This window comes from Streptomyces sp. NPDC047081 (assembly GCF_040643775.1).
Classification (GTDB): domain Bacteria; phylum Actinomycetota; class Actinomycetes; order Streptomycetales; family Streptomycetaceae; genus Streptomyces.
In genome coordinates this window covers 55278-169872 of the sequence record NZ_JBEYUY010000017.1, presented here as the reverse complement: position 1 = coordinate 169872, position 114595 = coordinate 55278, and the positions used below count along the sequence as shown (strand labels likewise).

Here is a 114595-nt window from a genome sequence, read left to right as displayed (position 1 = left end):
CACGAAGTTGCCGCCGAGCAGGGCGAGCGCGAAGACCAGGATCGACGCCAGCCCCTGGGCCTGCTGTTCCGTTCGCACGAGCGCGATGACCAGCGCCGTCAGACACACCACGCACACCGCCATGGCCACGCTGAGCACGGCGATCCCGAGCGGATCGGCCCAGCGGGCGCCGAAGGCCAGCCACGACACGAGCGTGACCGTGGCGAGCCCGGCCAGGCTGTAGACGAACGTCGACACGGACTTGCCGATCAGCAGCGCGCCTCGCCCGACGGGAGCGGCCGCGATCCGGTCGAGGGTGCCCTGCTGCTGCTCGACGAAGTAGCTGCGCGCCCCGAAGCCCACGGTGAACAGCACGAAGAACATGCCCATGCTCGGACCGAAGTAGCTGATGACCTTCAGCGGGTCATCGGGCAGGCCCTGGGCCCGGACCTGCTCGGGCAGCCGCAGCAGGGCGGCCTTCGCCGCGAGCCGCGGGACGTCCTGCGCGGGGGCGCCCGCGGCGACGGCCGTGGCCACGGACAGCCGGTCGGCGTTGACCTGGGCGACGTAGGACTCGGTGACGGCGCGGGCGAGTTGGGCCTGCAGGCCGTAGTCGACGCTGTCCAGGACCTTCACCGGTGCGGCGGCACCGCCGTGCAGTGAGGCGGTGAACCCCGCGGGCACGACGACGGCGGCGTGCACGTCGGCCGCGTCGACCGCCCGCGGGGCGGCGGCCTCGCTGCCGTACGACCGCACATGGACCGTGCCCCTGAGTTCGGGGCTCTTCAGAACCTCGGTGAGGCCTGCCGCGGCCGGGCCCCGGTCCAGATCCACCACCGCGATGTCTGCGTGGAACTCGTCGTTGTTGTTGAAGGCCAGGGCCATCAGCGCGGAGATCAGCACGGGCGCCAGGAACACGATCACCCAGGCCGACCGGTCCCGCATCCGCTGCCTCAGATCCTTGGCGGCGATGGCGAGTACGGCACCCACTGCGGCTCACTCCCTCAGCGCGGTGCCCGTCAGATGGAGGAACACCGCCTCCAGGTCGGGCTCGTCGATCTCCACACTGCGGATGTCGACTCCCTGTTCGTGCGCGAGGTCGAGCAGGTCCGGCAGCAGGCTCCGCGCGTCCTTGACGACCAGCTCGACCACGTCGCCGTGGTCGCCGCCGCGGGCCAGGCCCTCCACGCGGGGCAGGCGACGGCAGGCCTGCGCGTAGGCGGACAGTCCGCCGGCCGCCGTGAGCCGGACCCGGTCGCGCTCGGCCACCAGCTGCACCAGCTCGCGCGGGCTGCCCTCGGCGACCAGACGGCCCCGGTCGATGATGCCGACCCGGTCGCACAGCCGCTCGGCCTCCTCCATGTAGTGCGTGGTGTAGAGGACGGCCATGCCCTGCTCGCCGAACCGGTTGACGCTCTCCAGGATCGCGTGCCGGCTCTGCGGATCGACGCCCACCGTCGGCTCGTCCAGCACCAGCAGGGTCGGCGAATGCACAAGCCCCGCACCGATGTTGAGGCGCCGGCGCATACCGCCGGACAGCGAGTCGACGCGGTCACCGGCCCGGGTGGTCAGGTCTATGAGGTCCAGCACGTCGTCGACGCGGTGGTCGAGCCGGCGGCGCGGCAGCCGGTAGAGCCGTCCGAAGAAGCGGAGGTTCTCCCGGACACTGAGGTCCGGGTAGAGCGCCACGTCCTGCGGGACGAAGCCGATCAACTGCTTGGCGGGCCCGGCCGCGGTGCTCACCGCACGGTCCGCCACGCGAACGGTTCCGGCGTCCGGGCGCAGCAGCCCGCAGACCATCCGGATCGTCGTCGTCTTGCCGGCGCCGTTCGGGCCGAGCAGACCGTAGGTCTCGCCCGGCGCGATGCGCAGGCTCACGTCGTCGACGGCGACACGGTCGCCGAACCGCCGGGCGAGGTGAGCGCAGTCGAGGACCGGCCGTACGGTGTCCGGGCTTCCCGGAGGATCGGTCATGGCGTCTCCTCGATGGCGTGGCCCGCTCAGGGCGCGAGGGAGAAGTAGCTCTCCTCCTCCTGCGTGAAGTGCAGGCGCAGCACGGTGTGCAGGCCGTAGAGACAGGCCCGCAGGTCGTCGAGCTGGTCCTGGGACAGGGCTCCGTCGCGCTCCGCGAGGGTCAGGTGGGTGGCGACGCGCCGGGCGAGCCGTTCGATCTCCGCGTGCGCGCGGCTCATGGTGACCGTCGCCTCGGGGCCGCCGAGCGTGGGGGCGAGCGCGGGATACAACTGGTGCTCCTCCGCGTACTCGTGCGGCAGCAGCCGCTCGGTGAGCAGCCGGTGCACCTCGCGCACCGCGGCCAGCGACTGCGGCCCCGTACCGTCGGCCAGCCGGTCGGCGGCGTCGCGTACGGCCTCCAGGACGTCCTGCAGGTCACCGTGTTCCGCGGCGAAGCGGCGGATGAGAGCCTCCGTCGAGGGCGGCAGCGCGGGCCGCCCCTGCCCGTCGTCGTGCAGTACCCGCAGCGCGTTGAGGATCACCGCGACGTCGATCCCCTCCTGCAGCAGCGCGCCGACGGCCGGCGGGAGCAGGCCGAAGGCGGCCACGACCATCGCCGCGAGCGAGAGCACCATGCCGCCGAGCGCGCTCTGCACGGCGATGCGCCGCGCCCGTACGGCGATGGCGACCGCGTCGGCCAGCCGGTCCACCCGGTCCGTGGTCAGCACGATGTCGGCGGCCTCCGAGGAGGCCGTGGACCCCCGGGCGCCCATGGCCACGCCGATGTCCGCGGCCGCGAGGGCAGGCGCGTCGTTGACGCCGTCGCCCACCATCACGGTGACCGCGCCCTCGCGCTCGGTGCGCACCGCGGCGACCTTGTCGGCGGGGGTGAGGCCGGCCCGCACGTCGTCGAGACCGAGGACGGCGCCCACCTCGCGCGCGGGCTCCGCGCGGTCGCCGGTCAGCATGACGAGCCGCTCGATACCCGCGGCGCGCAGGCGGCGCAGGGTGCGTGGTGCGTCCGGGCGCGGGGGATCCCACAGGAGCACGGCACCGACGGGGCTGCCGTCCACACCGAGCCAGGCCACGGCCGCTCCGTCGAGGAGCGCCCGGTTGTCCACCGACCTGGCCCAGTCCGGGAGCGGTGTGGTGTCGGGGAGGCGGCCGACCGTCATCCGGCGTCCGGCGACCGTGCCGGCCGCACCCCGGCCGGGCTCCTCCGACACGTCCGAGGGAACGGACAGACGAAGGCCCCGTTCGTGGGCCGCGTCGACGACGGCCCGGGCCAGGACATGCGGGGAGTACTGGTCGAGCGAGGCCGCCAGCCGCAGCACCTGCGTCGGCTGCCAGCGGGGTGCGGCGATCACGTCGAGGACCCGGGGGCGCCCGCCGGTGAGCGTGCCCGTCTTGTCCAGCAGCAGCGTCCGCGCCCGGCCCAGGTTCTCCAGCGCCCCGCCGTCACGGATCACCGCGCCGAGGCGGGAGGCCCGGGACAGACCCGAGACGACGGCCACCGGTGCCGCCAGCAGCAGCGGACACGGAGTGGCCACCACCAGGACCGCCACCGCACGTACCGCGGAACCGCTCGCGAGCCAGGCAAGCCCGGCGACCGCCAGGGACAGCGGCAGGAACCAGGCCGCGTACCGGTCGGCCAGCCGCACCACGGGCGCGGACTCGGCGCCCGCCTGCTGCGCCAGCCGTACGATCCCGGCGTACGTGCTGTCCCGCTCGGTCGCGGTGGCGCGCAGTTCGAAGGCGTCGCCCGCGTTGACCACTCCGCTGCGCACCGACTCGCCCTGGACGCGGCGCACGGTGAGCGGCTCGCCCGTGAGCGCGGATTCGTCGAGCACCGCCGGTGTCCGGGCCACCCGGCCGTCGACGGGCACGACCTCGCCGGGCCCCACGACGAGCAGGTCGCCGGCGGCGACCTCGGACGCGGCGACCGTGGTCGCTCCCGCGTCGGTGAGCAGCCGGGCGGTGCGGGGCGCGCGCTCCAGCAGCGCCCGCAGATCGCGGGAGGCACGCCGCTGCGCCGCAGCCTCGAGGGTGCGGCCAGTGGCGAGCATCAGCGCGATGAGGGCTCCGGCCAGGTACTCGCGCACGGCAAGCGTGCCGCCGAGCGCCAGGACGGCGATCACGTCGACGCCCGCCCGGCCGCGCCGGAGGGCGTCCAGCACCCAGCCGACCGCCGGGACCACGGCGGCGACCGTGCCCAGACCCCAGCAGAGGTCGGCGAGGTCCGGGGCGCCGGCGAGCCGGCAGGCGCCGCCCGCGACGAGCGCGGCGGTGGTCACGGCCAGCAGGACGGATTCGGGCGTCGGCGGCACGAACAGCGCCGTGCACAGCCGGTGCAGCCGCCCTGCCGCGGTGACATGGTCCATGACGCGCCTCGCTCGGGTGGCCGGTAGGGCTCAGTCGTGGGGGACGACGGCGACAGGGCACGGAGCGTGGTGCAGGGCCGCGTGCGTGACGGGACCGAGCCTCCAGCTCAGCGGTGAGGGGTGCCGTCGGCGGCCGAGGACGGTGAGCATGCTGTGGGTGGAAGCGGCGAGCAGCACCTGTGCCGCGGAACCCCGGGCCACGTGGTCCACGACGTCGATGTCGGGGAACTTCTGCCGCCAGGGCGCGAGGGCGGCCGCGAGCCGGCCGTGCTCGTCCGTCTCGTACCCCTCGTCGGAACGGCCGATGGGCGGATGCGTCACCAAGGAGCTCAGCGGCAGCGCCCGGACCGCACGCACCCGGGCCCCGCGCAGCTCCGCGGAAGTGAACGCGAACTCCAGCAGCGGGTCGGTGGCAGGTCCGGCCTCCCGGACGCCGACGACGATCTCCTGGCGGTCAGCCGCGGCCGGGTGACTCAAGCCGGCCTCCACCGCGGGATCGTCTGTGCGCACGGCGACGCTCGGGCACCGGGCCAGGCCCAGGATGTGCAGGCTGATGGAACCGAGCAGGAAGCCGGCCACCGAACCGTGCCCGCGGGAACCCAGCACCAGGAGCGAGGCGTTGTCGCTCGCGTCCAGCAGGGACTGCGCGGCGGGGACCGAGACCAGCTCCGTGATGACGGAGAGATCTCCGTAGCGGTTCAGCAGTTCGGCCTCCGTCCGCTGGAGCACCTGTCCTCCGTAGCGTTGCTTGCTGAGGGCTTCCCGGGCGATGTGCACGTCGAGCGGCTGGGTCGTCCAGGAGTGCAGCAGCAGGACGGGTACGTGCCGGTCCATGGCCTCGCGCGCCGCCCACCATGCAGCCGTCACGCTCGCGGCACAGCCGTCGAGTCCGACGACGACAGGTCCGGTCATGGCACACCTCCGGTGTCGGCGCGACGCATGCCGCGCAAGGTGCCTCCCACCTCCAGGCTCGCCACCGTGCGAGCGGGGAGGGAGGGCCGGACGGTGCCGCGTTCGGCCCGTACGGCCCACTGCGGACGGGAGGTTCGCGGGCGGACGCTGGGTGCCGTCAGGGGAGGCGGGGCCGTCCCCGCCGACGAGGGCGGGCACGGTCCCGCCGCGCGATGCCGCCCTGCTCCCCTCGTGCGGAGGGTCCCGCCAGGAGCAGGCCGGAGACGGGAGGACCGCCGTGAACGGACCGGTTGTGGTGGGAGTCGATGGATCGTGGGCGAGCCTGGCCGCGGTGCAGACCGCGGCACTGGAGGCCGAACGACGCGGAACGGGACTGCGCCTGGCGCACGCCCTCGCGTGGTCGTCGGCGCACGTGCCGGCCGGGGTGCCGCCGTGGGACCCGGACGGCGCCGGACTGCGCGACCTCGTCGGCCGTCCGCTGGACGAGGCCGAGCGGTGGGCCCGGAAGATCGCCCCGGAGGTGACCGTCGCCTGTGACGTGCTGATGGGCGAGCCCGGCAGCGTGCTGGAGACCGAGTCGCGCACCGCGTCGCTCACCGTGGTGGCCGGCCGGAGGGCGAGCGGACTCGCGGGCCGGCTGACGGGCCGCGGACGCTGCCCGTTGCTGGTGGTGCGGGGGCGGGCGCATCGGCATGGCTGCGTCGTACTGGCGGATGCCGCATCGAGCGCCGCCGCCGACTTCGCCTTCGCGGAGGCCGAGGCGCGCAACGCGGACCTCGTGGTCCTGCACGCGCGTGCCCTCGGGGCGCCGGCCGGGTTGCGGAAGAAGTACCCCGGCGTCACCGTCCACGACCGGCGGCTGCGCCGCCGTACCGGACGAGCGCTCGTCGAGGCCAGCGACGGCGCCCAGCTGGTCGTGATCGCGGCCCGTCACAGGGCCGCGGAGCTGCTGCCGGGCTCGGCCGGGCGCGCTCTGGTGAACGGCGCCCACTGCCCCGTCGCCGTGGTCCCGGCCGAGCAGGCCTGACCGCGGACGGACCGACGACGCCGGCCGTGCAGGTCGCCGCCGTGCACCGAGGGCCGACCGGCCCTCGTGGCACCCCCGGTCAGCCCATGGGATCCCGCCCCCATCCGCTGGACGCTCGAAGCGTAGAGACTTCTGGAGGAGATCCGCGATGACGGACGACAAGCCCGGTGGGCCCCCGGTCCACGCCCTGCTCGCGGACGGCACCACCGTGTGCATCCGCCCCGTGGCTTCGCACGACCACGAGCAACTGCAGGGACTGTACGAGGAGATGTCCCCCGAGAACCTGCGGCTGAGGTTCTTCGGCGCGAGCAGGCGCTCCGCCGAGATGGCCGCCGACCGCGCCTGCGCGGCACCGCACCCGGGATACCGGGCGCTGCTGGCCGAGCGGCAGGGGCAGGTGATCGGTCTCGCCGAGTACGACACCGCCGGCGCCGGCACCGAGGCGGAGATCTCCATCGCGGTCGCCGACGGACTGCACCACCGGGGCGTCGGCACTCTCCTCGTCGAGCATCTCGTGTCCGCCGCGCGCGAGGAGGGCGTCACGGCCTTCATCGCCGACGCGCTCAGCGAGAACCGCGAGGTGCTCCGGCTCTTCGCCGACCTCGGCCTGCGCGCCACCCGGCGCTTCGAGGGTCCCGAAGTGCGCTGCACCATCGTGCTGGACGAGGACGACACCTACCTCTCCGCGGTGGAGGAACGGGGCCGGGCCGCCGACGTGGCCAGCCTCGAACCGCTATTGCGGCCGAACGCCGTCGCCGTCGTCGGCGCCGGACGCAGGGCGGGCTCTGTCGGCCGGGCGATCCTGCACCAGCTGCACGCCGGCGGCTTCACCCGGCGCCTGTTCGCGGTCAACCCCGCGGCCACCGCCATCCTCGGCGTGCCGTGCCATCCGTCCGTCTCGGCGCTGCCCATGACGCCCGACCTCGCAGTGCTCGCGGTGCCCGCCGCCACGGTCCCCGAGACCGCCGAGGAGTGCGGCAAGGCGGGCGTGCGCGCCCTCCTCGTCGTCACCGCGGGCCTCGATCCCGACCAGGTCCGGTCACTGCTGGCGACCTGCCGCACCTACGGCATGCGTCTCGTCGGCCCCAACTGCCTCGGCATCTCCAACACGGACCCTGCGCTGCGGCTCGACGCCACCTTCGCCGCCGGCCACCCGCGCCCCGGAACGGCGGGGGTGGCCGTGCAGTCCGGCGGCGTCGGGATCGCCCTGCTCGACGGGCTGTCCCGGCTCGGCATCGGCGTCTCCACCTTCACCTCGCTCGGCGACAAGTACGACGTCAGCGGCAACGACATGCTCCAGTGGTGGGAGAGCGACCACCGCACCGACCTCGCCCTGCTGCACCTGGAGTCCTTCGGCAACCCGCGGGCCTTCTCCCGCACCGCACGCCGGGTCACCCGCCGCATCCCGGTGCTCACCGTCGACGCGGGCCGCACCGACGCGGGCCGGCGCGCCGCCGCCTCGCACACCGCGGCCGCCGCCACCCGCACCATGACCCGCGGCGCCCTGTTCACCCAGGCGGGCATCACCGCCACCCGCTCGGTCGGCGAACTCCTGGAAGCCGCCGCCCTGTTGCACTCCCAGCCGCTGCCCGCCGAGGCACGCGTCGCGATCGTCACCAACGCGGGCGGAGCGGGCGTGCTCGCGGCGGACGCCTGCGCCGAGGCCGGGCTGCGGCTGCCGGCGCCCACCCCGCAGCTGGTCGACGACCTGCTCGCCGTACTGCCCGAGGGCGCCGCCGTCGGCAACCCCGTCGACGCGACCGCCGCGGTCAGTGAGGAGGAGCTCGCGAACTGCGTGGACCGCCTCATGCGGCACAGCGGCGTCGACGCGGTGCTGGTGGCCCTCGTCCCCACGGCCGTCGCCGCGGCCACCGGCGACGATCTCGTCCGCGCGCTGACCCGGGCCCCCGCACGGCGGGCCAAGCCCGTCGCCGTGATCCGCCTCGAACAGGCCCTGCCCGTCGAACTGCTCCCGGCCGACGGCGGCAGCGTGCCGTCGTACGCCGAACCCCAGGCCGCGGCGCGGGCACTGGCCCACGCGGTCGCGCGCTCCGCCTGGCTGGCCCGGCCCCGCGGGACCCTGCCCGATCTCGAAGGCGTCGAGACGGAGCGTGCCCACGCCGTCGTCGACAGGTACCTGGACAGGCACCCGGACGGTGGCTGGCTCGACCCGCGGACCTGCGCCGAACTCCTCGACTGCTACGGCATCCCGCAGCTGTCCTGGGCCTGGGCCGAGACCGAGGACGACGCCGTCCTCGCCGCCGACCGGCTGCGCGGCGCCGACGGCCGGGTGGTCATGAAGGGCTACTGGCCGGGACTGCTGCACAAGAGCGCCGAGCACGCCGTCCATCTGGACCTGCGCGGCGACTCCCAGGTCCGGGCCGCCTTCCGGGACCTGGAGACCCGATTCTCTGGGCTGCTGACGGGCGTGGTGCTCCAGCCGCTCGCCGACCGCGGCACCGAACTGTTCGCCGGCGTCGTCCAGGACCAGGTCTTCGGGCCGCTCGTGCTGTTCGGCCTCGGCGGTACCGCCACCGAGGTCCTCGCCGACCACGCCGCCCGCCTCGCCCCGCTCACCGACCACGACGTGCACGACCTGATCACGGCGCCGCGCTGCGCCCCGCTCCTGTTCGGTGCGGACGGCGCGCGCCCCGTCGACCTGGAAGGCCTCGAACAACTGCTGCTGCGGCTGTCCCGGATGGCGAGCGATCTGCCGCAGCTGGCCGAGGCCGACTTCAACCCCGTACTCGCGACACCGGGCGGAGTCAGTGTGCTCGATGCGCGTGTTCGCCTGCTGCCCCGAAGGCCCCAGGACCCGTATCTGCGCCGGCTCCGCTGAGGAGGAAGAGACATGAAGCACAACAAGGTCGGCTCCGTGATGGCCACGGAGGTCGTCCGCGCCGAATACGGCACCCCGTTCAAGGAGGTGGCGCGCCGGCTCGGCGAGCACCGCATCAGCGGACTGCCCGTGGTCGACGAGGACGACAAGGTCATCGGAGTCATCTCCGAGACCGATCTGATGATCCGCCAGGCGGGCACGCCCGATCCCTACGAGCCGAAGAAGCGCTTCCGGCCGGCGCGCCTGACCTCCGGCGCCAGGAGGCAGGCCGCCAAGGCCAGGGCACGCACCGCGGGGCAGCTGATGACCGAACCGCCCGTCACGGTGCACGCCGACGACACGATCGTCGAGGCCGCCCGGACCATGGCCCAGCACCACGTGGAGCGGCTGCCCGTCCTCGACGAGGCGGACCGGCTCGTCGGCATCGTCACCCGCCGCGACCTGCTGACGGTCTTCCTGCGGCCCGACGCCGACATCCGCACCGAGGTGGTCGAGGAGGTGCTGGTGTACGCCCTGTGGCTGCCCCCGCGCAGCATCGACGTTTCCGTGACCGAGGGCGTGGTCACCCTCACCGGCCATATGGAACGCAAGAGCGAGAAGGAGATCGCCCTGTCCATGACCCGGCAGATCGACGGAGTCGTCGCCGTCGTGGACAAGCTCACCTTCCGGCTGGACGACGCGAGGGTCCGGCCCGACGAACAGGCCGTGCACGGCGTAGCCGACGACTGGCTGCGCAGGATATGAGAGGAGGCGGACCGACATGCCCGGCAATGTGCTGGTCGCCTACGGGACGACGAACGGATCCACCGCGCAGATCGCCGAGGCCGTGGCCGCGGTCCTCGGCAAGGAGGGCCTCACCGCCGAGGCGCTGCCCGCCGGGTCCGTCACCGATGTGACGCGGTACGACGCCGTCGTCGTCGGTGGTGGGCTGTACGCCGGACGCTGGCACCGGGACGCCCGCCGGTTCGTGCGCCGCAACCGCCGCGCACTGGCCGAGTGCCCGGTGTGGTTCTTCAGCAGCGGCCCGCTCGACGCCTCGGCGTCCGAGAAGGACATCCCGCCCGTGCCAGGCGTGCGCCGCGCCATGACCCGGCTCGACGCCCGCGGACACGTCACCTTCGGCGGCTGTCTGCAGGAGGGTGCCAAGGGACGCATCGCCCGGATGATCGTCCGCAACGGCAAGGGCGGCGACTTCCGTGACTTCCCCGAGATCGAGGCGTGGGCGGCACGGGTCGCCGGCGAACTGCTCGACGAACAGGAGAAGAAGAACTGACCGCACCGCACAACCTCCCGGAGGGAGGCGCGTCATGAACATCCGTCAGATCCCCACGATCACCGCCGAGGCGGTGCTGTACACGATCGCCGCGATCCTCGTGGTCCTCTGCCTCGGGCTGACCGCCTCGATCGTGGGCCTGCCACTGGTCCCGCTGGTGGTCCCGGCCGTCGTGGCGCTGGTCCTGCTGGCGCGACGCCTGGGGCGCGGCCACCACCCGCCCACCGCGAAGGTGTAGCGAGGTTTCCGGCGGGCGTACGGGTCCGGCGTGTCCGCAATGGACGACCCCGGCGCGTTGTACGCGCCGGGGCTTCTCGTGCCGTGGGCCGGTGTCAGCGGTTCACGATCAGCGGCACGGTGTCGACGGTCACGGGGCGGCCGTCCTTCGGCGACAGGAAGTACGCCGTGAGCAGGCCCGGCCCCGTACGGGTGGCCTTGTAGGGGAAGGTCACGTCGAACGTGCCCCGGGCGCCGGTGCCCGACGTCGCCCTGACCCGGACGTCCGCGGCGGTGCGTCCCGTGGAATCGGTGACCTTCAGCCGGAACACGGCCTCGAAGGTGTCGGCGCTGCCCCAGACCCGTACCGGGGTGCGTACCGTCTCGCCGATCAGCGGGGACTCGACCAGGACCGCCGGGGACAGGTCCTCGAAGTCCGCCCGGCCGACGGGCCCGTTGAGCACCACGCCCTCGCCCCCAAATGCCTTCACCGGCTTGCCGTCGAGTTCGAAGGCGACCTTGTGCACGGTGGGGAAGCGGGTGACGGTGAACACGACCTGCGCCAGTCGCGCCCGCATGGACAGACTGCCGCCTCCGTCGTCGTACCGGCCCGAGAGATCGACCGTGGCGACGTGGTCCCGGACGACGAGGGAGCGCAGCCGTGTCCCGGCGGGTACGGCCGTGGTCCGGCCGTGGCGGCCCTCGTAGCCGCTGGGGCCGGCGAGCAGGGCCCGGACCGCGGCGGTGGCGGTGGCGGGCGCGCTCACGGTGCGTGGAGCGGGGGAGACCTGCTCACCGTGCAGGAAGTAGACCGCCGTTGGGATCTGCTTGGCGGTGGTGCCGCCCGACCCTCCCGTCCCTCCCGACCCGCCCGTCGCGGGCGACGAAGGCGTGGTGGTGGAGGGCGCGGGGGACGCGGGGGCTCCCGAGGTGCCGCCGGACGTCCCTGTGTCCGCCGAGGGGCCCGAAGGACGGCCGGTGTCGGCCGGAGCGGTGCCGGGTGCGGTGTCCGAGCCGCACGCGGCGAGGATGAGTGCGGGAAGCGCCAACGCCGTGGCGAGCAGGGCTCGGTGGTGACGGCGGGTGCGTGCGACGGGTTGTGGCCGGCTGGACATGGCAACCTCCTCCGACACGTCCAGCCAACCGCGCGGCGCCGGTTGCCCGAAGTGCCGCACGGCTCGCGTGCCAGGGCCGAACGGGCGCGCTGCGCAGGGCCGTTCGGCGCGGTGGGTGCCCGATGCAGGCGCCCTCGGCGGCCGGGGCCGAAGGAGGGCCGCTGAGGCCGGGCAGGCGGGACGGACGGCCCATGTCCCGGGGACCGGAGGGCGCGGAGGCTGAAGGTGCACGCTTCGTGAAAGGCGGGACGCATCATGTCGGTCACCCACGAAAAGCCCGGCCGCGCCGCTCTCCATCTGGCCCGCGCCGGCTGCCTCGCGCCCTCCGCGCACAACACCCAGCCCTGGTTCTTCGCCGAGGAGGGCCACGACCACGGCTTCGAGGTGCACCTGGACGGCGGGCGGCGGATGCTGCTGACCGACCCCCTCGGCCGGGAGGCCGTGATCGCCTGCGGGGCAGCCCTGTTCAACGTGCGCATCGCCGTACGGCACCTGGGCTTCCGGCCCGTGGTCGACCTGCTGCCGCAACCGGGCGACTCCGCCCACCTGGCCCGTGTCGGCTTCACGACCCACTCACCGTGCACCCCCGAGGAGACGCTGCTGGCCGGCGCCATGATCCACCGGCACACCCACCGGGGCCGCTTCGGCGCCGAGCCGGTCGCACAGCCGCTCCTCGACGAACTGCACGAGCAGGCCCGGGTCGAGGGGGCCACCCTTCAGGTCATCGACGATCCGGAGCAGTTGGAGCTCCTCGCCGACCTGGTCCGCACCGCGGAGGACACACACCGCGCGGACTTCGGGCACACCGTCGAACTGGCGCGCCGCGTCGGTCCGTACGGCGTGCCCGTCGAGGGGTGCCGCCAGCACCCGGACGCCACCCGGCTGGCCGGCCGCGACTACCTCGGCCTCGCCCGCCGCTACCTCGTTCCGTCCCGCGGCCAGGGCGGCGGCACCGGCACCGTCGCCGTACTCTCGACCCCGTACGACCGCCGCCCGGACTGGCTGCGGGCCGGACAGGCGCTGCAGCGCATGCTGCTGTACGCCGCGGCCCACGACGTCATGGCCGCCTTCCACACACAGCCCCTCGAACTGCCCGAGCTGCGCGCCCGGTTGCGCACGGGCCTCACCGCAGGCCGCCACCCGCAGGTGGTGTTGCGGCTCGGGCATGTGCCGCAGCCGCAGACCTGGTACACACCCCGGCGCCCGGCCACCCAAGTGCTCGTCCACGACGACGTCCCGGTGCGGTGGTGACGATGGGGTGGACCAGGGGCCGGGTGCGCTGGTGGCGGATCCGGCGCAACCCGCTGCGGCGCCGCAGCTACCTCGTCGAGGCCTGGCTGCTCGCGGCGACCGGGATCCTCGCGGTGGCGGCGGCCGTCGCCGCGGGCGTGCTGACCGCCGTGGCGGTCGAGCGCAACCTCGACGGACTGCGGGCGGTGCGGCACCCCGTGCCGGCCGTGCTCACCGAGGACGCGGAACGGGTGACCTCCGGGTCCGACGGCACGGACGACGGCCACGCGTGGGCCACGGTGCGCTGGACCGCGGCGGACGGAACGACGCGTACGGGCATCACCCGGGTCGACGCCGGGAGCAAGGCCGGCAGCGCCACCCGCGTGTGGCTGGACGCGAAGGGCCGTCTCGTGCCGGAGCCCGCGTCGGCCGACGAGGCCGAGCTGGAGGGTTCCGTGCTCGGTACGGCGGCCGCCGTGAGCGCGGGTGTGTCGGTGATCCTCGTCGGCTGCTGGGCGTACGCGCGCCTGGAACGGCGGCGGCTGGACCAGTGGGACACCGAGTGGGCCCTGATCGGCCCCCAGTGGGGCCGCAGGACCGGCTGAGCCTCAGCAGATACGGTCTCAGCAGATACGGGGGAGTTGCTCACCCAGCGGCATGTCGACGATCCGCCGTGCACCCACCAGCGTCCGCAGGGTGACCCGCCCCCGCGACTCCTGCTCCAGTACCTCGCCGATCCGTACCGCCTGCGCCCCCTCGGGCAGCGAGCGCAGGGCGCCCAACGCCTCCTCGGCCGACCCCGCGTCGACGAAGGCCACCAGGCAGCCCTCGTTGGCGACGACCAGCGGATCCAGGCCGAGCAGGTCACAGGCGGAGGCCACCGCCCCGGGCACGGGGACGGCGCTCTCCTCAATCTCCACCGCGACGGACGAGTCCCGGGCGATCTCGTTGAGCGCGGCGGCCAGTCCGCCCCGGGTGGGGTCGCGCAGCACGTGCACGGCCTCGCCCAGGGGGGCCAGGGCGTGCACCAGCCGGTGCAGCGGCCGGGTGTCCGAGGCGATGTCGCTCTCGAACCCGAGCCCCTCACGGGTGCTGAGCACGGTCGTGCCGTGCAGCCCGATCGGCGCGGACAGCAGCACGGCATCCCCCGGGCGTGCCAACGCGGCGGACGGGCACAGCAGTTCGTGCCGCTGTCCGACGCCGGTGGTGTTGATGAACAGACGGTCCGCGGCGCCGCGGCCGACGACCTTGGTGTCGCCGGTGATCACGGGCACGCCCACGTCCTGGGCCGCCTTGCCCAACGAGGCCATGACGGACCGCAGTTCGGCCAGCGGCAGCCCCTCCTCGACGATCAGGGACACCGACAGGGCGAGCGGCCGGGCCCCGCGCATCGCGAGGTCGTTGACCGTGCCGTGCACGGCGAGGGACCCGATGTCCCCGCCGGGGAAGAAGAGCGGGCTGACGACGAAGCTGTCGGTGCTCATCACGAGGCCGGGATGGCCGGGCAGCAGCGCGGCGTCCTCCAGCGGGCCCGTGCCGCCGCCCACGGCGGGCAGCACCAGCTGGTCGAGCAGCTCGGCGGTGAGCCGTCCGCCCGCGCCGTGGCCGAGCAGCACGACCTCGTCCTCGTGGTTGGGGGTGGGGCATTGGATGTTCATGCCGTGCTCCTCGTCGGAGTGCGTCCGGCCGCGTGGAAGGCGGCGCAGGTGCCCTCGGACGACACCATCGGTGCGCCCAGGGGGTGGCGGGGGGTGCAGCGGGTGCCGTACGCGGCGCAGTCCGTGGGCAGTCTGGCCCCGGTGAGGATGGCGCCCGCGATGCACTCGGGGTCCTCGACGGGACACAGGCCGCCGACGTCGAAGCGGCGGGCGGCGTCGAACCGCTCGTACTCCTCGGCCAGTTCGAGCCCGCTGTCGGGCAGCGCCCCGATGCCGCGCCAGGCCCGGTCGGTGACCCGGAAGACGCGGCGGACGGCGTCCTGGGCGGCGGTGTTGCCGGAGCGGCGCACGGCCCGTACGTACTGGTTCTCCACCTCGGCCCGGCCGTCCTCCAGCTGCCGCACCGCCATCAGGATGCCCTCCAGCAGGTCCAGCGGCTCGAAGCCGGTGACCACGACGGGGACCTCGTAGCGGGCGGCGATCGGCTCGTATTCGGTCCAGCCCATCACCGCGCACACGTGCCCGGCGGCGAGGAAGGCCTGCACCTCGCAGTCGGGGTCGTCGAGCAGCGCCGTCATGGCGGGCGGTACGAGGACATGGCTGACCAGCATCGAGAAGTTGGCCAGGCCCAGGCGGGCCGCGTGCAGTACGGCCATCGCGTTGGCCGGCGCGGTCGTCTCGAAGCCGACGGCGAGGAAGACCACCTCGCGGTCGGGGTGCGCGGCGGCCAGGCGTACGGCGTCCATCGGTGCGTACACGACCCGGACGTCCGCGCCGCGGGCCCGCAGCGACAACAGGTCGGTGTCCGTGCCGGGGACGCGCAGCATGTCGCCGAAGCTTGTGAGGATCACCCCGGGGCGGGCCGCGATGGCCATGGCACGGTCCAGGGTCTCCAGCGGGGTGACGCAGACCGGGCAGCCCGGGCCGTGGATCATCCGCATCCCGGCGGGCAGCAGCTCGTCGATGCCCTGGCGGACCAGGGTGTGGGTCTGCCCGCCGCACACCTCCATGATCCGCCAGGGCCGGGTGGCGGTCTGCCGCAGCTCGTCCAACAGGCGCCGGGCGAGGACGGGATCGCGGTACTCGTCGAGGTACTTCATCGGTGCGTGAGGTCGAGCCGGATGTCCACGACCCCCTCCACCGCCCGCACCGCGCGCGCCACCACGGGCACCAGCATCCGGTCGGGCAGGGAGCCGCTCAGCGTGACCACGCCCTCCTGGACGCCCACCGTCAGGGGAGAGGTCACCGGGAGCTGGCCGAGCACGCTGTGCCGGATCTCCCCGGCGATCTCCTCGTCGTCCCGCAGGAACACCTTCAGCAGGTCACTGCGGCTCACCACACCCTGCAGCAGGCCCACCGCGTCCACGACGGGCAGTCGCTTGACGTGCCGGCGGGCCATGATCCGGGCGGCCTCGGCCAGCGAGGCGTCGGCGTGCACGGTCACGGCCGGGGCGCTCATCAGCTCGCCCGCGGTCACCGCACCCGCCTTCTTGCGCTCTGTGGGATCGCCCTCGTCGGTGTCCCGGAACTCCTCCTTGGCCAGCAGATCCGCCTCGGACACCACCCCCACGACCCGGCCCTCGCCCGCCAGGACGGGCAGGGCGCTGACCTTCCACTGGTCGAGCAGTTCGACGATCTCCTTGAAGGGCGCCTCGCTGCCGACGGCGACGACGGTGTGCGTCATCACATCGCTCACGGTGTACGGAGATTCAGGCATCGCAGCCTCCCGTGGTCGGACCCGAGGTACGGACGACCGTCAGGTCGAGGAAGTGGGTGGAGCACGAGATGCACGGGTCGTGGTTGCGGATCGCCCGCTCGCACAGTGCCGTCAACTCGTCGTCGTCCGGGTCGTGTTCACCGATCGCGTGCTGCGCCAGCCGGCGCAGGTCGTCCTCGATCGCGCCCTGGTTCTGGGCCGTCGGCGGCACCATCAGGGCATCGGTGACGATGCCGTCGGCGTCCAGCTCGTAGCGGTGGTAGAGCATTCCGCGCGGTGCCTCGGTGGCGCCGTGGCCGACGCCCGCGACCGGGGGCACCTCCGTGTACGGGTGCGCCGGCGGTTCGTACGCCTCGATGATCCGCAGCGCCTCGGAGACGGCGTACACGCTCTCCACGGCCCGGACCAGGATCGACCGGAACGGGTTGCGGCACACCGCGCCCTCGCGCGGATCGCCCAGCCCCGCCTCCACGGCCGCCTCCAGCGCGACCGGCGACAGCCGTGCCCCGCCGATCGCGAACCTGGCCAGGGAGCCGGTGAGATGCAGCCGGCCGTCGAGCCGCGAGTGCAGCGCGGTGGAGCGCTCCACGTGGGTCTCGGTGACGTGCTCGGTGAACTCCCGCACCGGGAAGGAGGCGGTGGAGCCGTCCGCGCGCAGCACCGTCGGGGTGCCGCCCTCGATGGCGTACGTGTCCGGCTCGGCCAGCGCCAGCAGATCGGCCTCGACCCGGGCGTCCGGGAACTCGAAGGCGGCCACCCAGCGCACGGTCTCCCACGCGTCGTCGAGCGCCTGCTTCAACTCCTCGTGCAGCGGGCGCAGTTCCTCGCGCGTCGGCACCCGGTGGAAGCCGCCGAGCCGCACGTTCACGGGATGCACCGCCCGGCCGCCGATCACCTCCATCAGGGAGTTGCCGGCCTTCTTCAGCCTCAACCCCCGTTCCACCTCGGCCCGATGGGTGCGGGCCAGCTCGATCGCGCTGGTCCGGCCCAGGAAGTCCGGGGCGTGCAGCAGATAGATGTGCAGGACCTGGCTCTCGATCCACTCCCCGCAGTACAGCAGCCGGCGCAGGTCCCGGATCACCGGATCGACGCTCACCCCGCACGCGTCCTCGATCGCCGCGCACGCGCTCATCTGGTACGCCACCGGGCAGATCCCGCACACCCGCGCCGTGATGTCCGGCGGCTCGGTGTACGAACGGCCGCGCAGGAACGCCTCGAAGAACCGCGGCGGTTCGTAGATCTCCAGCCGCGCGTCGGTGACCGTGCCGTCGTGCACACGCAGCCGCAGGGCTCCTTCGCCCTCGACCCGGGACAGCGAGCCGACGTGCAGGACACGGGATCCGCGGTGCGTCACTTGCCCAACTCCTCTTCGAAGGCGGCGGTGTTGAAGGTGTGCAGGAAGCGCCCCACGGCGTCCTCGTCGAGGCCGTCGCGGCGCAGCAACGGGATCAGCGCGGGCAGGTTCACCGACCCGGACGGGCCGAAGCAGCCGAAGCACCCGCGGTGGTACGCCGGACAGAGCGCCCCGCACCCGGCGTGTGTGACCGGGCCCAGACAGGGCGTGCCGTGCGCGACCGTGACACAGACCGTGCCGCGGCGCTTGCACTCGAAGCACACGCTGTGGTCCGGCACGTCCGGCTTGCGCCCGGCGAGGTAAGCGGTGATCACCTCGATGAGCTGCCGGCGGTCGATGGGGCAGCCGCGCAGCTCGAAGTCGACGTCCACATGGGCGGACACGGGCGTCGAGGTGGCGAGCGTGGAGATGTACTCGGGGTGCGCGTAGACGGTGCGCCGGAACTCGTCGACGTCCGCGAAGTTCCTGAGGGCCTGGATGCCGCCGGCCGTGGCGCACGCCCCGATGGTCACCAGGTGCCGGGAGGCGGCGCGGATGGCCTGTATCCGCTCGGCGTCCGCGGCGGTGGTGATCGAGCCCTCGACCAGCGAGAGGTCGTAGGGGCCGGGCGCCACCGCGCTGGACGCCTCCAGGAAGTGCGAGATGTCCACCTCGCCCGCCAGCGCCAGGAGTTCGTCCTCGCAGTCGAGCAGGGTCAGCTGGCAGCCGTCGCAGGAGGCCAGCTTGAACACGGCGAGCCGGGGCCTGGTCTTCACGTCGGCCATCTCACAACTCCCTTACCGAGAGCAGGGGTTCGGCACGCTCCCAGTCCACGACGGGACCCGCCTGGCACACCAGGAGCGGGCCGAGCTGGCAGTGCCCGCAGTGCCCGGTCGCGCAGCGCATGTTCCGCTCCAGCGACACCTGCACCTGGTCGCGGGGCACACCGAGGTGCGCGAGCTCCCGCGAGGTGGCCCGGATCATCGGCTCGGGACCGCACACGAAGGCCGTCGTCTCCTCCGGCTCGAAGTGCGCCCGCCCCAGCAGCTGGGTGACCACGCCGACGTCTCCGCGCCAGTCCACCTCGGGCTGGTCCACCGTGATCCCGGTGTACGCCGTGGCCCAACTGGCCACCTCCGCGCGGGCGATGAGGTCGCTCGGGGTCCGCGCCCCGATCAGGATGTTGACCCGCTGGTAGGCGGCCGGCTCGGCCAGCACGGCGAGGATCAGCGGCCGCAGCGGGGCGAACCCGATGCCGCCCGCCACGATCACGATGTCCCGGCCGCGCGCCCGCTCCGGTTCCCACGGAGTGCCGTAGGGCCCGCGGATGCCGACGACGTCCCCGACCCGCGCCGAGCACAGTCCGTCGGAGACGGCGCCCACGGAACGCACCGTGTGCGCGAGACCTCCGGTGGCCTGCACGGAACTCACGGAGACCGGGATCTCGCCGCGGCCGAAGGAGTGCACCATCGCGAACTGCCCGGGCAGGAACTCGGGGAGCGCGGCGGCGACCGGTTCGAAGCGCAGCGTCACCGTGTCCGCGGTCTCCGCCCGCAGGGCGACCACGCGATGGGGGACCGGCACGGCCGTCATCGCTCGTCCTTCGTCTCGTAGATCCCGTACAGGTCCACCAGCCGGGCGCGGGCCGCGTTGAGCCGGTGCGCGAGCACGCGGCCGACCCAGTGCTCCACGGCCCGCCCGAACTCGGGGTCGTCGAGGCACATCAGCCGTATGGCGACCGCGTCGAACTCGTAGGCCTGCAGGGGCGTCACGGCCACCGCGCCGAGCTGCCAGACGAACGGCTCGTACAGCCAGGACCAGCCGAGCAGGTCGCCGATGCCGATGGTCTCGACGACCGGCGGGCGGCGGCCGGGCACGTGCATGTCCAGGGCGGCGGTGCCGCCGCGCAGGATCCAGAACCTGTTCGCGTTCCCGCCCTCCTCGAAGAGACGGGTGCCCGGCCGGAACTCGGCCTCGCGGCCGACGCGCAGCAGCCGCTCACGGTGCTCGGGCGGCAGGGCGTGGTTCATGCGCAGGGCGATCGAGGGGGGCATCAGTGCGCCTCCGTTCCGCGTTCGGCGTCCAGCGCGGCCACTTCCTCGGTGATGTCGATGCCGGCCGGGCACCAGGCGATGCACCGTCCGCAGCCGACGCATCCGGAGGTGTCGAACTGGTCGTGCCAGGTGGACAGTTTGTGGGTCAGCCACTGCCGGTACCGACTGCGCGGCGAACGGCGCACCGAGCCGCCGTGCAGATACGAGAAGTCCAGGTCGAAGCAGGAGTCCCAGCGCTGCCAGCGCTCGGTGTGGTCACCGGTCAGGTCGGTGACCTCCTCCGTGGTGGTGCAGAAGCAGGTCGGACAGACCATGGTGCAGTTGCCGCAGGTCAGACAGCGCTCGGCGACGTCGTTCCAGCGTTCGGCGTCCAGGCTCGCCCCCATCAGCTCCCGCAGGCCGACCGGAGGCATCGAGCGGCCCATCCGGTCCCGGGCCGCCTCCACCGAGGAGCGGGCGGTGCTCTCCGTGACGGCGTCGGCGTCCCGGTGCGGGACCTGCTCCAGCAGCCGGGCGCCCTCCTCGCTGCCCGCCCGCACCAGGAACCGGTGCCCCTTCTCGTCCACCACCTCGGTCAGCGCCAGGTCGTAGCCGGGATCGGCCGCCGGCCCGCCGCCCATGGAGACGCAGAAGCAGGTCGCCCCCGGCTCGGTGCACTCGGCGGCGATCAGCAGCGCACCCCGGCGCCGCTTCCCGTACCCGTCGTCCGCGTACCGACCACCGGTCAGCACCCGGTCCTGCACCGCGATGGCCCGCAGGTCACAGGGCCGGACACCGAGAAAGGCGTACGACGGCGCCGCGGTTTCGTGCGCGGTGAACGACACCTCGCCCCGCGCCGTCCGGTCGGCGCTCCACAACCGCTCCCGCGAGGGGTGCAGGAAGTTCTTCCAGGACTGCGGCCCGGCGCTGTGCGCGAAGGCGGCACCGTCCTCCCGGGCCACCAACCGGTAGTGCCCGGCCTCCAGCTCGACACCCCACCCGTACGGCAGCGCGTCGGCCGAGGTCAGCTCGGACAGCACGATCGCCCCGTCCCGCACGGTCGGCCCGACAACGGTCCGCCCGTCCGCCACGAGCACCTTCACCAGGGCACTGAGCCCGTCCCGATCGAGCACGGCCGGGGCTGCGGTCATGACGCTCCTCCTCGTAGCTCGCTCCGCTTCCAGCCTCTGACGTCGACACCGGCCCACGGCAGGGGCCAACCGGCCCTGCCAATCCAGCCGACCGGATCCCCAACGCCGCCAGGGGCGCGGGGCTGTATCGATGTGCGGCTCCGCCGCGTGGGCGCGACCAGCCACTTCACGGAAGGGGCTCCCCCAACTCCCCCTCCACGGCCCCCGCCATGGCCCGCAGCACAGCGAGCGTCCGCAGAGCCTCCCCCTCATCGACCAAGGTGATCGCAAACCCGACATGCACGATCACGTACGAACCGACGTCGGCATCAGGGGTGCAGCTCAGACACACCTCACGCCGAACCCCGCCGAAATCCACCGTCGCCATCCGCAGCCCCGCGTCGTCGTACACCTCCACGACCCGTCCCGGGATACCGAGGCACATACGCGTTCACTCCTCCCCGGCCAGCCGCGCCGCCGCGACCGCCGCCTGTCCGTAACTGATGCCGCCGTCCCCGACCGGGACCTCCCCGCCGACCAGCACCCGCAGCCCCTGCGCGTGCAGCCGCCGCTTCACCTCCGTCAGCAGCCTCCGGTTCACGAAGCAACCCCCGCCGAGACACACCGTGTGCGGCGCCCCCTCGGCCACGGCCCGCGCCACCAGCTCCGCCGTCACGATCCCGAGCGTCAGATGGAAGGCCGCGGCCAGCCGCTCCACCGGTTCGCCGTCCAGCCGCCGCGTCAACAGGTCCGTCAGCGTCGGTGCGGAGTCGTACACCCACAGCCCCTGCGCCCGCACCACCCGGTGGGCGAGGGCCGCCGCGTGCTCGTCGCCGGCCGCCGCTTCGAGCAGCACGGCCGCCTCACCCTCGTACCCGGCTCGGTCGCACAGGCCCAGCAGCGCCGCGACCGTGTCGAAGAGCCGGCCGGCACTCGACGCGCGCGGGCAGTTGACGCCGCGCGCGACCATGGCCCGCACCACGGCGACCTCGGCCGGGTCGAGCCGGTCGGTGAAGTGCCGGGTGAGCCACGGGTACGGATGCGGAGAGCCCAGTGTCTCGCCGCCGAACAGATGGCCCAGGGCCGTACGGGACGGATGGCGCACCGCCGCGTCGCCGCCGGGCAGCGGCGCGGTCGCGAACCTGCCCACGCGGCGGTAGCCGCGCAGATCGGCGACGAGGATCTCGCCGCCCCACAGGCTGCCGTCGTCGCCCAGGCCCAGACCGTCGTAGGCCACCCCGAGGAACGGCCCCTGCACCCCGTGCTCGGCCGCGCAGGCGGCCACGTGCGCGTGATGGTGCTGCACCGGGATCCGCCGCAGCGGCTGGTCCTGGGCCCACTGCGTGGACAGGTAGCCGGGATGCAGGTCGTGGGCGAGGACCGTCGGCTCGATGCCGGTGAGGTGCTTGAGATGTTCGTACGATGCCACGAACGCCTCGTGGGTCGTGAGGTCGGCCAGGTCCCCGATGTGCGGGCCGAGGTGGGCCCGGCCGTCGGCGGCCAGGGTGAACGTGTGCTTCAGCTGGGCCCCGGCCCCCGCGACCGGCTCGTCCACGGCGAGCGGCAGCGGGGCGGGGGCGAGCCCGCGGGCCCGGCGGACCGTGATGCGGGTGCGTCCGGCGAACTGCACCACCGAGTCGTCGTAGCGGGACCGGATGGGCCGGTCGTGGGTGAGGAAGCCGTCCGCGACGCCGGTCAGCGAGCGCCGGGCCTCGGCGTCGTCGACGGCGATGGGTTCGTCGGCGAGGTTGCCGCTGGTCACCACGAGGGGGCGGGCCAACTCGTCGAGGAGGAGGTGGTGCAGGCCGGTGGTGGGCAGGAACAGGCCCACACGGGTCAGACCGGGATGCACCTCGGGGGCGAGCGGGTCGGCGCCGTGCCGTCGGGGCCGCCCCAGCAGGACCACCGGGCGTTCCGGGGAGGTCAGGGCCCGCTCCTCGGCGGCACCGATCCGGGCCAGCCGGGCGGCCGTGTCCAGGTCACGGACCATCACGGCGAACGGTTTCGTCGGCCGGTTCTTGCGGCGCCGCAGTTCCGACACTGCCGACGGATCGCCGGCGTCGCACACCAGCTGGAAGCCGCCGATTCCCTTCAGGGCGACGATCCCGCCGCCCTCGACGGCCTTGACCGCGGCCCGCAGCGCCTCCTCGCCACGCAGCTCCTCCCAGGCCAGCCGCGGGCCGCAACGGGGACAGGCGACGGGCTCGGCGTGGAAGCGGCGGTCCGCCGGATCGGCGTACTCGGCCGCGCACTGCGGGCAGAGAGGGAAGCCGCGCATGGTGGTGCGGACCCGGTCGTACGGCAGGTCCTCGATGATCGTGGCGCGCGGGCCGCAGTCGGTGCAGTTGATGAACGGGTAGCGGTGGCGGCGGTCGCCGGGGTCGTGCAGCTCGGCCAGGCAGGCGGCGCAGATCGCCGCGTCGGGCGGGATCTCCCGGGAGGTGGCGGCAGCGGCGGTGGGGACACTGTGCCGGACCCTGAAGCCTGCGCCGTACGCCGGCCGGGGCGGTCCGGCCGTCAGCCGGACGTGGCGCACCCGGGCGAGGGCCGGCGCGTCGGTGCGCAGCCGGACGGCGAACTCGTCGATGGTGCGGGACGGCCCGGCGACCTCGCCCTCCACGTGCCCGTTGACGTTGGCCACCCAGCCGGCCAGGCCGAGTGCGGACGCGGTGCGGTACACGAACGGCCGGAAGCCGACGCCCTGGACGATGCCCTCCACCTGGAAGCGCCGCACGGTCATGCCGGCCTCCCCGCCGCAGCCCCCCGGTGCCGGGCGAGCTCGAACTCGACGGCTGTGACGAGCGGTTCGACGGCGGCCTCGACGGCGGGAGACAGGCCGGTGCCCAGCGCACCGTCGGCGCCCTCCACGGCGTACACGATCAGACGCTCCGGCAGCCGGCCCAGCACCCGCGCCAGCTCGACCGCCTCGCCGAGGCCGAGGCCGTGCGAGCTGGTCGTCGGCGGGTGCGCCAGACAGCCGGCGTCGAGTTCCAGGCGGTGCACCCTGCCGGGTGTGCCCGGGTGGGCATGGGCCGCGTCCACGACCACCGCGAGGTCGGTGCCCTCCCACAGCCCGATCAGCCGGCCGGGGTCCCCGTCGCAGGTGGCGAGGACCGTGCCCGGGGGCAGCGGCCTGCGCGCGGCGCGCTCCCGCAGCCGGGCGAGCACGGCCCAGCCCACGCCGTCGTCCCGCCGGAACTCGTTGCCGACCCCGATGACGGCGATCCGTGTCCGCGTCCTCATGGTCCTCACGGTGCGCCGACGGCGCCGCGCCCAGCATGGGCCGAACGACCCCACGACAGGGGCCGACCCTCCCGGACTACGACGGCACGACGGCCACCGGGCAACGGCTGTGCTCCAGCAGCTCCGCAAGCGCGGAGCCGGACGCGGAGCGCCGTCCGACGACCAGCAGTTCGGCGCCCGCCGAGGCGTGCACGAGAGCCTCCGGCGGGGTGAACAGCACGACGTCCTCCAGCACGTCGACGTCCGGGTACTTCGCGCGCCACGGCCGCAGCGCGTCGGACAGCTGCTGCACCTCCTGGTCCTCCCACGTGGCGCGGTCCTCCTCCAGGACGGGCAAGGGCGAGTCGGCGGCGCGCGCGGGCAGCCTCCAGGCGTACACGGCGTGCAGCCGCGCGCCGCGCAGCCGGGCCGCCTCGAAGGCGAAGTCCAGCGCGTCGCCCGACGGGTCGTGCGCGTCCACGCCCACGGCCACGCCGGCGGAAGGACGCGGAGGACCTTCGGCGGGCCAGGTTCCGGGCACCAGGACGACCGGGTGGAGGGACTGCGACGCCAGATACGTCGCGGTCGAGCCCACGGCGATCCCGGCGTGCCCGCCTTCGCCGCGCAGCCCCACCACCAGCAGCTCCGCGTGTCCTTCCGCCGCGAGCAGGGCGGGCCCCGGTGTCCCGGTGAGGCTGGTCGGCCGGACCGTCAGGGCCGGATGCCGGGTGGTGAGTTCGGCCGCCGCGCGCTCGGCCACGGTCCGGGGCCGGTACGGCCACTGCTCCACGGGGTCCAGGGGCGGCGGCGGTGCCACATGCACCACTCGAAGGGGCAGCGCCCGCAGCAGCGCCTCGTGCGTGGCCCAGTCGGCCGCGGCACGGCTGCGTGCCGACCGGTCGACACCGGCGATGATCTCTCGTTGCATGGCCTGCCGCCTTCCGCGCCGTGGGCCTCCCACGCTCCTCGCGCGCCCCCGGTATGCGCAGGGGCCGAACGGTCCCGGTCGGAGACCTGGCGGCCCATACCTGCCGACGGGGCCCGGGACGAGGCTGGAAGCGAGGAGCAGACCGAGCGCTGGAGGTGCGCATCATGCTTCCGCCCGTCATCGCCGCAGTCGACGGATCCCCCGAGAGCCTTGCAGCCGCGGAGTGGGCAGCCCGTGAGGCCGTCCGCCGTGACCGGCCGCTGCGGCTCCTGCACGCCTGGAACTGGCACCCCCGCCAGGAGGACGGCGAAGCCGCGACGGCCGCCCAGCGGCACCTCGCTCGCCGTTCCCTCCGTGAGGCGGAAAGCCGCGTCCGCCGTACCTGCCCCGAAGTCCGGCTCGACCCCGACGAGCAGGTCGAAGGCCCCGCCACCGCGGCCCTGCTGAAGGCCTGCGGCGAGGCGGACCTGCTGGTGCTGGGCTCGCGCGGGCTGAGCGGGTTCACCGGCTTCCTGGTCGGCTCGGTCGCCCTGGGGGTCGTGGCGAGGGCCGAGCGGTCGGTCGTCCTCGTCCGGGCCGGTGAGGAGGCCGCCGACGAGCACCTGCCGGACGGCGACGGGAGCGGGTCCACCCGTACCGGCTACCGGGACGTCGTCCTCGGCATCGACCTCGGCGACCCGTGCGACGAGGTGATCGAGTTCGCCTTCGAGGAGGCCCGGCTGCGCGGCGCGCGCCTGCGGGTCGTGCACGCATGGCAGCAGCCCTCCGCGATCTCGCTGGGCCCCGGCGACGTCGCCCTGGTGGACCCGCCCGAGCGGGCCGGGGAATGGCTGGGTTTCCTCACCGCCGTACTGGAGGTCTGGCGTGAGAAATACCCCGGTGTCGAGGTCGTCGAGACCGTGACCGAGGGCCGTCCCCAGTCCGTGCTGGTGCGGGCCGCCTCCGGAGCCGGGCTGCTCGTCGTCGGCCGCCGCACCACCGAACGTCCCACGGGCCCGCGCACCGGCCCCGTCACCCATGCCGCCATCCACCACGTCGGCTGCCCCGTGGCAGTCGTCCCGCACGCCTGAGAGGCCACTGGAATGAGCAAGCCGACGAAGTACGTGTACGCGTTCGCCGAGGGCGGCCGGGACATGGCCGCCCTGCTCGGCGGCAAGGGCGCCGGACTCGCCGAGATGACCAGGATCGGACTGCCCGTCCCGCCCGGCTTCACCGTCACCACCGACGCCTGCAAGGTTTACCTGCGCACGGGCGAGGAGCCGCCCGAGCTGGGCGTCGAGGCCGCGCAGGCGCTGGCCGGCCTGGAGCGGGCCATGGGCCGCGGCCTCGGCGCACCCGACGACCCCCTGCTGGTGTCCGTGCGCTCGGGTGCCCGGTTCTCCATGCCCGGCATGATGGAGACCATCCTCGACATCGGGCTCAACGACCGCTCCGTCACCGGGCTCGCCAAGGCGTCCGGGCAGGAGAGGTCCGCCTGGGACTCGTACCGCAGGCTCGTCCAGATGTTCGGCCACACCGTGATGGGTGTGGACGGGGACCTGTTCGAGCGGGCCATCGCCGAGCACAAGGAGCGGCGTGGGGTGGCCGACGACCACCTCCTGGACACCGGTGAACTCGCCGTGATCACCGAGGAGTTCAAGGCGATCATCCGCAAGGAGACCGGCGAGGACTTCCCGCAGGACCCGGCCGAGCAGCTGGCCCGGGCCATCCGGGCCGTCTTCGACTCCTGGAACACCGAGCGCGCCCGCGTCTACCGCCGTCGCGAGCACATCCCCGAGGACCTCGGCACCGCCGTCAACGTCCAGGCCATGGTGTTCGGCAACCTCGGCACGGACTCCGGCACCGGAGTCGCCTTCACCCGCGACCCCGCCACCGGCGAACGCGGCATGTACGGCGACTACCTGCCCGACGCCCAGGGCGAGGACGTCGTCGCCGGAGTGCGCGACGCGCTTCCCCTGAGCGAGCTCAAGACGCTCGACCCGCGCTCCTACGTCGAACTCGGCGACCATCTGCGCACCTTGGAGAACCACTACCGCGACCTGTGCGACGTGGAGTTCACCGTCGAGCGCGGCAAGCTGTGGATCCTGCAGACCAGGGTCGGCAAGCGCACCGCGGAGGCCGCCTTCCGCATCGCCCGTGACCTCCGCGAGGAGGGCACGATCACCGCGGACGAGGCCGTGGCCCGCGTCGACGGCGCGGAGCTGACCCGACTGATGTTCCCCCGCTTCGACACCACCCCCGACGACGTACCCCTCGCGCACGGCGTGCCCGCCTCACCCGGCGCCGCGGTCGGTGCCGTCGTCTTCGACTCCGCCGAAGCGGTGCGCCGGGCGGCGGCCGGCGAGGCCGTGGTCCTGGTCCGCCGGGAGACCACCCCCGACGACCTGCCCGGCATGATCGCCGCACAGGCGGTGCTGACCAGCCGGGGCGGCAAGACCAGCCACGCCGCCGTGGTCGCCCGCGGCATGGGCAAGGTGTGCGTGTGCGGCGCCGAGGCGCTCACCGTCGACCCGGACGCCCGCCGGTTCACCACGACGTCCGGAGCGGTCGTACGGGAGGGCGACACCGTCTCCGTCGACGGCACCGCCGGCACCGTCCACCTGGGTGCGCTCCCACTCACCGCGTCCGACGTCGGCCGTGCGCTGGAGAACGGCACCGCGTCCGGCCCGCTCACCGAAGCGGTCCTGGGCGCGCTCGCCCACGCCGACTCCGTACGGCGCCTGGAGGTGCGGGCCAACGCCGACACCCCCGAGGACGCTGCGCGCGCCCGCAGCCTCGGGGCACAGGGGATCGGCCTGTGCCGCACCGAGCACATGTTCCTCGGCGAACGCAGGACCCTGGTCGAGGCGATGATCCTCGCGCCCGACGACACCGCGCGCGAGCAGGCCCTCGCCGCGCTGCTGCCGCTGCAGCGCGCGGACTTCACCGCCATCCTGGAGGCGATGGACGGGCTGCCCGTGACGATCCGGCTCCTGGACCCGCCGCTGCACGAGTTCCTGCCCGACCGCACCCAGCTCGCCGTCCACCTGGCCGAGGCCGCCGAACCCGACCCGCGCGAGCGCGAACTCCTCGCCGCCGTCGAGCGCATGCACGAGCAGAACCCCATGCTGGGCCTGCGCGGTGTCCGCCTGGGTCTCGCCGTGCCCGGCCTGATGGCCATGCAGGTGCGGGCCGTCGCCGAGGCGGTCACCGCCCGCCTGAGCGCCGGCGGCCGGCCGCGCGCCGAGATCATGATCCCGCTCGTCGGCACGGTCGAGGAGCTGCGGCTGGCCCGGGCCGAGACGGAACGCGTCCTCGCCGAGGTGGCCGCCGAGACCGGTACGGCCCTCGACTGCCCGATCGGCACGATGATCGAGCTGCCGCGGGCAGCGCTCACCGCCGCCCGCATCGCCGAGGCCGCCGACTTCTTCTCGTTCGGCACCAACGACCTCACCCAGACGACCTGGGGTCTGTCCCGGGACGACGCTGAGGCGTCGTTCTTCCCGCTCTACCTGGACAAGGGGGTCTTCGAGGTGTCCCCGTTCGACTCGATCGACCAGGAGGGCGTCGGGCGGCTGGTGGAGCTCGCCGTCGAGGCCGGCCGTGCCGTCGACCCGCGTCTGGAGACGGGCGTGTGCGGCGAGCACGGCGGCGACCCCGACTCGATCCACTTCTTCCACCGGATCGGCCTGGACTACGTCTCCTGCTCGCCGTTCCGGATCCCGGCGGCCCGGCTGGAGGCGGGACGGGCGGCACTCGCGGACGGCACCGAGCGCAGCGACAGCAGGTGACCTGCGCCGTCCGCGCTCAGGTGCGGTCGCCCTTCGGCTTCCCCCGCTGGTCGGGCGTGCCGTGCGGCGGCGGGCTGAAGGGCTGCGACGAGGTCGCCGGGGAGACAGGTGAACCGGTGCGGCGCTCGCCCTGTTCGGGGCGGAGCGCGCCCGGGTCGCCCGAGGTCGGCTCGGCGCCCGTGCGCAGCTGTTCCAGGCGGGCGGAGAGGAGTTCCGTCACCGGCAGCCGGTCGGCGTGCGCCTGCTCGTACGTCAGCAGGCTCTCGACCTCCTCCTCCGTCAGCGACCGTACGCGGCTCTCCAGGCCGCCGATCGGGAGGTGGTCGTAGTCGGGCAGGGGCAGGGTGCTGCGAGTGGGGTCGGTCATGGGTCTCGATTCCTCCCGTGACGGGTGTGCCGGTCCCGGCGTCAGCCGACGCCCGGGCCGCCGCTGCCGAACGACCCGCTGCCGCCCTCGCGCCAGCGGGGCCGCGGCTTCGACGGGGCGCTGCGGCTGGGCGAGTTGCCGTGCCCCGGCAGCTCGTGCGGGGTCAGCCGGGTGTCACCGCGGGGCACCTCGTCGGGCTCGCGGCTCTCCAGCACCTCACGCACCGGACCCTCGTCCGGTACTCGCGGCTGCTCCTCCGGGCGCGGCGGGCGCGGCTCACGGCGCCGGATGCGGGCACCCAGCACGAAGGCGCCCAGCAGCAGGGCCACGATGACCACACCTGCCGCGATGAGGCCCATCGCGGAGGCACTGCTTGCGGCGATGTCCGTCCATGTGCTGTTCATGGCACGCGGGTACCCGTGACCTCCACCATGAACCAGCACACTCCTGCACCCGGCCGAGCACCCGGAAAGGCCCGGGAACCCGGGGTTTGACGCGACGGTCACCGGCTACTCGCGCAGTGTGACTTCGACTACATCCCAACAGGAGCTCTTCCGGTTCCTGGAGGACCGCTTCGCGTGCGCACAGGCATGCACCGAGTGCGCACGGGCGTGTGCGCTGCGCGCGAGCCTCGTGGATCCGGACGGAACACAGCAACATGAACTCGCACGACGCAAGGGCATCATGTGCGCGGAGGTGTGCGACGCGACCTGCCGCGTGCTGTCGGAGCAGAACCGGCTGGACGAGGCCGGCATGCGCATGCAGGTGGAATGGTGCCGCACCGTGAGCCTGGAGTGCGCCCACGTCTTCGACGCGCAGCCGAACGCCGAGGACGGCGCGAAGGCCTGCCGCGAGTGCGCACAGGCCTGCACGGACTTCCTCGCCACGCTGAACTGACGCGCAGAGCTGACGCGCTGAACCGCGCGCTGAGCCGCCGCTCAGAGCACTTCGACGCCCAGCGGCCGGCCGAGCCGGACGTTCCAGCGTCCCGACCTGCCGCTGAACTCGACGGCGGTCAGCGGCGGAACGTCCGTGCGCCAGAAGGCCGACTCCGGCGCACCGAGCGTCCGTACCACCGCGGCCCGTACCACCTCGGGCTCGGCCACGGCGAGCGTCCGCCCCTCCGCGGCCGACCCCAGCCAGCCCTCGACCCGGTCGCACAGCGCCGACACCGACTCCCCGCCGTGCGGGGCGGATCCGGGGTCCGACAGCCAGCGGGCCAGCGCCTCGGGCTCCCGCTCGCTCACCTCCGCCAGCGTCGCCCCGCGCCAGCGTCCCGCGTCCAGCCCCGCCAACTCCGGTGCGTCCACGGCATCGAGACCCAGCGCGTCCGCGGTCTCGCGGCAGCGGACCGTGGGGGAGGAGACCGTGCGTACGGCCTCGGGAAGTGTGCCGACGGCCGCCCGTGCCTGCCGCAACCCCGTGCCGTCGAGGGGGCATCCGTCGTCGAAGCGGGCCTCCCGGAGGGCCGCCGTGATCGCCGGTGAGATCAAGATCACTCGGCTCGTCATACGTCCATCCCGCGCCCGACATCCCTTCAAGTCCCTTGATCCACCGGCGAAAACGGCTCCCCAGGAGCGCTCGCGCCGGTTTCACGCGCTCTTGGCCGGGACCCCGCTTCGCGGTACCTTCTCGTGGATATTGACGACGGCACTGCGGAAGCCGGTGAGACTCCGGCACGGTCGCGCCACTGTATGCCGGGCACGCACCCTGGGTGCGCGCCGGGCAAGTCAGACCCGCCCGTCGTCCTGTGCACCACCGAGACGGGACGCGAGTTCCCCAGGAGGGCCTGCCATGGCGCAGTCTGTCGCTCAGCCGACCACCACCCCCACCGCCGTACCGGCGAAGCTGCCGATCGGCGCGATCGTCCCCTGGGCGGTCTTCTTCGGCATCCTGATGCTGGTCCTGCTCTACTTCGTCGGCGCCGAGCAGGGCGCCACCACCGTGATGAGCGGGGACAACGTGCACGAGTGGGTGCACGACGCCCGCCACCTGCTCGGCTTCCCCTGCCACTGACGGCCGGGGGAGAACGTACGAGCCCATGAACTCCGCAACCGTCCGCAACCTCCTGGTGCGCGGCATGCTCGCGGGACTCGCCGCGGGCCTGCTCGCCCTGGTCGTCGCCTACTTCCTGGGTGAACCGCGCGTCGACGCGGCCATCGCCTACGAGGAGGCGCACTCGCACGAACACGGCGTCGAGACCGTCAGCCGTACGATGCAGTCCACCGCGGGCCTGTCCACCGGTGTCCTCGTCTACGGCATCGCGTTCGGCGGTATCGCCGCCCTCGCGTACTGCTTCGCGCTCGGCCGCATCGGCCGTTTCGGGGCGCGCGCCAGCGCACTGCTCCTGGCGGCCGCTGGCCTGATCGCCGTGTACGTCGTGCCGTTCCTGAAGTACCCGGCCAACCCGCCGTCCGTCGGCGACCCCGACACCATCGGCAAACGGACCGCGCTCTACTTCCTCATGGTCCTGCTCAGCGTCCTGCTCGCGGTCGCCACCGTGATCCTCGGCAGGCGCCTCGCGCCGCGCCTGGGCAACTGGAACGCGACGCTCGCCGCCGGGGCGTTCTTCCTTCTCGTGGTCGGGCTCGCGTACGCGTTCCTGCCGTCCTTCAACGAGGTGCCGAAGACCTTCCCGGCCACCCTGCTCTGGCAGTTCCGGCTGGCGGCCCTGGCCGTCCAGGTGACCCTGTGGACCTCCTTCGGGCTGGTCTTCGGACTGCTGGCGGAACGGGAGCTCGCGCCGAAGCCGGCCCGCGCCACCGCCGCCGCACAGGCAACACCCGTCGCTCACTGAGCACTTCACCGGCCAGGGCCCCCGGAAAGGTCGAGCACCGGGGGCCCTGGCCGTTTTCCGCCTACTTCCGTTTCCGTATGCGACGCCATTCCCAATTTCTGGAACACGTTCTACGGTGTGCGCCGTCAGGACCGGACCGGCAGGCCTGGAGGCGCCGTGCACCTCGAATACACGCCCGAGCAGCAGCGGCTGCGCACCGAACTGCGCTCGTACTTCGCCGAGTTGGTGCCCGACAACGCCTACGCCCGGCACGGTGACCCGGCCGCCCAGAAGCGGTTCTACCGCGAGACCATCCGCCGCCTCGGCACGGACGGCTGGCTCGGCGTCGGCTGGCCCAAGGAGTACGGCGGGCGCGGGCTGACCGCGATGGAGCAGTTCATCTTCTTCGACGAGGCCGCCCAGGCCGGCGTACCGCTGCCGCTGATGGCGCTCAACACGGTCGGCCCGACGATCATGCAGTACGGCACCGACGAGCAGAAGGCGTACTTCCTGCCGAAGGTCCTCGCCGGCGAGATCGACTTCGCGATCGGCTACAGCGAGCCCGACGCGGGCACCGACCTCGCGTCGCTCAAGACCCGCGCGGTGCGCGACGGTGACGAGTACGTCGTCAACGGGCAGAAGATCTGGACGACGAACGGCGACACCGCGGACTGGGTCTGGCTGGCCACCCGCACCGACCCGGACGCCCCGCCGCACAAGGGCATCACCATGCTCCTCGTCCCGACCACCGACCCCGGCTACTCCTGCACCCTCATCAACACCCTCGCCTCCCACGACACCACGGCCAGCTACTACGAGAACATCCGCGTCCCCCTCTCCCGCCGGGTCGGCGCCGAGAACCAGGGCTGGCGGCTGATCACCAACCAGCTCAACCACGAGCGCGTCACCCTCGCCGCCCACGGCACCATGGCGATCCGCGCCCTCCAGGACGTGCAGCGCTGGGCCATGGAGACCAAGCTCGCCGACGGCCGCCGCGTCGTCGACCTCCCCTGGGTGCGCCGCCGCCTCGCCCAGACCCACACCAGGCTCGACGCGATGAAGCTCATGAACTGGCGCATGGTGAACGCCGTCCAGAACGGCACCCTCACCCCCCAGGACGCCTCCGCTGTCAAGGTCTACGGCTCCGAGGCCCGCCGGGACGCCTACGCCTGGCTGATGGAGATCGTCGGCGCGGCGGGCGAGCTGAAGGAGGGCTCGGCGGGCGCGGTCCTGCACGGAGAGCTGGAGCGCGGCTACCGCTCGGCGGTCATCTTCACCTTCGGCGGCGGCAACAACGAGATCCAGCGGGAGATCATCTCGTGGATCGGTCTGGGGATGCCGAGGGTGCGGCGTTAGCCTGCCGGTATGGGTGATCCGGGGCTGTTCACACCGAAGTCGGTCACATGGCAGATGCACGCCGACCCCATGATGTGGGTCGCCGGTGTCCGCGCCCTCTACCTCCAGGCACTCCATCCGCGCGCGGTGCGCGGAGTCATGCAGAACTCCGACTTCCGCAAGGACGCCTGGGGCCGGCTCATGCGGACGGCCAACTTCGTCGGCACCACGACCTACGGCACCACCGAGGCCGCCGAGCGCGCGGGCGCCCGGGTGCGGAAGATCCACAGCATGCTGGGGGCGACCGACCCCGACACGGGGGAGCGGTACGGCGTCGACGAACCGGAGCTGCTGCTGTGGGTGCACTGCGCCGAGATCGACTCCTATCTGCAGGTCGCGCGGCGCTCCGGTTTCCGGCTCACGGACGCGCAGGCCGACCGTTACATAGCCGAACACCGCACGAGCGCCCGCCTGGTGGGCCTCGACCCCGACGCCGTACCCGCGAACCAGGAGGAGATGGCCGCCTACTTCGAGAAGGTGCGGCCCGAACTCGGCGCCGGACCCGAAGCACGCGAAGTGGACGACTTCCTGCTCCGCCCGCCGACGCACCCCCTCCTCGTCCCGGCGCGCGAGGTGCTGTGGCGGCGCGTGGCACAACTGGCGTACGCCGCCCTGCCGCCGTACGCCCACGAGCTGTACGGCAGACCGGCCCCGAAACCCGGGACCGTCACCCTGCAACTGCGTGCCACCGGAAACCTGCTGCGCTGCGTCCCCGCACGTGTGCGCTGGCAACTTCCGCCCAAGCACATCATCCGCGCCATGTCACGGCTCGGCCCCGGCTCGCGCCCGGCACCGTACAAACTCGGACGATAGCTCGCCATACTGGACGAGCCAGGGGAGGGCGGGGCGCGGACCAGCGGGGGGCGATCGCGGGAGATGGGGGACAGCAAGCTGATCCAGGGCCGGTACCGGCTGCTCGACCTGATCGGGCGGGGCGGTATGGGCGAGGTGTGGCGGGCGCGGGACGAGTCGCTGGGTCGGCACGTCGCCGTGAAGTGCCTCAAGCCGCTCGGCCCGCACCACGACCAGGCCTTCACCCGCGTCCTGCGCGAACGCTTCCGCCGCGAGGCCCGGGTGGCCGCCGCCCTCCAGCACCGCGGGATCACCGTCGTCCATGACTTCGGCGAGTCCGACGGCATCCTCTACCTGGTCATGGAGCTCCTGGACGGCCGCAACCTCAGCCAGCTCCTGGAGGACAACAAGCAGCACCCGCTCGCCGTCGCCGAGGTCGTCGAGATCGCCGACCAGGTCGCCGCCGCCCTCGCGTACACGCATCAACAGGGCATCGTGCACCGCGACCTGAAACCCGCCAACATCATGCGGCTCACCGACGGCACGGTGAAGATCTGCGACTTCGGCATCGCCCGCCTCGGCGCGGACATCGGCTTCACCTCCCGCCTCACCGGCACCGGCATCGCGATGGGCACCCCGCACTACATGTCCCCGGAGCAGATCGGCGGTTCGGAGGTCGACCAGCGCAGCGACCTGTACTCGCTGGGCTGCGTGCTGTACGAGATCGCCACCGGCGCCCCGCCCTTCGACCTGGACGACGCCTGGGCGATCCTCGTCGGCCACCGCGACACCCCGCCGCAGCCCCCGCGCAGCAGGCGCGCGGAGATCCCCGAGTACCTCGAGAAGGTCATCCTGGACCTGCTGGCCAAGCTGCCCGAGCAACGCCCGCACGACGCCCGGGAGTTGGGCCGCCGGATCACTCTCGGCCGTACGACACCCAGGTATGTGCCGACCGTCGTGACCCCGCAGCCGACGCTGCGTCCGCCCGAGACCTCGCGCGAGGCCCGGCTGCCGTCCTGGACCCGCGGCATGACCACCGGCCACAAGGCCACCGGCGCCGGCCTCAGCACCACACCCCCTGACGCCGGGGCCGGGCTCACCGGCGAGTGGATCCCCCGGCCCGCGGGCGGCCGGGCCGACGAACCCCAGCCCGACCAGCCGGCCGCCCCCTCCCGGCAGACGGTCACCGCACTCGCCGGACGGCACAACGCGGGCCTCAGCCTCGGCCGGCTCGGCCGCTGGGCGGAGGCCGGCGAGGTGCACCGAGCCGTCGCCGCCGAACGCGCCCACCTCCTCGGCCCCGACCACCCCGACACCCTCGCCAGCCGCTACGAGGTCGCCTTCACCCTCAGCCGCACCGGCCGCGCCGCCGACGCGCTCCAGGAGTACAAGCACGTGGCCGCCGCCCGGACCCGCGCGCTGGGCGCCGACCACCCCGACACGCTCGCCGCCCGCCAGGAAATGGCGTACGTACTGGGCCAGTTGGGACGGCACTTCGACGCCCATCAGGTCTATACGTCGGTGCTCACCGCCCGCGAGCGCGGCATGGGTCCGGACCACCCCGACACCCTGCGCTGCCGCCACAACCTCGCCTTCAACCTCTCCCGGCTCGGCCGCCTGGAGGACTCGTACCGCATGGCCTGCGACGTGGCCGCGGCCCGCGCCCGCGTCCTCGGCGCCGAGCACCCCGACACGCTGGTCACCCGCTACGAAGTCGCCTACGCGCTGGGCCAGTTGGGCCGCTGGCCGGAGGCCCTGCAGACCTACCGCGAGGTCGCCGAGGCCCGCGCCCAGGCCCTCGGCCCCGACCACGCCGACACCCTCGCCGCCCGCTACGAGGTCGGCATCAGCCTGGGCCGCCTCGGCCGCAGCGCGGAGGCGCTCACCCTCTACCGCGAGCTGATCGACGACCGCGCCCGCGTCCAGGGCCCCACCCACCCCGAGACCCTCCGCGCCCGCCACGGCCTCGGCGTCAACCTCGGCCGCCTGGGCCGCTGGGAGGAGGCCCTCGCCGAGTCCCGCGACGTCTGCGCCATACGCGAGCGGGTCCTCGGACCCGACCACCCCGACACCCTGGTCAGCCGCCGCGAGGTCGCCGTCGGCCTCGGCTGGCTGGGCCGCTGGCCCGACGCCCTCACCGAGTACCGCCGCGTCGCCGCCGCCCGCGAACGCGTGCTGGGCGCCGACCACTCCGACACCCTCGCCAGCCGCAACGACGAGGCCCACTGCCTGGAACAGCTCGGCCGCGGCGCCGAGGCCGTCGAGCTGTACCGCAGGGTCGCGGTACTGCGCCAGCAGCGGGCGTCGGGCGGACGCTGACACCTGGCCGTACACCCCTGGCCGCCGACGATCATCACGTGTTACGAAGAACCATGACCGCACACGAGGGACACCGGACCTACGACGCCGTGATCGTCGGCGGCGGACACAACGGCCTGGTCGCCGCCGCCTACCTTGCCCGCGCCGGACGCTCCGTGCTGGTCCTCGAACGGCTGGACCGCACCGGGGGCGCCGCGATCTCCACCCGCCCCTTCGCCGGCGTCGACGCCCGCCTGTCGCGCTACTCGTACCTGGTCAGCCTGCTGCCGAAGAAGATCGTGCGCGACCTCGGCCTCGACTTCCGGGTCCGCACCCGCACCATCTCCTCGTACACCCCGGCGGAGCGGGACGGCCGGCCGACGGGACTCCTCGTCAGCGGCGGCGACCGGCGCACCCGGGAGGCCTTCGCCCGGCTCACCGGCTCGGACCGCGAGTTCGAGGCCTGGCAGCGCTTCTACGGCATGACCGGCTGCGTCGCCGAGCGGGTCTTCCCGACCCTGACCGAGCCGCTGCCGACGCGGGACGAACTGCGCCGCCGGGTCGACGACGAGGAGGCCTGGCGGGTGCTGTTCGAGGAGCCGATCGGCGTCGCGGTCGAGGACCGTTTCGCCGACGACCTCGTGCGGGGCGTGGTCCTCACCGACGCCCTCATCGGCACCTTCGCCGACGCCCACGAGCCCTCGCTCGCGCAGAACCGCTGCTTCCTCTACCACGTGATCGGCGGCGGCACGGGCGCCTGGGACGTCCCCGTCGGCGGCATGGGCGCGCTGACCGACGCACTCGCCGGGGCCGCCCGGGACGCGGGCGCCGTACTCGCCACCGGGCATGAGGCGGTACGGATCGCCACGGACGGCCGAACCGCGGAGATCGGCTACCGCACGGCCGAGGGCGAAGGGGTGGTCACGGCCCGGCACGTCCTCGTGAACGCCCCCCCGCAGGCCCTCGCCGAACTGACCGGCGACACCCCACCCGAGCCCGCCGAGGGCGCCCAGCTCAAGGTCAACATGCTGCTCAAGCGGCTGCCGAGGCTGCGCGACACCTCGGTCGACCCCCGCGAGGCCTTCTCCGGCACCTTCCACATCGCCGAGGGCTACCAGCAGCTCGCCACCGCCCACGCCCAGGCCGCCGCCGGCGAACTGCCCGCCGCGCCGCCCTCCGAGATCTACTGCCACTCCCTCACCGACCCGACGATCCTCGGCCCGGACCTGGTCGAACAGGGCTACCAGACCCTCACGCTCTTCGGCCTGCACACCCCGGCGAGGCTCTTCGACCGCGACAACGACGCCGTACGCGAGGAACTCCTCAAGTCGACCCTCGCCCAGCTCGACGCCCACCTCGCCGAACCCCTCGCGGACTGCCTCGCCGTCGACGCCGACGGCGGCCCCTGCATCGAGGCGAAGACGCCGCTCGACCTGGAACGCGACCTGCGGCTGCCCGGCGGCAACATCTTCCACCGCGAACTCTCCTGGCCGTACGCCCAGGACCACACCGGCCGCTGGGGCGTGGAGACCACCCACCCGAACGTGCTGCTGTGCGGGGCGGGCGCGGTGCGGGGCGGGGGAGTGAGCGGGGTACCGGGACACAACGCGGCGATGGCGGTGCTGGAGGCGACGGGGGAGTGACGGCCGTGCCGCAGGCGAGGGGCGAGTGACGTACTCACCGCGGGAGTTCTACGACGATCTCGCCGCCGACTACCACCGCATCTTCCGGGACTGGGACGCGAGCATGTCCCACCAAGCCGCCGTCCTGGACGGGCTGTTGACCCGTGCGCTCGGCCCCGGCCCGCACCGGATCCTGGACTGCGCCTGCGGAATCGGCACCCAGGCGATCGGCCTCGCCCGGACCGGCCACCGGGTCGTCGGCACCGACCTCAGCCCTCGCGCCGCCACCCGGGCCGCCGCCGAGGCCGGGGCCCGCGGGGCGGCCCTGCCCACCGTCGCCGCGGACATGCGCCAACTCCCTTTTCAGCCAGGGGCGTTCGACGCCGTCGTCTGCGCTGACAACGCGCTGCCACACCTGTTGACCGGACACGATGTGGCCACGGCCCTGAGCGGCATGCGTCGGGTCCTGCGGGACGCCGGTCTGCTCCTGCTCAGCGTCCGCGACTACGACGAAGACCGCCGGACCCGTCCGGCCGCCACCCCGCCGCAGGTGTCGTACGGCTCCGACGGCCGGACTGTCACCTTCCAGCTCTGGCACTGGCACGACGACGGCGAACGCTACGACATGGAGCACTTCCAACTGCTGCCCGACGCGGGGGAGTGGGAGGTGCGCGTCCGCCGCACCACCTACTGGGCACTGACCCGAGCCGAGCTCACCGACGCCGTGGCGAGAGCCGGCTTCAGCTCCCTCACGTGGCACGAGCCGTCCGTCAGCGGCTTCTATCAGCCCCTGCTCACCGCGAGAGCGGGCTAGTCGGGCTTCCGGCGCAAGAAATCTGACGGTCTATCAGAAAAGGCCTTCCGTCGGCCGGAGGTCTGCGGCATTCTGCGCCCATGCAGACGGAGCTGAGCAAGAAACTGGGAGTCGAGCACGCCATCTTCGGCTTCACGCCGTTCCCCGCCGTCGCCGCGGCCATCAGCCGGGCCGGCGGTTTCGGCGTGCTCGGCGCGGTCCGCTACACCGCCCCCGACGACCTCAAACGCGACCTGGACTGGGTCGAGGCGCACGTCGACGGGAAGCCGTACGGGCTCGATGTCGTCATGCCCGCCAAGAAGGTCGAGGGCGTGACCGAGGCCGATGTCGAGGCGATGATTCCGGAGCAGCACCGGCAGTTCGTGACCGAGACGCTCGCCAAGTACGGGGTGCCGGAGCTGGCCGAGGGCGAGGCGTCCGGGTGGCGTATCACCGGGTGGATGGAGCAGGTGGCCCGCACCCAGCTCGACGTCGCCTTCGACTACCCGATCCGGCTGCTCGCCAACGCCCTCGGCTCCCCGCCCGCCGACGTGGTGGCCCGCGCCCACGAACAGGACGTGCTCGTCGCAGCCCTGGCCGGCAGCGCCCGGCACGCGCTCAAGCACAAGGAAGCCGGCATCGACATCGTGGTCGCGCAGGGTTACGAGGCCGGCGGGCACACCGGCGAGATCGCCTCGATGGTGCTCACGCCCGAAGTCGTCGACGCCGTGAGCCCGTTGCCCGTGCTGGCCGCCGGCGGCATCGGCAGCGGACAGCAGGTGGCCGCCGCGCTCGCCCTCGGCGCCCAGGGCGTGTGGCTCGGCTCCCTCTGGCTGACCTGCACCGAGGCCGAGCTCACGTCCACCGCCGTGACCCGCAAGCTGCTCGCCGCCGGCTCCGGCGACACGGTCCGCTCCCGCGCCCTGACCGGCAAGCCCGCACGTCAGCTGCGCACCGAGTGGACGGACGCCTGGGACGACCCGAACGGCCCCGGCACCCTCCCCATGCCGCTGCAGGGCCTGCTCGTCGCCGAGGCCCTCACCCGCATCCAGAAGTACGAGGTCGAGCCGCTGCTCGGCACACCCGTCGGCCAGATCGTCGGCCGGATGACCAGCGAACGCAGTGTCCAGGCCATATTCGACGACCTCACCCGCGGCTTCGAACACGCCGTGGACCGCATGATCCGCATCGCCGGAAGGAGCGGCAAGTGACCAGCACGCCCCCCGCCGGATTCTGGGCCCAGGCCACCCGCGACCCCGACCGCACGGTACTGATCGCACCCGACGGCGAGGAATGGACCGCCGGACGCCTGCACGCCGCCGCCAACCGCCTCGTCCACGGCCTGCGCGCCGCAGGTCTGACGCGCGGGGACGCCTTCGCCGTCGTGCTGCCCAACGGGATCGAGTTCTTCACCGCGTACCTGGCCGCCAGCCAGGCCGGTTTCTACCTCGTGCCGATCAACCACCACTTCGTCGGCCCGGAGATCGGCTGGATCGTCGCCGACTCCGGCGCCAAGGTGCTGATCGCACACGAGCGCTTCGCCGAACCCGCCCGGCACGCAGCCGACGAGGCAGGCCTCCCACCCACCCACCGGTACGCCGTAGGCGAGGTCGAGGGCTTCCGGCCGTACACCGAACTCCTCGATGGACAGCCCGAGTCGGCGCCCGCGGACCGTGAGCTCGGCTGGGTCATGAACTACACATCCGGCACCACCGGCCGCCCCCGCGGCATCCGCCGTCCGCTGCCCGGCAAGACCCCCGAGGAGGCCTACCTCGGCGGCTTCCTCGGCATCTTCGGCATCAGGCCCTTCGACGACAACGTCCACCTCGTCTGCTCGCCGCTCTACCACACGGCCGTACTCCAGTTCGCGGGCGCGTCCCTGCACATAGGCCACCGGCTCGTCCTGATGGACAAGTGGACGCCCGAGGAGATGCTCCGCTGCATCGACACCCACAAGTGCACCCACACCCACATGGTCCCGACCCAGTTCCACCGGCTGCTCGCCCTGCCCGAGGAGGTACGGCGTTCGTACGACGTCTCGTCCATGCGGCACGCCATCCACGGCGCCGCTCCCTGCCCCGACCACGTCAAGCGGGCGATGATCGACTGGTGGGGCGACTCGGTCGAGGAGTACTACGCGGCCAGCGAGGGCGGCGGCGCCTTCGCCACCGCCGAGGACTGGCTGAAGAAGCCCGGCACCGTAGGCAAGGCCTGGCCGATCAGTGAGCTCGCCGTCTTCGACGACGACGGCGAGCAGCTGGCGCCCGGTGAACTCGGCACCGTCTACATGAAGATGAACACCGGCGGCTTCGCCTACCACAAGGACGAGGCCAAGACGAAGAAGAACCGCATCGGCGACTTCTTCACCGTCGGCGACCTCGGCTACCTCGACGAGGACGGCTATCTCTTCCTCCGCGACCGCAAGATAGACATGATCATCTCGGGCGGGGTCAACATCTACCCGGCCGAGATCGAGTCCGCCCTGCTCGCCCACCCGGCCGTCGCCGACGCCGCCGTCTTCGGCATCCCGCACGACGACTGGGGCGAGGAGGTCAAGGCGGTCGTCGAGGCGGCCCCCGGACACGAGCCGGGCCCCGACCTCGCCGCGGCGATCCTGGAGTACTGCGCCGAGCAACTCGCCGGCTACAAGCGGCCCAAGAGCGTGGACTTCATCGCCGAGATGCCCCGCGACCCCAACGGCAAGCTCTACAAGCGGCGGTTGCGGGACCCGTACTGGGAAGGACGCACGCGTCCCGTGTGACCCCGGGCCCCCCTTTCGGCCGACGGATGCGAACGCGGCGCGGTGCCGCGGCGTCACAGGAACGGCACCGCACGCACCGTCGGCCCAGGGGGACCCATGCGCAGGCACACCGCACACTTCGTCAAACCGTTGATCCCGCTCACCCTGCTCACCGGCGCTCTCGCCGTCGGCTGCGGCAGCGAGCAGGCCGGCAGCCACGGCTCCGACTGGGACTCGACAAGGCACGCCAGGGCCCGCGCGGTCGCCGACGCCTGGGAGGGATCCAAGGCGGCGCAACTGTGGGCGAAGGGCTACTTCCCGCTGGGGCAGGTCATCCAGCTGCCCGACGGCGCCTTCCACACCGGCACCGACAAAGAGGCGTACGCGACACAGAACTTCGTGCTGGACGCCACCCTCCCCGCGCTCAAGGAGCAGAAGGGCGAGGTGAAGTGGAAGGACGGCGGTTCGCTGCGGCTGCCGATGATGAGCGCACGCGAGGCCTACGACAGCGTGGCCCGCGGCGGCAACGACGGGCCCCATCTCACCGTGACCGGCGCGAAGTTGGGCACGACGACCCTGTTCACCAGTCGCGGCCCGGCGACCGTCCCGGCCTGGCTGTTCACGCTGAAGGGATACGACACCCCGCTCAAGCGGGTCGCCCTCACCGCGATGAAGCAGCCCAAGGCGCCGATCGCACCGGCCGCCGAGTCCCCGAGCAACGACCTGTGGGAGCTGGGGCAGTTGGTGAAGGTGTCCGCCGACGGCCGCTCGGTCACCGTGCTCGCCGGGCACGGCGCCTGCGACGACGGTCCCGTGGTGGACGTACTGGAGACGGACTCGACCGTCGTACTGTCCGCAGCCGTCACCGGCGCGAAGGACGGCTCGTGCACCGCCCAACTGCTCTACGAGAAAGTGACGGTGAAACTCGGCCGCGCGCTGGGCGACCGGATCCTCCTGGACGCGTTCACGGGCCGCCCGGTGCAGCCCCCGAGGTGGAGCTGAGCCGGACGGCCTCGCGACGGTCAGCCGTGCTCGCCGACGCGGACGATCCTGAGTACGGGAGAGGACAGGACGTCCTTCTCGCAGAAGCGGGCCGTGACCCACTTCTCCTGGGAGAAGAGCCGTGTCTGGTCGCTGTAGTGGGGCGAGTTCGGGTTCTCCGACTGGCTGTACGTGAGCAGGGTGCGCGCCACCGGGCAGCCGCCGCCGTCCCAGCCGACGGCCTGGATGTGGCTGGAGCCGGTCGTGATCTCGGTGTAGCCGCCCTGCGCCGCGTTCCACACCGGCTCGACCTTGTTCCACACACCGAGCGCCTCCGTGCCGCCCGGAATCGGGATGCGCCGCCCGCCCCGCACGACGAACTGGTGCTCGCCGAGCCGGGAGTCGAGCGCGATGCCGGCCGCGCGCAGCTCGGTCACCGTGTCCGCGAGGGCCGCGGCGAAGCCGGGTGCGGCGGTGTTGAGGGTGTTCGGGGTGTGGACCGGGTCGGCCGCCGAGAACGGGACCTTCCAGCGCTGGGCGGGCGATACCGAGGCGTTGAACTTCCGCCAGAAGCGGTCGAAGAGCAGCGCGCCCTTGCTGTCGGTGTCCATGGCCCGGCCCCAGGAGGCGAGCACCGGACAGGCCGCCGAGACGTCAACGGCTTTGCCGTCACTGCCCGTTGCCGTACCGCCGGGCAGTGCGGCACACGCCTTCGCCGCGTCGTCGGCGGCCAGGTCGCCCGCGGGCGCCCGGTTGGTGAACTCCTGCTGCTGGAGGTCCCCGACGGTCAGCCCACCCCGCTTCGCCATCGCCGACACGTCCTCGATCGCGCCACGGGTCCGCATCGAGCGCTGAGTTCCGATGCTGCCGAAGATCCGCTCGTACCCGGTGAGCGGCAGGTCGGCGTTGGTCAGCCAGGCGCTGTCGTTGGAGTTCTCCGCGTACGGGGCGTCCTTGAGCGTGGGCATGCGGGAGGGCCCGAAGATGCCCGGTTGCACGGCGTCGGAGTCGTCGCCGGGTGTGCAGTCCGCACGGGAGCCGTCGAGGACCGCCAGGCCCACCGCCGGGTAGGTCAGCTTGCCGAGGTCGGTGGAGCAGCTCGCCACCAGGTCGTTGGTGATGCGGGGCAGCACCTGCGACTGCGAGTAGAGCGAATGCCCCGAGGAGTCCGCGGCGATGGTGTTCACCCACGGGAGCCCCTGGTACTTCTTCAGCGAGGCGAGTATGTCCGCCGTCGAGCGCGCCTTGCCGAAGCCGAGGGAGGTGTCGCCGAACCGCAGGTTGGCGGCGTTGGGGTCATTGAACGCGTACGCCGTCGTCGTGGTCCAGGGAAGTGGCGGATCGCCCTGTGGATCGGCGACGACCGGGCCGTAGCGCGTCCACCACTGCGTACGGGTCACGGACGAGCCGTCCTTGACCGCCACCGTCACCGTGCGCTTCGTCATCCGCTCCGGCTTGCCGTCGACCAGGTAGACGGTGGGGTCGGACGGGTCGAGGGTCAGCCGGGTGAGGTTGAACGGGACACCGGTCGCGACGGTGTGGCTCCACGCCACATGGGAGTTGTAGCCGATGGAGACGGTCGGCGAGCCGAGCAGGGATCCGCCGGCCACATCGAGCTCGCCGGGGATGGTCTGCTGCGACTGCCAGAAACGGCGTCCGCCGTGCCACGGGTAGTGCGGGTTCCCCAGTAGGAGACCGCGGCCGTTGGCCGTGGTGGCGCCGCTGAAGGCGACGGCGTTCGAGCCCATGTCGGCGTCGGCGGTGCGTGCCTGTACGGACTTGATCAGGGCCTGGGCGTCGACGCTCTGGGCACCTGCCGTGGCGCCGGTGGGCGGCTGGGCGCCGGTGATCTCGTCCACGGAGCCGCCCTGGCCGCCGATGACTGAGATGGCGTAGAAACGGGCGGCGACGTCGACCGTGCCGATCGGCCGTACCCAGGCGGCGCCCTTGCACGCCGGGTCGGTGATCCGGTTCTGCTTCAGCCAGGCGTCGTATCCGGCGGCGAAGCCCCGCATCAGGTCCTTGACGTCCTGGCTCGGGCCCAGCGGCGCGGGCTGCGCGAGCAGCTTCTCCACCGTGCGGGCCTCGCGAACCCCGCGGAAGTAGAGGTCGCTGGCAAGGTTGGTGGAGGCCGACGACAGGGAGAAGTCGGTCGTCCCGTCGGCCCCGAAGAAGCGCGAGCGGTCGCCGCGCACGGTCGTGAAGCCGTCGGCGAGCGTGCACACCTGGTCGGCGGCCTGCGCCCAGCCGGTGCCGAAGCCGAGGTCGGCGTAGTCCTTGGCGACGATGTGCGGAATGCCGTACTCGGTGTAGCGGATGACGGCGGACAGTCCGGCGTGCGAGGGGTGTTCCTGGTGGCTCTGCTGCCCGGCCGCGGCCGCCGGCAGCGCGGTCGAGGCGGTGAGTAAGGCGACGGCCGCGACGACCAGTCGTCTCAGGCGGGTGCGCATGGTGCCTCCCGACTTCGTTGAGGGAAGGGGCGGTTGAGCGTACCTGTGCGGGGTGGCCCACCCAGGTGCTTGACCTGCCTCGGTGTCGGACCGAGGATCATGAGTCATGACGCAGGGACAGGGCAGCACGGTTGACGGGGTGCTGCGACGCAGTGCCCGGCGCACCCCGGCGAGGGTCGCGGTGGAGTACGGCGACCGCACTTGGACGTACGAGGAACTCGACCTGGCCGTCGGCCGCGCGGCGAGCGTCCTTCTCGGCGAGGGCCTTGCCCCGGGCGACCGGGTCGGTGCCTACGGCCACAACTCGGACGCCTATCTCATCGCCTTCCTTGCCTGCGCCCGCGCCGGCCTGGTGCACGTCCCGGTCAACCAGAACCTCACCGGCGACGACCTGGCCTACATCGTCGGCCAGAGCGGCAGCTCCCTGGTCCTCACCGACCCGGACCTGGTCGGCCGGCTCCCGGACGACGTCCGTACGTTGCCCCTGCGCGACGCCGACGACTCACTGCTCGCGCGGCTCGCGACCGCCCCCGCGTACGACGGCCCCGAGCCGCGCACCGAGGACCTCGTGCAGCTGCTGTACACCTCCGGTACGACGGCCCTGCCCAAGGGCGCGATGATGACCCACCGCGCGCTCGTGCACGAGTACCTGAGCGCGATCACCGCCCTCGACCTCAGCGCCGGCGACCGTCCCGTGCACTCGCTGCCGCTGTACCACTCGGCGCAGATGCACGTGTTCCTGCTGCCGTACCTGGCGGTCGGCGCGACCAACATCATCCTCGACGCCCCCGACGGCGACCGGCTCTTCGACCTGATCGAGGCGGGCCGCGTGGACAGCCTGTTCGCGCCGCCGACGGTGTGGATCGGGCTGTCCAACCGCCCCGACTTCGCGGACCGCGACCTCAGCGGCCTGCGCAAGGCGTACTACGGTGCGTCGATCATGCCTGTGCCGGTCCTGGAACGGCTGCGCGAACGGCTGCCGAAGCTCGGCTTCTACAACTGCTTCGGCCAGAGCGAGATCGGCCCCCTCGCCACCGTGCTGGCCCCCGACGAGCACAAGGGACGCATGGACTCCTGCGGCCGGCCCGTCCTCTTCGTCGACGCGCGAGTGGTCGACGAGGACGGCAAGGACGTCCCCGACGGCACCCCCGGCGAGATCGTCTACAAGTCCCCGCAGCTGTGCGAGGGCTACTGGGACAAGCCCGAGGAGACGGCCGACGCCTTCCGCGACGGCTGGTTGCACTCCGGCGACCTCGCCGTGCGCGACCCGCACGGCTACTACACGATCGTCGACCGGGTGAAGGACGTGATCAACTCCGGGGGCGTGCTGGTCGCCTCACGCCAGGTCGAGGACGCCCTCTACACGCACGAGGGCGTCGCCGAGGTCGCCGTGGTCGGCCTGCCCGACGAGCGCTGGATCGAGGCGGTCACGGCGGTCGTCGTACCGCGCGGCGAGGTCACCGAGGAGGAGCTGATCGCGCACGCGCGCGAGAAGCTCGCCGCCTTCAAGGCGCCGAAGCGGGTGGTGTTCGTGGACGGACTGCCCCGCAACGCCAGCGGGAAGATCTTGAAAAGGGAGCTCCGGGACCGGTTCGCGAACGGCGAGTGACAAACGCCACAAGACCAGACGTCATACCCCATGACGTGGCATGACGCCGCAAGAAGCCGCGTTCCGTACCCGATCCCGCCGTCCGTGCTGCCGCCATCGTTCACCGCGCCCGGGAACATGGCAGGCATGCGTTGCTGCCTCCCCGCTCCCCTGGCGGCGCTGCCGGACCCCTGCGAAGTGCTCCGCGCCGGTGCCCTGCTCGCCCTGCGCGCCGCCTCCGCGGCCGCCCACCGCACCCGTCCCCACTCCAGCCACGTCGCCGTCGTCAACCTCGAACTGGTCACCCTCACCGAGGACCGGGCCGTCATCACCTGGTTCACCGGAATCCCCGGCACCGACGACGGCCTCGGCCACATGCTCCCCGCCCTCACCGACGGCGAGGTCGTCTACGGCACCCACCCGGGCCGACTGAACCGCGTCGCGGGCGAGCACCGGCCGACCGCCCACCACCACGTCGAGCTGACCGGCCTGGAGCCGGGGCAGACGTACTACTACCAGGCCCGCTCCCGCGGTGTGGCAGCCACCCCCACCGCGCTGCACTTCGCACGCGGCAACGCGGCCGGCACCTCACTCCACGGTTTCGGCTCACGCGGCGGCCCGTACGCCTTCACCACCCCCCAGCCCCCACCCGGCCGCCATCTGCTCTCGATCGCGCTCTGCAACGACCTGCACCTCGGCGAGACCACGGCCGGCCTGGTGACCGGCATCCCCCTGTTCCGCGGGGTCTCCCAGCGACCTGGGCTCGCCCCGTACCCCGAGGTCATGGGCCTCGCCCTGGTCGAGGAGGCCCGCCGCCGCGGCGCCGACCTGCTGCTGGCCGCGGGGGACATCTCGGCGGGCGGCGCGCCGGAGGACCTGGCCCACGCGAGACGCATCCTGGACGGCTTCGGGGAGCACGGCCAGGACTACTTCGTCGTACGGGGCAACCACGACCGTCCCGGACCCGAGCACGGCGAGTCCGGCGACGCCTTCCGGCGCGGGTTCGCGGGCGACGGCGGGCCCGGTTACTTCGGCCACGACGTGGGCGGGCTGCGCATCCTGGGCCTCGACACCTACGAGAAGCGGGGCAACGGCGCCGACTCGGGCGGCCTGGGCGAGGAGCAACTCTCCTGGTTCCGCCGCCGGTTGCACGAGAACCGAGACCAGCCCACGGTCGTCTTCGGCCACCACCCGCTGACGGTACGGGACTCCGTCTTCCCGGTCGCCGCCGGACAGCGCCTGAACCGCCGCCAGGCCCGCTCGATCCTCAAGGCCTACGCCACCGCCCCCGGCGTCTTCCTCCATCACGCGGGCCACACCCACCGCAACAAACGCACGATCCTGTCCCGGGCCCCGCACGTGACCCTCCAGGAGGTCAGCGCGGTCAAGGAATACCCCGGCGGCTTCACCCTCCTCCGCATCTTCTCGGGCGGCTACGCCCTGAACTTCTACAAGCTCCGCGGCGCGGAGCCCCTGGAATGGGGCGAACGCAGCCGCCGCCTCGCGGGAGGCCTGTGGCCCCACCACGCCCTGGGCCGCTCGGTGACGGACCGCAACAGCGTGGCGACCCACGACTTCTCGGGGGTCACCCGGCCGACGATGGCGATGGCGGGCGGAGGGGCGCGGGGGGCTGCGGGACTGCCTGGACAGCGTTCGGCATCCGATTGAGGCGATGGGCTGGGACTGCTCACAGACCCGCGCCCCGACCATGGCGGTCGAGGTGCGGGTGTGTCTGGTGGCGTCGAACGCGGGCGGAGGCGGGGCGGCCACCGGCGCGGTCAAGGATCGGGCGCATTCAGCGGCCTACTGATCGGCCGATCTGTGGCGGCACCCGGGTGGGGGTAGCTGGACGCGCCTGGCGGCGGCCAGGGTGGCAGAGGCACGGTGGCCGCCGTGGCTGGCGTCTAGGGTGCCAGTGTGTCTGGCGGGGTCCTAGACGGCTTGGCCACGGCGGCCACTGCGGGCGACCTGAAGTGCCGACGTGCCTGACGGCGCCCTAGCCGGCGGAGCTGCGGCGGCCGCCCCGGCGGTCCGAGCCGCGGGCGCCCGTGCCGGCACGGTCACCGTTGCCCGCACGACCGCCGGTGCTCGTGGAGCCGCGCGTGCCTGTTGTGCTCGCCGTGCGTCGGGCGGATCCGCCGGCGGGCTTGGCGGTGCCGGAGCGGGATCCGGTGCCGTTCGACGTGGCTTCCGTGGCCCGGCGTTCGGAGCCTCGGGCGCCCGTGCCGGTGTGGCTGCCCTTGGGGCCGCCTGCTGCTGCCCGGCGGGGCGTACCGCGGCCGTCCGCCGGAGGGTTGCCACCGGTGGCTGCCGACCCGGCCGCGGGTCGGCGGTCCGAACCCCGGCCTGCCGTGCCGCCCGCGGCTGACGTCGGCGCTCCGGAGCCCGTGCCGTTCCGGCGTCGGCGGCTCGAGCGCCTGCCAGGCTCCGTGCCCGGCTTGCCGGTCTGGCGGGACGCCGGTGGCGTCGCCGGCTGCGGGACCTCGATCGTGACCGGCACGCCCGACGGCTCGCGGGCGCCCGTGATCGTGGTCAGCTGCGAGTCGCTCGACATGACGCGGGCCGTGCGGGGACGAATGCCCGCGTCCGACATCAGCCGGGTCACCTCCCGCTTCTGGTCGGGAAGCACCAGCGTGACCACGCTGCCGGAGCCCCCGGCCCGCGCGGTGCGGCCGCCACGGTGGAGGTAGTCCTTGTGGTCGGTCGGAGGATCGACGTTCACGACGAGGTCGAGGTCGTCGACGTGTATGCCCCGGGCCGCCACGTTCGTCGCCACCAGCGCGGTGACCTGGCCGTTCTTGAACTGCTCCAGCGTGCGGTTGCGCTGCGGCTGTGAGCGCCCGCCGTGCAGCGCCGCCGCGCGCACACCGACGGCCAGCAGCCGCTTGGCGAGCCGGTCGGCGGACCGCTTGGTGTCCAGGAAGAGGATGACCCGTCCGTCACGAGCGGCAATGCGCGTGGTGACGGCCTTCTTGTCGGTTTCGTCCAGGACGTGCAGCACATGGTGCTCCATCGTCGTCACCGCGCCCGCCGACGGGTCCACGGAGTGCACCACGGGATCGGTCAGGAACCGCTGCACCAGACGGTCGATGTTCTGGTCCAGCGTCGCCGAGAACAGCATGCGCTGCCCGTCGGGCCGTACCCGCTCGATCAGCTTGGTGATCTGCGGCAGGAAGCCCATGTCGGTCATCTGGTCGGCCTCGTCCAGCACCGTGATGCGGACGTCGTCCAGCACGCAGTCGCCCTGGGCCACGAGGTCGTTGAGCCTGCCGGGAGTCGCCACGACCACCTCGGCCCCGCGCCGCAGCGTCGCGGCCTGCCGGGTGATGGACAGCCCGCCGACCACGGTCGCCAGCCGGAGGTTCACGGCCGTCGCATACGGGGTGAGCGCGTCGGTGACCTGCTGAGCGAGTTCACGCGTGGGCACCAGCACCAGGGCGAGCGGCGCCTTCGGCTCGGCGCGCAGCCCGGCCGTACGGCCCAGCAGCGCGAGCCCGAACGCCAGCGTCTTGCCGGAACCGGTCCGCCCGCGTCCGAGCAGGTCACGGCCGGCCAGCGAGTTCGGCAGCGTGGCGGCCTGGATGGGGAACGGGGTGATGACACCCTGCGCGGCGAGGGTCTTGAGCAGCGCCGCGGGCATGTCCAGACCGGCGAAGTCCTCGACGGCGGGCAGCGCGGGAGTCGTGTTTTCCGGCAGCCGGAATTCCCGCGTCGGCGACGCGGACGGTGCGGGCGACGAGGCGCGCCGGTTGGACTTCTGGGGTCTGCGGGACATGCAGTTGTCAGCCTTCCTGGAAACAGCACAAACCGGGGTCCGCACCGCGATGGTGCGGACCCCGGCGAGTGGATACGCGTCCGGCGATCAGGCGGGGACGATGTTCTCCGCCTGCGGGCCCTTCTGGCCCTGCGTGACGTCGAAGGACACCCGCTGGCCCTCCTGGAGCTCACGGAAGCCCTGGGTGGCGATGTTCGAGTAGTGGGCGAAGACGTCCGGGCCGCCGCCGTCCTGCTCGATGAAGCCGAAACCCTTTTCCGAGTTGAACCACTTCACGGTTCCCTGTGCCATGACTTTCTCCTTCAGTAGGCATTCTGTAAGCAGAGGCCCCATCCGGAGATGCCGGAAAAACAAATAATGCGCCCGAAGGAGAAACATTCCCGTCAGGCGCACATAGGTTCATGGGTACCACAACTGCAACGATCAAGATCGTAGCACAGCTTCGGGCCCGGCGCCTTTCTCCCGGGTCACCGGCGATCCCGCAGGTCCACGATCCGCCGGATCTTCCCCACCGAGCGTTCCAGTGATTCCGGCTCCACGATCTCCACGGCCACCGACACCCCGATGCCGTCCTTCACGGCCGCCGCGATCGCTCCCGCCGCCGTGTCCCGCACCTCGGGGCCCGCGTCCGGCCTGGCCTCCGCCCGGACGGTGAGCGCGTCGAGCCGGCCCTCGCGGGTGAGGCGCAGCTGGAAGTGCGGCGCCACGCCCGGCGTCCGCAGCACGATCTCCTCGATCTGCGTGGGGAACAGATTGACCCCGCGCAGGATGACCATGTCGTCGCTGCGCCCGGTGACCTTCTCCAACCGCCGGAACACCCGCGCCGTCCCCGGCAGCAGCCGCGTCAGATCACGCGTCCGGTACCGCACGACGGGCATGGCCTCCTTGGTGAGCGAGGTGAACACCAGCTCGCCTTCCTCCCCGTCGGGCAGCACCTCACCGCTGATCGGATCGACGATCTCCGGATAGAAGTGGTCCTCCCACACATGCAGCCCGTCCTTGGTCTCCACGCACTCCTGCGCCACACCCGGACCGATCACCTCCGACAGCCCGTATATGTCCACGGCGTCGATCGCGAACCGCTCCTCGATCTCCCGCCGCATCTGCTCGGTCCACGGCTCCGCCCCGAAGATCCCGACCCGCAACGAGGTCCCGCGCGGATCGACGCCCTGCCGCTCGAACTCGTCCAGAAGCGTGAGCATGTACGAGGGGGTCACCATGATGATCTGCGGCTCGAGGTCCTGGATCAGCTGGACTTGACGGGCCGTCATCCCGCCGGACGCGGGGATGACCGTACAACCGAGCCGTTCTGCGCCGTAGTGCGCGCCGAGTCCGCCGGTGAACAGCCCGTATCCGTAGGCGACATGAACCCTGTCGCCGGGCCGTCCGCCCGCGGCGCGGATGGAGCGGGCCACCATGTCGGCCCACAGGGAAAGGTCGTTGTCGGTGTAGCCGACGACGGTCGGCCGTCCGGTGGTGCCACTCGACGCGTGGATCCGGCGAACGCGGTCCCGCGGTACGGCGAACATCCCGTACGGATAGTTCTCGCGCAGGTCGCCCTTGCTCGTGAACGGAAACCGGGCCAGATCGCCGAGCGAGCGGCAGTCCTCCGGCCGCACGCCCGCCTTGTCGAAGGACTCCCGGTAGAACGGCACGTGTTCGTACGCATGCCGCAGCGAAGCCCGCAACCGCTCCAGCTGCAACGCCCGCAGCGCCCCGGAATCCAGCCGTTCCCCCGAGTCCAGCAACTCCGCCGCATCCGCCATGGGGAGATCTCCCTAACCGCAACCATCTCAATACGGGCGACCGATCATTCGGTCGAGGTGCTCGGGATCAGTAATCCAGCCCAGGTCGGGCCAGGCAAGGGGTCTGGCCGCACTTTCTCGCCGACGCGCGGAGAAGAACCCGTTGTGCCGCGCTCCACCGCCCAGCAGGATCGGTGGCATGCCGATCTTCAGCGCGCCCGACGGGACCCAGCTCGCGTACCGCCTCCAGGGTGAAGGGAAGCCGCTGGTCGTGCTGCCCGGCGGGCCGATGCGGGCCTCCACATATCTCGGCGACCTGGGTGGGCTGAGCGCGCACCGGGGGCTGGTGCTGCTCGATCTGCGCGGTACCGGTGGGTCGGCCGTGCCCGAGGACCCGGGGACATACCGGTGCGACCGGTTGGTCGACGATGTGGAGGCGCTCCGCGAGCACTTGGGGCTCGACCGGATGGACGTGCTCGCACACTCCGCCGGCGGGAGCCTCGCCATGCTGTACGCCGCCCGGTATCCGCACCGGCTGGGGCGGCTGGTTCTGGTCACGGCCACCCCCTGGGCGCTGGGCGGCGCGCCGACCGCCGAGGACCGGCTGACCGCGGCGCGGCTGAGGAGCGGAGAGCCGTGGTTCGAGGCGGCGTTTCCGGTCTTCGAGGACTGGCTGGCGGGCAAGGCCGAATACGGCCCGGCCATCGCTCCCTTCTTCTACGGCCGCTGGGACCGCAGCGCCCAGGAGCACGAGGCCCGCGCCGAGGCGGAGTCCAACGAGGAGGCCGAAGAGATCTACGGCTCCGACGGCGCCTACGACCCAACCACGACCCGCGCCGCACTCGTGGCTGTCACCGCCCCCGTACTCGTCCTGGCGGGCGGGGCTGACGGAGGCCCCCGCCCGGCCCTGGCCCGCACGGCCGCCGACGCGTTCCCGAACGCCGAGTTCGACGTGCAGCCGGGCGCCGGCCACTACCCGTGGCTGGACGACCCGGAGTGGTTCGTGAGGCGGGTCGCGGGGTTCCTGGAGGGGCGAGGGGCGCCTCTGCGATGAGCGCGGCGAGCTGGTGGCATGTCTGCCGTCGGCAGATCCGCCCCCGGAGCCCCAGCCGACCCCGTTACCTTCCCCGTATGGCCAACGAACCCCGCACCGTCAAGGCGAACGGCATCACCCTCGCCTACCGCACCTGGGGCCCGGAGGACGCGCCGCCCCTCCTCCTGCTCCACTCCCGCGGCACCGACGGCGCGGACTGGACCGTCATCGCCGAGCGGCTCGCTTCCGGCCGGCCGCCGCGCCGCGTCTACGCCCCCGATCTGCGGGGTCACGGCCGCAGCGACTGGCCGGGCGAGTACGCGTACGAGGCGATGCGCGACGACATCCGATCGTTCCTGGACGTCCTCCGCGTCGGGCCGGTCGACGTCGTGGGGCACTCGCTCGGCGGCGCCGTGGCGTACTTGCTCGCGCAGGAGAGTCCTGATGTCGTACGACGCCTCGTGCTGGAGGACGTACCGGCGCCGATCCCTCTCGACCCGCCCCGGCCGCCCGCCGAACGGCCCGACGGAGAGCTGCCGTTCGACTGGGCGATGATCCGAGCCACCGACGAACAACGGAACGCTCCCGACCCGGTGTGGTGGGACCACATGGGGCGAATCACCGTGCCGACCCTGCTGATCGGTGGCGGACACGACAGCCTAATCCCGCAGGACCAGATAGCCACCCTGTCCGAACTCGTCCAGGACGCCCGGCTGGTGACCATCGAAGCGGGGCACCTTGTGCACGAGAACCGGCCGGAGGAGTTCCTGGAGGTGGTGGCGGACTTTCTCGCGGAGTAACCGCGCCCGGCCGCCCCGTACGCCTCAATGCCTCCGCAGCCCGGCGACCCGACGCCGACGCCGCAGCATGAGATGTCCGGCGGCCAGCCCCAGCCCGACGACGGTGAGCCCGACCCCGCCCGCCACCTCGAAACCGGCAGGTCCCGTGCTGCCACCGAGCCCTGCGTTGACGCCTCGCAACGCGGCCGTGGTGGAGGAGGCGGTGGACGTCGCCGACGACTTGCGCGGAAGCCATTCGCAGGCGATTCCGTCGTTGTCCTCGTCCAGGCGATAGGGGTCGCCGGGAAAGCGGTCGAACTCCGCTTGGGCGTCTTCCTGGTACGTGAAATCGCTGCAGTCGACGTCGGCCTTCGCATGGGCGGTGACGGCCGCCGGGCCGGCCGTCAGGAGAATCGCGACTGCGGTGCTGCTGAGGGCGCGTATGCCTATGTTCATGGGGGGTCCCTTCAGGCACGGTGAGGTGGATCACCGTCACTGCGACCCTAGGGACAGCCTCCCGTCCGGGCGCGTCTTGATACGCCGTCCGAAGGCACGCGCCATCCTGGGACCCCGTCGCCCGTCAGCTCTGCGGCCCATACGCCGTCATGAAGCGGTCGCGGAACTTGTTCATGCCCCATTCCGGCGCGTTCGCCGCAGGCTTGAGGCCCTCCGTCCAGCCCCAGTCCGAGACCTTGGCCAGTACCTTCGGGTCGCGGGCGACGATCGTGATCGGGACGTCGCGGTTGGCGGTGCCGCCGGTGACCGTCGGGACGGGCTGGTGGTCGCCGAGGAAGACGAGGACCGTGTTGTCGTCGCCGTAGCGCTGCATCCACTCGGTCAGGCTGTCCAGGGAGTACTGGATGGCCTTGCGGTACTCGGTCCGTACGCGCTTCGCGCTCTTCCAGACCTCCGTCGGATTCGTGCCCTCCTTCTTGATCTTGTAGAAGACCTTGCCGTCCCCGAGGTCCTTCCAGTCGACCATGTGGGCGATCGGGGACCACGGGTTGTGGCTGGAGGCCAGGATGATCTCCGCCATGATCGGGTCGCGGTTCTTCTTGCCGTGCTCCAACTTCTGGAAGGCCTCCAGGCTGAACTGGTCCGGCACCGGCGTCCAGCTGAAGTACGGGCCCTGGTAACCGAGATGCGTGGAGTCGTAGATGTGGTCGAGCCCGAAGTACTTGCCCTCGGGCCAGGACTTGCGGACCCCCGGCACGATGCCCACCGTGCGCCAGGCGCCCGTCTTCTGGAAGTAACTGGTGAGCGTCGCGCGGTCGCTGGTGGTCAGCGTCCGGTACCGCTGCTGGTTCTTGACCCACAGCCCGGACAGGAACGTGGAGTGCGCGAGCCAGCTGCCGGCACCCGTCACGGGCGACCGCAGCCAGCCGCTGCGCGCCGCGAACCCGGCCGACTTGAGCCTGGCGTTGCCTTCCGCCAGCGTCTTGTCGATCTCCGGCGCCATCGTCGGATCGTCGATCGCCACCCGGCCGTAGCTCTCGATGAAGGTGAGCATGACGTCCTTGCCGCGCAGCCCGGTCAGCAACTGGTCGGACGGCGTGTTCGCGAAGGCGTCGACGGGGAGCTGCTTCTTGAAGACCTCGGCGTCCCCGAGGCCGTCGCGCACGTACTGCACGCGGTTGGCGAGGTACTGGGTGTAGCCCTTGGTGGCCACGGTGACGCCGCCGTACTGCACGCCCATCGTGAAGCAGATGATCCAGGCGACCGCGAGGACCAGCGTGGAGCGCACGGCCAGCGGGCGGTGCCGGGCCAGCACGTCCGCCAGCCGCACCATGGCCAGCGCGCTCACCACGAGCACGGCGACGGCCAGCACGATCACGCCGATCACCGCGAGCAGCTCACCCGTGCGCCCGAACGAGTCCTTCAGGAAGTCCGCCGCGTCGCTCAGCAGCACCCAGTCGAAGACGAGGTCGAACGGCCGGGCCAGGGTCTGGTAGAAGCCCATGTCGACGCACTTGAGGATGGCGGAGAGTCCGACGAACGCGCCGGTGACGACAGCGGTGATCCGCCGTGGCCTCGACGGCAGTACGAGCAGGACGGCCGCGAGGAAGACCGCCTCGACGGGGATACGGAAGAACGACTCGAGTGTCAGCCGGTCCAGCCGGTTGGGGATCAGCAGCGCGACGAGCACCAGTACTGCGGCCAGCACGGTGACGCCGATCCGGACGCCCGCCGCGACCCGGGGGTACTTGCGCCGCCAGCCGAACCAGCCGGGGCGGGTGGGACGCACGGGGGGCGTGGGACCAGACGGTTCGGCCGCCGCCGCATCGGTCGCCGGTTCATCCGTATCAGGGTTTACGTCCCCGTCGCCGTCCGGCAGCTGTCGAGGGGGCGTGAGGTGCGACACCCGTAGGTCCTTCCGTGCGAAGCCCGGTGCTGGCAGGGCGGCCCGGGCCTGCAGATACGGGCCGCCAACCTCGCGTACGGCCCGGTGTAACCCACTGTTCAAACACCCGGGTCAACCGCGCGCAAAGAGTACGCCCACCGGACTCCGCCCTGCTGCCCCGGGCGGGCCGTGTCCCTCTCGCGTCATGGCCTAGCGGTCCGCCGCCACCGCCATGTCCTTGGCCCACCGGTAGTCCGCTTTCCCGCTGGGCGACCGCCGTATCGCCTCGGCGATCACCAGCTGGCGCGGGATCTTGTACCCGGCGAGATGGCTGCGACAGTACGACTGGATGTCCTCCAGCGACGGACGCACCGCGCCCTCGCGCAGCTGTACGACCGCCGCCACGTGGTTGCCCCACTTCGCGTCTGGCACCCCGGCCACCAGCGCGTCGTACACGTCGGGGTGGGCCTTGAGCGCCTGCTCGACCTCCTCCGGGTACACCTTCTCGCCCCCGGTGTTGATGCACTGCGAGCCCCGGCCGAGGACGGTGACGATGCCCTCCTCGTCCACGGTCGCCATGTCACCGAGCAGCACCCAGCGCCGGCCGTCCTTCTCGAAGAAGGTCTCGGCGGTCTTCTTCGGGTCGTTGTAGTAGCCGAGCGGCACATGTCCGCACTGCGCGACCCGGCCCACCTCACCGACCGCGACCGGCTCGTGCGTGGCCGGATCCACCACCTGCGTACGGGAGTTGACCCGGATGCGGAAGCTCTGCCCGGCCCCGGAGTCGGCCGTCGCCGTGCCGTTGAACCCGGACTCGGACGAGCCGTAGTTGTTGAGGAGCATGGTGTTCGGGAGCAGCTCCTGGAACTGCCGGCGCACGGTCTCCGACATCACCGCGCCCGACGAGGACACGCTGAACATCGACGAGCAGTCCGTGCCCTTCATGGGCCCGTTCAACGCGTCGATCAGCGGTCGCAGCATCGCGTCGCCGACCAGCGACATGGCGGTGACCTTCTCCTTCTCGATCGTCCGCAGTACCTCCTCGGGTACGAACTTCCGGTGGATCACGACCCGTTGACCGAAGTTGAAGCCGATGAAGGAGGTGAGGGTGGACGTGCCGTGCATCAGCGGGGGAGTGGGGAAGAAGGTGATCCCGGAACCGCCGGCCGCGACCCGTTCGGCGAGCTCCTGCGGCTTCTTCACCGGCTCACCGGTCGGCGCGCCGCCGCCCAACCCCGAGAAGAACAGGTCTTCCTGACGCCACATCACACCCTTGGGCATGCCCGTCGTGCCGCCGGTGTAGATGATGAACTGGTCGTCCCCCGACCGCGTGGGGAACCCGCGCTCCGGCGAACCGCCCGTCTCCGCCTCGGTGAAGGGTACGGCGGCGGCTCCCTCGCCGTCGCCGCCGACCCGCACCAGGTGCCGCAGCTTCGGACACTGCGGCAGCGCGGCCGCCACCCGCCCGTCGAACTCCGCGTCGAAGACCAGAGCCACCAGATCGGCGTCCCGGTAGAGGTACACCAACTCGTCCTCTACGTAACGGTAGTTGACGTTCACCGGCACGATCCGCGCCTTCAGACAGCCGAACACCGTCTGCAGGTACTCGATCCCGTTGTAGAGGTGCAGCCCGAGATGTTCGCCCGGGCGGATCCCGGCGTCGATCAGATGGTGGCCGATGCGGTTCGCCGCCGCGTCCAGCTCCGCGTACGTCAGCCGGCGCTCGACCCCCGTGCCCGGGTGGTCGACGTACACCAGGGCCTCGCGGTCGGGCACCACGTCGACGACCGACTCGAACAGGTCCGCAAGGTTGTACTCCACCGCTCCTCCTGACCCCGGCAGCCATGAACGAAGAGACGCGCATCCATCGGTTCGCCGGTCATCAGAGCAAAGGGCGCGGCAAGTGGGAAGGGTTCGCGCCAAGAAATCTGACTGTCTGTCAGAAAACTCTTGAAGTGCCTCCCCCGCTACTGCAACCTGTTCTCGTTCCAGGAGAGGGGAGACGGCAATGGGTGGGACGGAACACCTCACCGTGCGGCGCGAGGGCGCCACACTGGTGCTCACGCTCAACAGGCCCGAAGCCAAGAACGCGCTCTCGCTGTCGATGCTGGTCGGTCTGTACGACGGCTGGGTCGAGGCCGACGAGGACGACGAGGTCCGCTCGATCGTGCTGACCGGGGCGGGCGGCGCGTTCTGCGCCGGCATGGACCTCAAGGCCCTCGCCGGAAAGGGCATGGAGGGCGAGCATCACCGGGACCGCCTCAAGGCCGACCCGGACCTGCACTGGAAGGCCATGCTGCGCCACCATCGCCCCCGCAAACCGGTGATCGCCGCCGTCGAGGGCTACTGCGTGGCGGGCGGCACCGAGATCCTCCAGGGCACCGACATCCGGGTGGCGGGGGAGTCGGCGACCTTCGGGCTGTTCGAGGTCAAGCGGGGACTGTTCCCGATCGGCGGCTCGACCGTCCGGCTGCAGCGCCAGATCCCGCGCACCCACGCCCTGGAGATGCTGCTCACCGGGCGCCCGTACAGCGCGCAGGAGGCCGCGGACATCGGCCTGATCGGCCACGTCGTCCCCGACGGAACCGCCCTCGCGAAGGCCTTGGAGATCGCCGAACAGATCAACGGCTGCGGCCCGTTGGCGGTCGAGGCCGTCAAGGCGTCCGTCTACGAGACCGCCGAGATGACGGAGACGGACGGCCTCGCCTCCGAACTCAAGCGCGGCTGGCCGATCTTCGACACCGCCGACGCCAAGGAGGGCGCCCGCGCCTTCGCGGAGAAGCGACCGCCCCTGTACAAGCGCGCCTGATCCCCGAAGGAGACAGTCCCCGATGCCAGAAGTCCTCAAGGCACCCCTCGCCGTCGAATTCCCCTTCACCCGCTCCCTCGGCCCCGTGCAGAGCGCCTTCCTGACCGGTCTGCGCGAACGCGTCGTCCTCGGAGTGAAGACCACCGACGGCCGCGTCCTCGTCCCGCCCGTCGAGTACGACCCCGTCACCGCCGAGGAGATACGCGATCTCGTCGAGGTCGCCCCCACCGGCACGGTCACCACCTGGGCCTGGAACCACGAACCCCGGCGCGGCCAGCCCCTCGGCACCCCCTTCGCCTGGGTCCTGGTCCGCCTCGACGGCGCCGACACCGCGCTCCTGCACGCCCTCGACGCTCGCGGCCCCGACACCGTGCGCACCGGCATGCGGGTGCGGATCCGGTGGGCCGAGGAGCGCGCGGGGGCCATCACGGACATCGCCTGCTTCGAGCCGTACGACGGCGAAGCGGTCCAACCGGCGGGCCACAGCGGCGAGTTCGCCGACGCGATCACCGGGATCGTGGCGCCCGCCCGGCTCGACTACACCTACTCACCGGGCCGCGCCCAGTCCGCCTACATCCACGCCCTCGCCGACCGCCGGACCGTCGGTGAGCGCTGCCCCTCCTGCCGGAAGGTGTACGTGCCGCCCAGGGGCGCCTGCCCCACCTGCGGCGTCGCCACCGCGGAGCAGGTCGAGGTAGGGCCGCGCGGCACGGTCACCACCTTCTGCATCGTCAACATCAAGGCGAAGAACCTCGACATCGAAGTGCCGTACGTCTACGCCCACATCGCCCTCGACGGCGCCGACCTCGCGCTGCACGGCCGGATCGGCGGCATCCCGTACGACCAGGTGCGGATGGGGCTGCGGGTCGAGGCCGTGTGGTCGGACGACGCGCGCTATCCGGACCACTACCGGCCGACCGGGGAGCCGGACGCGGAGTACGACACCTACAAGGAGCTGCTGTGATATGTGACATAGCACTGGTCGCCTTCGCCCAGACCGACCACCGGCGCACCACCGACGACCTCTCCGAGGTCGAGATGCTGATGCCGGTCCTGCACGACGTCCTCGGACAGACCGGCCTCAAGACCGCCGACATCGGATTCACCTGCTCCGGCTCCAGCGACTATCTCGCCGGCCGCGCCTTCTCCTTCACCCTCGCCCTCGACGGCGTCGGCGCCTGGCCGCCGATCTCCGAGTCGCACGTCGAGATGGACGGCGCCTGGGCCCTGTACGAGGCCTGGACGAAACTCCTCACCGGCGAGGCGGAGACCGCCCTCGTCTACTCCTACGGCAAGTCCTCGCCCGGCTCCGTACGCGACGTCCTGACCCGCCAGCTCGACCCGTACTACGTCGCCCCCCTGTGGCCCGACTCCGTCGCCCTGGCCGCCCTCCAGGCACAGGCCCTCATCGACGCCGGCGACACCGACGAGCCCGCGCTGGCCGCAGTCGGCGCCCGCAGCCGCGCGGACGCCGCCGCCAACTCCCATGCGCAGCTGCGCGGTTCGGTGCCGCAGGGCGACTATCTCGTACGGCCCCTGCGGACCGGCGACTGCCCGCCCATCGGCGACGGAGCCGCCGCCGTGATCCTCGCGGCCGGGGACCGGGCGAGGCAGCTGTGCGAGCGGCCCGCCTGGATCCGGGGCATCGACCACCGCATCGAGGCGCACAGCCTCGGCGTGCGCGACCTGACCGACTCGCCCTCCGCCCGCCTCGCCGCCGAGAAGGCCGGCGCCTTCGAACGGCCCATTGATCTCGCCGAGTTGCACGCTCCCTTCTCCTCGCAGGAGGTCGTGCTGCGCAAGGCGCTGCGGCTCGGCGACGACGTGCGGGTGAACCCCTCGGGCGGGGCCCTCGCCGCCAACCCGATGATGGCCGCCGGGCTGATCCGGCTCGGCGAGGCCGCCGCCGCGATCCACCGGGGCGAGTCCGACCGGGCGCTCGCCCACGCCACCTCCGGGCCCTGTCTGCAACAGAACCTGGTCGCCGTACTCGAAGGGGATCCGCGATGAGCAAGGAGCCCGTGGCCGTCGTAGGGATCGGCCAGACCAAGCACGTGGCGGCGCGCCGGGACGTCTCGATCGCCGGGCTGGTCCGCGAGGCCGCGCAACGGGCGCTGGACGACGCCGAGTTGACGTGGGCCGACATCGACGCCGTCGTCATCGGCAAGGCGCCCGACTTCTTCGAGGGCGTCATGATGCCCGAGCTGTACCTCGCGGACGCGCTCGGCGCGGTCGGCAAGCCGATGCTGCGCGTGCACACGGCCGGCAGCGTCGGCGGCTCCACCACCCTCGTCGCCGCCAACCTGGTCGCCGCCCGCGTCCACGGCACCGTGCTGACCCTCGCCTTCGAGAAGCAGTCCGAGTCCAACGCCATGTGGGGCCTGTCCCTGCCGATCCCCTTCCAGCAGCCGCTGCTGGCCGGGGCCGGCGGGTTCTTCGCGCCGCACGTGCGCGCGTACATGCGACGCAGCGGCGCGCCGGACACGGTCGGCTCGCTCGTGGCGTACAAGGACCGGCGCAACGCGCTGAAGAACCCGTACGCGCATCTGCACGAGCACGACATCACCCTGGAGAAGGTCCAGGCCTCGCCCATGCTGTGGGACCCGATCCGCTACTCGGAGACCTGCCCGTCCTCCGACGGCGCCTGCGCGATGGTGCTGACCGACCGGGCGGGAGCCGCCCGCGCGCCGCGGCCGCCCGCCTGGATGCTGGGCGGGGCCATGCGCAGCGAGCCGACCCTGTTCGCCGGCAAGGACGCCGTGTCGCCGCAGGCCGGCAAGGACTGCGCCGCCGACGTGTACCGGCAGGCGGGCATCGCCGATCCGCGCCGGGACATCGACGCGGTCGAGATGTACGTGCCGTTCTCCTGGTACGAGCCGATGTGGCTGGAGAACCTCGGGTTCGCCGACGAGGGCGAGGGCTGGAAGCTCACCGAGTCCGGGGTCACCGAACTGGACGGTGATCTCCCGGTCAACATGTCCGGCGGGGTCCTGTCGACCAATCCGATCGGCGCCTCCGGCATGATCAGGTTCGCCGAGGCGGCGCTCCAGGCGCGCGGGCAGGCCGGAGAACACCAGGTGGAAGGGGCGCGACGGGTCCTCGGACACGCCTACGGCGGCGGCTCGCAGTTCTTCTCGATGTGGCTCGTGGGCAGCGAACCACCGGACTCGTGAAGGTCTCCGGAAAGGTCCCCCTCACGTGGCCTGTTGGCAACAGAAACCGATCGCTAGGCTGGCCGCGGACGACGAATCGGGAGGAGCACGGACGTGGCCGAGAGCACCATCCAGCAGCACCCGCTTGCGGGCTGGGACAAGCCCGAGCTGGACCTCAGCACCGCCGACTGGCACTCGAGCAGCCGTGGCCTGGGGGATGTCCAGATCGCCTTTGTCGAGGGATTCATCGCGATGCGCAACAGCGGCCGCCCGGAAAGCCCTTCTCTGATCTTCACGCCCGCGGAATGGGGCGCGTTCGTGTCGGGGGCGCGGGAAGGGGAGTTCGATCTGACCTGAGCCGTCGGGCCGATCCGGGGGTGTTCCTCCCCTTTTTCCGGACACGCGACCTTGAGCGCCCTTCCGGGGCCGGAGCCTGAGCGAGGCTGGCCCCGGGGGCAAGGCCGTACTCCGGAGGTGAGGAACTCATGAGCAACCTGCCGGTCATCGCAGCCGTCGACGGTTCGGACGACAGCCTGCGCGCACTGGACTGGGCCCTGGACGCCGCCCGCAGACGCGGGACGGCGCTCCGGGTGGTACACGTGCGGCAGTACGCCCACTGGGCACAGCCCGACGTCCTCGTCGCCGGGCCGCCGGACCCGGACGAGGACTCGGTCCTCGAACAGGTACGGGCCCATGTGGCGGACGTGGCCGAACGGCCGGTCATGGAGTACCTCGGCCTGGAGGGCGCGCCGTCCGCGATGGTGCCCGAACTGGGCTCCACCGCCCAGCTGTTGGTGCTCGGTTCCCGCGGCCGCGGCGGCTTCGCCAGCCTGCTCCTCGGCTCCAACGGCATGGCCGCGGCGCGCGACGCCGAGTGCCCGGTGGTGATCGTGCCGAGGCCCGGACGCGAGGTCCACGGCGACGTACCGGCCGAGCCCGGCCCGCGCGTCGTCGTCGGCCTCCAGGTGGACGCCCCCGACGAGGCGACCCTCGACTTCGCCTTCACCGAGGCCGCGCTCCTCGGCGCCCGCCTCCAGGTGGTGGCCGCCTACGCCTGGCCGCCGCAGAGCTGGGCCGCGCCCGGCGAATTCGTGCCGCTGATGATCGACCAGGACGCCGTCGAGAACGAGACGTGGACCCTCGCCGAGGGGTTCCTCGCCCCGCACCGCAAGAACCACCCCGACGTCCGCGCCGACGCCCACGCCATCCCGGGCGACGCGGCGGGCTCGCTGGTCGCCGCCTCCAAGGACGCCGAACTGGTCGTGGTCGGCCGCCACCGCCGCCGGCTGCTCGCACCGGCCCGCATGATGGGCTCGGTCACCCAGGCGGTACTGCTGCACGCGGCGAGCCCGGTGGCGGTGGTCCCGCCGACGCCGGCGGAGGAGTGAGGAACTGCTTCGAGGCCGACGTATCCCACGGCTGGGGCGGTCAGAGTCGGCGCCGCAACACCGGCTGAAATCAGGTCCGGTCAGTAATGGGCGAACCGGGTCGCGTGACCTCGTCGAGGCGTACGCTGAGGTGCTTGTAGGTCACGGTGTGCGCTCGCTCCCCGCGCGGGTCTACCACCGTGGCAGGGGGTACACCATGGTGCAGCGCATCGTTCGGAGCAGAAGGATCCTCTTCGAGCGCGAGAGCGAACTCGCCGCCGTCGACGAGGCGTTGGGGGAGCTCACCGGCCTGCGCATGGACGGGGCCGAGCCGTCCGACCGCCCTCGCGGCGCCCTGCTCGCCTTCGCCGGACGCGCCGGCATCGGCAAGACCACCCTCCTCGCCGAGGTCCGTCGCCGCGCCGCGACCAGGGGCTGCACCGTACTCTCCGCCCGCGGCGGCGACCAGGAGCAGCGCGTCGCCTTCCACGTCGCCCGCCAGCTGCTGCAACCCCAGTTCGCCGGCGCCGCGGAGACGGATCTCCGTGCCTCGCTGGGCAGTTGGTACGACATCGTCGGCCCCGCCCTCGGCCTGTGCGCGCCCACCGACGGCGCCCCGCCCGACCAACAGGGCCTGCGCGACGGCCTGGACTGGGTGCTCACCCATCTCGCCGCGCTGCGCGCCCCGATGGTGCTGGTGCTGGACGACGCCCACTGGGCCGACCCCGAATCCCTGGGCTGGCTGGCCGCGTTCGCGCCGCGCGCCGAACAGCTCCCGCTGCTGGTCGTGGTCGCCTACCGGCCCGACGAACTCCCGGACCACGCCGAGTCGTTCAGGGGACTGCCCGGCCGGGCGGGCGGACGTCCCCTCGACCTGGAGCCGCTCAGCGCCGCCGCCGTCGCCCGGCTCGTCCGCGAGGCGCTCGGTGCGCAGGCCGACGACGCGTTCTGCCGGGAGTGCTGGGCCGTCACCGCCGGAAGCCCCTTCGAGACCGTCGAGTTGATCGCCAAGGTGCGCGACCGCGGGGTCACCCCGACCGAGGCCGGAGCCCATCTGCTGCGCGACCTGGCCGCCGCCGTCAAGGGCAGCGGCCTCATCGCCCGCCTCGAACGCCTCGGCGCCTCCACCGTCCGCTTCGCCTGGGCCTGCGCCGTCCTCGGCACCGAGATCCACCCCCTGCTCGCCGCCGCGGTCGCCGGCCTCGGCCACGAGGAGGCCGCCGACGCGGCCGACGCCCTGCGCGGCGCCCGCATCCTCACCGGGGCCGACACCCTGGAGTTCGTCCACCCGTTGATCGCCACCGCCGTCTACCGGGCCATCCCGCCCGCCACCCGGGTCGCCCTGCACGGCCAGGCCGCCTGGTGCGTGATCAACGACGGCCAGGGCCCCTCCGCAGCCGCCCGCCACCTCCTGGAGACCCACCCCGACGGCGACAACTGGGTCGTGCAGCAACTGCGCGCCGCCGCCGAGGAGACCCTCCGGGCCGGCGCCCCCGACGCCGCCCGCAGCTACCTCGCCCGCGCCCTGCGCGAACCCCCGCCCTTCGAGGACCGCGCCGCCGTCCTCTACGAGCTCGGCTCGGCCTCCCTGCTCACCGAACCGGCGACCACCGTCAACCACCTCCGCGCCGCCCTCGAGGAGCCCATCGCCGATCCCGGTCTGCGCCAGCACATCGTCTACCGGCTCTCCCAGGTCCTCGCCCACAGCGACCGCCTCGCCGAGGCCTCCGACACGCTCGCCCGCGAGATCCCCCTCACCGAGGACGCCCGGGTCCGGCTGCGCATGGTCTCCGAGCAGTTCATGTGGGACGCCTTCCGCGCCGACGAACCCGACCACCCCGCCCGCTCCCGCCGCCTCACCAAGCTCGCCGACCGCCTCAAGGGCCGTGACCTCACCGAGCGCTACATCATCGGCCTGCGCACCTGGGACGCCGTGCTGCGCGGCGAGCCCGCGCACATCGCCCTCCACCACGCCGAGCGCGCCCTCACCGGCGGCCTCGGCTGGGCCGAGCCCGACCGCGGCTTCGAGGTGCCCGTCCTGGTCGCACTCGCCTTCATGTACGCGGACCGCCCCGGCCGCACCGAGGAGCTCTTCGCGGCCGGCATCGCCGACTTCGAACGCCAGGGCTGGCGCGGCGCCCACCTCTCCTTCGCCTACACCCTCCTCGCCTACGTCCGCTACCGCCGCGGCCGCCTCGCGGAGGCCGAGGACTTCGTCCGGGCCGGCCTCAGGCTCGCCGAGCGCGTCGGCCCCGGCACCCCCGCCCACTGGTACGCCGTGGGCATCCTCATCGAGGTCCTGCTGGCCCGGGGCCGCCTGACCGAAGCCACCCGGACCGCCGAGGACTACTCCTTCTGCGCCCCCTTCCCGGCCGCCGTCGTCTTCCCCGACGCCCAGACCGTGCACGGAGAGCTCCTGCTGGCCCGCGGCCTCACCAAGGACGCCGCGGAGGAACTCTCCGCCGCCGGCCGCCGCCTCGACCCCCGCGGCATCCGCAACCCCGCGTGGTGCCCCTGGCAGCTCCACCTGGCCCGCGCGGAGGCCCACGAAACCCCCGAACGCGCGGTCACCACAGCCCTCGAGGCCCTCTCCCGGGCCCGCCAGTTCGGCACCCCGTCAGCGGTGGGCCAGGCCCTGCGCACAGCAGCCGAGGTCTCCTCGGGCTCGGCCCGCATCAAGTTCCTGGAGGAGTCGGTAACCCACCTGGAACGCTCCCCGGCGGCTTATGAGCTGGCCTGCTCCCTCATCGCCCTGGGCACCGAACTCCGCCGCACGGGCCGACCCAGGGAGGCCGCCGAACACCTGTACCGGGGCCTGGACGCGGCGGTGCAGTGCGGCGCGGACGGCTTGGTAGAGGCGGCCCGAGACGAACTGGCCGCGGCAGGCCTGCGCCCACGCCGCCTGCACAGCACGGAGACGGACACGTTGACGGCCCGGGAACGCACCGCCGCCCACCTCGTCACCGAGGGGCTCACCGAAGGCGAGATAGCGAGGCAGCTACGCATCGACGAGCCGACAGTCGTACGCCTGCTGTCATCGGTCTACCGAAAGGTCGGCACGGAAAGCACAGGACTGGCGGCCGCTCTCAAGCCGACGTAGGGCCGACCCACCTCAGGGGCGCGGGGAACTGCGCGCCCAGCCCCCACTCACCCGCACCCGCATGACCACCGCGCCGCCCCGTACCATTGCCCCATGTCGTTCCTCCGCCGCCGCAGCGCGACCCCCGCCGGTCCAGACTTCGACGTCCTGGCCATGGACCCGGGCGACTGGCCCGGCAACCTCGGCGCCGGCCTCCTCCCCGCGCCCGACGGCTCCTGCCAGGGCGTCTTCCTGCGCTACGACCTCTTCGGCGGCCGCGGCCCCGCGATGATCATCGGCAACCTCCCCGAGGGCTCCCCGGCCCGCGAGGTCGGCGAGGGCGAGATCCCCTTCGAGGTCGCCCAGCTGCTGCTCGCGCTGGAGAACGAGGAGGAGGTGACCGTCGTGGGTGTCGAGGACATGCCGGTCATGCAGGGCGACAACCTTCTGATCGTGCGCCGCCTCAAGCTCTCCGAGAGCCGGATCTCCTGCGTCCAGTTCGACCGCAGCGACAACGTCCTGGTGACCATCGCCGCCTGGGACCGCCCGATCACCGACGACCTGTACGCCCTGCTGAAACCGCTCCCGGCGGAGCTGTTCCAGCAGGGCTGATCCGGTCTACGACACCGACGGCAGCACCCGCACGTCAGCGGCGCGCACGAACTCCACACGGTGTCCGAACTGGATCTCGTAGTACAGGTCCTTGCCGACGACGACCTTGTGCGAGTCGGTGGTGAAGGTGACCGCGTAGTAGTACTCGCCGGGCACCTTGCCGCCGACCACGTACCGCTGTCCGGCCGGGAGCGTGTACGGCAGCGGCGACACCGCCTGCACGGGCACCCCCGCCGGGTACGCGGAGGCCTCCGGGTAGGCGCGCCCGTACACCGGAATGCTGTCGAGACCGTCCTTGGGCGTCACGACCAGCCCCTTGGCGGGTACCGCCGTCGGGTCGTTCTTCGGGTTGCGGAACCAGGCCTTCTGGCCCAGGTACCAGATCGCCGTCCAGTCCTTGTACGTCCCGGCGACCGCGTACTGCTGCCCGGTCGAGGCACGCGAGCCCACGTCGTTCACGTCGATCGTCGAGTCGGCGCCCTTGTGCAGGCCGACGTCCTTGATCAGGGCCGAGTTCTCGTCGTGGTCGGAGTACAGCCGCACCTCGCTCGAACCATGGGACGCGCATGGCTGACCTGCGGTGACGCAGCCCGTGTAGGCCGGCTGGTTGGTCGCGTAGTCCGGCAGGATCGTCACCAGCCCGCCCTTCTTGCCGGCGGTGCGCTTGAAGGGGTGGCCCAGCAGCTCGAAGTAGTGCCGCCAGTCCCAGTAGGGGCCGGGGTCGGTGTGCATGCCGGGGATGGTCGACGTCGTCGGACCGGGCACGTTGTCGTGGCCCAGGATGTGCTGCCGGTCCAGGGGGATGCGGTACTTCGCGGCCAGGTATCGCACCAGCCGCGCCGAGGACCGGTACATCGCCTCCGTGTACCAGGCGTCCGGCGCCGCGAGGAAGCCCTCGTGCTCCAGGCCGATCGACTTGGCGTTGACGTACCAGTTCCCCGCGTGCCAGGCCACGTCCTTGGCCTTCACATGCTGGGCGATCAGACCGTCCGTGGAGCGCAGGGTGTAGTTCCACGACACATAGGTCGGGTCCTGGATCAGGTTCAGTACGCCGTCCCAGGCGCCCTCCGTGTCATGGATGACGATGTACTTGATGCTCTGCGACGCAGGCCGGTCGCCCAGGTCGTGGTTGCCGTAGTCGTTGTCCCCGAACTCCTCGTACGGCGCTGGGATCCACTCGCAGGACACCGACTTCGGGCACTCCGTGCCGTCCGCGGACACCGTGCGCAGGCCGGTCCTCGCGAGCTGCGCGGTGTCCGGCGCCAGACCGGGCTGCGCGGCCAGCGCGACCTGCTGGCCGGCGTCGGTGGTGCGTTCCTCGCCGGTGCGCAGGACGTCGTAGACATCGTTGGCATACACCGCCGCCGTCGCCGTGTCGTCCGCACCCGAGAAGCGCGCCACCGCTCCGTACCAGTCCGCCGGGTCGTCGCTCAGCGGCTCGCCCAGCTCCTTCTGCGCGGCGGCGAGGAGGGCCGCACCGCCCGCCACGTTGGCGGCTTCGTCGGTACGCAGCTGCTGAGCCGGAATCCCGGTCAGCTCGGCCGCCTTCGGCAAGGTCTTGAGGCGGGCCGGGAGCTGGGAGTTCGCCGGCACCTTCGTGTCGGGGTGCAGGGCGGCGCGGGCGCCGTCCCCGCGGGCGTCCTCCGTGCCCTCGCTGTGGTGCGAGGCGGTGGCGAGCGCGGTGCGGGCGTCGGTGAGGTGCATGGGGCCGTAGCCGCCGGTGACGCTCGGCGCGCCCGCGTGACCGTCCCAGCGGGACTGCAGATAGGAGACGCCGAGGAGGACGCTCTGCGGTACGTGGTACTCGGCGGCCGCGGCGGCGAACGCCCGCTGCAGCGAGCTCGCGGACGACCCGGCGGTGCTCGCGGCGGGGGCCGCGCCGAGCAGCGGAAGCACCAGGGCCGCCGAGGCGAGGGCGCCGGCGGCGCGACGGGCGCGTCTGTGGCCGGGGACGGAGGTGGGGTGGGTGGGGGATCCTCGCAATGCAGCCTCCAGGGACGGGCGAGCGTGGCGGGGCGTGCAGGGCCGTGCGGTGGGTCAGTGGTACCGGCTGGCCGACGATCCGTCAATCATGCCCAGAGGCAGGCGATTTCCCATGTCAACACGAGGATGGAGGAGTTTCGTGGCGGAGGCTTTCGGGCCTGCGGGGCGTCAGTGGCGTACACCAATGGCCCGTACATACGAAGGTCCGCGGTGCGCCGCCGTTCTGGCGCACCGCGGACCTTCGTCCCCTCAGCGAGTGCCGACCGCCGCGCGTACGGCCCGGCGGGCCAGCTGGCAGTCGTCGTGCAGCCGCCGCAGCAGCAGCCGCTGTTCCTCGCCGGACGGCGCAGCACCCTGGTGGGCCACTCCCGGTGCCGCCGGGGCCGAGTCGTGCATCGAACGCTGCACGGCCGTCTCGTAGGTACGGATCTCACGCGTCAGGACGAGCATCAGGTTCACCAGGAACGCGTCCCGGGAGGCCGGGCCCGCCGACTGCGCGATCTGGCTGATCTGACGCCGGGCCACCGGGGCGTCGCCGAGGACCGACCACAGCGTCGCCAGGTCGTAGCCCGGCAGGTACCAGCCCGCGTGCTCCCAGTCCACCAGCACTGGACCGGCCGGGGACAACAGGATGTTCGAGAGCAGTGCGTCGCCGTGGCAGAACTGGCCCATGCCGTGCCGGCCCGAGGTCGCCGCGATGCCGTGCAGCAGCTTCTGCAGGTCGCCCATGTCCCGGTCGGTGAGCAGGCCCAGTTCGTGGTACCGGGAGATCCGGGCCGCGTAGTCCAGCGGGGCGTCGAACGTGCCCGCCGGCGGCCGCCAGGCGTTCAGCCGGCAGACCGCGCCCAGCGCCGCCCTGATGTCGGCGCGCGGCGGGGCCTCGGCCGGGTGCCGCTGGAGTGCCGCCACCCGTCCCGGCATCCGCTCGATGACCAGGGTGCAGTTGTCCGGGTCCGCCGCGATCAGCCTCGGCACGCGCACCGGAGGGCGGTGCCGGACGAACGAGCGGTAGGCCGCTATTTCATGGCGGATCCGCTCGGACCACACCGGGGAGTGGTCGAGTAAACACTTGGCGACGGCCGTACTGCGCCCGGTCGTTCCGACCAGGAGCACGGACCGTCCGCTGCGGCGCAGCACCTGGACCGGAGCGAACTCCGGGCAGATCCGGTGCACCGACGCGATGGCCGTACGCAGCTGGGCGCCCTGGGGGCCGGACAAGTCGAGTCTCCCGCTGAGCGGTTGGGTGCCGAGCCCCGGGACGCGCCGCGTCCTGCCCGCACCGAGCACGGGAGCGGCCGCGGGACGCGCGGGGTCGAGATAGGGGCCGCTGCCGCCCGGGCGGGGGTGCAGCGACCGGGGCGGGGCGGACACGGAGGACGATGCTGCGTACATGGGCGAAACAGATCCCTTCGTGTGCCTGCGACGTCGATGCGCTACCCGGCCCGGCCCCTCGGGAGCACCCTGGGGAATGTCCCTCGGCAACCGGGTCGGGGTGGCGCGTTCCTACCTGACACCCGATGACCAGTGGCACACCATGTGGCGCACCCTGGCGAAGCCTGGCGAATAGTCCCGCGGCAACTCTGCCGGGGCTACTGTCAACTCAGCCGAGAACCTGGGGGCTTGACGTGAGCGGACAACCCAACACCCGCCTTTCGGACCTGTTCGGCATGGCCGGCTGGTCCAAGGGTGAACTCGCGAGGCTGGTCAACCGGCAGGCGGCGGCCATGGGCCACCCCCAGCTCTCGACCGACACCTCCCGGGTGCGGCGGTGGATCGACATGGGGGAGATCCCCCGCGATCCGGTGCCGCGGGTGCTGGCGGCTCTGTTCACCGAGCGTCTCGGCCGTGTCGTGACCATCGAGGACCTCGGTCTGGTCCGGCACGGGCGTACGGGAAAACGGCAGGACGCCGCCGGGAGTGTGGAACATCCCGACGGTGTGCCGTGGGCGCCCGAGCGGACGGCTGCGGTCCTCACCGAATTCACGGGAATGGACCTCATGCTCAACCGACGCGGCTTGGTGGGCGCGGGTGCCGCGCTCGCCGCGGGATCCGCACTCAGCAGCGCCATGTACGACTGGCTGCACACCGACCCGACTCTCTCCGCCGACGCCCCCCAGTTCGAAGACCCCCTGCACGCCGACCCCGCTGGGTTCGACCGCTACGAGGCCGCCCCCATCGGGTCGCAGGAGATCGAGGAACTGGAGCGCTCGGTGGAGGTGTTCCGGGCCTGGGACGCGGCCCGCGGCGGCGGGCTGCAGCGCAAGGCGGTCGTAGGCCAGCTCAACGAAGTGGGCGGCATGCTCGCCTACCGACACCCCGACCATCTGCAGCGGCGCCTTTGGGGCGTCGCCGCCAACCTCGCCGTACTCGCGGGCTGGATGTCGCACGACGTCGGCCTCGAACCCACGGCCCAGAAGTACTTCGTCATCGCCGCCCACGCGGCCAGAGAAGGCGGTGACCGGCCACGTGCGGGGGAGGCGCTCTCCCGGGCGGCCCGCCAGATGGTGCACCTCGGCCGGCCCGACGACGCACTCGACCTGATGAAGCTCGCCCAGTCCGGCTCCGGCGAAGAGGTGCTGCCGCGCACCCGCGCCATGCTCTACACCATCGAGGCCTGGGCACAGGCCTCCATGGGCAAGGGGCAGGCGATGCGCCGCACCCTCGGCCAGGCGGAGGACCTCTTCGTCTCCGACCGGGGTGATGTACCGCCGCCGAGCTGGATGCAGATGTTCAAGGAGGAGGATCTGTACGGCATGCAGGCCCTGGCCTACCGCACGCTGGCCGAGCACGAGCCCGGTGCGGCCGTGCACGCCCAGCACTACGCGGAGAAGGCCCTGGCCCTGCGGGTCGACGGACGCCAGCGGTCGAAGATCTTCGACTTCCTGTCCATGGCCTCCGCCTGCTTCATCGCCGACGACCCCGAACAGGCGGACCGTTACGCACGCCTGGCCCTGATGTCGATGGGATCCAACTCCTCCCACCGCACCTGGGACCGGCTGCGCCAGATGTACCGGCTCACCGCGGAGTACTCCAGCTACCCGAAGATCCACGAGCTGCGGGAGGAGATCGAACTGGCACTGCCCAGGCCGGCGTCGAGGGGCGGCAACAGCGCACGGGCATAGGGGGCCTGTGGAGCTGTCGCTGAAACCAGGGTTACTTCACCCGCGGCATCCGGGGTGATTTCACCCGGGGTTGCTCGCTCACACCACCCTGGCGACGAGCACGCAGGCGTCGTCCTCGCGCTCGGCCTCGCCGAACTCCTCCACGACCGTCCGCACGCAGTCCTGTGCGGTCCGTGCCACGCCGAAGCGCGGGGCCAGGTCGAGGAGCCGGTTCGCCGCTTCCGTGCGGCCACGCCTGGGCACCAGCCCGTCCGTGTGCAGCAGGAGCAGGTCGCCCACCTCGAGGGTCTCGTGGACCTCCTCGTAGGTGGCGCCCGAGGTCGCGCCCAGCAGGACGCCGTCCGGTGCGTGCAGCCTGCGCCCCGTCCCGTCGCGGAACAGCAGCGGGGCGGGGTGTCCGGCCTGCGCCCAGGTCAGGGTGCGGGTCTCGGGCCGGTAGCGGCAGCAGACGGCGCTGCCGAGGGCCGGTTGCACGGTTGCGTCGAGTAACTGGTTGAGCAGCGACAGCAGTTGACCGGGCCGGGTGCCGGCCATCGCCATGCCGCGCAGGGCGCCGAGCAGCATCGCCATGCCGGAGGTGACGGCGACGCCGTGTCCGGTCAGGTCGCCGACGCTCAACAGGGTCTGTCCGTCGGAGAGTTCGAGGGCGTCATACCAGTCGCCGCCGATCAGCGCGCTCGTCGACGACGGAAGATAGTGGGCCGCGAGGTCCAGGGTCTCGGGGCCCTGGTGCGGGAGCCGCAGGGAGCCACGCCACGGCGGCAGCACGGCCTCCTGCAGCTCGACCGCGAGCCGGTGCTCGGTCTGCGCGCGGTGCTGGTGGCGCTGCAGCGAGTCACGGGTCTCGCTCACCGCCCTCTGGCTGCGGCGCAGTTCGCTGACGTCCCGCAGTACGGCCCACATCGAGGCGGTGCTGCCGTCGGCGTCGAGCACGGGCTCGCCCATCATGTGCACGGTCCGCACCTCGCCGTCCGGGCGCACGATGCGGAACTCGCCGTCGATGGGCTTGGCGTCGACGAGGCAGTCCGTGACCATCGTCGTCAGCTTCGTCCGGTCCTCGTCCAGTACCAGGGAGGGGAGTTCGTCGAGGGTGAGCGGGGGAGCGGCGGGGGCGCGGCCGAGTATCTGGTAGAGCTCGCCGGACCAACTCGCCTCGTCGGTAAGGAGGTTCCACTCCGCGCTGCCGACCCTGCTGAGCAGTGAGCCGCGCCGGGGCGTGGGGAGGGCGTTCTGAACGACCGGTGCCGCCTCGACGGTTTCCGGCGCGGGCGGCGGACCGTCCCGCAGCTGCGCCAAGTGGGCGTCCAGGTCGTTGAGTTGATGCAGCGCGAGGTCGCACAGCGCGCGCTGCCAGCGCTCCTGCGGGTCCGTACCGTCACCGTGCGCGTCCCGCCGTACGGCGTCCACGTCGCCCTTGAGCCGCCGCGTCTGCGATATCAGCGCGTCGACCGAGCCGCGCCCTGGCGGCTGGGCGGCTGGGTGATCCGCAGAGAGGTGGGACGGCATGACGCACTCCGATGCGGGGACGGTCGACCAAGGCGGACGGAGGGACCGTTACGACTGTTGCACAGCCCGCGACGCCCTGTAAGGGATTTGGCAACACACGATACGGTGGTGCTTCTGGCATATGCCAGCGTCTTCACGGAGTGGTTCGGCTGCGCGCGACGCCTACGCGACCTGGTGGGTCAAGTCGTAGGTGTTGTACGTGACTTGACGCATCGTAGCCGAGAATGAGCACCGGTTCAGCAGTGTGTTCGACGGGCGTCTGTTCTAGGGCAGTTGGCATACGAAGACCGGCCCGATCCAGCGCTGGCAGGCGGGGTCGGTGGGGGTGGTGGGTTCCACGGGTGTGGGCGTCGGCTGAACTGGCGTGGGTGTGACGGGGGTTGGGGAAACCGTCGGCGTAGGAGTGGGGGCAACGGGCGTCGGTGTCACCGGCGTCGGAGTCGGCGACATCGGGGTGGGCGATACGAGCGTCGGCGTGACGGACGTGGCCGGCGCCTCCGTCGTCGTCGGCACCGGTGAGGGCTCGGCCGTGGTGGCCGCCGGCGTCGCTGCCTGGGTCTCGGCTGCGGCGGTCGAAGACTGCGACTCCGTGCCCTCCGACTCCGTGCCCTCCGACTCCGTGCCCTGGGACTCCGGTTCCTGCGAAGCCGCGGCCGCACCCGTGTCGTCGGAAGGCGTCGGCTCGGCCGCGCCCCCGTCGCTTGGAGCCGCCTGCACAGCACCCCCGCCCTCGCTCGACGTGCGCCCCTCCGGCTGCCCCTGCTTCCCATCCCTCGCCCCCGACGACGGCGTCGCACCCCCCGGACTGGCCGCCGGCGTAGGCGCCACCGAACTCTCCACCGTCGCCGCCCGCTCCTGCGGCGCCGACGACGAACCGCCCGCCATCAGTACGATTCCGGCCGCGACCGCGGCCCCCGCCACCGTCGCTCCGATCGCCGTCATCGCCGCTGCCGGCACCTTGGAGCCGCCGGTCACGACATGACGTACCGCATGCCAGAGCCCGCCACCCCCGTGCCCGCCGCCCGACGCCGCACCGGCAGCGCCCGCCGCCGGCGGTATCAGGAACCTGCCCGCCCCGCCCACGACGAAGACCAGCAGCGCCGGTCCCGCCAGTGCCGGCAGGCGGTCGTTGGCGCGCATCAGCGCGGCGAGGCGGGCGCGGCAGTCGGGGCAGTCGTCGAGGTGGGTGAGGAGTTGCGCCGACTGCCGGGGTGTCGCGGCTTCGCGCACGTAGGCGGGTATCCGGTCCCAGTGCTCCTGGCAGGCGGGGTCGTCGGGCAGTCCCGGATGCGCGCGCAGGAAAGCCTGCCGCATCCCCTCCCGCGCCCGGTGCAGCAGTACCGCCGTCGCTCCCCGCTTCGTGCCGATGCTGCGCCCGATGTCGTCCAGCGGCCGCCCCTCCGCCTCCGCGAGCCACAGCGCCGTGACCCACCGCCGCGGCAGTTGCCCCAGCACCCGCACCAGAAGGTCGACGGAGGAGATTCGCTCGGCGGGATCGCCCTCCGCGACGCTCACCCCGAGCCGCTCGGTCGCCCACGGATCCTGTGGCGTCTCGCGCGCCGTACCGCCCACCGTGGCCGCCAGGTGACGCACGGTCGTCGTCAGATAGGCGGCGACGTTGTCGACCTCGTGCCCGGCGGACAGCCGCCGCCAGACCCGGAAGTGCGCCTCGGCGACCAGGTCCTCGGCGACCCAGGGATCGCCGGTGAGCGAGCGGGCGTAGGCGACCAGGCGCGGCTGCTCCGCCTCGTAGACACGCGTGTACGAGGCGATCGCGGACGCGGCGGCGGGACCGTCGGTCATGGCAGGAACTCTCCCGTCCCCTGCGGTGGGTTCGAACAAGTTCGTAACTCTAAATGACAAATGCCCCATTCGCGGGTGACGCAGGTCACACAAACTTGAAAGCGCTTCCGCGTAATGCGAACGGGGTCTGCGGGGTCGTAACAGCATCGGCAATCGCGCCGACGTCCGACCGAACGGGGAGAACGACCATGGACATCACGCTCGAGCAGCCCGCGCGGGGCCGCCTGATCACCGCCGACGAGCAGGAGCTGCCCGTCCCGGCCACCCTGCGCTACACCGCCGCGGACCCGCTGGCCGTGCACATCGACTTCCCGCCCGACGTCTCCCTCGACGGCACGGGCGTCACCTGGACCTTCGGCCGCGCCCTGCTCCAGGAGGGCCTGCGCGGTCCGGCCGGCGGCGGGGACGTGCACATATGGCCGTGCGGCCGGGCCCGTACGGTCCTGGAGTTCCACTCGCCCTACGGCCTGGCCCTGCTCCAGTTCGACACGGCCACCCTCCGCCGCTTCCTGCTGCGCACCTTCGCGGTCGTGGCGGCGGGCGAGGAGGAGCTGGGCGACGCCGTCGACCGCGGCCTGAGCGCCCTGTTCGGCAACGTCTGAGCGCAACGCGCCCCGCCGGAACCGGCTTTGACTTTTGTTCACCTCGGGGTCGTCCCGCGGGTATGGACCTTGACGATCACCCCGTGCAGCCTTGCGCGCGGTGTGCCGCTGGGGCACTCCTGTGACGAGGACGGGGCGAATGACACCGATCAGCCGAAGAGGCTTCGTGGGGCTCGGCGCCACCGTGGCGGCGGGCATGGCAGTGGGCGCCGGTACTCGTACGGCGGCCGCTGCCCAGAGCGCGGCGACCGGCACGATCTCCGACGTGAAGCACGTGGTGATCCTCATGCAGGAGAACCGCAGCTTCGACCACTACTTCGGGCGCCTCAAGGGCGTCCGGGGCTTCGACGACCGCAGCGGCATCACCCTCGGCGGCGGGTACCCGGTGTTCAACCAGCCGAACGGTTCGGGCCGGCAGTACCCGTGGAAGCTCAGCGCCACCCCGGCCGCGGGCGGCAAGGACGGCGAGACACTCGCCCAGTGCAACGGCGACCTGCCGCACTCCTGGTCCTCGCAGCACTCCGCGTGGAACAAGGGCCGCCTCGACAACTGGGTCTCCGGCGTGGGCAATGTGCGCTCCCTCGGCTACCTGGACCGCTCCGACATCCCCTTCCACTACGCGCTCGCCGACAACTACACGATCTGCGACGCCTACTTCTGCTCCACGCTCAGCGCGACCGGCCCCAACCGCACCTACCTGTGGAGCGGCAAGGTCGACTCCAGCAGCTACGACGGCGGCGACGAGTCCGGCCTGACCTGGCAGAACTACGCCGAGGCGCTGCAGAACGCCGGAGTGAGCTGGAAGGTCTACCAGAACGCGGCCGACAACTACGGCGACAACGGCTGCGCGTACTTCAAGAACTTCGCCAGTGCCAAGCCGGGCAACCCGCTCTACGACCGCGGCATGTCCTCCGTCCCCAAGGCGACCGGTTCGACCCCCGACGACATCGCCGCCGCCATCAAGGCCGACGTCCTGGCCGGGACCCTCCCGCAGGTCTCCTGGATCGTCCCCAACCAGGCCTTCTCCGAGCACCCCTACGCCCCGCCCGGCGACGGCGCCCACTTCGTCAGTCTCGTCTACCAGGCCCTGGCCGCCGACCCGGACGTCTTCGACTCCACCGTCCTGTTCCTCAACTACGACGAGAACGACGGCTACTTCGACCACGTCCCGCCCCCGGCCCCGCCCGCCGGCACAGCGGGGGAGTTCCTGAACGGAGTCCCGTACGGCTTCGGCTTCCGCGTGCCGATGATCGTCATCTCGCCCTGGACGCGCGGCGGTTGGGTCTCCTCGGAGGTCTTCGAGCACACCTCGGTCCTGCGCTTCCTGGAGACGTGGACCGCGGCGCTCGGCACCCCCGCCAACTGCCCCAACATCAGCACCTGGCGCCGCAAGGTCAGCGGCGACCTCACCGGCGTCTTCGACTTCGCCAACCCCGTCTACGGCGCGGTGTCGCTGCCCGCGACGAGCGTCATCGGTTACGCCACCTGCGGGCCGCTGCCCAACCCGGTCCCCACGAACAACGCCCTGCCCGCCCAGGAGCCAGGCACCCGGCCGGCGCGCTCGCTGCCGTACCAGCCCAACGGCTATCTGGACCGGCTGGAGTTCGGCACCTCCGGCAAGATCCTCGCCTGGTTCGCCATGGCCAACCAGGGCGGTGCCGCCCAGCGCGCCGCGCACTTCTCCATCCACCCGAACGCCTACCGCGACACCACGCCGTGGCAGTACACGGTCGACCCGGGCGACACCGCCTCCGACTACTTCAACATCGGCTCCGGGTACGGCGACGGCAAGTACGACCTCACCATGGTCGGCCCCAACCGCTTCCTGCGCCGCTTCCAGGGCGACGCCACCAAGGCGGGCAAGTCGGTGGAGGTGAGCACCCGTTACGCCGTCGAGCCGGGGACGGGCAAGCTCGCGATCTACTTGACAATGACCAACTCGGGCTCGGCGTCGGCGAAGTTCACCATCACCTCCAACCACTACCGCGGCGACGGACCGTGGACGTACACCGTCGCCGCGGGCGGTTCGACGGAGGACTTCTTCAACGCGGTGACGTACCAGAGCGGTTGGTACGACGTCACCGTCACCGTCGACTCCGACACCACCTGGTCCCGCCGCTTCACCGGGCACCTGGAGACGGGCACGGCGAGCGTCAGCGGCTGACCTCGGCAGGTGATCGGACCGCGGCGACCGCTCGGGGCCGCCGCGGCCCGGTTCAGTACCTCAGCACGCCGGCGATCCCGCTCGCGTCGCCGAGCGTGCCGTCCGGTACGAAGTGGACGTCCGCGCCCGTCTCCAGGCACTGCTCGACGATCTCGTCCACGATGTCCTCGCGGGAGTCGAGGTCGCCGCTCTCGGCCGGGATCAGATGGCCGTCGAGGACGTCGCGCACCGTGACGCGGTAGTTCTCCTCGACCGCGAGCAGCCGGACCCGGCCCTCGCGGGCGCTCTGCCAGACCTCGTCGACACCGGCCGCGAAGGCCTTGCGGCCCCGGGCCGATTCGAGCTCCCGGGCGACGGTGTCGGTGCTTCTGCGGGCCTCGGCCGCGACCATGGGACGTACCGCATGCCACACCGCTTCCGGTGTGCCGTGCGACAGGCCGCCGTGCGGTACGTGCACGGCCTCCTTGGTGACGCCGCCGACCTCGTCGAGGAGGGACAGCGCCGCCTGCTCACCGGTGATGTACAGCGGCCGCGGCTGTTCGCGCAGCACCATGCCCATCGCGGCGTCGGCGTCCCGCAGGAAGTGCCGGGTGCCCTCGTCGCGGAAGGTGCTCGGCATGTCGCCGATGCGTTCCTGCCGTTCGGCGTCGAAGTTGTCGAGGGTCCTCGTCAGCGGGAAGCCGCCGGAGTGGTCCTCGACGACCCGGTCGATGCCGCCGCTCCACAGGGTGACGCGGTCCGGGGAGACCGAGAGCACCCAGAACGGCCGCTCGGAGGCCTGCGCGGAGACGAGATTGCGGGTCAGGAAGGTGTCGGAGAGCACCACGCGCTCCGGCACACTGCGGGCGAGCGACCACACCTGGTGCTCACCCGGAGCGGCGAAGATCACCAGACCGTCCTCGGCATGCGCCAGATCCACCTCCGCGAGCGCCTGGTCGAGCTGACGGACGACGTCGGAGCGCCGCTCGCGGGTGACCGCGGGATCGGACTCCAGTTGCTTCTTGGCCTCGGCCACCACATTGCGCAGCCGGACCGGATCCTGGGCGTTTTCGGGCTCTCGGCGGTGCGTCGGCGTCAGTACGGACACGGCCGGATAGGGCCGCGGGCGCCGGAGCTCGGACAGGGTTGAGGGACTCAGGTCGTGCTCCATAACAAGCACCATAGGACTGATTTCCCGATCAGGCATTCGGGGCAATCTCGCCAGGAAATCGGTACAAAACGTTGTTAATGTCGCCGGGTGACGCAGGTCGAGAAGGAAACCCGGGCGCCCGAGGCAGCCAAGCTCTCCCTGCCGACGCTCACCACCATGGTGGTCGGCTCGATGGTCGGAGCGGGCGTCTTCTCCCTGCCGCGCCGGTTCGCCGAGGAGACGGGCGTGGCAGGCGCGCTCATCGCCTGGGCCGTCGCCGGCACCGGCATGCTGATGCTGGCCTTCGTCTTCCAGACCCTCGCGGTGCGCAGACCCGACCTCGACGCCGGTGTGTACGCCTACGCCAAGGCCGGTTTCGGCGAATACCTCGGCTTCTTCGCGGCGTTCGGCTACTGGGCCAGCGCCTGCGTCGGCAACGTGACGTACTGGGTGCTCATCATGTCGACGATCGGCGCGATCGCACCCGCGCTCGGCGACGGCGACACCGTGCTCGCGGTGGTGCTCTCCTCGGTGGGCCTGTGGCTGTTCTTCGCGCTCATCAGCCGCGGCGTCAAGGAGGCCGCGACGATCAACCGGATCGTCACGGTCGCCAAGGTCGTACCGATCCTGGTCTTCGTCGTCCTCGCGCTCTTCTACCTCAAACCCCAGGTCTTCGCCGAGAACTTCGGCGGCGCCGACTACGCGGGCTCCCTGTTCAGTCAGGTCAGGGGAACGATGCTGGCCACGGTCTTCGTCTTCCTGGGCGTCGAGGGCGCCAGCGTCTACTCCCGGCACGCCCGACGCCGCGAGGACGTCGGACGCGCCACCGTCCTCGGCTTCCTCAGCGTCTTCGCGGTCTTCGCCTCGGTGACGATCGTGTCGTACGGCCTGATGCCGATGGCCGAGATCGCCAAGCTGCGCCAGCCGTCCATGGCCGGCGTCCTGGAACACGCGGTCGGCACCTGGGGCAAGGTCTTCGTCAGCGTCGGCCTGATCGTGTCCGTGCTCGGCGCCTACCTCGCCTGGACGCTGATGGCCGCCGAAGTGCTGTTCGTCGCCGCCAAGGACGACGACATGCCGCGCTTCCTGAAGCGCTCCACGGCCGCCGACGTACCCCTGCCCGCGCTGGTGATGTCGACCCTGCTCAGCCAGATCGTCCTCGTCGTGACGATGTTCTCGGACGACGCCTTCAACTTCGCCCTGGACCTCACCAGCGCGCTGACCCTGATCCCCTTCTTCCTGGCGGCCGCGTTCGCCGCGCGCATCGCCCTGCGTGGCCGGCGCGGGGAACTGGCCGTCGCCGTCGTCGCCACCGTCTACACCGCGTTCCTCATCTACGCGGCCGGCCTCAAGTTCGTCCTCGTCTCCTTCATCGTCTACGCCCCCGCCACCGTCCTGTTCGTGATGGCCCGCCGGGAACAGGGCAGACGGCCGTTCTCACCGCGTGAACTCGTCATCCTGGCCGTCTCGGTGGCCGGCGCCGTGCTGGGGATCGTCGCCCTGGCGCTGGGCTGGATCAGCCTCTGACCGCCTCGGCCTCGGGAAAGGTGCACCGTGACCAGTCAAGACCCCCGTCCCGCGTACGGCGTCCACTCCGAGGTCGGCAGGCTGCGCAAGGTGCTGGTCTGCGCGCCCGGGCTCGCCCACCGCAGGCTCACCCCGACCAACTCCGACGACCTGCTCTTCGACGACGTCATGTGGGTGGAGAACGCCCAGCGCGACCACGCCGACTTCGTCAACAAGCTGCGCGAACGCGACGTCGAGGTGGTCGAGTTGCACGACCTGCTCGCCCGGACGCTGACCGTGCCGGGCGCCCGGGACTGGCTCCTGGACCGGAAGATCGTGGCCAACGAGGTCGGCATCGGCCTCATCGACTCCACCCGCGCCTACCTGGAGTCGCTGGAGCCCGAGCGGCTCGCCAAGTACCTGATCGGCGGCCTGGCCACCGGTGACCTGCCCGAGGAGTACCGCACCGGGTACCTCGCGCTGGCCCGCGAGTCGACGGGGGTGCGCGAGTACCTGATGCCGCCGCTGCCCAACACCCTCTACACCCGCGACACGACCTGCTGGCTCTACGGCGGCGTCACCCTCAACCCGCTGTACTGGCCCGCCCGGCACGACGAGACCCTCCTGATGAAGGCGATCTACAGCTTCCACCCCGACTACACCGGCTCCACCGTGTGGTGGGGGGATCCCGAACTCGACTGGGGGCAGGCGACGTTCGAGGGCGGCGACATCATGCCCGTCGGGAACGGCGTCGTCCTGATGGGCATGAGCGAGCGCACCTCACGGCAGGCCATCACCCAGGTCGCCAAGGCGCTCTTCGAGGGCGGTGCCGCCGAGCACGTCGTGGTCGCCGGCATGCCCAAGCTGCGGTCCGCGATGCACCTCGACACCGTGTTCACCTTCGCCGACCGCGACCTGGTCACGCTCTACCCGACCATCATGGACGGCGTCCACACCTTCTCCCTGCGGCCGAGCGACAAGGCGCCGGGCCTCGAAATCACCGACGAGGGCTCCACCCCGTTCGTCGACGTGGTCGCCAAGGCGCTCGGCCTGCCGGAGCTGCGGGTCGTGGAGACCGGCGGGGACGTGTACGCCTCCGAGCGCCAGCAGTGGGACAGCGGCAACAACGCGGTCGCCCTGGAACCCGGGGTGGTCTTCACCTACGACCGCAACACCCAGACCAACACCCTGCTGCGCAAGGCCGGCATCGAGGTCGTCACCATCACCGGCGCCGAACTGGGCCGGGGACGCGGCGGCGGACACTGCATGACCTGCCCGATCGTGCGCGACCCCGTCGAGTTCTAGCCCTTCCCGCCCACCGGCTCGATCACCGCGATGTTCCCCTGCGCGACGGCACACAGGGTCTCCGTACCCTCGCCGTCGACCGTGACCACGTCACAGCGGCTCACCACCCGCGTGCGGCCCGCCCGCACCACCTGGCCGTGCGCGCGCAGCAGCCGGCCCGTGGCCGGGCGCAGGTAGTCGATGGTGAAACCGGACGTGATCAGACCCGGCCCCACGACGGTGCCCGCGGCCAGCGTCAGCGTGTTGTCGGCCGCGTACGAGAGCACCCCGCCGTGCACGAAGCCGTACTGCTGGAGCAGCTCCTCGCGGACGTCCAGTTCGAGGGTGGCCGTACCCCGCCCGAACGCCGTGATCCGGGCGCCCAGCAGCCTGCTGAAAGGCTGCTCCGCCAGGACCTTCCGGGCGAGCTCCAGATCCATCGTCCCGCTCACGCCCCCACCTCACTTCACTGGTGAAGTGAGGGTGGCGCGGTGAGGTGTCCTCTGTCAAGATCGGCCCATGTCCGAGCCCGACCAGCGCCTCTACTTCCTGTTGCAGCGGGCGGCACACCGGCTGCGTACGACCCAGGACCGCCGCTGCCTGGTCGCCGCCGGCGTCACCACCGCGCAGCTCGGCGCGCTGTTCGCCGTCAAGGACCGGCCGGGCACCACCCAGCAGGAACTGGCCCGCACCCTCGGGCTGCGGGAGTCCGCGGTCACCGCACTCGTCGCCCGGCTCACCGCCGCACGGCTGCTCACGAAGGAGCCGCACCCGCTGCAACACCGGGCCGTGGTGCTGGAGTTGACGGACGCCGGCGCCGCGGCGCTGCGGGCCGCGCAGCCGGAGATCGACCGCTTCAACGCCGAACTGCGGACCCTGCTCGGCGACGAGGGCTTCGTACGGACGGCGGGCGCCCTGCACCGCCTCGCCCACTGGGAGCCGTGAACTCGCTGGGACCTGTGAGCTCGCTGGGAGCCGTGCGCTCACTCCTCGTCCGGCCCGCACGAACTGCCCGTCGGCGGCAGCGAGCCGTACAGCAGGAAGTCGTCGACCTTGCCGTGCACGCACTTCGAGGAGGCGTAACCGGTGTGGCCCTCGCCCTTGTTGTCGAGGACCACGGCCGAGGAGCCGAGCCGCTTCGCGGTCTCCACCGTCCAGCGGTACGGCGTCGCCGGGTCGCCGCGGGTGCCGACCAGGAGCATCCTCGCGGAGTGGACGTCCCGCACCTTGTCGCGGATGAAGTCGGTGCCCTTCGGGCGGCCGTAGCACATCAGCACCTCGGTGAGCCGGTAGCGGCCGAAGACGGGGGAGGCCTGCTCGTACTCGGCGCGCAGTCTGCCGAGTTCCTTGGTGATCCGGTCGGCGGAGGGGCGGTCGGGGTCGTCCGCGCAGTTGATGGCCATCAGCGCGGCGGGGAGGTTGTCGAGCGGGACGTCGTTCGCGTCGACCAGACCGCCGCCGTCGGCCTTCCCGCGGCCGGCCGCTGACATCCCGCCGGTGGCGAAGCCCATGATCCCGCGGGTGTCGCCGTCCTCGACGAGCTGGGCGAGGGCGCGCTCCAGCGAAGGCCACAAGTCCTGGCTGTAGAGGGCCTGTCCGATGGCGCCCACCAGGTCCTGCCCGGTGAACTGCTGTCCGAAGTCGGTCGGTACGGGGTCCTCGTCGAGCGAGCGGACGAGCTGCACGACCTGGTCCCGGCCGTCCCGCGCGTCCTGGCCGAACGGGCAGGCGATGTCCTTGGCACACCAGTCGACGAAGTCGTCCAGCGCCGTCTGCTGCCCCTCGGCACCGGCGATGCCCTGCTCGGACATCGGCTCGGTCAGGGTGTCCACCCCGTCGAGCACCAACCGGCCCACCTTCTTGGGGAATTGGGCGGCGTACACCGCGCCGAGCCGCGTCCCGTAGGAGAAGCCGAGGTAGTTGAGCTTCTTGTCGCCGAGGGCCTGGCGCATCACGTCCATGTCGCGCGAGGCGTTCACCGTGCCGATGTACGGCAGGACCGGCCCCGAGTGCTTGGCGCACTGGTCGGCCGCCTGCTTCAACTGCCGCAGCACGGCCTGCGGATCGCTCACGTCGATGTCCTCGTCGGTCGCCGCCGAGGCCTCGTCGGAGCCGTCGCCGCAGCTGACGGGCGAGGACCGGCCGACGCCGCGCGGATCGAAGGTCACCACGTCGTAGCCGTTGGTCAGGCCCATGAAGTCCTTGCCCCCGGCGGCGAGTTCGGGCACTCCGGCGCCGCCGGGCCCGCCGAAGTTCAGCAGCACCGAGCCGCGCTTCCTGCCGGTGGCGCGATAGCGGGCGAGGGCCAGGTCGAGCGTTCCCTTCCGCGGCCTGGCGTAGTCGAGGGGCACCGTGACCTTGCCGCACTGCAGGTCCTCGGGCATGCCGTCGCCCTTGCACTTCGACCACGCGACCTTCTGCTGGTAGAAGCGCGACAGGTCGGGTCCGGTGCCGTCCGAGGCCACCGCCGGCAGCCCCGCCGCCAGCAGCGCCAGGGCGGCGGCTCCGGTCACCGCGCAGCGCCGGACGGCGGACCGCGTTGACAGCTTGGCCAGCATCGATGCCTCCAGGGACGCCCGCCGCGGACCGGGTGGAACGGCGTCCTCGATCACGATAGGCGGACCCCGCGGGCCTCGCCTCCGGGCGAGCGGGACCGCGCGAGGTGCCCTACCCTGTGCGGCCCTCCGGGTGAACAGTGCGGTTTGCCGCTAGTTCGATAACCGTGCCGCTCGATGGGGTGAAAGGCCGATAAGCCATAACTCGGATGGTTCGCCCGCGTTTTAAGCGGTGCGGGCGCATGCCCGCCTCCCCGGTGCGGGCAGCCGCCCGCGACCATGTCTGGAAGGCAGGGAACCTATGCGAAGGGTTACCCGGAACGGTGTGATCGCCGTCGCCGCGGCCTCGGGCGCGATGGCCCTGACGGCGCCGGCCCAGGCCGACTCCTCGGCGGACGGCACGACGGCCGGATCGCCCGGTCTGATCTCCGGCAACACCGTCCAGCTCCCGGTCCATGTGCCGGTGAACGCGTGCGGGAACACCGTGAACGTGGTGGGGCTCCTCAACCCCGCCGCGGGCAACGGCTGCGTCAATGAGGGCGGCCACGGGGCGCCCGCCTCGCACGGCGGCGAGGGGTCCGGCAGCGAGGCGCACGGCAGCGGAAAGGATTCTCCCGGTGTGCTCTCCGGCAACGGCATCCAGCTCCCGGTCCACCTCCCGGTGAACGTCAGCGGCAACACGGTGAGCGTCGTCGGCGCGGGCAACGCCTCGGACGGCAACGAGTCCGTGAACACGCCCGGTGACCACCCCACCGGGCAGACGCCGAAACCGCCCAGGTCCCAGCCGCGCCCGGGCCCCGAGGCGCCATCCGTCCCGCCGCGGCCCGTGGCCTCCCTGGCCCACACCGGCACCGACGAGGCACTGCCCGCCGCGGTCGCCGGTGCCGCGCTGGTGCTGGGCGGATTCGCGCTGCGGCGGCGTTTCCGCGCCCCGGCGGCACGCTGACGGCACGTACCGAAAGGGCTAGCGCGCTGTCGCCGTCAGCAGCACCATCCCGGAGTCGCCGTAGTCCGGCAGGGTCGGGTCGCTGTCGATGCGGGTGACGTTCAGGTCATGGGTCAGTGGCGCGAAAACCTCGGTGACCGTCCGCGGGTTCACCGGGCAGCCGGGCCAGCGGGAGGCCGGGCCGATGCGGTAGGTGGGCATGTTCTCCATGAACGCGGCCACCAGCCATCCGCCCGGCACCACGCACCGCACGAATGTCCGGCAGAAGTCCGCGAACTCCGCGAAGTCCTCGGTGGCGCCCTCGGCGACGAAGTGCATCGACGCCAACTCATAGCCGCCGGGGGCGAGTTCGCGGACGTCGGCGTGCACGACCTGGACGTGCGCGAGCGCCCCGGCGAGCGTGGCCGGCACCTCGGGGTTGAGGCGTCGGCACAGCGCGTGGAACGGCAGCCAGCTGGACTCCGGCCCGCACACGAGCTGCCGTTCCAGATAGGCGACGTTGCCGGCGCCCGCGTCGACGGCGTCGATCCGGCGGCTCACCGCGGCCGCGAGGATGAGCGGATACAGGTTGGGGCCCGCGCCGAACTCGACGGAACGGGAGACGGAGCCCGGTGCGAGGCGGCGGTAGAACGCCGAGTGGTGGGCGATCACGGCGGCGTCGGACGGGTGCAGGTCCCGGTAGTTCTCCGCCAGGTAGTCCACGATCGGCCAGCGGTCCCAGTCCACGTCGTCGTTGTGCGTCGTCATGGCCGGCTCAGCCCTTCGGCTTCAGCGGGAACCGCGCGGCCACCCGGGTCAGCGTGCTGTTCAGCCGGTCGATGTCCTCGTCGGAGTTGAGCGCCGTGATCTGCACCCGGAAACCGACCCGGTCGCGCGGTACGAGGGGATAGGCGGCCAGCGTCACGTAGATCCCCTCCTCCCACAGGAACGCGGCGACCGCGTCCAGGTCCTCCGGATCGGCGAGGGGGATCTCGATGATCGGCAGCCGGTCCCGGTTGAGCGTGCCGACGTCCAGCCCGTCGAGATGGTCGAGCACCGCGACCGTCCTGCGGTACAGGGCGGCACGCAGGGTGTCGCCGCGCCGTTCGTTGACGTCGAGACCGGCCAGCGTGGTGGCGAGGGACGCGGTGGGGGACGGGCCCGAGTACAGATACGGTCCCGCGGCCGTCTTCAGCCGGTCCTTCAGCCCGGTGGGCAGCGCGAGGAAGGCGAGCAGGGAGGAGTACGCCTTGGAGAAACCGGCGGCGAGCACGATCCCGTCGTACGACTCGCCGGTGTGCCGCACCACGCCGTTGCCGCGCGATCCGTACGGGCAGGGCTCCCGCGGGCCGCGCTCGCCGATCACGCCGAAGCCGTGGGCGTCGTCGACGTACAGCGTCGCGCCCGAGGCGCGGCAGACCGAGGCCAGGGCGGGGAGGTCCGGGATGTTGCCGCTCATGCTGTTGACGCCGTCCAGGCACACCAGCCGGGGCAGGCCCGCGGGCACCGAGGCGAGCAGGGCCGCCAGTTCGTCGGGCCGTTCGGCCTGGAAGCGGTGCAGGGTGGCGCCCTGGCCGCGGGCCACCACGCAGCCGTCGTACACCGTGCGGTGCGCGGTCGCCTCGACGAAGACATGGCCGCCCTCGGCGAGGACCGGGATCACCGAGGAGTGGATCAGGGTGAGCGTCGGCAGCAGCAGCGTGTCCGGCGCGCCCAGCAGCGCGGCGAGCCGGGCCTCGATCTCCGGGTACAGGCGCGGGCTGCCCAGCAGCCGGGACCAGCTGGGGTGGGTGCCCCAGCGCCGTACCGCCGGATCCACGGCCGCGACGATCTCCGGGTCCCAGTCGAAGCCGAGGTAGTTGCAGGACGCGAAGTCGATCAGCCAGTGGCCGCGGCTGCGGATCCGGCGGCCGCGCACCTCGTCCATGACCGCGTCGCTCATCGGGCTGGTGCGCCGCAGATGCTCCAGGTCGGCGCGGAGTGCGGCCTGCCGCTCGCGCAGCCCGGGCCGCCCGTCGGGGGAGCGGGCCGGCGTCGCGTCGGCCTCCCGGCACGGGAGTCCTTCGCGCTGCCGCAGTACCCGTTCGCTCTGCTCCACCGTCATCGGCTTGGCGAACAGGAAGCCCTGCCCGAACCGGCAGCCCATGCTCGCCAGCAGATCCCGCTGCGCCGTGTCCTCGATCCCCTCGGCGATCACCTGCAGCCCCAGCGTGTCGGCGATCCGCACGATGCCCTCGACCAGCGCGACCTGCTGGGTGTCCCGGGTGATGTCGTCGATGAACGTCTTGTCGATCTTCAGTACGTCGATCGGGAAGTCGCGCAGATAGCGCAGCGAGGAGAAGCCGGTCCCGAAGTCGTCGACCGCGATGTGCACGCCCAGCTCCTTCAGGGCCCGCAGCACCGCCTGGATCTGGGCGTCCCGGCGCAGCAGCACCGTCTCGGTGAGCTCCAGCTGCAGGGAACCGGGCGCGAGACCCGGCGTGCGCAGCGCGGAGCCGACCTGGTCGACGAACCCGGTGTCGCGGAACTGCCGCGCCGACACGTTCACGCTCACGTACGGCGGCGCGCCCGGCCCGGGCAGCCTCTGCAGCCCGGCGATGTCGCTCACGGCGTTCTCCAGCACCCAGGCCCCGAGCGGCGCGATGTGTCCGGTCTCCTCGGCGAGCGAGATGAACTGCTCCGGCATGATCGGCTGGTGCGGCGCCCGCGGCCAGCGCACCAGCGCCTCGAAGCCGACGACCTCGCCGACCGTGATGTCGACGACCGGCTGGTAGCGCAGCGCGAACTCCTTGTCGGCGACGGCCTGGGCGAGCCGGCTCTGCAGGTCGTGCCGCTCGACCATACGGGTGTGCAGCAGCGGCTGGAAGCGGCGCCACTGCCGCTTGCCGGCCGCCTTCGCCGCGTACAGCGCGAGGTCGGCGTGGCTGAGTAGCTCCTCCGCGTCCATACTGTCGTGGGCGGTGGCCACGCCCACGCTGGCGGACACGGTCACCGACTCGTCCGCGAGGTCGAACGGCCTGGTCAGCGTCTGGATCACCTGGGCCGCGAGCAGCTCGGCGTCCAGCGGCTCGCGGGCGTCCTCCATGAGTACGGCGAACTCGTCGCCGCCGAGCCGGGCCGCGGTGTCGGTGCGCCGCAGGGTCTTGGAGAGCCGGTTGCCTACGGAGATCAGGAGGTGGTCGCCGGCCGAGTGTCCGAGGGTGTCGTTGACCTCCTTGAAGTCGTCCAGGTCGATGAAGAGCAGACAGGTCAGCGAGGACTCGCGGCGGCCGCGCAGCAGGGCCCGTTCAAGCCGCTCCAGGAGCAGGGTCCGGTTGGGCAGGCCGGTCAGCGAGTCGTGGAAGGCGCGCTGGGTCAGCTCGTGCGCCAGCCGCCGCTGCTCGGTCACGTCGCGCAGGGTGACGACCAGTCCGGCCACGGTCCGCTCGTCCCGGAAGTCGCTGCACCGCACCTCCACCTCGACGCGGCCGGCCCGGTGCCGTATCCACCAGTGGTCGTGGGTGGCCCGCGGCCCGGTGTCGCGCACGGCGGTCAGCTCCCGCGCCGCACGGCTGCGGTCCCGCGGGTCGACGAGGTCCGGCAGTGCGGCGCCGACCAGTTCGGCGGTGCCGAAGACGGCCGCCGCCGACGGGCTGGCGTACCGGATGGTGTCGTCGTCCTCCAGGATGAGGATCACGTCCGAGGCGTTGCGCACCAGGGTGCGGAAGTACGCCTCGCTCTCCCGCACGATGATCTCCTGGCGCAGGGCGATCCGCTCCATGGCCAGGCCCGCGTGCGAGGCCAGGATCTCCATGGAACGCCGGGTCTCGGTGAGCGGTCCGGGTGGTGCGGCGACCAGGAGCACGCCGGGGACCTCGCCGGAGGGGCGGTCGGGCGGGGTCATCAGGCACACCAGGACGGTCTCCGGCGCGTCCGGCTCGGCGGGTATGTCGGCGCCCAGGTCGCGGGCGTTCACCAGCTGCCCGTGGTGGGGCGCCAGGTCCACGGCCCGCTCGGCGGGCAGCAGCAGCGTGCGATGGTCGACGACGGGCCCCAGCAGCCGGTCGACGGCCGCCTCGCAGGACCTCGCGACCTCCTGCTGGCGGACGGCGGAGACCAGCGAGGCGGCCGCCCGGCGCAGCGCCAGTTCCCGCGTCACCGCCTTGCGGTGGGCCACGACCATGCCCGACAGGCGCAGGATGACCAGCAGGAAGAGCAGGCCGGAGAACGCGGCGATCACGGCCGCGTCATGGGCGGAGCGGGTCAGCCCCTCGTAGAGCAGGATGCCCGGCGCGATCAGTGTGGCGACGGCCAGCATCAGCAGCCGGCGCGGGCGCGGCAGCAGGGACTCACGCTGCGAACCGGCGGCGGTCAGCTCGACCATCGCCGGGTGCAGGGCCGCCTGCCCCCAGGCCGTGTAGAAGACGATCCACCCGGCGTCGAGCACCGTGCCCGCCTGCCACATCGAGTTCAGCTGCAGGATCCCGTACAAGATGTCGAAGCCGAGCAGCGTGAGCGTGCCGACGACCAGGAGCTGCACCGACCGGTTGTGGGCGTCGGTGGGGCTCGGGGTGAGCAGCCGGGCGAGCAGGGCCAGCACGAGCACGTCGCCCAGCGGATAGGCGATGCTGATGGCCCGCTGCTGCCAGGTGAGCCCCTCGACCTGCGTCAGCGGCTGCACCAGATACACCCACACGGGCAACGCCAGCCCCGCCGTGAAGATCAGCGCGTCCAGCAGACTCGGCAGGTCGTGGCCGGTCCAGCGGTAGCGGACCAGACCGGACAGCCCCACGGCGAAGAGCACGTAGTTGGCGAGGTAGAGGGCGTCCGAGGGGGAGGGGAACGGGTTGGAGGCGTGGAAGTACTCCTCCACCACGTTGTAGTACGTGTCACCCGCGACGAACGTGACCAGGCCCGCGGCCAGCACCCACCAGGGCCAGCTGTGCGCGGGCCGGTTCACCCGGCAGCCGGCCACCACTGCCGCGGCACCGGACAGCCCGATGACCGCCCACACGGGGGCGCGCGCACCGGGAACCGTCAGATAGACGACCGTGGCGACGGCGACCAGCGCGCCGTGAGCGGCCATCAGCCGATGTGCCGGCAACAAGGGCAACCGCCTCCCCCCGCTGGATCGGAGGAGACCGGAACGTCCACCGGGTCTGGTACTTCCTAGATCGTAGGCATACCGCCAAACAGGTGCATCTCGGGATGAATCGGCAAGAGGTCAGATCGTCGGCAGATGGAAACGCCGGTGCAGTGCCCGCACCTCCTCCGCGAGTTCCGGCACCGGCCCTTCCACCGCCACGCCCGGCGCCACCTCGTGCACCGGCAGCGTCCGCACCGGCGGTGCCGGCACGCCCAACTCGGCCAGCCACTGGGACAGTTGCTCCGAGGAGGCGACATACACGATCCGCCCCAGGCCCACCCAGGCGTGGGCGGCCGCGCACATCGGGCAGTGCTCGCCGGACGTGTACACCGTGGCCGCGGCCCGCTCCTCCGGGGTCAGGTGGGCTGCGGACCAGCGGGCCAGCTCGAACTCGGGATGCCGGGTGCGGTCACCGGAGGCGACCCGGTTGTGGTCCTCGGCGAGCACCGCCCCGTCCGCGCCCACGAGCACCGACCCGAACGGTTCGTCCCCGGCCTCCAGCGCCTCGGCCGCCAGCTCGACGCACCGGCGCAGATACGGCAGTTCGATGTCCCGCACGGCCATGAAGCACCCCTTGTCGCCAGATGATCTTCGCGCCGAAGCCTACGACTCCCGGCGCACCGCCGGGAAGGCATGCCGGCGTGCCACGGCCACGGTGACGAGGGCGCCCGCGACGAGCGGCAGTGCGGTCCAGGGCAGTGCCCCGGCGCCCAGCTCGTCCAGCACGATCCCGCCGGTCAGCGAGCCCCCGGCGATGCCCGCGTTGTACACGGTGGTCTGCAGCGAGGTCGCCAGGTCCGCGTGGGCAGGGCCGGAGGCCTCGACCAGCGCGGTCTGGATCAGCGTCGGCGCACCCCCGAAGGCCAGCCCCCACAGGGCGACCGCACCGAGCAGCACGACGGGCGAACCGGCGTACAGACCGAGCGCGAGCATCACGGCGGCGCACAGTGCGAGCGCGGCGAGCAGAGTGAACCGCAGACACCGGTCGACGAGCACGCCCGTGATCCAGATCCCGGCGACCGTGGCCACTCCGAACACCAGCAGCACCACGTCGGTGCGGCCGTAACCCGCGTGCGCCGCGAAGGGGGCGATGTACGTGTACATCACCTGGTGGCCCAGGAGCAGGAACAGTGTGACGGACAGGATCGCCCGCAGACCTGGCAGCACCGCCACCCGCGCGAGCGGCACGCGCGCGTGCCGCGGCTCGCCGGGAAACCCTGGCACCCGCCACCGCACCCAGCCCACCAGCAACAGCGCGAGCCCGGCCAGCGTCCCGAACGCTGCCCGCCAGCCCAGCGCCCCGGCCAGCGCGGTCCCCGCGGGCACGCCGAGCGACAGGGCCAGCGTGATTCCGGCGAGCACCACGGCGATCGCCCGCCCGCGCCGCTCGGCCGGCACCATCCGGGCCGCGTAACCGACGAGCATCGCCCACATCAGGCCGCCCATGCAGCCGGCCAGCAGTCGTGCCGCGAAGGTGAGGGGGTACGACGACGAGAGCGCGACCACCGTGTTGGCGACGGCGAATCCCAGCAGCGCCCCGGTCAGCACCCGGCGCCGCGGCAGCCCGCGCAGCCACGCGGTCAGCGGGATCGCGGCCACGAAGGAGGCGGCCGCGTAGCCGCTGACCAGGAACCCGACCCGCGCCTCGGACACCCCCAGCGCCGGAGCCATCCGGGGCAGCAGACCGGCCGGGAGGAGTTCCGTCAGTACGGCGGTGAAGGCGGCCGTGGACAGGGCCAGCAGCCCGGACCAGGGGAGGGACGCGGGCATGGCGGTGCCCTTGACCATGGATGCGGTGGACATGCGACCATGCTCGAACCTTCACATCAGTGTGAAGGCAAGAGCTCCCGGGAGGCGGTCATGAGGATCGGCGAACTCTCCCGCCGCACCGGCGTCCCCACCAGGCTCCTCCGCTACTACGAGGAGCAGCGGCTGCTCGGCCCGGACCGCACGGACAACGGCTACCGCGACTACGGCGAGGCGGCGGTCAGGGACGTCCAGCAGATCCGCGGGCTGCTGGACTCCGGGCTGACCACGGAGATGATCCGCGCGATCCTGCCGTACCTCTCCGGCCCCGACGAGATCCTCCTGCCCGCCGACCGCCTCACCGACGAGACCGCCGCCCTCCTGCAGGCCCACGTCGACCGCATCCAGTCCCGCATCGACTGCCTGGCCCGCAACCGAGACCGCCTCACGGCGTACCTGGCGGCGGTCCGGCCCGGCGAGGCGCCGTAAAGCTGTTGCCCCTGTCGGCCCCGGCTGCTGGAGTGAGCGCATGGATCATGTCGGCGTGCTCGCCCTCTTCGACCGTGACATGCGCGAAGGCGCCCAGCCGGACGGCTCCGACGCGCGCGTCGAGCGGGTCGGCGGCGTGGTGCGGCACGTGTCGTCCGAGCAGGGCTGGAACGCCGTCCTGTGGTCGGACCTGGACGAGACGGGCGCGGACGCGGCGATCACCGAGCAGATCGCGTACTTCACCGGCCTCGGCCTGGAGTTCGAGTGGAAGCTGTACGGCCACGACCGGCCGGCCGACCTCGGCGAACGACTGAGGAGCGCGGGATTCACGGCCGAGCCCGAGGAGACGCTGATGATCGTCGAGGCCGCCGCCCTAGACCTCGACGCCGAGCCGCCCGAGGGCATCCGCATCCGGCCCGTCACCGACGCGGCGGGCGTCGACCTCGTGGCCGACGTACACGCGAAGGCCTTCGGCACCGACTCCTCCCGGCTCCGCCACCAACTGCTCGCCCGGCTCACCGGCGAGCCGGACACGGTGCTCGCCGTGGTCGCCCTGGCCGGTGACGAACCGGTCAGCGCGGCCCGCATGGAACTCGTACCCGGCACCCGTTTCGCCGGGCTGTGGGGCGGCGGCACCGTCGAGGGCTGGCGTGGCCGCGGGGTCTACCGGGCCCTGGTCGCCCACCGGGCCCGCGCCGCCCAGGAGCGCGGCTGCCGCTACCTCCAGGTCGACGCCTCCAGCCAGAGCCGTCCCATCCTGGAACGCCTCGGTTTCCAGCCCCTGACCACGACGACCCCGTACACCTACACCCCCTGAACCGCGTCCCGCGGCGATGTCACATCCGCGGCCGCCCGATCCGTCGCATGGTCATGACGACGAACCGGAAGAACCAGAGCATCCTCCTCGCGGGCGCCAGCGGCGTCCTCGGCGGACACATCACCCGCGCGCTCACCGAGTCCGGTCACAAGGTCACCGGACTCGGCCGCGGCAGGGCGAACGGCGTCAGCGCCGACCTCATGGACCGCGACGCACTGCTGCGCGCCGTCGACGGACAGCACTTCGACACCGTCATCCACGCCGCGACCGCCCTGCGCAAGGCGCCCATGCGCCACAAGGACATGCACGCCACCAACGCGCTGCGCATCGACGGCACCGCCCACCTCATCGAGGCCGCACAGGCCACCGGCGCCCGCCGCTTCGTCAGCGAGTCCATGGTCTTCGGCTACGGCTACGGGGACTTCGGCGACCACGTGATCACCGAGGACGCGGACCGCTTCGGCCCGCCCGGCACCACGGCCGAGCTCGAACGGCACGTCGAGGGCATGCGCATCAAGGAGCAACTCACCCTCGGCGCAAGCGACCTCGAGGGCATCGCCCTGCGCTTCGGGCTGTTCTACGGCCCCGGCGGCACCGAGGCCATCCTCCCCATGCTGCGCAAGCGCCAGCTGCCCGCCCCCGACGACCACGGCCGGGTCCTGCCCTGGATCAACCTCCTCGACGCGGCCGGCGCGGTCGTCGCCGCCGTCGAGCGCGGCCGGCCCGGCCAGGCGTACAACGTCACGGACCGCACCCCGCTCGGCTTCCGCGCCCATGTCCTGTGCGTGGCCGAGGAGTTCGGGGTGCCGAAGCCGATGACCGTGCCGCGCTGGCTCACCCGGCCGATGTCGTACGCGTACACGATGATGTCGACCAGCATGCGGGTGTCCTCGGCCAAGGCCGAGCGGGAGCTGGGCTGGACACCCCGTTACGCGTCCAGCCGCGAGGGGCTCGCCGCGCTGGCGGGCCGGGGTTGAACGGGCAACAGGGGCCGTTCGGGCCGGACCTGAAGGCCGAACGGCCCCGTGCCACGGCCCGCCGCGGCTGCAAACCTCATCGGTGGACCCGTGCCGCCCGGGAACGGCCTCCCGCAGCACCCGACTCTCCCGCTCGGGGTGCTCGGTCGAGGCGGCAGGCCCGCCGATTGCCCAGGGGAGCCGCGTCGGCGGGCCTGACTCCGGGTCCTCCCGCTACCGGAGACGGTAGTCCGGCACGAGGGTATGCGGAACGCGGAATTCGGCAACCGCCCGCAAGGCGCCGAGCAGCGACGACCGCGCCCGGGCGAGGCACACGAAGTCCTCGCCCAGGCCCGAAACGGTCGCCGGGCCGGCGCCGCCGCCGTGTCAGCGCCGCACCCTGCTCCGGTCGAGCGCCGCGATGCCCAGTGCGGCGAGACCGATCTGAATGAGCCACTCGATCCAGTCGACGCCCTTGGTGTCGGCGACGTCGAACGCGTTGGCGATGGCCGCGCCGATCAGTGCGGCCACGATGCCGACCACGATCGTCAGCAGGATCCCGATGTGCTGGCGGCCCGGCACGACCAGCCGGCCCAGCACACCGATGACGATGCCGATCACGATGGCACTGATGATGCCCGTAATCTCCATCTCCGCCCCTCTTCGTCAGGACCCCCGCACTAACCGGATGCCCCCTGGAGAGGGGGACAGTCCGTTCCGTTTCAACCAAGGGTCAACGCCGGGCAATGTCGGGCCCGGTGGGCCTGGTGATGCCTGTTCAGCCATTGTTCTGCCATGTACGGTTCAACCGTTCGGTCGCGCGAGTATCGTGCAACCGAACATCTACGCGCGCAGATCTGTCACCCGTCTACGCGCGTAGGTCTGGTCCTGCACCCGCACCGCTTCGTTCCTCAACCCCACTCGGAGGTACGCCGGATGCCCACCCGCTCCAGACCCCGTCACCGACTCACGACGGCCTTCGCCGCACTCGCACTGCTCACCACCGGCGGTGCCCTCCAGGCCAGTGTCGGCGCCACGTCGGCCCACGCGGCCACCACCTACAACATCCTGTTCGACGACGGCCACGCCGAGGAGGCCGGCAACGCGGACTGGATCATCTCCACCAGCAAGCCCGACCCGCTGTCGGAGGATTCCTCCCCGTCCTCCGAGACGGACTGGACCGGCGCTCTCTCGTCGTGGGGCGTCGACCTGCAGAAGACCGGCGGCTACAGCATGAAGACCGCCACGAGTGCCCTCACCTACGGCGGCAGCTCCACCACCGACCTCTCGAAGTTCAACGCTCTCGTACTGCCCGAGCCCAACACGCTGTTCACCACCGCCGAGAAGACGGCGATCATGAACTTCGTGAAGGCCGGCGGCGGTCTGTTCATGATCTCCGACCACACCGGCGCCGACCGCAACAACGACGGCTACGACGCCGTCGAGATCTTCAACGACCTGATGACCAACAACAGCGTCGACTCGACCGACCCGTTCGGCTTCTCCGTCGACACCCTGGACATCAGCTCCGGCTACCCGGCCGCGATCAGCGACAGCACGGACCCGGTGCTGCACGGCTCCTTCGGCACGGTCACCAAGAGCCTGATCGCCGACGGCACCACGGCCACCCTCAAGCCCGCCGACAACTCCAGCGTCAAGGGCCTGCTGTACCGCAGCGGTTACTCGGGCAACACCGGCGCCTTCTTCGCGACCTCCACCTTCGGCAGCGGACGCGTCGCCTTCTGGGGTGACACCTCGCCCGTCGACGACGGCACCGGCCAGTCCGGCAACACGCTGTACGACGGCTGGAACGACTCCGGCGCCACCAACGCGCCCCTCGCCCTGAACGCCACCGAGTGGCTGGCCGGAGCGAGCGGCAGCAGCGGCGGCGGTGGTGGCGGGGGCGGTGGCGGCACCTGCACCGCCGCCCAGCTCCTGGGCAACCCCGGCTTCGAGTCCGGCAACACCACCTGGACCGCCAGCAGCGGCGTCATCACCAACTCCAGCAGCGAGGCCGCCCGCACCGGCTCCTACAAGGCCTGGCTCGACGGCTACGGATCGGCCCACACCGACACCCTGTCCCAGTCGGTGACCATCCCGTCCGGCTGCTCCGCGACCCTCAGCTTCTATCTGCACGTGGACACCGCGGAGACCACCACCAGCACCGCCTACGACAAGCTGACGGTCACCGCCGGATCCACCACCCTGGCCACCTACTCGAACCTCAACGCGGCCTCCGGATACGTCCTGAAGTCCTTCGACGTCTCCTCGCTGGCCGGCACCACCGCCACCATCAAGTTCACCGGCGTCGAGGGGTCGACCCTCCAGACGTCCTTCGTCATCGACGACACCGCGCTCAACGTGAGCTGAGCCGACCGGACGGTTCCGGCGCCCCCGCCGGAACCGTCCGCTCCGCCGTGTTCCAGCCGGAGACCCTGACGGCCGGCGCGGAACCGCGCAGATCCGCCGTCCGGTAGGTGACGGTCAGCGTCGCCGACTCACCCGGCCACAGACTCACCTCGTTGTCCGACCACTGGACCGGCAGCACCGGCCGCCCCTTCGCGTCCACGAGATGGACGTCGGTGAGCAGCGACGGCGTCATCCCGCTCCCGGTGTTGCGGAGGGTCACGGTCGTGGTGGACGTGCCGCCCGAGGACGCCGTCGACGCCGTGGCCGAGACCGGCACCTGCGCCATCGAGGCCAGCCCCTTCAGATCGGCGTAGCTCGTCGTCGGCGTGTAGTACCAGTCGGTGTTGGCCCAGTCGAGGGTGTCCGGCCTGGTCGACAGCCAGTAGACGTTCCGGCTGACCTCCCTGCCGGAGCCGTCGGTGAGGGTGAGGCGCAGCAGATACGTCGTCGACAGGCCGCTCACCGACGCGGGCAGCGTGAGTGCCGTGCTGTGCGCGCCGTCGCCGCTCACCTTGAGGCCGCTCACGGTCCTGTCGTACTTCTGGGTGCCGTCGGGGTTGAACAGGGTTGCCCTGGCCGTCAGTTGGGAGGCGGCCGGGTGCCGGTTGTTCACGACGACCACCGTGCGGTCGTCGTAGGAGTACTGGACGTGCAGCGGTTCGTTCGCCTTCTTCGCCCCGAAGTAGGCGCCGCCCTGGTCGAGATGACGGTCCATCAGCTGCCAGTGCAGCGAGGTCCAGCCGCTGTTGAACATCCAGTGGACGACGCCGGTCGAGGGCTTGGCCGAGTCGGTGGCGTTGCGCTCGTACGCCTCGAACTGGGCGCGGACGTTCTCGTACTGGGCGAGCTGGGCCTTGCGGACGTAGTCGGTGAGGCTCGTGGGGGAGCCGTAGCGGCCGGTCAGGGCGTTGTCGTAGAGCTTGAGGGTGCCGAAGGTCGAGGACGGGGAGCGGTGGTACTGCTTGGCGTTCGGGTCCTTCCAGAGGGTGTCGAGTTCGGCCGGGGTCATCATGCGGCGCAGGGTGTCGAGGGTGGGGATGTCGGGGCCCGCGCTGGTCTCTGAGTTGAAGCCGGTGGCGCCGCCCTCGCGCTTGGCGTACCAGTAGTTCGGCGGGATCCAGTCGTACGGGCCTGTCATCTTCATGCCCGAACTGCCGGACTGCGGTGAGGAGTTGTCGGAGGCGGCGGCCACGACGGGGGTGTTCCAGTCGGCGGCCTTCAGGGCGTCGAGGTAGTTCTTCTCGATCGTCGCGTCCGGTGCGAAGTCGCTGCCGATGAGGAAGGAGACGACGCTCGGGTGGTCGCGCAGCCGGGCGGCCTCGGCGGCCATGGACGCCTTGGCGACCGGGTAGTCGGAGGCGGTCCACTTGTCGCCGGACTCGCTCCCGTTGACCTGGCCCTCCCACTTGTCGCAGCACTCCCAGCCGGGGAGCGTCACGATGCCGTAGCGGTCGGCGAGGTCGAAGAACTCGTCCGGTTCCAGGTGGCCTTCCAGCCGGATGGTGTTGAGGCCCAGGTCGAGGGCGTACTTCAGGCGGTCCTCGACGTATGTCCGGTCCCAGCGCAGGAACTCGTCCGGGGACCAGCCGCCGCCCTTGATCAGCAGCCTGCGGCCGTTGATCCGGTACTGGCGGGCGCCGTCGGAGTTGAGCGGCGCCCGGACGTCACGGATGCCGAAGGTCTCGTGCGCGGTGTCCGAGGCGGTGCCGGAGACGGTGGCGGTGAGGTCCAGGTCGTAGAGGGGCTGGCCGCCCATGCCGGCGGGCCACCAGACCTTCGGCGAGGTGACGTGAAGGCCGGGCGTGTCGGACGGGGTGAAGGTGACGGTCTTCGTCTCGTGCGCGGCGAGGGTGACGGGCTTCGCGAAGGTCGTCTTGCCGATGCTGCCGGAGACGGTGGTCGTCACCGGCGCGTCGGAGTCGTTGCGGGCCTGCGCCTTCACGGTCAGGTCGGCCGAGGCCAGGGAGGGCACGTCCAGCCTGGTCACCACGTGGGCGTCGCGCAGGGCGACCGGGCCGCCGCGGTGGACCACGACATCGCGGACGATGCCCATGTTCTCGTCGGGCGGGGGCTGGAGCCAGTCGATCCAGCCCATGGTGAGGTTCTTGTTCGGGTCATTGGGCTGGATCCGGAAGGCGACGGTGTTGGTGCCGGAGCGGACGAGCGACGTGACGTCCAGCTCGTGGTGGGTGTAGGCGCCGGTCACGTCCTCGGTCGTGGCGACCTGCTTGCCGTTGACGTAGACGTCGGCCGCCGAGATCACCCCGCTGAAGTCGAGGTAGGTGCGTTCGGAGGTGTCGGCGACCGTGAAGTCCGAGCGGTACCACCAGGGGACCTGGAAGTCGGCCTTCGGGATCTTCTGCTGGTTCGTCGAGTAGAAGGGGTCGGCGTAGACGCCGTTCGCGAGCAGTGCGGCCAGGACCGTCGAGCGGGAGCCGGTCGGGTACCAGCCGCTCGCCGGATAGCCGGGGGAGGAGACGTCGGACGCCGGGGCGGAGACCTTGGCCGTCGACTGGACGGCGAAGCCGGTGAGGGCGGTCGCGCTGCCCGGCGCCGAGGGGACCCGGGTCGGCCGCTCGCGCGGAGCGGGCCGGTCGTCGTGGTCTGCGGCCCAGGAACCGGCGGTCAGGGAACCCAGCAGACCGAGGACTGCCGCGGCCGTGGCGAGACGCTGTCCGTTCACGGAGTCTCCAGCCCCTTCGTAAAGTTAGGAAACTTTACTAACGGCGGTCACGGTAAGGGGGCGAGTGGGGCCTGTCAATCACCGCGACCCGTGGGCGAGTTGGTTCAGGACGTGGCCGACCGGCGCTCGAACACCACGTCACGGGCCGTCCCGAGCGCCGTCGCCACCGCCCCGAGCAGCACCGCGTCCTCGCCGAGCCGGCTGGGTACGACCTTCGGCCGCAGCGGGGTGAGCGCCCGGAGGTTGTCGCGCACCGGCTTCAGCAGCAGGTCCACGCTGTGGCCGACCCCGCCGCCCAGGACCACCAGATCCGGGTCGAGCACGGCGGCGGCCGCCGCGACCGTGTGCGCGATCCGCTCGCCCTCCAACTGGACTGCCTTGACCGCTGCCTCGTTGCCCTGCCGGGCCGCGTCGAACACGGCCTTCGCGGTGAGCTGCCCGCTCATCCCGAACCGGCGCGCCGTCTCCACCACGGCCACCCCCGACACCGCGTCCTCAAGCCGCTCCGGCTTCTGCTGCCCCGGCCACGGCAGGAACCCGATCTCCCCGGCCAGCCCGTGCGCCCCGGTGAACAGCCGCCCCTCGCTGACCACACCCATGCCCAGCCCGGTGCCGATCAGGATGTACGCGAACAGCCGGCTGGCCGCCCCGACCCCGTACGTGTACTCGCCGAGCGCCGCCAGATTGGCGTCGTTGTGCACCTCCAGCGGGACGCCCAGCTCCTCCCGCATCCGGTCGAAGAGCCCGGCACGCCCCCAGCCCGGCAGATGCATCGCGTACCGCACCCGGCGCTGCTTCTCGTCGTACACGCCCGGCGTGCCCACCACCGCGTGCACCACCTCCTGCGGCGCCACGCCCGAGCCGGCGACCACCTGCCGGGCCGTCGCCACCACCAGGTCGGCCATCGCGCCCGAGCTGCGTGCCCGGTTGCGCACGTCGGAGCGGGCGACGACAGCGCCGTCCAGGTCGGCCACCGCGACCCGCAGCCAGCCGCGGCCGACGTCGACGCCGAGGACATGACCGGCCGCCGGGTCCGGTGCGTACAGGACGGCCGTGCGGCCCCGCTCGGGGGCGTGTGTACCGACCTCGTGGACCAGCCCCGCCGCCTCCAGTGCGGCGAGCGCGCTGGACACCGTCGGCTTGGACAGGCCGGTCTCGCGGGCCAGTTGGGCGCGCGAGGCGGCACCCGCGGCCCGCAGCCGGTCGAGGAGCAGGCGCTCGTTGGTGCTGCGCAGCCGCTGACGGTTCCAGGGCCGGCCCTGCTGCTCTGCGACGTCGGCGGCGGTCATCACACCATTCTCACGCACGCGGGCTCCCCTCTTGACGCATCAAGTAAGGCTCCTTAACTTTATCGGCCAGTCAGCCACCGGATACCGGCCCGCACGCCGTACGTCGACTCTTCGCCCTCCTCGTACCAACGCACCCACCTCCAGGAGCCCCCATGTCCGGTAGCCCGCCGCCCACCGGCGGCTTCGTCCGCCGCGTCGGCCTGTTCCAGGCCACCGCCATCAACATGAGCCAGATGTGCGGCATCGGCCCGTTCGTCACCATCCCGCTGATGGTCGCCGCCTTCGGCGGCCCGCAGGCCGTGATCGGCTTCATCGCGGGCGCGGTCCTCGCCCTCGCGGACGGCCTCGTCTGGGCCGAGCTGGGCGCGGCGATGCCCGGCTCCGGCGGCAGTTACGTCTATCTGCGCCAGGCCTTCCAGTACCGCACCGGCCGGCTGATGCCGTTCCTGTTCGTGTGGACGGCGATGCTGTTCATCCCGCTGATCATGTCCACCGGCGTGGTCGGCTTCGTCCAGTACCTGGGCTATCTGGCACCCGACCTGACCCAGACCCAGGGCGACCTGATCGGCCTGGGCATCGTCGCCCTGGTCGTCCTCCTGCTGTGGCGGGGCATCGAGAACATCGCCCGGATCACGGCCGTGATGTGGGCCGTCATGATCACCTCGGTGGTGCTGGTGATCCTGGCCGCGGCGACCGACTTCAGCGCCGACCTCGCCTTCACCTACCCGGCGCACGCCTTCGACCTCGGCTCGAACCACTTCTGGCTGGGCTTCGCCGCGGGCCTGACCATCGGCATCTACGACTACCTCGGCTACAACACCACGGCCTACATGGGCGCCGAGATCAAGGACCCGGGCCGGGTCCTGCCGCGCTCGATCATCTTCTCCGTCCTCGGCATCATGGCGATCTACCTGCTCCTCCAGATCGGCACCCTGGGCGTCATCGACTGGCACCGCATGACGGACGCGAAGGACATCGCCTCGACCTCGGTCGCCTCGGCGGTTCTTGAGAAGACCTGGGGCAAGGGCGCAGCCGACACGGTCACCGTCCTCATCCTGATCACCGCCTTCGCCTCCGTCTTCACCGGACTGCTCGGCGGCTCCCGGGTGCCCTACGACGCTGCCCGCGAGCGCGTCTTCTTCCGCCCCTACGCCAAGCTGCACCCCAAGCACCGCTTCCCGATGCTGGGCCTGGCGACCATGGGCGTGATCACGGCGATCGGCTTCCTGATCGGCCGCCACACGGACCTGGCGACCCTGATCCAGCTCCTGACGACCGTGATGGTGATCGTCCAGGCGCTCTCCCAGATCATCGCCCTGACGGTCCTGCGCAAGCGTCAGCCGACGCTGAAACGGCCGTACCGGATGTGGCTCTACCCGCTGCCGAGCATCATCGCCTTCGTCGGCTGGTGCGTGATCTACGGCTACGCGGACAAGAACTCGCCGGGCCGCCATCCCATCGAGTGGTCGCTGGCCTGGCTGGCCCTCGGCTCTGTCGCGTACGTCCTCTGGGCCCGCTTCGAGAAGGTGTGGCCGTTCGGCCCGAAGGAGATCACGGAGGAGTACCTGACACCGCGGGGCGCGGACGCGGAACCCGCCGACGCGTGAACGCGGCGCCGCAACTGCCGTATCTGCGCTAGAGTTTCGGCAACCTTGGGCCTCCCCGGCCGGACCGCGCGTCCGCCGGGGAGGCTTTTCGCATTTCCGCAATCCGGTCGAATCTCTCGCAGGGGAGCCCGATGCCCGCCGTCTCCGTCCGCCGCGCAACCGCCGAAGACCGCCCGACCGTCGAGCGGTTGTGGCTGATGTTCCGCCACGACCTGTCCGGCTTCATGGGCGTACTGCCCAACCCCGACGGCACGTTCCGCAGCGAGCGCGTCGACGCGGCCTTCACCGAGCCCGGCTGGGCGCCGTACCTCTTCGTCCGCGACGGACATCCGGTCGGCTTCGCCTTCGTCCGTGGCCTGGACGGTCCGACACGCGTACTGAACAGCTTCTTCGTGGTGGCAGGGGCGCGCCGGCAGGGCATCGGACTGGACGCGGTCCACGAGGTCGTCGTGCGGCACCCGGGCCCGTGGGAGGTCGCCTTCCAGTACGCCAACGAGCCCGCGGTCCGCTTCTGGCGCCGGGTCGCCGCCGAACTCGCCCCGGGCGCCTGGTCCGAGGAGCCCCGACCGGTACCGGACCGGCCCGACCTCCCGCCGGACGTGTGGATCTCCTTCCACGTCGGCTCCGGCCCGGGGGAGCAGATCCTGTACGGCGGCGCCGTGAGCGATGTCGTGCGGGTGCGCGGGACCGTGCGGCGGGTGCCGCCGCGGCGGGCGGAGTTCGTTCGGGAACTGCTGGGGCTGTTCGAGCGGAGCGGGTGGAAGGGGGCGCCGTGCCATCTCGGGACCGACGAACAGGGCCGGGATGTCCTCGACTTCATCGAGGGGCAGGCCGCGGTGACGGCCGAGGAGCGGGCCGCCGCGTGCACCGACGAGAGTCTCGTCCTGGTCGCCCAACTGGTCCGCGAATTCCACGACTTGACCCATGGCACACCCCTGGCCGGCGGTCAGGACGTCGTCTGTCACAACGACCTGGCGCCCAAGAACACCGTGTACACGGTGGCGGGCGGCACCTGGCTGCCGCAGGCCTTCATCGACTGGGACCTCGCCGCCCCCGGTGAACGCATCCACGACATCGCCCACTTGTGCTGGCAGTACCTGGACCTCGGCCCGGGAGTGACGGACATCCCCGAGGCGGCCCGCCGGATCCGTCTCGTCTGCGACGCCTACGGACTCGCCGAACGGGGCGGGCTCATCGACACCATCCTCTGGTGGCAGGACCGGTGCTGGCGGGGGATCCGGGCCGGGGCGGAGCGGGGCGAACCCGCGATGGTCCGCCTGCGGGAGCGCGGGGTCGTCGAGGAGGTGTGGGCCGCGTGGGAGTTCGTCGGCCGGAACCGGCGTGAACTGGGCTCCTTTCTGGGCTGAGCCGATGATGTCCCGGGTCGCCGTCAGCCGATGCCGATCGGGTCCGGCTGGTCCGTGTCGTCGGGCTGCGGGGTCGGGTCCGGGGACGGGACGTCCTCGGCCCACGACGTGACCTTGCCGTTCGGGTGCAGGGCGACATGCAGGCCGTTGAGGTTGCCGTAGGCCGTCCTGCCCTTGGTGCTCAGGGTTCCGTACGGTCGGCTCCGCGAAAGCGGCGGTGGCCGAGACACCCATCGCGGCGGTGAGTCCGGCGGCGACGAGGACGGTACGCAGGGTGCGGGGAGCACGCGCGCGCAAATGCCTCAAATCGCCCAGCCTTGACATGCAAGTAATTGCCTGCATAACTTTGAGTGTGCGATCAGAGAGCGACTCCGGGATGGACAAGGTCTTCAAGGCGCTGGCCGACGAGACGCGACGGCGGCTGCTGGACCGGCTGCACGAGCACAACGGCCAGACGCTGGGCGAACTGTGCGAGCACATCGACATGACACGGCAGTCGGTGACCCAGCACCTGTCCGTCCTGGAGGCCGCCAACCTGGTCAGCACGGTGCGGCGGGGGCGGGAGAAGCTGCACTACCTCAATCCGGTCCCGCTCCACGAGATCCAGGAGCGGTGGATCGACAAGTTCGAGCGCCCGCGCCTGAGCGCGCTGAGCGCCCTGAAACGACGAGCCGAGGAAGCCATGACCGACAAGCCCACGTTCGTGTACGTCACCTACATCCGCAGCACGCCCGAGAAGGTCTGGGAGGCGCTCACCGACGCCGAGCTGACCGGCGCCTACTGGGGCCATCACAACGTCTCGGACTGGAAGCAGGGCTCACGCTGGGAGCACGTCCGCACGGACGGCTCCGGCATCGCCGACGTGGTCGGCAGCGTCGTGGAGAGCGAGCCCCCGACCCGGCTGGTCACCACCTGGGTCGACCCGCAGAACGAGGGCCAGGAGGACAAGTACTCCCGGGTCACCTTCGACATCACGCCGCACGAGGACATCGTCCGGCTCACGGTCACCCACGAGGACCTCTGGGACGAGGGCGCGCTGTCCGACGTCTCGGGCGGCTGGCCCGCGGTCCTGTCCAACCTCAAGTCGCTCCTGGAGACCGGCAGCCCGCTGCCGCAGGAGCCCTGGCTGGTCCCCGGTCACTGAGCGGCACGGCCGCGGCCGGTCCGCACGGGGTGCGGGCCGGCCGGCATGCCGTCCCTTCTTGAGGCGGTTCTCTTCGTGAGGCGGTTCTCTACGGCTTCGGAGTGCTCCGCGCCGCCGTACCCGCGCACATCAGGCCCAGGATCACGGCCAGGGCGCCGATGATGATGTTGTTCAGCGCGACGCCGGCGTCCGGGCTGTCGCCGACGACCCAGGGTGCGATGATCATCCAGACGCCCACCGCGCAGAAGGCCCAGCTCAGGCCGTACATGCGCTCGGGGGCGCGGGTGAATCCGAGGGCCAGCAGACCGATCGCGATGCCGACGATCAGGTTGTGCGTCACGAGGGCGGGCTGGCTCGTCGTGTAGTGGAGTATCCACGGGGACACGGCGCAGTACAGACCGAGCAGGAACACCGGTCCGTCAACGAGCGCCACATCACGACCACCGAGCATACGGGCGTACCGGGCCCGCATTTCGGAAACATCGGGGTGGCTGGTTATGTCACCTCTGGTGGGCGAGACGTTCGCCATGACTCGTCTCCTTCGACTCACAGCCTGACCGCGGCTGGTGCGGTATGCGGTAAGAGCCGCTTATCTGCATTCTGCGCTTATTTCTTCTTTATGTGTAGAGATCGTGGCATTCCAGCCGATCACGCAGCCGGCGCAGTCCGCGGCGTGCGTGGCTCTTGACGGTGCCCAGCGGCCAGCCGGTGCGCTCCGCGATCTGGGTCTGGGTCAGGTCCTCGTAGAACGCCAGGCGCAGGACCCGCTGCTGGGGTGCGGGCAGACCGGCCAGTTCCTGCCGGAGGAGCACGCGGTCGAGGACCGCTTCGGGGCGTTCCCGTCCGGGATCGGAGACGAGGAGGGCCGCTCCGGCGGCGCCGAGCAGCTCCCGGCCGCGGGTGCGCGCGGACAGCGTGTCGGCGATCTTGCGCCGGGTGATGCCCACGAGCCACCCCGCGAACGAGCCCCGCTCGGCCCGGTATCCGGCCCGCCCGCGCCACACGCCGAGGAACACCTGCTGCGTGACGTCCTCCGCGTCCTGCGTGTCGCCCAAGGAACGCCGGGCCACCGCGTGGACCAGCGCTGACCAGCGGCGATAGGCGAGCGCGAGACACTCCTCGTCGCCCGCCACCACGCCCCGGGCCAGTTCCTCGTCGCGGGAAGACTCCTCGACCGGGTGCAGCGGGCTCATGACGGTCATGGTTCGCGGCGGGCACCCGAGCCGCCAACTTGCATCGATTCTGCGTCGTATAGTCGCCGTATGACCAGGCAGCCGCCCGGCGCGGCTCTCACGACCGGCGCGCTGGCCCGCCGGCTCGGCGTGTCGCCCACCACCCTCCGCTCCTGGGACCGCAGATACGGCCTCGGCCCCGCCGTCCGCCCCGACGGACGGCACCGCCGCTGGACGCCCGAGGACGTGGCCGTACTGGAGCGGATGTGCAGCCTGACCTCGACAGGAGTCCCGCCCGCGGAGGCGGCCGGGGCCGCGCGAGCCGGAACCGGTACGCCGGTTTCCCGTCCGCCGTCCCGGGCGGCCGGTCCGCTGCCCCTCGGCGATGTGCGCCAGGAGGCCCGAGGCCTCGCCCGTGCCGCCGTACGCCTCGACGCTCCCGCCGTGGAGACGCGGCTGACCGAGGCCGTCGAGCGGTACGGGGTGGCCGCCGCCTGGCAGGAGGTGATGGTGCCGACGCTGCACGCGGTGGGCCGCAAGTGGGCCTCGTCCGGGGACCGTTACGTGGAGGTCGAGCACCTCCTGTCCTGGCATGTCTCCACCGCCCTGCGCCGCCGCACCCGGCCGCCCGTGGACGCCGCCGCCCCAGTCCTGCTGGCCTGTGTACCCGGCGAGCTGCACACGCTGGCACTGGAGGCGCTCAACGCCGAACTGGGCCGACTCCGCCTCCCGGCCCGCATGTTCGGCGCCGCCGTCCCCGCCGAGGCGCTCACCGCGGCGGTACGGCGTCTGGGCCCGGCGGCCGTCGTGCTGTGGTCGCAGGCCCGCTCCACGGCGAGCCCGGCGCTGGCCGGGCACATCGCGGCCACCGAGTGGGGGCTGAAGGGCGCCCGTGGACGCCCCCTGGTCCTGCTGGGCGGCCCCGGCTGGGCCGGCCGTTCCGTGCCCGGCGTGTCGCGGCCGACGGGACTGCGGGAGGCGCTCGACACGCTGGCCGGCCTGCACGAACGGACCTGACCGGACCTCAGTCGAGCCCGCGCGCCCGCCGGAAACGGGCGAGCCCCTCGGAGAGGTCCACGAGCGGTTCGGGGTAGTCGACGGCGGCCCGGTCCAGGCCCCGCAGCTGCCACGGCTCGTGCACGAACGGCCCGTCCAGCCCCGCGAGTTCGGGAACCCAGCGGCGGACGTACACGCCGTCCGGGTCGTAACGCTTCGCCTGGGCGACCGGGTTGAGCACGCGGTTGGGGCGGGTGTCGGTGCCGGTACCGGCCGCCCACTGCCAGTTGAGCTGGTTGTTGGCCAGGTCGCCGTCGACCAGCAGGTCGAGGAAGTGCCGGGCGCCGACCCGCCAGTCGACGTACAGCGTCTTGGTGAGGAAGCTCGCGGTCAGCATGCGCCCGCGGTTGTGCATCCAGCCCTCGTGCCGCAGCTGCCGCATCGCCGCGTCGACCAGGGGATAGCCGGTCCGCCCCGCCCGCCAGGCCGCCACGTCCTCGCGCGCCTCGGCCTCGGAGCGCCAACTGTCGTTCCGCGTGCGGTAGTCGGCGCCGGCCGCCGCCGGGCGCGCGGCGAGGACCTGGCGGTGGAAGTCGCGCCAGGCGAGCTGCCGTACGAACGCCTCCGCGCCCGGGCCGCCCGCCTTCCGCGCCAGGTGCACGAGCTCGACGGGGGAGAGGGTCCCGAAGTGCAGGTGGGGTGAGAGCCGGGAGGTCGCGTCGTCCGCCAGGTCGTCGTGTCCGGTGTCGTACGAGGTGATGCCGTCCCTCAGCCAGGACGCGAGCCGCGCCCGGGCCTCCTGCTCGCCGCCCCGCGCCAGCCCCTCCGACAGCCCGGTCAGGCCCTCGCGGCCGGGAAGCTCCTCGGAGTCGATGCCCTCGGGCACGCGTACCACGCGGGGTGCGGCGAGGACCTCGCGCAGGCGGTGGTCCGACCAGTGGCGGAAGTACGGCGTGAAGACGGCGAAGTGGTCCGAGGCCGCCGGGGTGAGCTCGCCGGGCGGGGCGGCCGTCGTCACCGTGTCGTGGACGTGCAGCCGGCGCCCCTCGGCCTCCAGGGCGCGGCGCAGCCGGTCCTCGCGCGAGCGGGCGTAGGCGCTGACGTCCGCCGCCAGGTGCACCTCGTCCGCATCGGCCGCGGCTGCCACCCGGCACACCTGCTCGACCACCTCACCGCAGCGCACGACCAGCCGGCCACCCCGCTCGCGCAGGCCCGCGTCCAGGTCCCGCAGACAGTCGGCGAGGAACGCCAGCCGGTTGGGGCAGGCGAAACCGGTGTCCAGCACGGCCCGGTCCCGTACGAACAGCGGCACCAGCTGGCGTTCGCCGTCGAGGGCGGCCCGAAGGGGTGGATGGTCGTGCAGGCGCAGGTCGGACGTGAACAGGACGACCGATACGTTCATGGTGCTACTCCCGGGAGCGGAAACAGGGGGTTTTCCTCTGCTTCCGCTCCCGGCGGGCCGGTGGATGCGGGTCTCCCGGACATGTTTCGGCCGGTCGGGGGCAGGCGAACCCTGATGAGGCCCTGACCGGAACTCGGCTGTGGAGGTGCTGCCGCTATGGGCGCGAAGGTGTTGGAGCGGTTTCCTGCGGGAGCTCCGCGCGGATCGTGGCCGGCGGAGGAGTACGCGGCGCGCTGCCGCGCCGAGGGGCGTAAGGCGACCGTCGTGATGGACCTGAAGTCCGACGCGTTCCTCGTGGTCGTCCCGGCCGACGAGGACTGAGCTGTCAGCTCGGCGTGTAGCCCAGCTCACGCGCGCGACGCACGAACACCTCGTACAGATCCTGCGCCGCCCGGGGCACGGACTCCGCCCGGCGGCGCTGGAGCATGAGCAGCACCTCGGTGGCGTCGTCGGAGATCGGCCGGTAGACGATCGCGCCGCTGCGCTCCAGCGGATCGCCGACGACACTGAAGTCGGGCAGAAGCGTCGCCCCCAGCCCCTCGGCCACCATCAGCTTGCCCATCTCGGCGCCGTCGGTGGAGAACGAGAAGTCCGGAGTGCGGCCGCGCAGCAGGCGGTGCGCGTAGCGGTGCATGACGTAACCGGAGCGCATCGCGATGACCGGCTCGGGGCCGTTCAGCACATCGTCGACCGTGACCGCCGGCAGCGACGCGAGCGGGCTGTCCGGGCGCAGGCACAACACCGGGCGGCCGCGCAGCAGTTCGGTGCTGTCGAAGTCGGCCGGCAGGTCGTCGCCGTCGAGATGGTTGACCAGACCGAGGTCGAACCCGCCCTCCAGCAGCGCCCGGTGGATCTCCGTCTGCTGTGCGCCCACCACCTCGACCTGTGTCATCGGATGGGCGGCCCGGAAGGCCTGCACCGACGGGATGAGGAGCGGCACCGTCGCCGCGTTCACCGTGCCGACCCGCACCATGCGGCTGATCCGGTGCTGCTCACCGGCCGCGCCGCGCAGCCGGTCCACCGCGTCCAGGACGTCGATGATGTGCGGCAGCAACTCCCGGCCCTCGGCGCTCATCCGCGCCCCGGACCGCTTGCGCTCCAGCAGGTCCACACCCAGCTCGCGCTCCAGATTGCGCACGGTCTCGCTCAGCGCGGGCTGCGAAAGGCGCAGTTCCTCGGCCGCCCGGCGCAGCGAACCGAGCCGGGTGACCGCCGCGATGTATTCCAGCTGCTCTATTCGCACCCTCGGACAATGCGGCGTTCCGCAGGCCCGGTTCAAGGGTTTCCCTGTCACATGTTCGTGAAATTCAATGGTCCGGGATACGAGACCGGTCGGGTTTTCCTTGACTCCTCTCGCCGCCGGCTGCCACGATCGACGGCATGAAGATGCGACTGGACCTCACGCGGCGACGCCATGTCGACCTCGCGCGCGTCTCCAGCGCCTCCTGTTGCACCGCGGCCTGATCAACCTTCCGAGATCCGCCGCGCGTTCCTTGTTTCCGCACCGAATTCGCCGCGCCCGCGCCTTTGTGCGCGCTCGCGCCCATTCCTGAATTCGGCGTGCCGCAAAACATTCCGCAACAGGAGTTCCGCATGCCCGCAGCGCCCGTGAAATTCGCCTACTGGGTCCCCAATGTCAGCGGGGGCCTCGTCACCAGCAAGATCGAGCAGCGCACCGACTGGGGATACGAGTACAACCGCGAACTCGCCGTCCTCGCCGAGAACAACGGCTTCGACTACGCCCTCAGCCAGGTCCGCTACATGGCCAGCTACGGCGCCGAGTACCAGCACGAGTCGACCAGCTTCAGCCTCGCCCTCCTCCTCGCAACCCAGCGCCTGAAGGTCATCGCCGCCGTCCACCCCGGCCTGTGGCACCCCGGTGTCCTCGCCAAGCTCGGCGCCACCGCCGACCACCTCTCGAACGGCCGCTTCGCGGTGAACGTCGTATCGGGCTGGTTCAAGGGCGAGTTCACCGCCCTGGGCGAGCCGTGGCTGGAGCACGACGAGCGCTACCGCCGCTCCGAGGAGTTCATCCGCGCCCTGCGCCAGATCTGGACCGAGGACCACACCGAACTCGCCGGTGACTTCTACCGGTTGCGCGACTTCTCCCTCAAGCCCAAGCCCCTCAACACACCCGAACGCCCGCACCCCGAGATCTTCCAGGGCGGCAACTCCACCGCCGCCCGCGCGATGGCCGGCCGCGTCTCCGACTGGTACTTCTCCAACGGCAAGGACTTCGACGGAGTCACCGAGCAGATCAACGACGTCCGCAAGTCCGCCGCCGAAGCCGGCCGCACGGCACCGAAGTTCGGCCTCAACGGCTTCCTCATCGCCCGCGACACCGAGGCCGAGGCCCGCGACACCCTCCGTGAGATCGTCGCCAAGGCCGACAGCGAGGCCGTCGAGGGCTTCGGCGCCGCGGTGAAGCAGGCCGGGCAGTCCACCGCCGACAAGAAGGGCATGTGGCAGGACTCGTCCTTCGAGGACCTGGTCCAGTACAACGACGGCTTCCGTACGGGGCTCATCGGCACCCCCGAGCAGATCGCCGAACGCGTCGTCGCCTACAAGCGGCTCGGCGTCGACCTTCTCCTGCTCGGCTTCCTGCACTACCACGAGGAGGTCGAGTACTTCGGCAGGCGTGTGCTGCCGCTCGTGCGTGAACTGGAGGCCGGGCTCCCTGACGAGGAGCCCGAGTCCGTCCCCGTCCACGCCTGATCGTCCCCCACCGCGAGAGAGGTCAACGAGCATGAGCACCGTCACGCCCACCGACTGGACCACCCGCCCGGCCCCGCGGACCGCCGACGGCTGGATCGCCCGCGCCGCCGAGGTCGCCGCCGTCCTCGCCACCGACGCCCCCGAACGCGACCGCGCCGGAGCCACCCCGTACGCCGAGGTGCAGCTCCTCAAGGACGCCGGCCTGGTCACCCTGCTCGGCCCCGCCGAGCACGGCGGCGCGGGCCAGGACTGGCCCACCGCCTACCGCGTCGTCCGCGAGGTCGCCAAGGCCGACGGCTCCATCGGCCAGCTCCTCGGCTACCACTACCTGTGGTTCTGGGCCGCCCGACTGGTCGGCACCCGCGAACAGTGGGAGCAGGTGGAGGCCGAGGCGAGCCGGGGCCGCTGGTTCTTCGGCGGGGCCGTCAACCCGCGCGACAAGGACGTCGTCGTCACCGAGGACGGGGACGACCTGGTCTTCACCGGCCGCAAGTCCTTCTCCACCGGCAGCAAGGTCTCCGACGTCACCGTCCTCGAAGGCGTCCTGGAGGGCACCGACGACCACGTCTTCGCCATCGTGCCCTCCGACAGCGCGGGCCTGACCTTCCACGACGACTGGGACAACATCGGCCAGCGTCTCACCGAGAGCGGCGGCGTCACCATCGACGGCGTCCGCACCCCGTGGGCCTCGGCCGCCGGCTACGTCGACAAGGTCTTCCGGCCGCGCGTCTACAACACCCTCAACGTCCCCACCATCCAACTGGTCTTCGTCAACTTCTACCTGGGCATCGCGGGCGGCGCCCTGGAGACGGCGGCCACCTACACCCGCACCAAGTCGCGGTCGTGGCTGCACGGCGGCTTCGAGCGGGCGGTCGACGAGCCGTACGTCATCGACACCTACGGCGACCTCACCGCCAAGCTCTGGGCGGCCGAGGCCCTCGCCGACGCCGTCGCCGCCGAGGGACAGAAGCTGCACGACGACCCGGACGCGGTCACCCCCGAGGCGCGCGGCGCCTTCGAGGTGCGGGTCGCGGCCATCAAGTCCCGGGCGACGGACGTGGCGCTGGAGATCGGCAACCGCATCTTCGAGGTCACCGGCGCCCGCGCCACCGCCACCTCCGAGGGCCTCGACCGGTTCTGGCGCAACGTGCGCACCCACACCCTGCACGACCCCGTCGCCTACAAGCGGCGCGAGGTCGGCCGCTGGGTCCTGGAAGGCGAACTGCCCGAACCCACCTGGTACTCCTGACCGCTTCCCCCGGGGGCGCCCCCTCCTGAACAGGGGGCGCCCCTCCTCCCCGAAAGAGGACCGCATGGCCACCGTCCTGTCCGTCTCCGGCAGCCCCTCCGCCTCCTCCCGCACCAACCGCCTGCTGCGCCACCTGGACGCCCGGCTGACCGCCCAGGGCCACGAGGTGATCCCGCTCGACATCCGGACCGTCCCCGCCGAGGCCCTGCTCGGCGCGGACTTCAAGCACCCCGCCATCGTCGAGGCCACCGAGCTGTTCGAGCGGGCCGACGGAGTCGTCGTCGGCACCCCCGTCTACAAGGCCTCGTACTCCGGCGTCCTCAAGGCGCTCCTCGACCTGCTGCCGCAGTACGCGCTGACCGGCAAGACCGTGCTGCCGCTCGCCACCGGCGGCACCACCGCCCACGTCCTCGCCATCGACTACGCCCTGCGCCCGGTCCTGTCCTCCATGGGCGCGGCGCACATCGTGCAGGGCTGGTTCACCCTCGACAAGGACATCACCGTGCAGGAGGACGGCACCCTGACGGTCGCACCGGCCGCCGGCGAGGCGCTGACGCAGGTGGTGGACCAGTTCTCGACGGCTCTGGGCCGCGCCCCGCTGCCGGCCGCGGCGAGCCGAGCGGCATGACCGCCCACGTCATCGCCGACGACACGGAGGCCCTCGCCGTCGCGGCCGCCCTGGCCGAGGAGTTCCGCGCCGGCGCCTCCGCCCGTGACGTCGAACGCAGGCTGCCGCGCGCTGAGTTGGACCGCCTCTCCGCCTCGGGGCTCCTGGCCGTCACCGTCCCCGCCGAGCACGGCGGCGCGGACGTGAGCGCGACGACCCTCGCGGAGGTCTTCCGGCTGCTCGCCTCGGCCGACGCCAGCCTCGCCCAGATCCCGCAGAGCCACTTCGCGTACGTCAATGTGATCCGCCGTCAGGGCACGGAGGAGCAGCGGAAGTTCTTCTTCGCCGAGCTGCTCGCCGGCCGCCGCTTCGGCAACGCCCAGTCCGAGGCGGGCACCAAGCACGTCCAGGACATCCGCACCCGCCTGGAACCACAGCCCGACGGCTCCTATGTCCTGACCGGCGTCAAGCACTACTCCACCGGCGCCCTCTTCGCCGACTGGATCCCGGTGTTGGCCCGCGCCGAGGAGGACAGGCTCCACGTCGCCTACGTGCCCCGGGACGCCCCCGGCGTGACGGTGATCGACGACTGGGACGGCCTCGGCCAGCGTACGACGGCCAGCGGTACCGTCCGCCTCGAAGGCGTCGAGGTCCCGGCCGACCGGGTCCTGCCCCATCACCTCACCTTCGAAGGCCCCCAACTCCACGGCGCCGTGGCCCAGTTGCTGCACGCGGCCATCGACGCCGGGATCGCCGCGGGCGCACTCGCCGAGGCGGCGGAGTTCGTACGGACGAAGAGCCGCCCCTGGTTCGAGAGTGGCGTGGAGACGGCTGCCGAGGACCCGCTGCTGATCCAGCGCTTCGGTGAACTCGCCGTCCAGGTAAGGGCGTCCGAGGCCCTGCTGCGGGAGGCGGCCCGAGCGGTGGACTCGGCACAGGCCGACCTCACCGACGACTCGGCGGCCGAGGCGTCCATCGCCGTGGCCGCAGCCAAGGTGCAGGCGGCCCGGGCCGCGGTCGAGGTGGCGAGCGC

The 114595-nt window shown here is 72.0% G+C and carries 99 protein-coding genes, 1 pseudogene and 1 riboswitch (2 of these 101 only partly in view); of the genes and pseudogenes, 54 read left to right on the top strand and 46 right to left on the bottom strand.

Annotated features, from left to right (window positions below; translation table 11 throughout):
- The 4 genes in view from ABZ848_RS29745 to ABZ848_RS29730 are tightly spaced (at most 30 nt apart) and all read right to left on the bottom strand, a layout consistent with a single transcriptional unit that may run on beyond the window.
- Window positions 1-969, bottom strand: partial view of an ABC transporter permease gene (locus ABZ848_RS29745; RefSeq protein ID WP_360836824.1) — the 5' portion only. Its footprint begins 201 nt before the window's first position; 969 of the gene's 1170 nt are visible here — the first part of the coding sequence; the start codon lies at window positions 967-969; its stop codon lies off the left edge, out of view.
- Between the two features lie 6 nt (window positions 970-975).
- Window positions 976-1953 carry an ABC transporter ATP-binding protein gene (locus tag ABZ848_RS29740; protein ID WP_360836822.1) on the bottom strand — a complete coding sequence of 326 codons (978 nt, stop codon included), beginning with the start codon at window positions 1951-1953 and terminating at the stop codon, window positions 976-978.
- A gap of 26 nt (window positions 1954-1979) precedes the next feature.
- On the bottom strand, window positions 1980-4313 hold the full coding sequence (locus ABZ848_RS29735; protein WP_360836820.1) for a heavy metal translocating P-type ATPase: 2334 nt from the start codon (window positions 4311-4313) through the stop codon (window positions 1980-1982).
- A gap of 30 nt (window positions 4314-4343) precedes the next feature.
- Window positions 4344-5225, bottom strand: a complete 882-nt coding sequence (locus tag ABZ848_RS29730; protein ID WP_360836818.1) for a universal stress protein — start codon at window positions 5223-5225, stop codon at window positions 4344-4346.
- Between the two features lie 277 nt (window positions 5226-5502).
- Here ABZ848_RS29730 and ABZ848_RS29725 point away from each other — a divergent pair, with 277 nt between their 5' ends.
- The 5 genes from ABZ848_RS29725 (at window position 5503) to ABZ848_RS29705 (ending at window position 10602) form a co-directional block, all read left to right on the top strand.
- Window positions 5503-6252 (top strand): universal stress protein, encoded by a 750-nt coding sequence (locus ABZ848_RS29725; RefSeq protein ID WP_360836816.1) that lies wholly within the window; start codon window positions 5503-5505, stop codon window positions 6250-6252.
- A gap of 148 nt (window positions 6253-6400) precedes the next feature.
- Complete coding sequence (locus ABZ848_RS29720; RefSeq protein ID WP_360836814.1) at window positions 6401-9091, top strand: GNAT family N-acetyltransferase; 2691 nt, start codon at window positions 6401-6403, stop codon at window positions 9089-9091.
- A 12-nt stretch (window positions 9092-9103) separates the two neighbouring features.
- Window positions 9104-9835, top strand: a complete 732-nt coding sequence (locus ABZ848_RS29715; protein WP_360836812.1) for a CBS domain-containing protein — start codon at window positions 9104-9106, stop codon at window positions 9833-9835.
- A gap of 16 nt (window positions 9836-9851) precedes the next feature.
- Complete coding sequence (locus ABZ848_RS29710) at window positions 9852-10364, top strand: flavodoxin domain-containing protein (protein ID WP_360836810.1); 513 nt, start codon at window positions 9852-9854, stop codon at window positions 10362-10364.
- A 34-nt stretch (window positions 10365-10398) separates the two neighbouring features.
- Window positions 10399-10602: a hypothetical protein gene (locus ABZ848_RS29705; protein ID WP_242776683.1), complete on the top strand. Its 204-nt coding sequence runs from the start codon at window positions 10399-10401 to the stop codon at window positions 10600-10602.
- Between the two features lie 94 nt (window positions 10603-10696).
- Here the strand turns inward: ABZ848_RS29705 and ABZ848_RS29700 are convergent, their stop codons facing one another.
- The gene (locus tag ABZ848_RS29700) at window positions 10697-11695 is read right to left on the bottom strand and encodes a GerMN domain-containing protein (protein WP_360836807.1); all 999 of its coding nucleotides are present in this window, start codon (window positions 11693-11695) and stop codon (window positions 10697-10699) included.
- Between the two features lie 255 nt (window positions 11696-11950).
- Between ABZ848_RS29700 and ABZ848_RS29695 the strand changes: the two genes are divergently transcribed.
- Together ABZ848_RS29695 and ABZ848_RS29690 are read left to right on the top strand one after the other, a co-directional pair.
- On the top strand, window positions 11951-12946 hold the full coding sequence (locus tag ABZ848_RS29695; protein WP_360836806.1) for a hypothetical protein: 996 nt from the start codon (window positions 11951-11953) through the stop codon (window positions 12944-12946).
- A gap of 2 nt (window positions 12947-12948) precedes the next feature.
- Window positions 12949-13530, top strand: coding sequence for a hypothetical protein (locus tag ABZ848_RS29690; RefSeq protein WP_360836805.1), 582 nt, complete (start codon window positions 12949-12951; stop codon window positions 13528-13530).
- 18 nt (window positions 13531-13548) lie between these two features.
- Here the strand turns inward: ABZ848_RS29690 and hypE are convergent, their stop codons facing one another.
- The 12 genes from hypE to ABZ848_RS29630 form a co-directional block, all read right to left on the bottom strand.
- Window positions 13549-14583 carry a hydrogenase expression/formation protein HypE gene (gene hypE / locus ABZ848_RS29685; protein WP_360836803.1) on the bottom strand — a complete coding sequence of 345 codons (1035 nt, stop codon included), beginning with the start codon at window positions 14581-14583 and terminating at the stop codon, window positions 13549-13551.
- Window positions 14580-15683: a hydrogenase formation protein HypD gene (gene hypD, locus ABZ848_RS29680; protein ID WP_360836801.1), complete on the bottom strand. Its 1104-nt coding sequence runs from the start codon at window positions 15681-15683 to the stop codon at window positions 14580-14582. The genes hypE and hypD overlap by 4 nt, the downstream gene beginning before the upstream one ends.
- A complete protein-coding gene (locus ABZ848_RS29675; RefSeq protein ID WP_360836800.1) occupies window positions 15680-16300 on the bottom strand; it encodes a CBS domain-containing protein in 621 nt (206 codons plus the stop codon). Before ABZ848_RS29675 ends, hypD begins: the two co-directional genes overlap by 4 nt.
- Entirely contained in the window at window positions 16293-17654 is a 1362-nt protein-coding gene (locus ABZ848_RS29670) for a nickel-dependent hydrogenase large subunit (RefSeq protein WP_360836799.1), read from the bottom strand. The genes ABZ848_RS29675 and ABZ848_RS29670 overlap by 8 nt, the downstream gene beginning before the upstream one ends.
- Complete coding sequence (locus ABZ848_RS29665; protein WP_360836798.1) at window positions 17651-18418, bottom strand: oxidoreductase; 768 nt, start codon at window positions 18416-18418, stop codon at window positions 17651-17653. Before ABZ848_RS29665 ends, ABZ848_RS29670 begins: the two co-directional genes overlap by 4 nt.
- Before the next feature lies 1 nt (window position 18419).
- Window positions 18420-19226 carry an FAD/NAD(P)-binding protein gene (locus tag ABZ848_RS29660; protein ID WP_360836797.1) on the bottom strand — a complete coding sequence of 269 codons (807 nt, stop codon included), beginning with the start codon at window positions 19224-19226 and terminating at the stop codon, window positions 18420-18422.
- The gene (locus tag ABZ848_RS29655; protein ID WP_360836795.1) at window positions 19223-19687 is read right to left on the bottom strand and encodes a cyclic nucleotide-binding domain-containing protein; all 465 of its coding nucleotides are present in this window, start codon (window positions 19685-19687) and stop codon (window positions 19223-19225) included. Before ABZ848_RS29655 ends, ABZ848_RS29660 begins: the two co-directional genes overlap by 4 nt.
- Window positions 19687-20817, bottom strand: coding sequence for a 4Fe-4S dicluster domain-containing protein (locus ABZ848_RS29650; RefSeq protein ID WP_360836793.1), 1131 nt, complete (start codon window positions 20815-20817; stop codon window positions 19687-19689). Before ABZ848_RS29650 ends, ABZ848_RS29655 begins: the two co-directional genes overlap by 1 nt.
- Before the next feature lie 166 nt (window positions 20818-20983).
- On the bottom strand, window positions 20984-21241 hold the full coding sequence (locus ABZ848_RS29645) for a HypC/HybG/HupF family hydrogenase formation chaperone (protein ID WP_360836792.1): 258 nt from the start codon (window positions 21239-21241) through the stop codon (window positions 20984-20986).
- Window positions 21242-21247: 6 nt separating this feature from the next.
- Entirely contained in the window at window positions 21248-23536 is a 2289-nt protein-coding gene (hypF, locus tag ABZ848_RS29640; RefSeq protein ID WP_360836790.1) for a carbamoyltransferase HypF, read from the bottom strand.
- Entirely contained in the window at window positions 23533-24039 is a 507-nt protein-coding gene (locus tag ABZ848_RS29635) for a hydrogenase maturation protease (RefSeq protein ID WP_360836789.1), read from the bottom strand. The genes hypF and ABZ848_RS29635 overlap by 4 nt, the downstream gene beginning before the upstream one ends.
- Window positions 24040-24115: 76 nt before the next feature.
- Entirely contained in the window at window positions 24116-24946 is an 831-nt protein-coding gene (locus tag ABZ848_RS29630; protein WP_360836787.1) for a universal stress protein, read from the bottom strand.
- 164 nt (window positions 24947-25110) lie between these two features.
- Here ABZ848_RS29630 and ABZ848_RS29625 point away from each other — a divergent pair, with 164 nt between their 5' ends.
- On the top strand, window positions 25111-26016 hold the full coding sequence (locus ABZ848_RS29625) for a universal stress protein (RefSeq protein WP_360836785.1): 906 nt from the start codon (window positions 25111-25113) through the stop codon (window positions 26014-26016).
- 12 nt (window positions 26017-26028) lie between these two features.
- Window positions 26029-28716: a pyruvate, phosphate dikinase gene (ppdK, locus tag ABZ848_RS29620; protein ID WP_360836783.1), complete on the top strand. Its 2688-nt coding sequence runs from the start codon at window positions 26029-26031 to the stop codon at window positions 28714-28716.
- A gap of 16 nt (window positions 28717-28732) precedes the next feature.
- On the opposite strand, the gene ABZ848_RS29615 is transcribed toward ppdK, so the two are convergent.
- Both ABZ848_RS29615 and ABZ848_RS29610 read right to left on the bottom strand, forming a co-directional pair.
- On the bottom strand, window positions 28733-29083 hold the full coding sequence (locus ABZ848_RS29615) for a hypothetical protein (RefSeq protein WP_360836781.1): 351 nt from the start codon (window positions 29081-29083) through the stop codon (window positions 28733-28735).
- Between the two features lie 41 nt (window positions 29084-29124).
- On the bottom strand, window positions 29125-29487 hold the full coding sequence (locus ABZ848_RS29610) for a DUF6479 family protein (protein WP_360836780.1): 363 nt from the start codon (window positions 29485-29487) through the stop codon (window positions 29125-29127).
- A gap of 118 nt (window positions 29488-29605) precedes the next feature.
- On the opposite strand from ABZ848_RS29610, the gene ABZ848_RS29605 reads away from it, so the two are divergent.
- On the top strand, window positions 29606-29980 hold the full coding sequence (locus ABZ848_RS29605) for a ferredoxin (RefSeq protein WP_242776722.1): 375 nt from the start codon (window positions 29606-29608) through the stop codon (window positions 29978-29980).
- A 41-nt stretch (window positions 29981-30021) separates the two neighbouring features.
- Here ABZ848_RS29605 and ABZ848_RS29600 read toward each other — a convergent pair whose 3' ends face one another.
- The gene (locus tag ABZ848_RS29600; protein WP_360836778.1) at window positions 30022-30594 is read right to left on the bottom strand and encodes a histidine phosphatase family protein; all 573 of its coding nucleotides are present in this window, start codon (window positions 30592-30594) and stop codon (window positions 30022-30024) included.
- A gap of 146 nt (window positions 30595-30740) precedes the next feature.
- Window positions 30741-30819: riboswitch (cobalamin riboswitch) on the top strand.
- A 58-nt stretch (window positions 30820-30877) separates the two neighbouring features.
- On the opposite strand from ABZ848_RS29600, the gene ABZ848_RS29595 reads away from it, so the two are divergent.
- The 10 genes from ABZ848_RS29595 to ABZ848_RS29550 all read left to right on the top strand — a co-directional run bounded on the left by ABZ848_RS29595 (window position 30878) and on the right by ABZ848_RS29550 (window position 42501).
- Window positions 30878-31099, top strand: coding sequence for a CbtB-domain containing protein (locus ABZ848_RS29595; RefSeq protein WP_242776726.1), 222 nt, complete (start codon window positions 30878-30880; stop codon window positions 31097-31099).
- A gap of 25 nt (window positions 31100-31124) precedes the next feature.
- Complete coding sequence (locus ABZ848_RS29590) at window positions 31125-31880, top strand: CbtA family protein (RefSeq protein ID WP_360836776.1); 756 nt, start codon at window positions 31125-31127, stop codon at window positions 31878-31880.
- A 156-nt stretch (window positions 31881-32036) separates the two neighbouring features.
- Window positions 32037-33215 (top strand): acyl-CoA dehydrogenase family protein, encoded by a 1179-nt coding sequence (locus ABZ848_RS29585; protein WP_360836774.1) that lies wholly within the window; start codon window positions 32037-32039, stop codon window positions 33213-33215.
- 9 nt (window positions 33216-33224) lie between these two features.
- Entirely contained in the window at window positions 33225-34067 is an 843-nt protein-coding gene (locus ABZ848_RS29580) for an oxygenase MpaB family protein (RefSeq protein WP_360836772.1), read from the top strand.
- A gap of 63 nt (window positions 34068-34130) precedes the next feature.
- Window positions 34131-36365, top strand: coding sequence for a serine/threonine-protein kinase (locus ABZ848_RS29575; RefSeq protein WP_360836771.1), 2235 nt, complete (start codon window positions 34131-34133; stop codon window positions 36363-36365).
- Between the two features lie 53 nt (window positions 36366-36418).
- Entirely contained in the window at window positions 36419-37987 is a 1569-nt protein-coding gene (locus ABZ848_RS29570) for an NAD(P)/FAD-dependent oxidoreductase (protein WP_360836770.1), read from the top strand.
- A 25-nt stretch (window positions 37988-38012) separates the two neighbouring features.
- Entirely contained in the window at window positions 38013-38780 is a 768-nt protein-coding gene (locus ABZ848_RS29565; protein WP_360836769.1) for a class I SAM-dependent methyltransferase, read from the top strand.
- A gap of 80 nt (window positions 38781-38860) precedes the next feature.
- On the top strand, window positions 38861-39970 hold the full coding sequence (locus ABZ848_RS29560; protein ID WP_360836768.1) for a nitronate monooxygenase family protein: 1110 nt from the start codon (window positions 38861-38863) through the stop codon (window positions 39968-39970).
- Window positions 39967-41520, top strand: coding sequence for an acyl-CoA synthetase (locus ABZ848_RS29555; RefSeq protein WP_360836767.1), 1554 nt, complete (start codon window positions 39967-39969; stop codon window positions 41518-41520). Before ABZ848_RS29560 ends, ABZ848_RS29555 begins: the two co-directional genes overlap by 4 nt.
- A gap of 96 nt (window positions 41521-41616) precedes the next feature.
- A complete protein-coding gene (locus tag ABZ848_RS29550) occupies window positions 41617-42501 on the top strand; it encodes a hypothetical protein (protein WP_360836765.1) in 885 nt (294 codons plus the stop codon).
- A 20-nt stretch (window positions 42502-42521) separates the two neighbouring features.
- On the opposite strand, the gene ABZ848_RS29545 is transcribed toward ABZ848_RS29550, so the two are convergent.
- The gene (locus ABZ848_RS29545) at window positions 42522-44930 is read right to left on the bottom strand and encodes a penicillin acylase family protein (RefSeq protein ID WP_360836763.1); all 2409 of its coding nucleotides are present in this window, start codon (window positions 44928-44930) and stop codon (window positions 42522-42524) included.
- Window positions 44931-45036: 106 nt separating this feature from the next.
- Between ABZ848_RS29545 and ABZ848_RS29540 the strand changes: the two genes are divergently transcribed.
- Window positions 45037-46539, top strand: coding sequence for an acyl-CoA synthetase (locus ABZ848_RS29540; RefSeq protein ID WP_360836761.1), 1503 nt, complete (start codon window positions 45037-45039; stop codon window positions 46537-46539).
- A gap of 126 nt (window positions 46540-46665) precedes the next feature.
- Window positions 46666-48186 carry a metallophosphoesterase family protein gene (locus ABZ848_RS29535; RefSeq protein WP_360836925.1) on the top strand — a complete coding sequence of 507 codons (1521 nt, stop codon included), beginning with the start codon at window positions 46666-46668 and terminating at the stop codon, window positions 48184-48186.
- 328 nt (window positions 48187-48514) lie between these two features.
- Here the strand turns inward: ABZ848_RS29535 and ABZ848_RS29530 are convergent, their stop codons facing one another.
- The 3 genes from ABZ848_RS29530 to paaK all read right to left on the bottom strand — a co-directional run bounded on the left by ABZ848_RS29530 (window position 48515) and on the right by paaK (window position 52059).
- Window positions 48515-50293 (bottom strand): DEAD/DEAH box helicase, encoded by a 1779-nt coding sequence (locus ABZ848_RS29530; protein ID WP_360836760.1) that lies wholly within the window; start codon window positions 50291-50293, stop codon window positions 48515-48517.
- 87 nt (window positions 50294-50380) lie between these two features.
- Window positions 50381-50584: a cold-shock protein gene (locus ABZ848_RS29525; protein WP_007502648.1), complete on the bottom strand. Its 204-nt coding sequence runs from the start codon at window positions 50582-50584 to the stop codon at window positions 50381-50383.
- 176 nt (window positions 50585-50760) lie between these two features.
- Window positions 50761-52059: a phenylacetate--CoA ligase PaaK gene (paaK, locus tag ABZ848_RS29520; RefSeq protein WP_360836758.1), complete on the bottom strand. Its 1299-nt coding sequence runs from the start codon at window positions 52057-52059 to the stop codon at window positions 50761-50763.
- Between the two features lie 178 nt (window positions 52060-52237).
- On the opposite strand from paaK, the gene ABZ848_RS29515 reads away from it, so the two are divergent.
- Both ABZ848_RS29515 and ABZ848_RS29510 read left to right on the top strand, forming a co-directional pair.
- Window positions 52238-53092, top strand: coding sequence for an alpha/beta hydrolase (locus ABZ848_RS29515; RefSeq protein ID WP_360836756.1), 855 nt, complete (start codon window positions 52238-52240; stop codon window positions 53090-53092).
- A 77-nt stretch (window positions 53093-53169) separates the two neighbouring features.
- On the top strand, window positions 53170-53871 hold the full coding sequence (locus ABZ848_RS29510; protein ID WP_360836754.1) for an alpha/beta hydrolase: 702 nt from the start codon (window positions 53170-53172) through the stop codon (window positions 53869-53871).
- Window positions 53872-53895: 24 nt separating this feature from the next.
- Here the strand turns inward: ABZ848_RS29510 and ABZ848_RS29505 are convergent, their stop codons facing one another.
- From ABZ848_RS29505 to ABZ848_RS29495, 3 genes are all read right to left on the bottom strand, one after another.
- Window positions 53896-54306, bottom strand: a complete 411-nt coding sequence (locus ABZ848_RS29505) for an excalibur calcium-binding domain-containing protein (protein WP_360836752.1) — start codon at window positions 54304-54306, stop codon at window positions 53896-53898.
- Between the two features lie 124 nt (window positions 54307-54430).
- Window positions 54431-56185, bottom strand: a complete 1755-nt coding sequence (locus ABZ848_RS29500) for a sulfatase (RefSeq protein WP_360836923.1) — start codon at window positions 56183-56185, stop codon at window positions 54431-54433.
- Between the two features lie 216 nt (window positions 56186-56401).
- On the bottom strand, window positions 56402-58012 hold the full coding sequence (locus ABZ848_RS29495) for an acyl-CoA synthetase (RefSeq protein ID WP_360836750.1): 1611 nt from the start codon (window positions 58010-58012) through the stop codon (window positions 56402-56404).
- A gap of 187 nt (window positions 58013-58199) precedes the next feature.
- On the opposite strand from ABZ848_RS29495, the gene ABZ848_RS29490 reads away from it, so the two are divergent.
- The 8 genes from ABZ848_RS29490 to ABZ848_RS29455 all read left to right on the top strand — a co-directional run bounded on the left by ABZ848_RS29490 (window position 58200) and on the right by ABZ848_RS29455 (window position 67210).
- Window positions 58200-59000 carry a crotonase/enoyl-CoA hydratase family protein gene (locus tag ABZ848_RS29490; protein ID WP_360836749.1) on the top strand — a complete coding sequence of 267 codons (801 nt, stop codon included), beginning with the start codon at window positions 58200-58202 and terminating at the stop codon, window positions 58998-59000.
- A 22-nt stretch (window positions 59001-59022) separates the two neighbouring features.
- The gene (locus ABZ848_RS29485; protein ID WP_360836748.1) at window positions 59023-59964 is read left to right on the top strand and encodes an OB-fold domain-containing protein; all 942 of its coding nucleotides are present in this window, start codon (window positions 59023-59025) and stop codon (window positions 59962-59964) included.
- Complete coding sequence (locus tag ABZ848_RS29480) at window positions 59961-61010, top strand: thiolase domain-containing protein (RefSeq protein WP_360836747.1); 1050 nt, start codon at window positions 59961-59963, stop codon at window positions 61008-61010. The genes ABZ848_RS29485 and ABZ848_RS29480 overlap by 4 nt, the downstream gene beginning before the upstream one ends.
- Window positions 61007-62173 (top strand): thiolase domain-containing protein, encoded by a 1167-nt coding sequence (locus tag ABZ848_RS29475; RefSeq protein WP_242776783.1) that lies wholly within the window; start codon window positions 61007-61009, stop codon window positions 62171-62173. Before ABZ848_RS29480 ends, ABZ848_RS29475 begins: the two co-directional genes overlap by 4 nt.
- 93 nt (window positions 62174-62266) lie before the next feature.
- Window positions 62267-62509 carry a DUF397 domain-containing protein gene (locus tag ABZ848_RS29470; protein ID WP_030927201.1) on the top strand — a complete coding sequence of 81 codons (243 nt, stop codon included), beginning with the start codon at window positions 62267-62269 and terminating at the stop codon, window positions 62507-62509.
- 128 nt (window positions 62510-62637) lie between these two features.
- Window positions 62638-63540 (top strand): universal stress protein, encoded by a 903-nt coding sequence (locus tag ABZ848_RS29465; protein ID WP_360836745.1) that lies wholly within the window; start codon window positions 62638-62640, stop codon window positions 63538-63540.
- 196 nt (window positions 63541-63736) lie between these two features.
- Entirely contained in the window at window positions 63737-66619 is a 2883-nt protein-coding gene (locus tag ABZ848_RS29460; RefSeq protein ID WP_360836743.1) for an AAA family ATPase, read from the top strand.
- 93 nt (window positions 66620-66712) lie between these two features.
- Complete coding sequence (locus ABZ848_RS29455; RefSeq protein WP_360836741.1) at window positions 66713-67210, top strand: hypothetical protein; 498 nt, start codon at window positions 66713-66715, stop codon at window positions 67208-67210.
- A gap of 6 nt (window positions 67211-67216) precedes the next feature.
- On the opposite strand, the gene ABZ848_RS29450 is transcribed toward ABZ848_RS29455, so the two are convergent.
- On the bottom strand, window positions 67217-69193 hold the full coding sequence (locus ABZ848_RS29450) for a peptidoglycan recognition family protein (RefSeq protein ID WP_360836739.1): 1977 nt from the start codon (window positions 69191-69193) through the stop codon (window positions 67217-67219).
- A gap of 249 nt (window positions 69194-69442) precedes the next feature.
- Window positions 69443-70585 (bottom strand): aminoglycoside phosphotransferase family protein, encoded by a 1143-nt coding sequence (locus ABZ848_RS29445; RefSeq protein WP_242776826.1) that lies wholly within the window; start codon window positions 70583-70585, stop codon window positions 69443-69445.
- 233 nt (window positions 70586-70818) lie between these two features.
- On the opposite strand from ABZ848_RS29445, the gene ABZ848_RS29440 reads away from it, so the two are divergent.
- On the top strand, window positions 70819-72315 hold the full coding sequence (locus ABZ848_RS29440; protein WP_360836737.1) for a hypothetical protein: 1497 nt from the start codon (window positions 70819-70821) through the stop codon (window positions 72313-72315).
- Window positions 72316-72393: 78 nt separating this feature from the next.
- Here ABZ848_RS29440 and ABZ848_RS29435 read toward each other — a convergent pair whose 3' ends face one another.
- Both ABZ848_RS29435 and ABZ848_RS29430 read right to left on the bottom strand, forming a co-directional pair.
- The gene (locus ABZ848_RS29435; protein ID WP_360836735.1) at window positions 72394-73821 is read right to left on the bottom strand and encodes a SpoIIE family protein phosphatase; all 1428 of its coding nucleotides are present in this window, start codon (window positions 73819-73821) and stop codon (window positions 72394-72396) included.
- 264 nt (window positions 73822-74085) lie between these two features.
- The gene (locus ABZ848_RS29430) at window positions 74086-75624 is read right to left on the bottom strand and encodes a sigma factor (protein WP_360836733.1); all 1539 of its coding nucleotides are present in this window, start codon (window positions 75622-75624) and stop codon (window positions 74086-74088) included.
- Window positions 75625-75812: 188 nt separating this feature from the next.
- Between ABZ848_RS29430 and ABZ848_RS29425 the strand changes: the two genes are divergently transcribed.
- Together ABZ848_RS29425 and ABZ848_RS29420 are read left to right on the top strand one after the other, a co-directional pair.
- Entirely contained in the window at window positions 75813-76226 is a 414-nt protein-coding gene (locus ABZ848_RS29425; protein WP_360836731.1) for an SsgA family sporulation/cell division regulator, read from the top strand.
- Window positions 76227-76365: 139 nt separating this feature from the next.
- Window positions 76366-78390 carry a phosphocholine-specific phospholipase C gene (locus ABZ848_RS29420; RefSeq protein ID WP_360836729.1) on the top strand — a complete coding sequence of 675 codons (2025 nt, stop codon included), beginning with the start codon at window positions 76366-76368 and terminating at the stop codon, window positions 78388-78390.
- A gap of 52 nt (window positions 78391-78442) precedes the next feature.
- Here ABZ848_RS29420 and ABZ848_RS29415 read toward each other — a convergent pair whose 3' ends face one another.
- A complete protein-coding gene (locus tag ABZ848_RS29415) occupies window positions 78443-79540 on the bottom strand; it encodes a chemotaxis protein (protein WP_360836727.1) in 1098 nt (365 codons plus the stop codon).
- Between the two features lie 87 nt (window positions 79541-79627).
- On the opposite strand from ABZ848_RS29415, the gene ABZ848_RS29410 reads away from it, so the two are divergent.
- Window positions 79628-81046, top strand: coding sequence for a basic amino acid/polyamine antiporter (locus ABZ848_RS29410; protein ID WP_360836726.1), 1419 nt, complete (start codon window positions 79628-79630; stop codon window positions 81044-81046).
- A 27-nt stretch (window positions 81047-81073) separates the two neighbouring features.
- Window positions 81074-82330, top strand: coding sequence for an arginine deiminase (locus ABZ848_RS29405; RefSeq protein WP_360836724.1), 1257 nt, complete (start codon window positions 81074-81076; stop codon window positions 82328-82330).
- Here ABZ848_RS29405 and ABZ848_RS29400 read toward each other — a convergent pair.
- Window positions 82327-82749 carry a PaaI family thioesterase gene (locus tag ABZ848_RS29400; protein WP_360836922.1) on the bottom strand — a complete coding sequence of 141 codons (423 nt, stop codon included), beginning with the start codon at window positions 82747-82749 and terminating at the stop codon, window positions 82327-82329. The genes ABZ848_RS29405 and ABZ848_RS29400 overlap by 4 nt on opposite strands.
- Before the next feature lie 79 nt (window positions 82750-82828).
- Here ABZ848_RS29400 and ABZ848_RS29395 point away from each other — a divergent pair, with 79 nt between their 5' ends.
- The gene (locus ABZ848_RS29395) at window positions 82829-83254 is read left to right on the top strand and encodes a MarR family transcriptional regulator (protein WP_360836722.1); all 426 of its coding nucleotides are present in this window, start codon (window positions 82829-82831) and stop codon (window positions 83252-83254) included.
- A 38-nt stretch (window positions 83255-83292) separates the two neighbouring features.
- Here ABZ848_RS29395 and ABZ848_RS29390 read toward each other — a convergent pair whose 3' ends face one another.
- Window positions 83293-84867 carry an alpha/beta hydrolase gene (locus tag ABZ848_RS29390; RefSeq protein WP_360836720.1) on the bottom strand — a complete coding sequence of 525 codons (1575 nt, stop codon included), beginning with the start codon at window positions 84865-84867 and terminating at the stop codon, window positions 83293-83295.
- A gap of 298 nt (window positions 84868-85165) precedes the next feature.
- Between ABZ848_RS29390 and ABZ848_RS29385 the strand changes: the two genes are divergently transcribed.
- Window positions 85166-85810, top strand: a complete 645-nt coding sequence (locus tag ABZ848_RS29385) for a chaplin (RefSeq protein WP_360836718.1) — start codon at window positions 85166-85168, stop codon at window positions 85808-85810.
- 18 nt (window positions 85811-85828) lie between these two features.
- Here the strand turns inward: ABZ848_RS29385 and ABZ848_RS29380 are convergent, their stop codons facing one another.
- From ABZ848_RS29380 to ABZ848_RS29365, 4 genes are all read right to left on the bottom strand, one after another.
- Window positions 85829-86557 (bottom strand): class I SAM-dependent methyltransferase, encoded by a 729-nt coding sequence (locus ABZ848_RS29380; RefSeq protein WP_360836716.1) that lies wholly within the window; start codon window positions 86555-86557, stop codon window positions 85829-85831.
- Window positions 86558-86564: 7 nt separating this feature from the next.
- Window positions 86565-90854: an aminotransferase class I/II-fold pyridoxal phosphate-dependent enzyme gene (locus ABZ848_RS29375; RefSeq protein WP_360836714.1), complete on the bottom strand. Its 4290-nt coding sequence runs from the start codon at window positions 90852-90854 to the stop codon at window positions 86565-86567.
- Between the two features lie 138 nt (window positions 90855-90992).
- A complete protein-coding gene (locus tag ABZ848_RS29370) occupies window positions 90993-91478 on the bottom strand; it encodes a nucleoside deaminase (protein WP_360836712.1) in 486 nt (161 codons plus the stop codon).
- A 39-nt stretch (window positions 91479-91517) separates the two neighbouring features.
- Complete coding sequence (locus tag ABZ848_RS29365; protein WP_360836710.1) at window positions 91518-92717, bottom strand: MFS transporter; 1200 nt, start codon at window positions 92715-92717, stop codon at window positions 91518-91520.
- A 57-nt stretch (window positions 92718-92774) separates the two neighbouring features.
- On the opposite strand from ABZ848_RS29365, the gene ABZ848_RS29360 reads away from it, so the two are divergent.
- Genes ABZ848_RS29360 through ABZ848_RS29350 form a run of 3 tightly spaced genes read left to right on the top strand, consistent with a single transcriptional unit; the run spans window position 92775 to window position 94943 of the window.
- Entirely contained in the window at window positions 92775-93149 is a 375-nt protein-coding gene (locus ABZ848_RS29360) for a MerR family transcriptional regulator (RefSeq protein WP_360836709.1), read from the top strand.
- Window positions 93150-93189: 40 nt separating this feature from the next.
- The gene (locus ABZ848_RS29355) at window positions 93190-93966 is read left to right on the top strand and encodes a GNAT family N-acetyltransferase (RefSeq protein ID WP_360836707.1); all 777 of its coding nucleotides are present in this window, start codon (window positions 93190-93192) and stop codon (window positions 93964-93966) included.
- Window positions 93967-94019: 53 nt separating this feature from the next.
- Window positions 94020-94943, top strand: coding sequence for an NAD(P)-dependent oxidoreductase (locus tag ABZ848_RS29350; protein WP_360836705.1), 924 nt, complete (start codon window positions 94020-94022; stop codon window positions 94941-94943).
- 366 nt (window positions 94944-95309) lie between these two features.
- On the opposite strand, the gene ABZ848_RS29345 is transcribed toward ABZ848_RS29350, so the two are convergent.
- A complete protein-coding gene (locus ABZ848_RS29345) occupies window positions 95310-95573 on the bottom strand; it encodes a GlsB/YeaQ/YmgE family stress response membrane protein (RefSeq protein ID WP_360836703.1) in 264 nt (87 codons plus the stop codon).
- A gap of 285 nt (window positions 95574-95858) precedes the next feature.
- Between ABZ848_RS29345 and ABZ848_RS29340 the strand changes: the two genes are divergently transcribed.
- A complete protein-coding gene (locus tag ABZ848_RS29340) occupies window positions 95859-97292 on the top strand; it encodes a hydrolase (RefSeq protein WP_360836701.1) in 1434 nt (477 codons plus the stop codon).
- On the opposite strand, the gene ABZ848_RS29335 is transcribed toward ABZ848_RS29340, so the two are convergent.
- Both ABZ848_RS29335 and ABZ848_RS29330 read right to left on the bottom strand, forming a co-directional pair.
- Window positions 97279-100014 (bottom strand): sugar-binding domain-containing protein, encoded by a 2736-nt coding sequence (locus ABZ848_RS29335; RefSeq protein ID WP_360836699.1) that lies wholly within the window; start codon window positions 100012-100014, stop codon window positions 97279-97281. The two genes, ABZ848_RS29340 and ABZ848_RS29335, sit on opposite strands and share 14 nt — an antisense overlap.
- Before the next feature lie 104 nt (window positions 100015-100118).
- On the bottom strand, window positions 100119-101303 hold the full coding sequence (locus ABZ848_RS29330; protein ID WP_360836921.1) for an ROK family protein: 1185 nt from the start codon (window positions 101301-101303) through the stop codon (window positions 100119-100121).
- A gap of 152 nt (window positions 101304-101455) precedes the next feature.
- On the opposite strand from ABZ848_RS29330, the gene ABZ848_RS29325 reads away from it, so the two are divergent.
- From ABZ848_RS29325 to ABZ848_RS29315, 3 genes and pseudogenes are all read left to right on the top strand, one after another.
- Window positions 101456-102910: an APC family permease gene (locus ABZ848_RS29325; RefSeq protein WP_360836697.1), complete on the top strand. Its 1455-nt coding sequence runs from the start codon at window positions 101456-101458 to the stop codon at window positions 102908-102910.
- 131 nt (window positions 102911-103041) lie between these two features.
- Window positions 103042-103524, top strand: a pseudogene (locus ABZ848_RS29320) (GNAT family N-acetyltransferase); the annotation flags it as partial.
- Complete coding sequence (locus ABZ848_RS29315; protein WP_360836920.1) at window positions 103510-104277, top strand: phosphotransferase; 768 nt, start codon at window positions 103510-103512, stop codon at window positions 104275-104277. The pseudogene ABZ848_RS29320 and the gene ABZ848_RS29315, both read left to right, overlap by 15 nt.
- Before the next feature lie 23 nt (window positions 104278-104300).
- Here ABZ848_RS29315 and ABZ848_RS29310 read toward each other — a convergent pair whose 3' ends face one another.
- Window positions 104301-104507, bottom strand: coding sequence for a hypothetical protein (locus ABZ848_RS29310; protein WP_360836695.1), 207 nt, complete (start codon window positions 104505-104507; stop codon window positions 104301-104303).
- A gap of 146 nt (window positions 104508-104653) precedes the next feature.
- Between ABZ848_RS29310 and ABZ848_RS29305 the strand changes: the two genes are divergently transcribed.
- Entirely contained in the window at window positions 104654-105421 is a 768-nt protein-coding gene (locus ABZ848_RS29305) for a metalloregulator ArsR/SmtB family transcription factor (RefSeq protein ID WP_360836918.1), read from the top strand.
- An 88-nt stretch (window positions 105422-105509) separates the two neighbouring features.
- Here the strand turns inward: ABZ848_RS29305 and ABZ848_RS29300 are convergent, their stop codons facing one another.
- Both ABZ848_RS29300 and ABZ848_RS29295 read right to left on the bottom strand, forming a co-directional pair.
- On the bottom strand, window positions 105510-105950 hold the full coding sequence (locus ABZ848_RS29300; protein ID WP_360836693.1) for an SPW repeat protein: 441 nt from the start codon (window positions 105948-105950) through the stop codon (window positions 105510-105512).
- An 88-nt stretch (window positions 105951-106038) separates the two neighbouring features.
- Window positions 106039-106614: a sigma-70 family RNA polymerase sigma factor gene (locus ABZ848_RS29295; protein WP_360836691.1), complete on the bottom strand. Its 576-nt coding sequence runs from the start codon at window positions 106612-106614 to the stop codon at window positions 106039-106041.
- A 69-nt stretch (window positions 106615-106683) separates the two neighbouring features.
- On the opposite strand from ABZ848_RS29295, the gene ABZ848_RS29290 reads away from it, so the two are divergent.
- On the top strand, window positions 106684-107610 hold the full coding sequence (locus ABZ848_RS29290; protein ID WP_360836689.1) for a MerR family transcriptional regulator: 927 nt from the start codon (window positions 106684-106686) through the stop codon (window positions 107608-107610).
- A gap of 7 nt (window positions 107611-107617) precedes the next feature.
- Here the strand turns inward: ABZ848_RS29290 and ABZ848_RS29285 are convergent, their stop codons facing one another.
- Window positions 107618-108991 carry a deoxyribodipyrimidine photo-lyase gene (locus tag ABZ848_RS29285; protein ID WP_360836687.1) on the bottom strand — a complete coding sequence of 458 codons (1374 nt, stop codon included), beginning with the start codon at window positions 108989-108991 and terminating at the stop codon, window positions 107618-107620.
- 156 nt (window positions 108992-109147) lie between these two features.
- Here ABZ848_RS29285 and ABZ848_RS29280 point away from each other — a divergent pair, with 156 nt between their 5' ends.
- Window positions 109148-109312, top strand: coding sequence for a hypothetical protein (locus ABZ848_RS29280; protein WP_242776880.1), 165 nt, complete (start codon window positions 109148-109150; stop codon window positions 109310-109312).
- Window positions 109313-109316: 4 nt separating this feature from the next.
- Here the strand turns inward: ABZ848_RS29280 and ABZ848_RS29275 are convergent, their stop codons facing one another.
- Window positions 109317-110234 (bottom strand): LysR family transcriptional regulator, encoded by a 918-nt coding sequence (locus tag ABZ848_RS29275; RefSeq protein ID WP_360836685.1) that lies wholly within the window; start codon window positions 110232-110234, stop codon window positions 109317-109319.
- Between the two features lie 137 nt (window positions 110235-110371).
- On the opposite strand from ABZ848_RS29275, the gene ABZ848_RS29270 reads away from it, so the two are divergent.
- The 5 genes from ABZ848_RS29270 to ABZ848_RS29250 all read left to right on the top strand — a co-directional run.
- Window positions 110372-110455: a putative leader peptide gene (locus ABZ848_RS29270; protein WP_350966533.1), complete on the top strand. Its 84-nt coding sequence runs from the start codon at window positions 110372-110374 to the stop codon at window positions 110453-110455.
- Between the two features lie 129 nt (window positions 110456-110584).
- The gene (gene sfnG, locus ABZ848_RS29265) at window positions 110585-111706 is read left to right on the top strand and encodes a dimethylsulfone monooxygenase SfnG (RefSeq protein ID WP_360836683.1); all 1122 of its coding nucleotides are present in this window, start codon (window positions 110585-110587) and stop codon (window positions 111704-111706) included.
- A 31-nt stretch (window positions 111707-111737) separates the two neighbouring features.
- Window positions 111738-112955 carry an acyl-CoA dehydrogenase family protein gene (locus tag ABZ848_RS29260; protein WP_360836681.1) on the top strand — a complete coding sequence of 406 codons (1218 nt, stop codon included), beginning with the start codon at window positions 111738-111740 and terminating at the stop codon, window positions 112953-112955.
- 64 nt (window positions 112956-113019) lie between these two features.
- Complete coding sequence (gene ssuE / locus ABZ848_RS29255) at window positions 113020-113583, top strand: NADPH-dependent FMN reductase (protein WP_360836679.1); 564 nt, start codon at window positions 113020-113022, stop codon at window positions 113581-113583.
- A protein-coding gene (locus tag ABZ848_RS29250) for an SfnB family sulfur acquisition oxidoreductase (RefSeq protein ID WP_360836677.1) crosses the window boundary here: on the top strand, window positions 113580-114595 show its 5' portion. Its footprint extends 169 nt past the window's final position; the window shows 1016 of its 1185 coding nt (coding positions 1-1016); the start codon lies at window positions 113580-113582; the stop codon falls past the right edge of the window. Before ssuE ends, ABZ848_RS29250 begins: the two co-directional genes overlap by 4 nt.

Bases quoted from the DNA above. Each gene is read 5' to 3' on its own strand.
- ABZ848_RS29350 (WP_360836705.1), top strand. From the start codon at position 94,020: ATGACGACGAACCGGAAGAACCAGAGCATCCTCCTCGCGGGCGCCAGC.
- sfnG (WP_360836683.1), top strand. From the start codon at position 110,585: ATGCCCGCAGCGCCCGTGAAATTCGCCTACTGGGTCCCCAATGTCAGC.
- ABZ848_RS29330 (WP_360836921.1), bottom strand. From the start codon at position 101,303: ATGACCGCCGCCGACGTCGCAGAGCAGCAGGGCCGGCCCTGGAACCGT.
- ABZ848_RS29615 (WP_360836781.1), bottom strand. From the start codon at position 29,083: ATGACCGACCCCACTCGCAGCACCCTGCCCCTGCCCGACTACGACCAC.
- ABZ848_RS29285 (WP_360836687.1), bottom strand. From the start codon at position 108,991: ATGAACGTATCGGTCGTCCTGTTCACGTCCGACCTGCGCCTGCACGAC.
- ABZ848_RS29395 (WP_360836722.1), top strand. From the start codon at position 82,829: ATGTCCGAGCCCGACCAGCGCCTCTACTTCCTGTTGCAGCGGGCGGCA.
- ABZ848_RS29735 (WP_360836820.1), bottom strand. From the start codon at position 4,313: ATGGACCATGTCACCGCGGCAGGGCGGCTGCACCGGCTGTGCACGGCG.
- ABZ848_RS29460 (WP_360836743.1), top strand. From the start codon at position 63,737: ATGGTGCAGCGCATCGTTCGGAGCAGAAGGATCCTCTTCGAGCGCGAG.
- hypD (WP_360836801.1), bottom strand. From the start codon at position 15,683: ATGAAGTACCTCGACGAGTACCGCGATCCCGTCCTCGCCCGGCGCCTG.
- ABZ848_RS29385 (WP_360836718.1), top strand. From the start codon at position 85,166: ATGCGAAGGGTTACCCGGAACGGTGTGATCGCCGTCGCCGCGGCCTCG.
- ABZ848_RS29740 (WP_360836822.1), bottom strand. From the start codon at position 1,953: ATGACCGATCCTCCGGGAAGCCCGGACACCGTACGGCCGGTCCTCGAC.
- ABZ848_RS29660 (WP_360836797.1), bottom strand. From the start codon at position 19,226: ATGACGGCCGTGCCGGTCCCCCATCGCGTGGTCGCCCTGCGGGCGGAG.
- ABZ848_RS29490 (WP_360836749.1), top strand. From the start codon at position 58,200: ATGGGTGGGACGGAACACCTCACCGTGCGGCGCGAGGGCGCCACACTG.
- hypF (WP_360836790.1), bottom strand. From the start codon at position 23,536: ATGACCGTGCGGCGCTTCCAGGTGGAGGGCATCGTCCAGGGCGTCGGC.
- paaK (WP_360836758.1), bottom strand. From the start codon at position 52,059: ATGGCGGATGCGGCGGAGTTGCTGGACTCGGGGGAACGGCTGGATTCC.
- ABZ848_RS29375 (WP_360836714.1), bottom strand. From the start codon at position 90,854: ATGGCCGCTCACGGCGCGCTGGTCGCCGTCGCCACGGTCGTCTATCTG.
- ABZ848_RS29465 (WP_360836745.1), top strand. From the start codon at position 62,638: ATGAGCAACCTGCCGGTCATCGCAGCCGTCGACGGTTCGGACGACAGC.
- ABZ848_RS29300 (WP_360836693.1), bottom strand. From the start codon at position 105,950: ATGGCGAACGTCTCGCCCACCAGAGGTGACATAACCAGCCACCCCGAT.
- ABZ848_RS29645 (WP_360836792.1), bottom strand. From the start codon at position 21,241: ATGTGCCTCGGTATCCCGGGACGGGTCGTGGAGGTGTACGACGACGCG.
- ABZ848_RS29675 (WP_360836800.1), bottom strand. From the start codon at position 16,300: ATGCCTGAATCTCCGTACACCGTGAGCGATGTGATGACGCACACCGTC.
- ABZ848_RS29290 (WP_360836689.1), top strand. From the start codon at position 106,684: ATGACCAGGCAGCCGCCCGGCGCGGCTCTCACGACCGGCGCGCTGGCC.
- ppdK (WP_360836783.1), top strand. From the start codon at position 26,029: ATGAGCAAGCCGACGAAGTACGTGTACGCGTTCGCCGAGGGCGGCCGG.
- hypE (WP_360836803.1), bottom strand. From the start codon at position 14,583: ATGAACATCCAATGCCCCACCCCCAACCACGAGGACGAGGTCGTGCTG.
- ABZ848_RS29600 (WP_360836778.1), bottom strand. From the start codon at position 30,594: ATGACGAGCCGAGTGATCTTGATCTCACCGGCGATCACGGCGGCCCTC.
- ABZ848_RS29590 (WP_360836776.1), top strand. From the start codon at position 31,125: ATGAACTCCGCAACCGTCCGCAACCTCCTGGTGCGCGGCATGCTCGCG.
- ABZ848_RS29515 (WP_360836756.1), top strand. From the start codon at position 52,238: ATGCCGATCTTCAGCGCGCCCGACGGGACCCAGCTCGCGTACCGCCTC.
- ABZ848_RS29420 (WP_360836729.1), top strand. From the start codon at position 76,366: ATGACACCGATCAGCCGAAGAGGCTTCGTGGGGCTCGGCGCCACCGTG.
- ABZ848_RS29525 (WP_007502648.1), bottom strand. From the start codon at position 50,584: ATGGCACAGGGAACCGTGAAGTGGTTCAACTCGGAAAAGGGTTTCGGC.
- ABZ848_RS29415 (WP_360836727.1), bottom strand. From the start codon at position 79,540: ATGGAGCACGACCTGAGTCCCTCAACCCTGTCCGAGCTCCGGCGCCCG.
- ABZ848_RS29530 (WP_360836760.1), bottom strand. From the start codon at position 50,293: ATGTCCCGCAGACCCCAGAAGTCCAACCGGCGCGCCTCGTCGCCCGCA.
- ABZ848_RS29690 (WP_360836805.1), top strand. From the start codon at position 12,949: ATGGGGTGGACCAGGGGCCGGGTGCGCTGGTGGCGGATCCGGCGCAAC.
- ABZ848_RS29475 (WP_242776783.1), top strand. From the start codon at position 61,007: ATGAGCAAGGAGCCCGTGGCCGTCGTAGGGATCGGCCAGACCAAGCAC.
- ABZ848_RS29705 (WP_242776683.1), top strand. From the start codon at position 10,399: ATGAACATCCGTCAGATCCCCACGATCACCGCCGAGGCGGTGCTGTAC.
- ABZ848_RS29545 (WP_360836763.1), bottom strand. From the start codon at position 44,930: ATGCGCACCCGCCTGAGACGACTGGTCGTCGCGGCCGTCGCCTTACTC.
- ABZ848_RS29280 (WP_242776880.1), top strand. From the start codon at position 109,148: ATGGGCGCGAAGGTGTTGGAGCGGTTTCCTGCGGGAGCTCCGCGCGGA.
- ABZ848_RS29430 (WP_360836733.1), bottom strand. From the start codon at position 75,624: ATGACCGACGGTCCCGCCGCCGCGTCCGCGATCGCCTCGTACACGCGT.
- ABZ848_RS29355 (WP_360836707.1), top strand. From the start codon at position 93,190: ATGGATCATGTCGGCGTGCTCGCCCTCTTCGACCGTGACATGCGCGAA.
- ABZ848_RS29445 (WP_242776826.1), bottom strand. From the start codon at position 70,585: ATGTACGCAGCATCGTCCTCCGTGTCCGCCCCGCCCCGGTCGCTGCAC.
- ABZ848_RS29325 (WP_360836697.1), top strand. From the start codon at position 101,456: ATGTCCGGTAGCCCGCCGCCCACCGGCGGCTTCGTCCGCCGCGTCGGC.
- ABZ848_RS29635 (WP_360836789.1), bottom strand. From the start codon at position 24,039: ATGAGGACGCGGACACGGATCGCCGTCATCGGGGTCGGCAACGAGTTC.
- ABZ848_RS29650 (WP_360836793.1), bottom strand. From the start codon at position 20,817: ATGACCGCAGCCCCGGCCGTGCTCGATCGGGACGGGCTCAGTGCCCTG.
- ABZ848_RS29510 (WP_360836754.1), top strand. From the start codon at position 53,170: ATGGCCAACGAACCCCGCACCGTCAAGGCGAACGGCATCACCCTCGCC.
- ABZ848_RS29625 (WP_360836785.1), top strand. From the start codon at position 25,111: ATGCTTCCGCCCGTCATCGCCGCAGTCGACGGATCCCCCGAGAGCCTT.
- ABZ848_RS29345 (WP_360836703.1), bottom strand. From the start codon at position 95,573: ATGGAGATTACGGGCATCATCAGTGCCATCGTGATCGGCATCGTCATC.
- ABZ848_RS29575 (WP_360836771.1), top strand. From the start codon at position 34,131: ATGGGGGACAGCAAGCTGATCCAGGGCCGGTACCGGCTGCTCGACCTG.
- ssuE (WP_360836679.1), top strand. From the start codon at position 113,020: ATGGCCACCGTCCTGTCCGTCTCCGGCAGCCCCTCCGCCTCCTCCCGC.
- ABZ848_RS29695 (WP_360836806.1), top strand. From the start codon at position 11,951: ATGTCGGTCACCCACGAAAAGCCCGGCCGCGCCGCTCTCCATCTGGCC.
- ABZ848_RS29380 (WP_360836716.1), bottom strand. From the start codon at position 86,557: ATGACGACGCACAACGACGACGTGGACTGGGACCGCTGGCCGATCGTG.
- ABZ848_RS29535 (WP_360836925.1), top strand. From the start codon at position 46,666: ATGCGTTGCTGCCTCCCCGCTCCCCTGGCGGCGCTGCCGGACCCCTGC.
- ABZ848_RS29270 (WP_350966533.1), top strand. From the start codon at position 110,372: ATGAAGATGCGACTGGACCTCACGCGGCGACGCCATGTCGACCTCGCG.
- ABZ848_RS29700 (WP_360836807.1), bottom strand. From the start codon at position 11,695: ATGTCCAGCCGGCCACAACCCGTCGCACGCACCCGCCGTCACCACCGA.
- ABZ848_RS29720 (WP_360836814.1), top strand. From the start codon at position 6,401: ATGACGGACGACAAGCCCGGTGGGCCCCCGGTCCACGCCCTGCTCGCG.
- ABZ848_RS29390 (WP_360836720.1), bottom strand. From the start codon at position 84,867: ATGCTGGCCAAGCTGTCAACGCGGTCCGCCGTCCGGCGCTGCGCGGTG.
- ABZ848_RS29570 (WP_360836770.1), top strand. From the start codon at position 36,419: ATGACCGCACACGAGGGACACCGGACCTACGACGCCGTGATCGTCGGC.
- ABZ848_RS29400 (WP_360836922.1), bottom strand. From the start codon at position 82,749: ATGGATCTGGAGCTCGCCCGGAAGGTCCTGGCGGAGCAGCCTTTCAGC.
- ABZ848_RS29655 (WP_360836795.1), bottom strand. From the start codon at position 19,687: ATGCCCCCCTCGATCGCCCTGCGCATGAACCACGCCCTGCCGCCCGAG.
- ABZ848_RS29730 (WP_360836818.1), bottom strand. From the start codon at position 5,225: ATGACCGGACCTGTCGTCGTCGGACTCGACGGCTGTGCCGCGAGCGTG.
- ABZ848_RS29540 (WP_360836761.1), top strand. From the start codon at position 45,037: ATGACGCAGGGACAGGGCAGCACGGTTGACGGGGTGCTGCGACGCAGT.
- ABZ848_RS29260 (WP_360836681.1), top strand. From the start codon at position 111,738: ATGAGCACCGTCACGCCCACCGACTGGACCACCCGCCCGGCCCCGCGG.
- ABZ848_RS29715 (WP_360836812.1), top strand. From the start codon at position 9,104: ATGAAGCACAACAAGGTCGGCTCCGTGATGGCCACGGAGGTCGTCCGC.
- ABZ848_RS29580 (WP_360836772.1), top strand. From the start codon at position 33,225: ATGGGTGATCCGGGGCTGTTCACACCGAAGTCGGTCACATGGCAGATG.
- ABZ848_RS29710 (WP_360836810.1), top strand. From the start codon at position 9,852: ATGCCCGGCAATGTGCTGGTCGCCTACGGGACGACGAACGGATCCACC.
- ABZ848_RS29305 (WP_360836918.1), top strand. From the start codon at position 104,654: ATGGACAAGGTCTTCAAGGCGCTGGCCGACGAGACGCGACGGCGGCTG.
- ABZ848_RS29360 (WP_360836709.1), top strand. From the start codon at position 92,775: ATGAGGATCGGCGAACTCTCCCGCCGCACCGGCGTCCCCACCAGGCTC.
- ABZ848_RS29610 (WP_360836780.1), bottom strand. From the start codon at position 29,487: ATGAACAGCACATGGACGGACATCGCCGCAAGCAGTGCCTCCGCGATG.
- ABZ848_RS29455 (WP_360836741.1), top strand. From the start codon at position 66,713: ATGTCGTTCCTCCGCCGCCGCAGCGCGACCCCCGCCGGTCCAGACTTC.
- ABZ848_RS29630 (WP_360836787.1), bottom strand. From the start codon at position 24,946: ATGCAACGAGAGATCATCGCCGGTGTCGACCGGTCGGCACGCAGCCGT.
- ABZ848_RS29485 (WP_360836748.1), top strand. From the start codon at position 59,023: ATGCCAGAAGTCCTCAAGGCACCCCTCGCCGTCGAATTCCCCTTCACC.
- ABZ848_RS29560 (WP_360836768.1), top strand. From the start codon at position 38,861: ATGCAGACGGAGCTGAGCAAGAAACTGGGAGTCGAGCACGCCATCTTC.
- ABZ848_RS29505 (WP_360836752.1), bottom strand. From the start codon at position 54,306: ATGAACATAGGCATACGCGCCCTCAGCAGCACCGCAGTCGCGATTCTC.
- ABZ848_RS29295 (WP_360836691.1), bottom strand. From the start codon at position 106,614: ATGAGCCCGCTGCACCCGGTCGAGGAGTCTTCCCGCGACGAGGAACTG.
- ABZ848_RS29365 (WP_360836710.1), bottom strand. From the start codon at position 92,717: ATGTCCACCGCATCCATGGTCAAGGGCACCGCCATGCCCGCGTCCCTC.
- ABZ848_RS29370 (WP_360836712.1), bottom strand. From the start codon at position 91,478: ATGGCCGTGCGGGACATCGAACTGCCGTATCTGCGCCGGTGCGTCGAG.
- ABZ848_RS29425 (WP_360836731.1), top strand. From the start codon at position 75,813: ATGGACATCACGCTCGAGCAGCCCGCGCGGGGCCGCCTGATCACCGCC.
- ABZ848_RS29435 (WP_360836735.1), bottom strand. From the start codon at position 73,821: ATGCCGTCCCACCTCTCTGCGGATCACCCAGCCGCCCAGCCGCCAGGG.
- ABZ848_RS29340 (WP_360836701.1), top strand. From the start codon at position 95,859: ATGCCCACCCGCTCCAGACCCCGTCACCGACTCACGACGGCCTTCGCC.
- ABZ848_RS29665 (WP_360836798.1), bottom strand. From the start codon at position 18,418: ATGGCCGACGTGAAGACCAGGCCCCGGCTCGCCGTGTTCAAGCTGGCC.
- ABZ848_RS29595 (WP_242776726.1), top strand. From the start codon at position 30,878: ATGGCGCAGTCTGTCGCTCAGCCGACCACCACCCCCACCGCCGTACCG.
- ABZ848_RS29550 (WP_360836765.1), top strand. From the start codon at position 41,617: ATGCGCAGGCACACCGCACACTTCGTCAAACCGTTGATCCCGCTCACC.